Here is a 113321-nt window from a genome sequence, read left to right as displayed (position 1 = left end):
ACCATCGAGTCCGACACGAACAACGACGGCTGGATCGACCAGGTCACCACCGACGAGGACGGCGACGGGTACTCCGAGTCGATCCTGGTCGACACCGACGGCGACACCTACATGGACACGTACGGCACGGACACGGACGGCGACGGCTTCGTCAACACCGTCGAGTCCGACACCGACGGCGACGGCCTGCTGGACACCTACGCCGAGGACAACGACAGCGACGGCGTCTACGAGAACGTCCAGAACATCTAGTTCCGAATCTCGAACCGCCGACCGGCAAGCGCCGGTCGGCGGTTTTTTCACGCCTCAGTGAGGAAAGGCGGCCGCCGCTTACCGCGACGGCCGCCATCCGCGACTAATGGGCCGCGACGGTCTCCTTCGGCTCGACGTGCGGGTGGCGGCGCTCCAGGGCCGCGCCCTCCACGTCGACGTCCGGCAGCAGGCGGTCGAGCCACTTCGGCAGCCACCACACCTTCTCGCCGAACAGGTGCATCAGCGCCGGGATGATGAGCATCCGCACCAGGAACGCGTCCACGAGGACGCCGAACGCCAGCGCGAACCCGATCGGCCGGATCATCGCCGAGTGCGAGAAGACGAACCCGCCGAACACGGCGATCATGATGATCGCGGCGGCCGTCACGACCGAGCGCCCGGCGCGCAGGCCGTGCACGACGGCGAGGCGGGCGGAGGCGCCGTGCGCGTAGGCCTCGCGCATGCCCGAGCCGAGGAACAGCATGTAGTCCATGGCGAGTCCGAACAGGATGCCCACCAGGAGGGTCGGCAGAAAGTTCAGGATCGGGCCGGGGCTGTCGACGCCGAAGACGTCGGCGAGCCAGCCCCACTGGTAGATCGCGACGACACCGCCGAGCGCGGCGAAGTAGCTGAGGACGAAGCCGAGGGTGGCGACGACCGGCACGAAGATCGAGCGGAACACCAGGATGAGGATGAGCAGCGACAGGCCGACGACGACGCCGAGGTAGACCGGGAGGGCGTCGGCGAGCTTGTCGGAGATGTCGATGTTGCCGCTGGCGTTGCCCGCGACGCCGATGGATTCGACGCCTTGGATGTCGAGGCCGCGCAGGGTGTGCACGAGCGTCTCGGTCGCTTCGCTGGTCGGGCCGGATTCGGGCAGGACCTGGAAGGCGGCGACGGTTCGGTCGTCGGAGATACCGATGGGGGCGACGGCGACGACCCCTTGCTGGGTGCCGAGGGACAAGGCGATGCCGACCTGGGCGGCCTGGGCGGCGGCCTCGTCGGGGCTGCCGGGAAGGGTGGCGACGACCAGGAGCGGACCGTTCTGGCCTTCGCCGAAGCGTTCGGCGATGGTGGCGTACGCCTGGTACTGGGTGGTGTCGTGTGCTTCCGATGAGCCGTCGGGGAGGTTGAGGCGCAGGTCCATGGCGGGGATCGCGGCGAGCAGGAGTGCGCCGATGCCGACGAGGACGCGGACGAGCGCGCTCGGGGTGCGCATGGCCTTCACGGCGGGTTTGCCTTCGACGGCGGTCCCGGGCTCCGGGTGCTCTGCTTCGAGGGCGGCGCGTTCGGAGCGGCGGAGGATCTTCATGCCCGCCAAGGAGAGCAGGGCCGGGATGAAGGTGACGGCGACGAGGACGGCGACGGCGACGCACAGCGCCCCGGCCGTGCCCATGAGGCCGAGGAACGGGATGCCGGTGACATTGAGCGCCGCGAGGGCGATGAGGACGGTGGCCCCGGCGAAGACGACGGCGTTGCCCGAGGTCCCGGTGGCGAGGGCGATCGACTCGTCGAGGTCGTAGCCCTCCTTGAGCTGGCGGCGGTGGCGGTTGACGATGAACAGCGAGTAGTCGATGCCCACGGCGAGGCCGAGCATGAGGCCGAGGACCGGGGTCACCGAGGTCATGTCGATGACGCCGGAGAGGGACATGATGGTCATGGCGCCGACGCCCACGCCGACGAGCGCGGTGAGCAGCGGGAGGGCGGCGCCGATGAGGGTGCCGAGCATGACGATGAGGGCGACGGCGGCGACGACGAGGCCGACGACCTCGCCGATGCCGAAGACGCTGGGCACGGAGTCGAGCATGTCGGAGCCGTAGTCGACGTCGACCCCGTCGATCGGGTTGTCGTCGAAGAGGTCGGTGACGGCGGCCTTGGTCTCGGGGGCGACTTCCATCTGCGGCTCGGTGAACGCGATGGAGACGACGGCGGCGCTGCCGTCTTCGGCGACCATCGTGATGCCTTCGGCGAGCCCGAGCATGGCCTCGCCCCGCGAGAGAGCGTCGGCCTGGAGGTCGAGTTCGTCGCGTGCGGCGTCGAGCTGGGCCTGTTGGGCGGCGATCTCGGGGGTGTCGCCGGCCTGTTCGCGGGCGAGGTCGAGCTGGTCCTGGGCGGCGGCGAGTTCGGCGAGGCCCGTTTCGATCTGGATGCGGCCGTCGGCGATCGCCTGGGCCTGGGCGGCGCGTTCGGCTTCGGTGGCGAACGGGTCGATCGCGGTCTCGACATCGTCGACTTCGCTTGCGCGGGTGACGAGGTCGCTGATCCGCGCCTGCTGTTCCGGGGTGAATGCCTCGCCGTTTTCGGTGCTGAGGACGATGGTGCCGGAGCCGCCCGCGGCGGCGGGAATGGCGTCCTGGAGCCGTTCGGTGACGGCCTCGGTGGGGGTGTCCGGGATGGAGACCGTGGTGGTGAGGGTGCCTCCGAAGAGCACGAAGGCGCCCGCGGCGACCGCGAGGATCGCGACCCAGGCGGCGATGACGTTCTTGGCGCGGCGGGCGCACCAGCGGCCCATGCGGTACAGGAATTCAGCCATGACGGCCTTTCGGTTCGGAGGATCGGGGGGTCAGGCTTCGGGTTCGCGCAGTACGAGCACGAGCCGGGCGAGGAGGTCGTTCCAGGTGCGGCGGGAGGCGGCGGTGTCGGTGCCGCCGGTGGCGGTCGCCCAGTGTTCGACGAGGCCGAGGAGGCCGCCGCAGAACGCCGCGACGAGGAACCCGACTTGGAGTTCGTCCACGCGCGGGTGCCGCCGGGCGATCGAGGCCGACATCTGCTCGGTGAAGAGCGCGATGGCGCGCTGCATGAGCACGGCACCCCGTTCGGAGGGCTGCTTCGGGTCGCCGCCGAGGACTTCGATGAGGTAGGCGATCGTGGGCACGAGGTGGTCGGCCGAGCCCGCGGCGGTGAGGTCGCCCAGCACGTCGCCGGAGGCGTTGGCGGCCTCGGCTTCCATGGCGTCGACGATGTCCACGAGCATGTGCCCGGCGACGGCGATGACCACGTCTTCGAGGGAGTCGAAGTGGTTGAAGACGGTGCGGCGGGAGACGTCGGCGGCGGCGGCCAGTTCGTCCACGGAGAAGTTCGTGGAGCGGCGCTCGCGCATGAGGTCGGCGGCCGCGTCGAGGATCGCCTTGTGGCTCTTGGCTTTCAGCGCGGTGCGGCGGTCGACGGCCACTTCGGGATGCCCAGACATGTGATTACACTAAGTGCAACGACGCACTGAGTGCAAATTGCTGGCCGGTGGTTCCGGCCACACCGGGTTCGAACATGAGCGGCCCTTCCGGGACGGGTTTGCGTCGCTTCGGTGCGTTAATGTGGAGCGCGACACATGGGGGCGATTCGGCTTTTCAAGAGCAGGAGAGACGGTTGCGCGCTGGGCAGGTCGTGGGCGATCGGTACAGGCTGGAGGAGCGGCTCGGCTCGGGCAGCCAAGGGCAGGTGTGGCGTGCGGCCGACCTGCGGCTGCGTGAGCGGTCGGTGGCGCTGAAACGCGCCTTGAGCGGCGGCGACGCGGCCGCCGCGGCGAAGGTCCGGCGCGAGGCCGAGGTCCTCGCGAGCGTGAACCACCCCAACGTGGTCACGGTCTTCGACGCCGTCGAGGAGGACGGCGACTGGTGGATCGTCATGGAGTACGTCGACGGCCGCACCCTCGCGGACGCCGGGACCGTCCCCGCCGAGGAGGCCGCGCGGTACGGCGCGCAGCTCGCCGGGGGCCTGGAGGCCGTGCACGCCAAGGGCATCCTCCACCGCGACATCAAGCCCGCGAACGTCATGGTCACCGGGCAGGGCCACGCGAAACTCGCCGACTTCGGGATCGCCCGGCAGGTCCACGCCGAGCCGACCCTGACCGGGACGGGCGCGGTCACCGGCACCCCCGGGTACGTCGCCCCCGAGGTGGTGCGCGGCGGCAAGTTCACGCCCGCCGCCGACGTGTTCTCCTTGGGCGCCACCATCTTCCACCTCGTCGAGGGCACCACGCCGTTCGGCGAGGGCAACGCCCACTCGCTGCTGTGGCGGACCGCGCAGGGCGACCGGATCGAACCCAAGCGGGCCGGGGCGCTCGCGCCCCTGCTCGACCGGCTCCTCGCGACCGACCCGAAGCGGCGCGTCAAGATCGCCGAAGCCCGCGTCGAACTCGGCCGCATCGGCGGCGAGGCCGTCTCCGTGACCGCGCGCCGGGCGCGCCTGCGCCGGTCATGGATCTGGTCCGGGGTCGCAGCGGCAGCGCTCGTCCTGCTCGCCGCCGCGGTCTGGAACGTCCTGCCCGAGGGCGAGGACCAAGGGCCGCAAGGCGAAGCCGCCGAACTCGACCCGTGGGACTTCATCGGCGACCCGACCACCGCCGACCCGTGCGCACTCTTCGACGAGGAGGCGCTGAGCGTCTACGGCCCCACCGAAATCGACGCCGACAACGGCTCGTTCGAAAGCTGCGACCTGCGCATCGAGAACGACACCGGCGGCGTCGACCTCAACCTCTACCTCTACAAGACCAATGGCGACCCGCTTCAGGGCGGCGAGACCACGATGCACGGTGAGTTCGGCATCGTCAGCAGCGAGGGCATCCACACCGAGTGCAAGCGCACGCTCATCTTCCCCGACGGCGAGCACTTCGCCGAGATGATCGCCGAGCAGGACCCCGGCGAGGACACCGACATCTGCCCCATCATCGACACGGCCGTGAACGCGGCGGCCGACTCGCTCACCGAAGGCGGCCCGCTCGCGCGGCGCGAACATGAGGAGGAGCCGGAGTCCCTGTTCTACCTCGACGCCTGCGACCTCCTCGACGACGAAGCCCTCGAGCACTTCCCCGGCGTCGCCGCCGACGACCCCCTCGAAGGCTTCGGCGGCTGGACCTGCCAGTGGACCAGCACCACCAGCGCGATGCATGTGCGCGTGCTGTTCGACCGCGACGACCCGCCGGAGGCCGACGACGGCGAACGCCTCACCCTCGACGGCCGCGTCGCCTACAACGAAGGCGACCACTGGGGCGAGGACGAATCGTGTCTCGTCAGCGTCATCTACGGCCAGCACGCCAGCGCCGAGCAGGACGGCACCATCGTCGCCGAGTACGTCCGGATCTGGGTGCGCGGCACGGAGGACGACGACCCCGACCAGATGTGCGACATCGCCGTCGCCTTGGCGGGTCCCGCCGCCGAGGCCCTGCCGGACGAGTAAGGGCCGCTTCGGTTCCCGCGCCCTGTCCGTTGTAGCGAAGCGGCTCGGGACCCGTCCCGAGCGGACGTGCCAGGCTGGACCGAGAAAGGAGCCCGCCATGTCCGACATCCCCCAGGTCGAAGGGGTCGAACCGCTGCCGGCGAACCATGCCAGCCTCGCGTTCGGCGTGCCCGAGTCCGAACCGGGCACCATCTACGCGCTCTCCGTCTCCGGCGGGGTCCGGTTCCGCCCCAAGGAGGAGCGCGTCGTCCTGTTCGGACGCAACCGGCCCGACGTGCACGTGTGCGTGGGCGAGGACGACCGCCGCGTCAGCCGCAGCCACGGCCGCCTGGCCCGCCGCGGCGACCACTGGTGGCTCGCCAACACCGGCCACCTGCCGCTCCAGCTTCCCGGCGCGCGCATGCTCTTCCCCGAGGACGACTCCTACCCGCTCGAGACCGGGTACACGCCGGTGTTCATCAGCAGCACCGCGCGGCGGCGGCACCTCGTGGAGCTGTACGTGGCGGGCGTCGACGGGCGCCTGCCCACGCCCGCGCCCGAGGCGTCCACATTGAAGGACCGGCCCTGGAAGCTCGACGCAGACGAGCGGCTCGCGCTCGTGTGCCTCGCCCAGCGGTACCTCCTCCACGACGCCTACCCGCAGCCGGTGTCGTGGAAGCAGGTCGCCGCCGAACTCGCCGAGCTGCGGCCCGGCGGCGGCTGGCGGCCCAAGAAGGCCGAGCACCTCGTCGCCGGGGTCCGCAAGCGGCTCTCCGCCGCCGGGGTCCCCGGCCTCACCCGCGAAGAGGTCGGGGAGCCGGTGGGCAACATGCTCAACCACAACCTCGTCGGCGAACTCCTGCGCACGCGCACCCTCGTCCCGCCCGACCTGCTCGTCCTCGACGAGAACTGAACTCGGCGGCACGACCGGGCCGCGTCGGGGACAATCGGACCATGCTCATCGCCGTCCAGATCCTCGCCGCCCTCGCCGGGCTCGTGCACGTCTACATCTGGGTCATGGAGTCCCTGCGCTTCACCGACCCCACGGTGCACCGCGGCCTGTTCCGCACCCCCACCGAACACGTCGAGACCGTCCGCTCCTGGGCCTACAACCAGGGCTGGTACAACCTGTTCCTCGCCATCGGCGCCCTCCTCGGCGTCGCCGTCGTGCGCGCCGAGCACACGGTCGGCATGACCCTGATCTGGTTCGCGTGCGGCTCCATGCTCGGCGCAGCGCTCGTGCTCGTCCTCAAGGACCGGTCGATGGCCTCGGCCGCGCTCAAGCAGGGCCTGCTCCCAGCCCTGGCGCTCGTATTCGCGTTGGCCCAGTCCTAGGCCGGCGCGATAGTCTGACCTGCCCTCAGCGCGAACGGATACCGAAGTGGACGACAAACGGATGGTGAAGGTCTCGAAGTACCTCTCACGCCACCTGCGCCATGACCCCGGCCGGATCGGCATCGAACTCGACGAGCACGGCTGGGTCGACGTCGATGTGCTGCTCAAGGCCCTCGCCGACCGGAACTTCCAGGTCACGCGCGAGGAGCTCGAAGAGGTCGTGGCCCGCAACGACAAGCAGCGGTTCGCCTTGCGGGACGGGAGGATCCGCGCCAACCAGGGCCACACCGTGGACGTGGACCTCGACCTCAGCCCGGTCGCGCCCCCGCCCGTGCTCTACCACGGCACCGCGGGCGGCTTCGTCGCCACGATCCGCGACGAGGGCCTCAAGCCGATGGACCGGCACCATGTGCACCTCTCCCCCGACCGCGAGACGGCGATCAAGGTGGGCTCGCGCCGCGGCAAGCCCGTGGTCCTCGCGATCGACGCCCGCCGCATGGCCGGGGAGGGGTACACGTTCTACAAGTCCGAGAACGGCGTCTGGCTCACCGAGTACGTCCCGGCCTGGGCCATCATGTTCCCGGGATGACCGCGAACGCCCCGGGGCCGCCGTCCGCGATGGACGGCGGCCCCGGGCGTTCTCCGGACCTAGCCGACGGCGACCGGCATCTCGGCCGGGGCCTCGGCGCCCTTGCGGGCCTTGATGACCGTGACCGCGATGAGCAGGGCCGCCGCCGCGAGGCCCGCCGCGACCCAGTAGCCGAGGCGGAACCCGGCCGTCAGCGCCTCCGCCTGCGCCGTCCCGGATTCGAGGAGGTTCCCGGTGCGGGCCGAGACCGCGGTGCTGATCACCGCCAGGCCGACCGCGCCGCCGACCTGCTGCGCCGTGTTGAACAGGCCCGACGTGACACCGGCGTCCTCGGGCTTCGAGTCGGCCATGCCGAGCGTCATCAGGGCGGGCATCGCCAGGCCGAAGCCCAGCGGCGCGGTCACCATGCCCGGCAGCACGTCCGCCAGGTAGTTCCCGTCGGCCCGCATCTGGGCGAAGAGGACGAAGCCCGCGACCATGAGCGTCAGGCCGGTCAGCACCAGCGGACGGGCGCCGAAGCGGGTGAGCAGCCGCGGCGCCAGCGCCATCGAGACGACCGCGATCACGATCGGGGCGGGCAGGAACGCGAGGCCCGCGGCCAGCGGCGCGAACTCGAGGACCTGCTGCAGGTAGAGGACGGTGAAGAACATGAACCCGAAGGCCGAGCCGACCATGAGGGCCTGCGAGAGGTTCGCGCCGGCGACGTTGCGGGAGAACAGGATGCGCAGCGGGACCAGCGGGGCGGCGGCCTTCGCCTGGCGGACGAAGAAGCCGGCGAGGAGTGCGACCGCGAGGGCGCCGAGGCCGAGGGTGCGGGCCGAGGTGAGGCCGTAGCGCTCGGTCTCGATGAGGGTGTAGACGCCGAGCATGAGGCCGGCGGTGACGAGTGCCGCGCCGATGACGTCGGCTCCGGCCTTGATGCCGATGCCGCGGTCGGTGGGCAGGAGCTTCCAGGCCATGGCGGCGACGATGAGGCCGAAGGGCAGGTTCACGTAGAACACCGACTCCCAGCCGAGCGTCTCGGTGAGCACGCCGCCGATGACGCTGCCGGCGGCGCCGCCGCTGGCGGAGGCGAAACCGTAGACGCCGATGGCCTTCACCTGGTGCTGCGGTTCGCGGAAGATCGTGACGATCATGCCCAGCAGCCCGGCGGCGGTGATGGCGCCGCCGATGCCCTGCACGAAGCGGGCGCCGAGCAGGAAGCCCTGCGAGTCGGCCAGCGCCGCCGCGACGGAGGCGAGGGTGAACAGGGCCAGACCGGCGAGGAACACCTGCTTGCGGCTCACGAGGTCGCCGAGGCGGCCGGCGAGGAGGAGCAGGCCGCCGAAGGGGATCACGTAGGCGTTGACGGTCCACACGAGGTTCGCCTGGCTGAACGCGAGGTCGTCGCGGATGGCCGGCAAGGCGATGCTGACGATGTTCTGGTCGAGCACGATCATGAACTGGGCGGCCACGAGGGCGACCACGGCGAGCCAGCGGGTGCGGAGGCTCTGGGCTGCAATGGGTGACATCGGTAGCTCCTTTTGGGAAGGGCGGTTGCGGTAGCACATGGGGAACGTTTTGTTCCTGGGGTAATCATGTGTTCCAATGGAGCGATCCGTAAGAAGGCACTTTCATGTGCCAGGGGGTACAGGGATGTTCCTGTCCAGGTCGACCGGCCGTTTCCCTGGTTGTGATGTGCGACATAGGGGCCGTGGGTCGCGGCGCCGCAGAGGAGGACCGATGAGCGACGACTGCGTGCTGCCGAAGTCCGACGTGCAGGCCGAGGCCTGCCCGATCGTGCAGATCATCGACCGGGTCGCGGGCAAGTGGTCGGTGTCGATCCTGGTCGCGGCGATCCGCAACCCGGTTCGCTACACCGAGCTCGAGCGCTCGGTGCCCGGCATCTCCCGCCGGATGCTGACCTTGACGCTGCGGAACCTCGAGCGCGACGGGCTCCTCGAGCGCACGGTCTACCCGACCGTGCCGCCGAAGGTCGAGTACTCGGCGACGCCGAGCGCGCGGGAGCTGTACGGGCATTTGACGGGCCTGCTCGAATGGGCCGAGCGGCACCAGCCCGACATCATCGAGGCCCGGAAGGCGTACGACGAGCAGGCGCTGGCGGCATAAGGCGCAGACGGGCGGGTGCGGCCGGTGCCGCGGCACGCGGTGCCGCCGCGCGGCGGCCATAGGGCATGCCCCTTCCCACCCGCATCCGCCTCCGACCAGCCGAAGAAATGCGACGATGCTCCCACACGTGCCCGACATCGGACACGACGCGAGCATCACCCGCGTTCTGTTGCCGCCCTTGTCGTTCGCGGCTCAGGCCAGTTCGGCGAGCAGGGCCCGGTGGATCGGCGGGACGGCGGCGAGCACCGAGAGGGCGCCGTCGCCGTAGTCGACGCCGTCGAGGTCGGTGACGAGCACGCCGGCCTCGCGGCAGATCACGGTCCCGGCGGCCACGTCCCAGAGGTTCACGCGCTCATGGAAGACCGCGTCCACGCGGCCCGCCGCGAGCCAGCACATGTCGAGCGCGGCCGTGCCGAGCATCCGGATGCGCTGCACCTTCGGCACGAGCCGCTGCAGGGTGGCGAGGCGGCGGAGGTTGCGCTTGTCCGCGTCGGGACCGACCGAGAAGTCCCCCATGGCGACCACGGCCTCGGAGAGCCGGGACGGCCCGGCGGTGTGCAGGGCCTGCTTGTTCAGGGCCGCGCCGTGGCCGAGGGCGGCGCTGAACCGCTCTTCGGACATGGGGGCGTGGACGACGCCCACGACCGGCATGCCGTTGCGCACCAGTGCGAGCGATACGCCGAACATCGGCGAGCCGTGCGCGAAGTTGATGGTCCCGTCGATCGGGTCGAGCACCCACTCGTAATGCGATTCGGTGTCGCCCGTGCGGCCCCGCTCCTCCCCCAGCAGCGGGATCGCGGGGGTCTCGCGTTCGAGGAACGCGCGGACCGCGTCCTCCGCGGCGTAGTCGAGGTCCGTCGCGAAATCGCGGTCGCCCTTGCCGCTGATCGAGCGCTCGCGTCCGATCCCCGCCCGGATCACCGCCACCGCCGTCTCGGCCGCCTGCTCGGCCGTGCCCAGGAATTCCAGCAGCTCGCTCATTATTCGGTTCCTCGTCTCCGTCCGACCCACCCGACAGGACCTCATCCTAAAGGTGCAAGACCATGCGGCACTTGGACTCCCGGTGCGACGATCCGCCGGAAATTTCCGAAGCGCCGCACGAGACGGGCCGGTGCCCCGCATTCCGGGGTACACCGGCCCAATCCGGTCAGCCGGTCGGCAGCCACACCCGCATCGAGGCGGGGCCGCGAGTAGCCCTGCGGTGGAACGGAATGAGCGCGACTTCGGCGGACTTGCCCTCCTCCTGGGGCGCGGCGGGACCGTACGGCCAGGCCCCGTCGCGGTCGTGGACCTGCGCGGACACGAAGATCCGGCCGTCGCGCTCGACGGGTGCCACCGACGTGTCTACCGTGAGTTCCGCCACGTCCGCACCGCACGGGAGGTCGATCGACTCCGCGCACAGCACCACCGGCCCGCGTTCGACGGCCGCGCAGCCGCGCACCGCGTCGATGCGCGGGTCCGGCACGGTCCATCTCGGGGCCACGGGAAGATCCAACCGGATCTCGTCGCCGGGGACGAAAGCCGCGGTCACGGTCGCGGTGCTCCCGGCTTCGACCGCGCGGGCCGCACCGTCCGGGCCGGTCACCCGCGCGCCCTCGGCCCAGGCCGGGACGCGGAGCGAGACGGTGCGCTCACCGCCGCCGTTGGCCTCCACGCGGATGCGCACGGCGCCGTCGTCCGGGTAGGCGGTCGCCATCGTGAACGCGAACCGCGCGCCGCCCACGACCGTGTCGACCACGGCCGGCGCGTACTGGTGGACCTGCACCCCCGTCTCGTCGGCCGTCGCCAGGTAGACCGCGAACTGCGCGAAGGTGCGCGCCAGGTTCGTGGGGCAGCACGAGACGTCGTACCAGGGCGCGCGCTGGCCGCCCGCGGCCTGGTGCGAGAGCGCCGCGTCGGTGGGCGGCACCGCGTCGGCGGTGCGGACGTGGAGCGGATTGGCGTAGAAGAACGAGGTCCCGTCGGGGTGGACGGCGCCGGAGAGGACGTTCCAGGCGACCCGCTCGATGAGGTCGCCGTGGCGCATGTCGCCGGTGGCGAGCATGAGCCGCCACGCGGTCATCACGGCCGCGACGCCCGCGCACGACTCGGCGTAGGCCCGGTCCGGAGGCAGCGCGAAGTCCGGCCCGAACGCCTCGTCGATGTACCGCGAGCCCATGCCGCCGGTCAGATGGGTGCGGCGGGTCACGGTCCGGTCCCATTGGCGCCCAACGGCTTCCAGCAGCTCATCGTCGCCGGTCTCGACCGCGACGTCGACCGCGCCCGCCGCGAGGTAGAGCGCCCGCACGGCGTGGCCGCGCAGGACCTCGGCCTCGCGGACCGGCACGTCGTCCTGGTAGTAGGCGCGGCCGAAGCCGCCGTCCCCGAGCGTGTGCGTGCCGCGCCGCTCGACGAACAGCCGGGCCTGCTCGAGGTAGCGGGACTCGCCGGTGGCGCGGGCGAACTCGGCCAGGCCCAGCTCGATCTCGGCGTGCCCGCAGACCTTCTCGAGGCCGCCGGGACCGAACACGTCGCACACGTGGTCGGCGGCGCGGCGGCACAGCCGCGTGAAGTCGTCCTCGCCGTGGCACCGCAGCCGCGCCACCCCCGCCTGGAGGAGGTGCCCGTAGCAGTACAGCTCGTGGCCCCATTCCAGTTCGGAGTAGCGCGGCCGCTGGCCGGGGTGGCCGAACATGGTGTTGAGGTAGCCGTCCTCCTCTTGCGCGGCGGCGATGACCGCGGCGAGTTCGCGGAAGCGCGCCTCGAGCCCGGGGTCGCCGGTGCGGCCGATCTCCCAGGCCATGGCCTCGGCGAGCTTGTAGACCTCGGAGTCGGAGAACTCGCGGCCGGCCCGATCGAACGGCGCTCCCGTGGCGGCCCGGGTGAAGTTGTCGATCCAGCCGAGCTTCCCGAGCCAGTGCAGGCAGTGCCCGATCGAGGCGGCGGCGTTGACGGCTTGGCGTTCGGCCCAGTGGCCGCCGGTCACGCGCGCTTCGCCGAAGCCGAGCGGGCGCAGCGCCCCGCGACCGGGCAGCACGGGACTGCACTGCGCAGCAGCTCCGGTTCGGGGAGAGGCGGCGCCGGCGGCGCCGGCGGGCGGGGTGACGGGTGTGGACGTCGTCATCCTTTGATGGCTCCTGACATGAATCCGCGGACATAGTGGCGCTGGAGCAGTGCGAACAGCACCAGGCAGGGCAGCGCCATGACGACCACGCCCGCCTGCGTCGCCCCGAAGTCGATGGCGCCCATCGACTGCTGGCGCAGGTTGGCGATGGCCACCGGCAGCACGGCCTTGTCGGCCTCGCTGACGAGGACGAGCGGGGCGATGAAGTCGTTCCAGGCGGCCAGGAACGAGAACAGCCCGACCGTGATGAGTCCCGGCCACACCGCGAACAGCATGATCCGGGTGAGGACGCCGAAGGTCCCGGCGCCGTCGCACATCGCCGACTCCTCGATCTCCTTGGGCACCGCCTCGAACGAGATGCGCATCATGAACACCGCGAACGGCAGCTGGTAGAGGGTCAGGACCAGCGCGAGCCCGGTGAGGGTGTTGCGCAGGCCCAGGTCGCCCAGCATCGAGTAGAGCGGGATGAGCAGCGTCGAGTACGGGACCATGAGGATCGCGAGGGTCAGCAGGAACAGCGTGTCCCGGCCGCGGAACGTGAAGCGCGCGAACGCGTACCCGCCGGCGATCGAGAGCGCCAGCGTGAACGCCACGGTGAGGATCGAGACGTACGCGCTGTTCCACAGGTAGCGGCCGAGGCCGGCGTCGTACTCGAGGAGGCTGACGTAGTTCCCGAAGCCGAAGCCGTCCTGCTGGTTGGTGGCCCCGGCGGGGGCGACCGAGGCGTAGCCGGTCCAGATCAGCGGGAACAGGAACAGGACGGTCAGGCCTCCCGCGAGCGCGTAGTACGAGGTCGTCCAGAGCTTGGTGCTCACTGGTCATCCCTTCTGAGGGCCCGGAACTGGCCGATGTTGAGCACCAGGAGCGCGGCGAGCACGACCACGGAGATCGCGGCGGCGGCCCCGAGGTCGAAGCGCTGGAAGGCCTCCCGGTAGATGAGCTGCACGACGGTGACCGTGCTGTTGTCGGGCCCGCCCTTGGTGAGGATGAAGAACTGGTCGAACGCCAGGAGCGAGCCGGTGACGGACAGGATGAGGACGAGGCCGAGCGCGGGCCGCAGGAGCGGGACGGTGACGTGCCGGAACGACTGCCAGCGGTTCGCACCGTCGAGGCGGGCGGCCTCGTACACGTCGGGCGGGATCGACTGGAGGCCCACGAGCAGGATGATCATGAAGAACCCCGCGAACTTCCACACGATGAGAACCACTGTGGACCACAGGGCGGCGGTGGGGGTGCCGAGCCACGAGACCGGGCCGAGGCCGAACGACTCCAGGAGCGGGTCCAGCGGGCCGATCGCGGGGCTGTAGAACCCGAAGAACAGCAGGGACGCCGACGCGAGCCCGAGCGTGGTCGGCAGGAAGTACGCGGTGCGGAAGAACCCGGTGCCCTTGCGGCGGTCGGCGACGATGAGCGCCAGCAGCAGCGAGAGCCCGATGAGGATGACGACGACGATCCCGGTGTACTTGAGCGTGAAGCCCACCGCGGGCCAGAACAGCGGGTTGTCGGCGATCCCGGCGTAGTTGTCAGGCAGGTTGATGCCGAGGTCGCCGGCCAGCAGCGGCCAGTCGGACGCGGACATGCGCCCGACCAGCAGCAGCGGCGCGACGAAGAAGGCCAGCACGAAGGCCGCCACGGGGGCGGCGTAGAGGGCGCCGGCCAGCTTGCGCGAGTAACGCATATGGAGTTTTCCCGCCTAACTGGAGAGTGAAGCCGTGACGTCGTCGTTGAGCGGACCGAGGTCCGCGCCCGCCGGGCCGTAGACGGCCTCGCGGACCAGCGGCAGCCACGGGCCCTGCGGGTCGTTGAAGGTCTGGCCGAACTTGAGCGAGTAGGGGGTGCGGCCGACGGCGACGAGGTCGTTCATGACCACCGCGTTCGGGTTGTCGGCGTAGTACTCGTTGCCGACGAGGTCGGTGCGGGCCATGACGTCCCCGTGGGCGGCGAGGAGCTCGACCTGCTGCTCCTCCTCGAGGCTCCAGCGCAGGAAGTCCCACGCCTGGTTGGGGTGCTCGGAGTTGGCGCTGATGCCGATCGAGTCGCCGCCGACGAACGTGGACTGCCCGCCGGTGAGGCCGGGGATGGGCGCGACGCCGATGTTCATGTCCTCGGGCATGAGGCCGAGCATGGTCGAGGGCATCGGCATGACGCCGATGTTCCCTTCGGGGAAGAGGGACACCCAGGTCGCTCCGGTCTCCTCGGCGTGGCCGGGGGCGACGACGCCGTCCTCGACGAGACTCCGGTAGGTCGCGTACAGCTCCTGCGCCTCAGGGGAGTCGAGCAGCGATTCGGTGCCCTCCTCGTTCATGACCTCCACGCCTTCGGCCCACAGCGTGGGCCACCAGGTGAAGACGAAGCAGCCGCCGCAGTTGCCGCCGAAGAACGTGCCGCTCACGTCCCCGCCGAGGGCGTCCACGGCGCGGGCCTGCTCGGCGAACTCGGCGAGGGTCGTCGGCGGCCGCTCGGGGTCGAGCCCGGCCTGGGTGTAGAGGTCCTTGTTGTAGAACAGGACTGAGAGGTCGAGCGTGTGCGGCACCAGGTACTCGCGGTCGTCCACGGTGCCCGCGTCGAGGTGGGAGGGCGCGAGGGCGTCCTTGAACTCGAGCGAGTCGATCCGGTCGGTGATGTCGAGGAAGGCCCCGGCGGTGGTGAAGTTCGGGGCGAACACGACGTCGAGCGCGAACAGGTCGGGCAGCTCCCGGTTGCCCGCGGCGGTGCCGACGCGGGTCTGGTAGTCGTCGGTGGGGATGACGGTGAGCTCGATCTGGTTCTCATGGCTGGCGTTGTAGGCGTCCACGAGCCGCTGCGACTGGGCTTCGGTGGCGGCGCGCGTCCACATGGTGAGGGTGGTGCCGTCGTCGACGCCTTCGAGGACGACCTCGCCTCCGCCGCCGCCGCCGGGTCGGCCGTCGCCGCACCCGGCGGCCAGCAGGGCCGCCGCGGCGAGGACCGCCCCCGCGCGCGCGGCCCGGGAGGGGCGCTTGTTCCTGCTCATTTCCGGTCTCCTCTATGTAAGGGATCTAAGGGGTTTCGCGGCGGCTGGCGCCGCCGCCAGTAGCGGTGGTACGGGTCAAGCTCCCCTGGTCTGGACGACCTGCTGCATCGTCCCGTCGGCGTTGAAGTAGAGCGGGTCGATCGCGACCGACCGGCGGAAGTCGCCGCCCCCGGCGGCGTCGGCGGTGTGGTAGACCATCCACCACTGGCCGTTGAACTGCTCGATCGCCGGGTGGTTCGTGGTCGAGGTGACCTGGCCGAGGACCACGCCCCGGTGCGTCCACGGCCCGGCCGGGTCCGAGGCGGTCGCGTAGCGGATGCAGGCGTACGACGAGCTGGTCACGCAGCCCGAGCCGCCGTTGGAGGCGTAGGCCATGTAGTAGGTGCCGTTCCGCTTGAACATCCACGGCGCCTCCCAGAACTCGGTCAGGCCCGTCGGGGTCGTGACCGGCCCCGCGAGGGAGGTCATGTTCGGGTTCAGCTTGGCCATGCGCGGCTGCCAGTACGAGCCCCAGTAGAGGTAGATCTGGCCGTCGTCGTCGATGAACACGGTCGGGTCGATGTTGAGCGCCGAGGAGTTCGGGGTCGAGTCCGAGACCAGCGGGCCGCCGATGGCGTCGACGAACGGGCCGAGCGGGCTGTTGGAGACCGCGACGCCGATGTTCATCCAGCCGTTGTCGGTGCTGCCGTCCACGGAGACGAACCAGTAGTAGCGCCCGTCCGGGCCCTGGACCACTTCGGACGCCCACGCGTTCGCCCCGGCCCACGCGAACGTGGAGAGGGACAGCTTGACGCCGTGCGAGGTCCACGCGGCCGGGTCGTTGTCGGGGGCCTTGGAGGAGAACACGTGCCACTCGTCCATCACGAAGGCCTGCTGGTTCGCGGCGGCCTCGTCGCGGCCCGAGTAGAGGTACATGGTGTCGCCCACGACCAGGGTCGCCGGGTCGGCGGTATAGATATTGCGGACGATCGGGTTGCCGGTCTGGGAGGCCGAGCCCTTGCCCCAGACCTTCCATTCGAGGACGCCCACGGAGGCGGTCCCGCTCTGGAGGACGGCGCGGAGCGCGGTGGTGGTGACGGCGTTGAAGTCGGTGTGGTTGTAGGCGTTGGCGGCGACGCCGTAGGCGCTGGCGCCGCTCACGGGGGTCCAGGCGCCGTTGTCGAGGTACTCGATGCGCCAGCCGGCCGGGACGCGGACGCCACCGGGGCCGGAGTTGAACGAGTCGTCGAAGAAGTACAGGTCCGAGGCGTTCACGGTGACCGGGGCGGCCCAGGTCAGCTGCACCCATTGGGAACCGGTCTGGGGCCAGGTGCCCCAGCGCGGGTTCCGGGTGTCGTTGGAGCCGGGCGGCTCGATGCCGTCGTTGACCGCGGCCACGGTCTCCCACGAGGAGGTGTAGGAGGCCGAGGGGGTCGCCGAGCGGGCGACGTTGACCGCCTGCTGCGCTTGCGCGGGGGTCGCGATCTGGAAGAGGCTCCAGGCCAGGGCCGCGGCGAGCGCGGCGGCGAACATTCGTCTGAGTGCGTTGGGCTGCATGGGAAGTCTCCTAAATGCCGGTGGGAGATCAGCTGCTGACGGTGACGGTGGCTTCGGCGGCGAGGGAGGTGCCGGCGATGGTGCCTCGGACAGTGAAGGTGCCGGGCTGGGCGTAGTCGGCCGGGTCGACCGGTTCCCAGGTGACGGTGGTGCTGACGTTGTCCTTCGAGCCGTCGTTGTAGACGGCGGTGACGGTGGCGGGCAGTTGCGGCGCCGTCCCGGCGGTGGTGGTGACCGCTTCGGTCTCGAGCGCGGTGATCTCGACCAGGTCGTGGAGTCTGACGTGGACGGTTGCGGCGGCGGGGAGGGCGAGGCCGGTGACGAGGCCGCCGACGGGGACGTGGGTGGCGGGTTCGTCGAGGTCCTCGGGAGTGAGCTGCTGCCAGACGACGGGCTGCTCGAGGCGGGTGCCGTCGGCGTAGACGCAGGTGACGGTGGCGGGGAGGTCGGGGACGTGGCCGACGACGGTCGGCTGGTGGACGGCCCTGACCTGTTGCGGCGCTTCGGCGAAGGCCTTCCATTCGAGGATCCCGACGCTGGCGGCGCCGCTCTGGAGGACCGCGCGGAGCGCGGTGGTGGTGACGGGCTCGAACGTGACCTGGTTGTACTGGTCGGCGGCGGTGCCGTAGGGGCCGTCGGCGGCGACGTCCTTCCACTGGTCGCCGTCGCGGTACTGGAGTTTCCAGGACGCCGGGGTGCGGACACCGCCGCCGTCGTCGAGGAAGTACATGTCGCTGGCGTCGAGGCGGACCGGGGTCTCCCAGTCGAGCTGCACCCACTGCTCGCCCTCTTCGGGCCAGGTGCCCCAGCGGGGGTTGTTCCCGTCGTCGGAGCGGGGCGGGTCGATGCCGTCGTTGATCGCGGTGATGTTCTCCCAGGGCGAGGTGTAGGAGCCTGTGGGCGCGGCGAACAGGGCCGCGTTGGCGCGGTCGTCGGGTTCGGCGACCACTATCTCCACAGTGGAGTCCGCTTCGGCGGCGCCGTCCGAGGCGGCGAGCTGGAGCGTGTACGTGCCCGGTTCGGTGAAGGTGGCGACGGTGGCCGAGGCGGTGGCGTCGTCGAAGACGACCGCGCCGGGGCCGGCCGCTTTCGACCAGGCGACGGTGAGCGCGCCGTCGAGGGGCAGGCCGTCGTCCTTGACGGTGCCGGTGAGGCGGGCCTGCATCGGCGAACGGAAGCTCAGGTTCTGCCTGGCGAGGGCGTACGGCGCGGAGTTCTCCGGCGGGCTCACGTCATGGCCGCTGCGCAGAAGCCGGACTTCCTTGAGGCCCGTGGCGTGGCCGTCCTGGTGGTCCATGAGGATGCGGACGCGGTCGGTGGTGACCTCCGGGAACCGCACCTGGTTGAAGTTGGCCTGCGGGACGGCCGGTGCCTTGGCCTGGTCCCGGACGGTGACCCAGTCGGTGCCGTCGTGGTACTGGACCTGGTAGACGGCGGGTTCGGCGAGGCCGTCGACCGTGCGGTCGCGGTAGAAGTAGAGGCGGGCCTCGTCGATCGCGACGTTCCCTCCGAGGTCCACTTCGTACCAGTCGGTCTCGTTGCCGGAGCCGGCGCTGGACCAGTAGGGGGCGTTGATGGTCGTGCCGTCGACGGCCCCGGCGGTGCTGCCGCCGTTCGCGGTGTGCGAGGCGGTGGCGGTGCGGCCTTCGGCGAGGTTCTCGGCGTCGCCTTCGAGGTCGGCGCCGGCCTTGTTGAATACATCGACCACGCGGCCGTCGAGTTCGACCTCTTCGGGGGCCGAGAGGTCCTTCATCTTCTTGCTCTTGAGGACCTTGCCGCCCGCGGGCAGCTCGACCCTGCCGGTGTCCGGGTCCCACACGGCCGGGACGAGGCTGTCGAGGGTGAAGGCGCGCTTGCCGTCGATGTAGACGGAGTAGCCCTCGGGGATGCCCTGGTAGTGGACTTTGCCGTCCTTCGGCTTGTCCCAGACGATGGTGAGGTCGGCATCGCGGTAGCGGAGGTTGTCGACGGTGAAGTGGTCCCAGCCGATGTCGATCGGGGAGAGCTCGACCTTCTCGTCGGTGCGGGGGCGCAGGCCCGCCACGTCCTCCACATAGGTCCAGATGCTGGAGCCGAGGGTGGTGTGGTGGATCCAGGAGCGGTAGTCGATCGACTCGTCCCCGGCGTTCCAGTCGGCCCAGAACTCGTTGGAGTCGGGCCAGGCGGTGTCGCCGCCGATGTAGGTGGCCCAGGCGTTCCAGTACAGGAGCTGCTTGTAGTCCTCGGCGGTGATCGAGTCCTGGTCGTAGTCGCGGATCGCGGAGGAGAACAGCCGGAACTGGACGGTGGAGTTGATCTGCGAGAAGTTGTTCGAACCGGGATCGCCCTGCTCGGCGGCCTCGGCCTTGTCGGCCTGGTTGGCGGTGTAGAACGGGAAGACCGGGTACTCGGCGGGGTCCTCGAAGAGGCGCAGCGCGTCGGTGTACTGCGGCTCGTTCGGGACGGCACCCACCGAGAACGGGTAGTAGTTGTTGATCTCCTTCCACGGCACGTGCTCGCCGGACTCGACGTGGACGTGCTCGAAGAGCCGCGTGTCGGGGTTCCAGAGGACGTCGGTGATCGCGGCCTGGATGTCGGCGGCGAGGTCGCGCATCTCGGCCGCCTTCGCGGTGTCGCCGATGAGCTCGTACGCCTCTGCGGCGGCGATCGCGCCGGAGTACTGGTAGGCGGATTCGGCCCGGTCGAGGTCGCCGTCCCGCCAGTGGAAGGAGACGGCGTCGGCGTCGTTGCCGGTCATCGCGCCCCAGTCGTACTCGATGAGGTGGTTGCCGTTGGAGTCGAAGGTCTCGAGCTGGCCCTTGACGTCGCCTTCGGCGTAGCGGGCGAGGTTCTCGACGACGTCCTCGGGACCGCCGTGGACCTGGTAGGAGCGCCAGGCGGCCTCGGCGATGTACTGCGTGTAGGAGTTCGACCAGTTCTCGGGGTCCCCGGGGTTGTCCATGAAGCGCCCGCCGCGTGAGGACTCGCCGGTGGAGACCCAGGGGCCGTAGGAGTAGGCGGGGTCGCGCAGGTACTTCAGGTCGTCGATGAACATCGGGACGGTGAGGGCGATGGCGTTGTTGTAGCCCAGGACGCCCTCGATCGAGGTGGGGAACTGGAAGTCGTTGCCCGGGATGTCCGCGTCGAGGTAGTTGTAGCGCATCAGCCACCAGCGGTAGTAGATGAACTTCTTGTGGGCCTCGTCGGGGACGTCGAAGTAGGGGAGGTTGTCCGCCCACCACCGGTTGTACACCTGCACGTGGGCGGCGAAGGCGTCCTCGGGGCCGGCGGCCTTGAATGTCTCGTACTCGGTGGTCGAGGCGGGGATTTCGGTGGCGACCATGCCGAGCTGGACCTTGAACGTGGCCGATTCGCCTTGGGCGAGTTCGAGTTCACCGGCGAGGCCGCCGTCCGCGGGGGCGAGGCCGGTGCCCGAGAGGCGCGGGAAGACGGTGGTGAGTCGCTCGCCACGGGAGTTCTGGACGTCGAGGACGCCGGTGAGCTCGTCGCCGGAGGCCTGCCATGCGAAGTCGGAGTCGACGCGGACGGGGACCGTGGCCGCAGCGCCCTCGTTGGTGACCGTGACGTTCGCGACCGCCACGTTGTTGTCGGTGATGAACTTCTGGACCTCGGCGGTGAGGCCGCCGCCTTCGTGGACGCTGGTCCAGTGGCTGGGAGTCTGGCGGCGCCGGTCGACGACCTCGGTGAAGTCGGCGTCACCGATGTCGATCGTGAAGCCGTCGGTGTTGGCGGCACGGTCAAAGAACGGGTCGTAGTAGGCGAGCTGGCCGCCGAAGCCGATCACGTCGGGGTCGTGGACGCGCATGAGGAGCGCGCGGCCGCGGGTCATGAGCCACTGGTCGCCGGCGGGGTCGGCGCCTTTGCGGGCGAGGAGGCGGTCCATCCAGAAGTCGGTGCCGCCGGCCTCGGCCTCGTACATCGCCGGCATCATGCCGGTCACGTCGTACGGGACCGGCTCGGGCGGGACGGCGTCGCCGCCGGTGAACTCGGGGTAGCCGATGGTCTGCTGGGCCGCGGCGGGGCCCGCGGCGCCGACGACGAGGCCGGAGGCGAGGGCCAGGGATGCGGCGGTGGCGAGGAGTCGGGTGGACGTGGGGCGATGCGCCATTGCGTGCCTCCGGGAAGGATGCGGGGGTGTGCCGGGGCGCCGAAAGAGGCCGAAAACCTTTTCGGTATCCGCGTCGCCACCGATGCTATTGGCCGCGCCGCAGCGATGTCAATGCATTGATCGGCATGAATTCGAACTGGGCCGGTGCCCGAAAGCCGGTTCGGCAAAGTTTCGGCCGGTCGGCTACAGTCGGGGCAGCCCGCAGAAGCGCCGGCCGCCGCGGCGGCGGTCCCGGCCCGGGCTCCGGCAGAAGGAGGACGAGTGGCCCGAACCCCCGCGCCGCGCGGCACGCGCGCCGCCACACTGTCCGATGTGGCCCGTCTGGCGGGCGTCTCGGTGGCCACGGCCTCGAAGGCGCTCAACGGCCGCAACCACGTGCACGCCCAGACCCGCGAGCGGGTCCTCGAGGCGGCCGCGCAGCTCTCGTTCTCCCCCAACTCGCTCGCCCGCGGCCTCCTCGCCGGGCGCACCGGCACGGTCGGGCTCCTCACCTCGGACCTGGTGGGCCGCTTCAGCCTCCCGATCCTCATGGGCGCGGAGGACGCGTTCGGCGCGGGCCAGGTCTCGGTGTTCCTGTGCGACGCGCGCGGCGACGCCATCCGGGAGCGCCACCACGTGCAGGCCCTGTTGAGCCGCCGCGTGGACGGGCTCATCGTGGTGGGCTCGTCCACGAACCCGCGGCCGCCGCTGGCCGACGCGGTGGACGTGCCGGTCGTGTACGCCTACGCGCCTTCCGAAGCGCCCGAGGACCTCTCGATCGTGCCCGACAACGTGAACGCCGGCCGCATGGCCGTCGAGCACCTGATCGCCTGCGGGCGCACCAGGATCGCCCACATCAGCGGCGACCGGCACTACAGCGCCGCGCTCGACCGCGCGGCGGGCGCGCAGGCCGCGCTCGACGCGGCCGGGCTCGAACTCGTCGGTGAAGTCGCTTACGGCGCTTGGGAAGAGGGCTGGGGCCGCGCGGCGGCCGGGATGCTGCTCGACCGCGAGCCGGAGGTGGACGCGGTCCTGTGCGGCTCGGACCAGGTGGCCCGCGGCGTGCTGGACACGCTGCGCGAACGCGGCCGCCGCGTTCCTGAGGACGTGGCGGTGATGGGCTTCGACAACTGGGACGTGCTCGCCACGGGCGCGCGCCCGCAGCTGACCAGTGTGGACCAGAACCTCGAGGAGCTCGGCCGCGCGGCGGCCCGGGCCCTGTTCGAGGCGATCGACGCCGAGCACGGCCGCGGCGTCCACACCGTGCAGTGCCGGGTCGTCGTCAGGGGTTCCACCGCCTCGGCCGGCTAGGCCTCGGGCACGTGGCAGTCGGCGAGGTGGTCGTCGACCATGCCGACGGCCTGCATCATCGCGTACGCGGTGGTCGGCCCCACGAACTTGAAGCCGCGCTTCTTGAGCGCCTTGGAGAGCGCGGTCGACTCGGGCGTCACCGCGGGCACGTCCGCGATCCGCTTCGGCCGCGCGCGCCGCTCGGGCGCGAAGGACCACACGAGGTCGCTGAGCCCGCCGTCAAGGTCCGCGGCGGCCTTGGCGTTCGCGATGGTGGCGTCGATCTTGAGGCGGTTGCGCACGATGCCCTCGTCGGCGAGGAGCCGCTCCGAGTCAGCTTCGGTGAACGCGGCGACCTTCACGATCGCGAAGCCCTCGAACGCCTTGCGGAAGGCCTCGCGCTTGCGCAGGATCACCAGCCACGACAGCCCCGACTGGAAGGCCTCCAGGCTCACCCGCTCGAACAGGGCGTCGTCGCCCCGGACCGGGCGCCCCCACTCCTGGTCGTGGTACTCCCGGTAGATCTCCGGGGCCACGCCCCAGGGGCACCTCGCCAGCCCGTCGACCTCACCGGCAACCGCATCGCCCACCGCTCACTCCCGTCCCTCTGCCGACCGTCCCGAGCGTACGCACCGCCACCGACAGTCCCGTCCCGCCGACCCCGGCCCGCTTATTGCAAAATACTTGCAATAGAGTCGTGTGAGTCCCCGCTGCGAAGGAGCCCCCATGCCCGCCTCCCCCACCGGCCACGCCCTGCCCGACCTCGTCACGGCCTGGGGGCGCGGGCGCGCCCACTCGCGGGTGACCGCCCCGCCCGAGCCGGTCGAGGGCGGCTTCCGGGTCGCGGTCGGCCCGCCGAGCGCCGAGGTCCGCGAGGTCTTCCACACCTACACGCCCGAGTCCCTGGCCGCCGCCGCGGCGCGGCTCGACGAGCCTGGCCACCAGGTCATGATCGCCGGGCCCAGCGGACTCCTCGCTTCCGTCGTGCCTTCGACCTGGACGATGGACGAGGGCGGCCACCTCATGACCGTCGTGTTCGCACCGGACCCCTACGCGGTCGCCGAGGACTACCGCCTCGTGGTCGAGATCGACGGCCCGCTCACCGTCGCCCGCGTCTTCCACCGCAACGGCGACCTCGCCGGGTCGGCCCGCATGGGCCGCGACGGCGACTTCGGCGTCTTCGACAAGGTCGTCACCGCCCCCGCCCACCAGCGCCGCGGCATCGGCTCGCTCATGATGCGCGCGCTGACCGCGAGCGGGCACGCGCAGGGCATGCGGTTCGGGCTCCTCGTCGGCAGCGACGCGGGCCGGGCGCTCTATGGGCACCTGGGCTGGTCGTTCGTGTCCGACTTCCCCGGCGCGCGCAGCAAGGCCGCCTGAGCCAATTCGCTTGCGGGCGTCCGGTTCCGCTGCGAGAGTGTGGCCATGACGAGCGAATCGGCGGACCGGGAGCAGTGGATCGAGGCCAACCGGGCCATGTGGGACGAGCGCGTCCCGCTCCACGCGGCGAGCGCCCTCTACGACCAGGCGGGGTTCCGCGCCGGGCGCGACGAGATCCGGGGCTTCGAGGCCGCCGAGGTCGGCGACGTGACCGGGAAGCGGCTCGTGCACCTGCAGTGCCACATGGGGCAGGACACGCTCTCGTGGGCGCGGCGGGGCGCGGCGAAGGTGGTGGGGCTCGACTTCTCGAAGCCCGCGATCGACGTCGCCCGGGACCTGGCGGCCGACGTCGGGCTCGCCGACCGCGCCGAGTTCGTGGTCTCGGACGTGTACGAGGCCGCCGCCGCGCTGCCCGACGAGGACTACGACATCGTCTACACCGGGATCGGGGCGCTGTACTGGCTGCCCGACCTCTGGCGCTGGGCCGAGACGGCCGCGTCGCTGGTCGCACCCGGCGGGTTCCTGTATTTGGCGGAGTTCCACCCGTTCCTGCAGGTCTTCGGATGGCACAGCGCGCGGGAGGTCGTGGAGGACTACTTCCGGCCCGAGCCGCTGGTGACGGACGAGCCGGGCTCGTACGTCGAGATCGAGGCGGAGACGGTCGACAACCTGAGCTTCGCGAGGCTGCACACGATGGGCGACATCGTCTCGGCGATCTGCGCGACCGGGCTGCGGCTGGAGTTCCTGCATGAGCACGATGTGACGGTGTTCCAGCAGTTCCCCGAGCTCGTGCGGGGCGAGGACGGCATGTTCCGGCTGCCCGAGGGGCGGCCGCGGCTGCCGCTGATGTACTCGCTGAAGGCGTCCCGGCCCTAGGACTGTCGCGCTCCGGTTTCCGAGGTTTCTCTGATCCCGTTCCCAGCACCGAAGGGATGTCCCGCCTGAACAATGGCGGCACGACAAGGTGAGAGGAGCGGGTTGTGACCGCGAAGCACGAGGGAACGCTGACGTACGAGGGCCGCCCGCTGGCGAAGCCGGACGAGGAGCTGGTCGACCAGGGCCTGCAGTTCGACATCGGGACCCTGCTGAGCCGGCGCGGGGTGCTCTTCGCCGGGGCCGGCGCGGCGGCGCTCGGGCTGGCGGCGTGCACGACGTCGAACGGCGGGACCACGAGCGAGAGCACGACCAGCGCGGGCACGGATTCGGCCGGGGAGCTCACCGAGATACCCGAGGAGACCGCGGGCCCGTATCCGGGCGACGGTTCGAACGGTCCTGACGTGCTCGAGGAGAGCGGGATCGTGCGCAGCGACATCAGGTCGAGCTTCGGGACGGGCAGCGCAACGGCGGAGGGGGTGCCGCTGACGATGCGGTTCACGGTGTACGACATGGCGAACGGTAATACGCCGTTCGAGGGGGTGGCGGTCTACGCGTGGCATTGCACGCGCGACGGCGAGTACTCGATGTACGGCGAGGGCCTGGAGGGCGAGAACTTCCTGCGGGGTGTGCAAGTCGCGGACGCCGACGGGGTCGTGTCGTTCACGACGGTCTACCCGGGCTGCTACTCGGGCCGGTGGCCGCACGTCCACTTCGAGGTGTACCCGGACGAGGCGTCGATCACCGACAGCGCGAACGCGATCGCGACCTCGCAGCTGGCGTTCCCCGAGGACGTGTGCGACACGGTGTACCAGGAGGAGGGGTACGAGGCCTCGGTGGAGAACCTGGGGCAGATCTCCCTGGAGTCGGACAACATCTTCAGCGACGACGGCGGCGAGTCCCAGATGGGGACCGTGACCGGCGATGTGGCGAGCGGGTACACGATCACGCTCGCGGTCGGCGTCGACACGTCCACGGAGGCGGGCGGCGGCGGTGCCGCGCCCTCCGGCGGCGGGGGTGGCGGCGGCGAGGCCCCGGGCGGGGGGCCGCCGTCCGACAACTGAGCGAAAGGCCGCTCCCGTGACGGGGGCGGCCTTCGTCGTTGTTCGCGTCAGTGCAGGACGACGAGTCCGGTCTCGCCGAAGACGGTGGCCGCCAGGGAGGGCCGGTTGCCGGCTTTGACGGGGAGTTTCGCGCCGACGGCGGTGAGGTGCGGTTCGATGCGCTCGGGGTGCGGGTGGAGGGCTTCGAGGCCGACGAGCGGTACGACCGGCAGGTTCGCCGCGGGGTGGGCGGTACGGCCCCAGTCGATGAGGAAGGGGACGAGCCCGGTCTGGCCGCGTTCGGCGTCGAGGGTGAGGCGCCACGAGAGCTGCTCGCCGTCGGGGGTCCGGCGCGACATGTCGCGCGGCTCGCCCGGGTCGTACCCGGCCTGGCGGGAGGCGGCGATGGCGGCGTCGATGTCCTCGACGCGGATCGCCCAGGTCGCGAGGCGGGCCTCGCTGAGGCCGTCGATCCCGAAGGGGCGCGGCCCCTCGGGCGCGCCCTGCTCGGGGTCGGGGCCGATGATCTCGAGGTAGGCGCCCTCGCCGAGACCGAGCAGGAAGTTCCTGGTGCCCAGGCCCGGGTGCACGCCGCCGGGGACCGGTCGGGTCCCGGTCAGGCGAGTGACTTCGGCGACCGTGGCCGCGAGGTCGGGTGTGGCGAGGACGAGGTGGTCGAGTGAGGACATAGGCCGCAGTTTAGTCACCGTGCGCCACTGGCGTAACGGGTGCCGCGCGACCGGTCAGCGGCGCTGCGGATCGACGAGGGTCTGCAACATGTCGTTGGCAGGCTCGTTCATGACCCTTTCCACCGCTTCGCGCACCTCCGACTCGGCATGGTGCATGTGGTAGTCGAGGCGGCAGCCGTCGGGGCCGAACCCGGGGTCGGGCGCGGGCGGGTCGGTCTCGCGGCGCATGAGGTTGCCGATGCCGTGCTCGAGCAGCCCGAACGCGTGCTCGGCCGCGGTCACGGCCTCCTCGTGGATCGCCTCGACCGGGTCGCCGGCGAGCATCCGCCGGACGTTCCCCTCGACGAGGATGTGCTGGGTGTGCAGGAGCTGGGAGGCGACCAGGCGCGAGGTGAGCGGCGTGTGGCCCTCCTCCATCAGCGCCTCGGCGAGCAGGACCGCCGCCTGGCGGCGGTAGTCCATGGCCTTGATGAACAGGGACGGGGTGGCGGCCAGGAGGCGCTGGACGCGCAGGAACACCGGGTGGTCCGACAGCCCCACCTGGGGCGCGCGGCGCTCGAGCAGGCGGAGGTAGTGGCCGCAGAGGGCCTCGTGCGGGGTCTGGCCCTTGGGGCGCTCGCGCACGATCCGGGCGGCGTCGCCGGTGTGGTGCTTCATGCCGCCGATGACGAGGTCTTCCTTCGTGGGGAAGTAGTTGAAGACCGTGGCCTTGGAGACCTCGGCGGCGGCCGCGATCTCGGCGACGGACACGTCCTCGAAGCCGCTCGCCTCGAACAGATCGAGGGCGGTCTTCCGCAACAGCTCCCAGGTCGCGTTCTTCTTGCGCTCGCGCAGTCCGGCCTTGTGCTCCACTCCTTTACTGTACCAGATCAAAATGTGAACTCAGAAAAAAGTTGTACCCGGTCAAATTCTACTGCTATCCTCGACCACATGACAGGAAAACCACCCGCACCCCCAGCACCCGGTAAGCCGGACGACGAGGCCTCACCCGAGGGCTCGGTCGTCCGGCTCCTCGCCGAATACCTGCGCCCCCACCGCCGCACCCTCGCCCTCACCGTCGTCCTCCAGATCATCGGCACCGTCGCCTCCCTCTACGTGCCGACCCTCAACGCCGACCTGGTCAACCACGGCGTCGCCACCGGCGACACCGGCTACGTGCTGCGCCACGGCGCGTTCATGCTCGCCGTCACCCTCGTCCAGATCACCGCCTCCGGCTTCGCCGTCTACTACGGCGCCCGCACCGCCATGGGCCTCGGCCGCGACCTCCGCGCCGACCTCTTCGCCCAGGTGCAGCGGTTCTCCGCCGCCGAAATGGACCGCTTCGGCGCGCCCTCCCTCATCACCCGCGCCACCAACGACATCACCCAGGTCGTGACCATGCTCGTCATGGCCCTCACCCTGCTGCTCACCGCGCCCATCGCCGCCTTCGGCGGCCTCGCGCTCGCCCTCAGCCTCGACGTGCCCATGACCGGCGTGCTCCTCGCCGCCATCCCCGTCGTGGCCGTCGCCATCGCCTTCATCGTCGTCGCGATGGTCCCCGCCAGCCGCGTCATGCAGCGGTGCATCGACGGCATCAACCGCGTCATGCGCGAGCACATCACCGGCATCCGCGTCATCCGCGCCTTCGTCCGCGACGACCACGAGCAGCGCCGCTTCAACGAGGCCAACACCGAACTCACCGAAGCGTCCCTCAAGGTCGGGCGCGTCCAGGCCTTCTTCGGCGCCACCGCGATGATGGCCGGCAACCTCACCTCGATCGCCATCGTCTGGATCGGCGCCGGGCGCATCGCGAACGGCACCATGCAGATCGGCGACCTCATCGCCTTCCTCACCTACGCCGGCATGATCCTCGGCGCGGTCATGATGTCCATGGGCGTGTTCATGATGGCCCCGCGCGCCAAGGTCGCCGCCGGGCGCATCCGCGAAGTCCTCGACACCGTCCCGGGCATCGCGGACCCCGCCGCCCCCGTCACCGAACTCGCCGGCCTCGGCGAACTCGAAGTCAAAGGCGTCACCTTCCGGTACGCCGGCGCCGAAGAGGCCGTCCTCCGCGGCGTCGACCTCATCGCCCGGCCCGGCCAGACCACCGCCGTCATCGGCTCTACCGGCGCGGGCAAGACCACGCTCCTCCACCTCATCCCCCGCCTGTTCGACGTCGACGCCGGATCGGTGCGCGTCGACGGCGTCGACGTCCGCGAGATGGACCGCGCCCTCATCGCCCGCACCATCGGACTCGTCCCCCAGCGCGCCTACCTGTTTTCCGGCACCGTCGCCTCCAACCTCCGCTACGGCGACCCCGACGCGAGCGACGCCGACCTCTGGCGCGCCCTCGAGACCGCCCAGGCCGCCGAGTTCGTGCGCGCCATGCCCGACGGCCTCGAGACCGTCATCGGCCAAGGCGGCACCACCGTCTCCGGCGGCCAGCGCCAGCGCCTCGCCATCGCCCGCACGCTGGTGGCCCGCCCCAAGGTCTACCTCTTCGACGACTCCTTCTCCGCGCTCGACACCGCCACCGACTCCGCCCTGCGGGCCGCGCTCGCCCACGACATCGCCGACGCCGCGCAGGTGATCGTGGCCCAGCGGGTCTCGACCATCCGCGACGCCGACCGGATCGTCGTGCTCGACGCCGGGCGCGTCGCGGGCACCGGCACCCACGAAGAACTCCTGGCGACCAACGCCGTGTACGCCGAGATCGTCAACTCCCAACTCACCCTTCAGGAGGCGCTGTGACCATGATGGGCGGCATGAGGCCGGGCGGACCGGGCTCGACCAAGGCCGCGGACTTCCGCGGCACCGTCCGCCGCATCCTCGACCTGCTGCGGCGCAACCCCTTCCGCCTCGCCTCGGTGATCGGGTTCGGCGTGCTCATGGTCGCCGGGATGCTCTCGATCCCGACCGTGCTCGGGCGCGCCACTGACCTCGTGATCGACGGGGCCGCCTCCGGCGAGGGCCTCGACTTCCCGGCGCTGGCCCGGATGCTCGGTCTCGCGGTAGCGCTGGCGCTGGCGACGTTCGCCATCACCGTGGCCAACGGCCGCACGATCGCGAAGCTCGCGCAGGAGATGGCGTTCGAGCTGCGCGCGGAGGCCGACCGGAAGATCACGGCGCTCCCGCTGGGGTACTTCGACTCCCGTTCGCGCGGTGAGGTGCTCTCGCGGGTCACGAACGACATCGACAACCTGACGCAGACCGTGGGGCAGGTGACCCAGCGGATCGTGCAGGGCCTGCTGTTCCTCGTCGGCGTGCCGATCATGATGCTCACGATCTCCCCGCTGCTGACGGTGGTCGTGCTGCTGACGATGCCGCTCACGGTGCTGGCGGCGCGGGTGATCGGCAAGCGCAGCCAGCCGCGGTTCGCGAAGCAGTGGGCGACGACGGGGAAGCTCAACGGGCACGTGGAGGAGATGATCACCGGGCACCAGCTGGTGACGCTCTTCGGCCGCCAGGCCCAGGGCGCGGCGAAGTTCAAGGCGCACAACGAGGAGCTGTACGAGAACACGGTGCGCGCCCAGTGGGTGGCGGGCCTGCTCGGCCCGGCGATGGCGTTCCTCGGCTCGGTCACGTACGTGCTCGTGGCCGTGGTCGGCGGGCTGCAGGTCGCGGCGGCGGTGCTCACCTTCGGGCAGATCCAGGCGTTCATCCAGTACACCGGGCAGTTCTCGAACCCGCTCAACATGCTCGCGGGCATGTTCGGGCAGATCCAGTCCGCGGTCGCCTCGGGCGAGCGGGTGTTCGAGTTCCTCGACGCCGAGGAGCAGCGGCCGGACCCGGTCGGCCCGGGCGGCGCGCTGGAGTCGGTGCAGGGCAGGGTCGCGTTCGAGGACGTGTCGTTCCGGTACCTGGAGGACGAGCCGCTGATCGAGCACCTGTGGCTCTCGGCCGAGCCGGGCCAGACGGTGGCGATCGTGGGCCCCACGGGCGCGGGCAAGACCACGCTCGTCAACCTGCTCATGCGCTTCTACGACCTTGACGCGGGCCGGATCACGGTCGACGGGGTCGACGTCTCGACGGTCGAGCGCGAGCGGATGCGGCGGCGCATCGGCATGGTCCTGCAGGACACGTGGCTGTTCGACGGCACGATCGCCGAGAACATCGCCTACGGCCGGCCCGAGGCCACCCGCGAGGAGGTGGTGGCGGCCGCGTCGGCGGCGCACGCGGACCACTTCATCCGGACGCTCCCGGACGGCTACGACACGGTGGTCGGCGCGGAGGAGGGCAGCCTGAGCGCCGGTGAGCGGCAGCTGGTGACGATCGCGCGGGCGTTCCTGATCGACCCGTCGATCCTCATCCTCGACGAGGCCACGAGCTCGGTCGACACCCGCACCGAGATGCTGGTGCAGCAGGGCATGGTCGCGCTGCGGCAGGGGCGCACGAGTTTCGTTATCGCCCACCGGCTCTCGACGATCCGCGACGCCGACGTGATCGTGGTGATGGAGCACGGCCGGGTCGTGGAGCAGGGCGACCACGACGCGCTGCTCGCCTCGGGCGGGGCGTACGCGCGCCTCTACGAGGCCCAGTTCGCGCAGCCCGCGGTGGAGGCCGACGCCTGAGGGCAGGGGGGCGGCCGGGCCGGCCCGGCCGCCCCGCCTCGGCGGGGGTTTTTCGCGGAGCCCCCGACTCGGCCGCCGATGCGTCCTACGGTGAGGGCATGCGACTCACCAAGTTCGGCCATTCATGCGTCCGCTTCGACACCGACGACGGGGCCTTCGTGATCGACCCGGGCGTCTTCTCCGACCCCGCGGCCCTGGACAGCGTGGACGCCGTCTTCATCACGCACCAGCACCCCGACCACTGCAACGACCCGGAGCTGCGGCGAGTCTTGGAAGACCAGCCCGAGATGGCGGTCTACGGGCCCGAGTCGCTCGCGAAGGTCCTCGGCGGCGTGCCGTTCACCGTGGTGAGCGCGGGCGACGCGGTCCCCGTGGCGGGCACCGAGGTCAGGGTCGTCGGCAGGCACCACGCGGTCGTCCACCCCGACATTCCCGTCGTCCCGAACGTGGGCTACCTCGTGGACGGCATCTTCCATCCCGGCGACGCGTTCACCGTGCCCGATCTGCCGGTACGAGTCCTGCTGGCGCCGGTGTCGGCGCCGTGGATGAAGCTCGCCGAATGCGTCGACTTCATCCGCGCGGTGGACGCGCCCGTCGTCCACCCGATCCACGACGCGATCCTCAGCGACGAAGGCATCGCCATCGTCGACCGCAACCTCGTCAACCTCATCGGGGAACCGTTCCAGCGCATCGACGTCGGCGTCACGGTCACCCTCTGAGCGTCACACCTCGAAGACGCCGTACGCGACGCTGACGGCGACGACCGCCGCGCACACCAGCAGGGCGCCCGCGAGCACGACCCAGTCCCCCGGGCGCATCCGCTGCTCGCGCGCGTGGGTCCGCGGAATCCCGGAGTCGAATCCCCTCGCGTCCATCGCGGCCGCGAGCCGGCCCGCCCGGCGGATCGCACCGACGAGCAGGGCGAACATGGTCGAGGCGAACAGGCGCGCGCGCCGCACCGGGTTGCGGCCGCCTTCGAGGCCGCGGGCGCGGCGGGCGCTGGTGATCTGCCGCCATTCGGCGGCGAGGAGCGGCAGCAGGCGGAGGGCGGCCAGCGCGCCGATCGTGAACCGGGCGGGGGCGCGGAGCTGCTGGGTGAGGGCGTCGGCGAGGTCGGTGGGGTCGGTGGTGGCGAAGGCGAGGACGCCGGCGGTGGCGGCGACGCAGACGCGCAGGCCGATGGCGATGCCGCCGAGGAGTGCGCCGGTGCTGATCTCCAAGGGGCCGTAGTCGATGAGGATCCGGCCGGTCTGCTCGGCGGCGAAGACGGCGTTGACGAGGACGACCGCGGCGGCGGCGGACCAGAGCCAGCGCAGGCGGCGGGCGAGTTCGGCGGGGCGGATGCCGGTGAACGGGAGGACCGCGACGAGGGCGGCGAGTAGGAGCAGCGGGGTGAGCCAGTCGGCGGCGACGAGCGCGGTGACGGAGACGGCGAACGCGGCGGCGAGTTTCGCGACGGGGTTGACGCGGGCGATGGGCGCGCGGGCGTCGCAGACGGGTGCGAGGGTGAGGGTCATGGGCGGCGCTCCTCGGCGATGCGGCCGGCGGTGAGGACGAGTTCGCGTCCGGCGAGGGCGGCGGCGAAGTCGCGGTCGTGGGTGACGGCGAGGAGCGCGGTGCCTTCGTCGCGGATGTCGGCGGTGAGGTCGACGAGTTCGCCCCAGGTGCGGCGGTCCTGACCGAAGGTGGGTTCGTCGAGGAGGAGCACGCCGGGCGCGGCGGCGAGGGCCCCGGCGACGGAGAGGCGGCGGGCCTCGCCGCCGGAGAGGGTGTGGGGGTTGGCGTTCGCCAAGGGCGCCAGGCGGAGTCGTTCGAGGAGTTCGTCGACGCGGGCGTCGATCCGTTCGGTCGGCCAGCCCGCTTGACGGGGTCCGAAGGCGAGTTCGTCGCGGACCGTGGCGGTGACGAACTGGTGCTCGGGGTCCTGGAAGACGGAGCCGACGCGGGTGGCGAGGCGGCGGGCGGGGAGGCGGTGGAGGGGCCGGGTCTCGCCGGGGACGGTGGCGCGGCCGCTCGTGGGCTTGGCGAGGCCGCCGGCGAGGAGCGCGAGGGTGGACTTGCCGGAGCCGTTGGGTCCGGTGACGGCGAGCAGTTCGCCTTGGCGCAGTTCGAAGGAGACGTCGTCGAGGGCGGGCCGGTCGGCGCCGGGGTGGCGGAGCGCGAGCGATTGGCTGCGCAGCGCGGTGTCCCCCGCGGTCCGGGCGGGCCGGGTCGGGAGGGGCACGCCGGGGACCCAGACGCCTTGGGCGGCAAGGTGGTCGCCGTGCCGGGCCAGGACGGCCCCGGCGGGCCCGTCGGCGATGAGGACGCCGCCTGGTCCGAGGGCGATGACGCGGTCGACCAGGTCGAGGATGTCGGCGACGCGGTGCTCGACGACGAGGAGGGTGGCTTCGGTGGCGGCGAGGGCGGCCCGCAGGGCTTGGCGGACCTCTTGGGCGCCTTCGGGGTCGAGGTTCGCGGTGGGCTCGTCGAGGAGGATCAGCTCGGGCCTGCGGGCGAGGACGCCGGCGAGGGCGAGTCGCTGCTGCTCGCCGCCGGAGAGGGCGTGCGTGGGGCGTTCGGGGCCGTAGGGGAAGCCCACGGAGGCGAGCGCTTCGCGGACGCGGGGCCAGATCCGGTCGCGGGGCACGGCCTGGTTCTCGAGGCCGAAGGCGACGTCGTCGCCGCTGCGGGCCATGACGAGCTGCGTCTCGGGGTCTTGGAAGAGGATGCCGACGCGGCCCTGCTGCTCGGCGGCGGGCTTGCCGTCGATGAGGACGTGGCCGTCCTGCTCGCCGGAGTCCTCGGTGAGAAGTCCGGCGAGCGCGGCGAGCAGGGTGGACTTGCCCGACCCGGAGGGGCCGAGCAGGAGCACCCGCTCGCCGGCTTCGATGCGGAGGTCGACGTCCGCGACCGCCTGGGCGCGGCGTCCGGCGTGGCGCCAGGCGAAGCCGCGGAACTCGACCGGGACCATGGCGGCGTCAGACCCGCTGGCGTTCGCGTCCGGACGGGAAGCGGTCGAGGACGCCGGTGGGCAGCATGGCCTTGACGAGGGCCTGGGAGCCGAGCCCGGCGACGAGCGCGCCGGAGGCCATGGCGAGCGCGAAGTACGGGACCTTGAAGGCCCACAGGTCCGAGTCGGGGTAGTAGTTGCGCACGTCGAACCAGGCGAGGGCGACGGCCGCGAGGGCGCCGCCGGCGAGGGCGACGAGGGTGCCGAAGCGGCGGTAGCGGGTCGCGGCGAAGGCGAGCTCGCCGCCGAGGCCCTGCAGGAGGCCTTGGAGGATCACGGCGACGCCCCAGAAGGAGCCGAGGAACGCCGAGACGGTCGCGGCGAGCGCTTCGGTGAGGAGGCCCGCGCCGGCGCGGCGCACGATGAGCGGGGCGAGGACGGCGGGGATGAGCCAGACGCCGTTGAGGATCGATTTGAGCGGCGGGTAGAACGCGAGGACGGGGTCGAGGCCGTTCCAGACGAATCCCCACGCCCAGAAGACGACGCCGAAGGCGACGGCGAGGACGGCGCAGGTGAGGATGTCGACGGTGCGCCAGCGGCGCGGGTCGGCGAGGGCGGAGCTGTCGGGCATGGGCTTGCCTTTCGGGTGGTGCGGGCATTGCGCGACAGCGGCGGACGACTTCCTACGCCGGTATTACCCGGATCAGGTGTGAGGGTCTGCGGTCGGTTCCGCACTCTCAGCCCATCGGCTCCCCTGTCAGCTTCGACGTTAACACCAGGTGACGGATCGTCAGCCCTGGCGATCCCGCCTGGTGGCGCCGGACGCCTCCGGGCGCGCCGGTGCGGGGCTTGTAGATTGCCGTGGTGACGACTGAACGGGATTGGGAGCGGGTGCGGCGGGTCGTCGAGGCGCTGCCGGAGGGCACCTGGACCTCGTACGGCGACCTCGCGGAGCTGATCGGCACGGGCCCGAGACAGGTCGGGGCCTACATGCGGGACGGCAACGTGGCCCGGGCCTACCGGGTCCTCACGGCAGGCGGCACGGTCTCGGAGGGCTTTCGTTGGGCCGACGGCCGCACCGGCCGCGACGTGCCCGACCTCCTCCGCGCCGACGGCGTGACAGTGAGCACCAAGGGCCGCGCCGACCAGTCCCAGCGCATGTCGGTCTACGACCTCAAGCTCCTCGCCGCCGAACTGGACGAGGACGAACCGGCACTGGACGACGAAGAAGACTAGAAATAAGGCTGTAAATCACGATATTTCCGGCCTTAGGGACCCCTGGTGCAAAAGTACTCCTCGGGTGCGACATCGCTTTTCGAACAGGACGCGAACACGTTTCACCGAGCCCGAAGGCGGGAGCCGAGCCGGATGCGGTGAGGCGGTCGCCGCTCAGCGGGCGCCGGGGGATGCGGCACCGGGCCGAAGGCTCAGTGGAGCGACGCGTCAGGTTCGGTGAGCCGCCACGACGTGAACGCGACCGTCAGCCCGGCCCGGCTGGGCGCGCAGCAGTACGGCCCCGCCTGCACTTCGGCCTCGGGGTCGAGCGGGGCGAGGCGGACGAGCCGCCAGGGCTCGTCTTCGACACGGGCGCGGATGATGACCGCGTCCTCGAAGCGGCTGGCGCGGATGGTGACCTCGCGGCTCGCCCACTCGGGCACGGGCGCGACCGACCAGTCCGACTTGCCCGCCGTGACCACGGCCCCCACTTGCGGTGCGCCGTCGGCGAACTCGACCCCCGCCTTGATCCAGCGCTCGGCGTCGATGCGGACCATGAGCCCCGCCTGGTCGAACTGCGCCTCGAACGAGGCGATGAAGCTCACCTCGACCGCGCGGCCGCGGTCCCAGCCCTCCAGGAGCGCGTGCTCGTCCTCGTGGACGAAGCCGTAACCGGTGTGCCGCCACGCGTCGCTGCCCTCGGCGGCGGTGACGAGCAGCCTGCCGCCCGACTCCTCCGCCGCGACCGGCAGCGCCGTCCAGGCGCCGGACTTCCACATGATCTCGATTGGTGCCGCAATGTCCATCGCCCCGAGCCTACTGTCGCCGCGGGCCGTCACACCAGTGCGGTACAACGGTCCTTATGGCAGGAACAGCGACGCTCAGAGACGAAGCCGAGACACTGCTGCGCGCCCTCGCGGGCGAGCGCGCGCGGCTGCGCCCGGACCAGTGGCGGGCCATCGAAGCCCTCTGCGAGAAGCGGCCGGACGGCACCGGAAGCCGCGTGCTCCTCGTGCAGCGCACCGGGTTCGGCAAGTCCGCGGTGTACTTCACGGCCACCTCGCTCCTGCGCCGCCGCGGCGCCGGCCCCACCGTGATCGTCTCCCCGCTGCTCGCGCTCATGCGCAACCAGATCGAGGCCGCCGAGCGCGCCGGGGTGCGTGCCCGCACCATCAACTCGGCCAACCCCGAGGACTGGGACGCGATCGCCGAGGCCATCGCCGAGGACGCCGTCGACGTGCTCCTCATCAGCCCCGAACGCCTCAACAACCCCGCCTTCCGCGACTACCAGCTGCCGAAGCTCGCCGCCGGGTGCGGCCTGCTCGTCGTCGACGAGGCCCACTGCATCTCCGACTGGGGCCACGACTTCCGCCCCGACTACCGGCGCATCGCCACCTTCATCGACGACCTGCCCGGCAGCGTCCCGGTCCTCGCCACCACCGCCACCGCGAACGCCCGCGTCTCCGACGACATCGCCGAGCAGCTCGACAAGAAGGACGCCGCCACGCTCGTCCTACGCGGCAGCCTCGACCGCGAGTCCCTGCGCCTCTCGGTGGTGGACATGCCCGACAACGCCCACCGCCTCGCCTGGCTCGACGAGCAGCTGCCGCGCATGGACGGCTCGGGCATCGTCTACACGCTCACCGTGGCCGCCGCCGAGGAGGTCAGCGACTATCTCGCCTCGCGCGGCCACGCCGTCGCCTCCTACACCGGCCGCACCGAGAACGCCGAACGCCTTGAGCGCGAAGAGGAACTGCTCGGCAACCGCATCAAAGCGCTCGTGGCCACCAGCGCCCTCGGCATGGGCTTCGACAAGCCCGACCTCGGCTTCGTCGTCCACTTGGGAGCACCCTCCTCCCCCGTGGCGTACTACCAGCAGATCGGCCGCGCCGGCCGCGCCCGCGACCGCGCCGAGGTGGTGCTCCTGCCCGGCAGCGAGGACCGCGCGATCTGGGACTACTTCGGGTCGCTCTCCTTCCCGGCCGAGGAGGCGGTTCGCCGCACGCTCGACGTGCTCGCCGCCGAGGGCCGGGCGCTGTCGACCGCGGCGCTCGAGACGCGGGTCGACCTGCGCCGCACCAGGCTCGAGATGATGCTCAAAGTGCTCGATGTGGACGGCGCGGTGCGCCGCGTCAAGGGCGGCTGGGAGGCCACCGGGCAGCCGTGGGCCTACGACGCCGAGCGGTACGCGAAGGTCGAGGCGGCCCGCAGGCACGAGCAGCGGCGGATGCTCGCCTACGAGGCCACGGGCGAATGCCGGCTCGAGTTCCTGCGCCGGGAGCTCGACGACGCCGAGGCCGCGCCGTGCGGCCGCTGCGACAACTGCACCGGCACCCGCACCGAGGCGGGCGTCTCGGACGAGGCCGCCGCGGGGGCGGCGGCGGCGCTGTCGAAGCCGGGCGTGCCGTTCGAGGCGAAGCGCATGTGGCCCACCGGGTTGCAGGCCATCGGCATCGACCTGAAGGGGAAGATCCCGGTCGGGTCGGGCGCCGAGCCGGGCCGGGCGCTCGCGCGGCTCTCGGACATCGGCTGGGGTGGCCCGCTGCGCGAGCTCCTGGCCGACGGCGCGGACCGGGAGGTCCCCGAGGACGTTTTCAAAGCGGTGGTGCAGGTGCTGGCGTCCTGGGACTGGGCCGACCGGCCCACCGCGGTCGTCTCGATGGGCTCGCTCTCGCGCCCGCGACTGGTCGACGGGCTCGCCGAGCGCATCGCGCGCCTCGGCCGCATGGAGTTCCTGGGCGCGCTCGGCCGCGCCTCGGACACCGGCGCGGGCATGCACCGCGCCAACAGCGCCCAGCGGCTCCAGCAGGTGCTGCACGCGTTCACGGTGGACTTCCCCGTACCGGCCTCGAGCGTGCTCCTCGTCGACGACCTCCGCGACAGCGGCTGGTCGATGACCGTGGCGGCGATGCGGCTGCGCGAGGCCGGGGCGGCGGCGGTGTACCCGCTCGCGCTCGCACTGCAGGCCTGAGCTCCACTGGAGGACTCAGGGCCACAAGGGATCTGGACTTTCGGGCCGTGATGGTCGAACATCGGGTGCAGCACTGAAGAACTCCTATCAAGGAAGCAGGCGCACATGAAGATTCGCACCATCACGGCAGCCGCGTTCGCAGGCCTGGCGCTCGCCGCGGGCGCGGCGCCCGCCGCCGCCTCGGCCGCCGACGGCCACCCGGTCTACCACGACACCTACACGACGAAGGCCGAGTGCCACACGGTCGGCAAGGCGAAGGTCGGCAGCGGCAACGCCGACGGCTACTACTGCGAGCAGCAGGAAGCCGGCTGGGACCTCTATCTGACGTACTGGGTCTGACGGTCCGCTCCTGAACGCGCGCAACGGGTCCAGCGGCGACCGCCGGACCCGTGCTCAAGTGCCGCAACCGGTCGGCGGGACGGCGCGGCCGTCCCGCCGACCGGCCTCACTAGACGATCGCGCGGGCGATCGCCGGGTAGTAGCCGTTCTGGTGGCCCATCGCGTTCGGGTGGTACGACTCGGACGGCGGGTAGGCCAGGCCGTTCAGGTAGGCGACGTCGTCGCAGATCGCATGCCCTTCGAAGGCGCGGCGCACGTCCACATAGGTGAAGTCGTGCTCCTCGGCCTTGTTCCGGATTACTCCGGCGAGCCGGTCGGCGGCCTCGTTCATGAGCAGCTGTTCGGCGACGCTCGGCTGCCTGAGCGCGCCGCAGGTGCTCGCGCCGTTGAACAGGCGCGGGTAGCCGAGCACGTAGACGTCCGCGTTCGGGGCGCGGTTCGCGATCGCGCCGTACGCGCCGTCGAGGAGCCCGGGCAGCTGGAGCTGGACGAGCCGTTCGGAGTCCTCGATCTCGTCGGTGCAGTCCGCGAGCGGCGTGAGGCAGGCCTTGACGGCATCGGCCCAGCCGATGTCGTTGCCGCCGATGGTGACCGTGACGATGTCGGTCTCCGCGTCGAGCGCGCCGAGCTGCGTTGAAAGAAGGTCCGCGGTCCTCGCGCCCGAGCAGGCCTCGAACGTGAACTCGGCGTTGAGCCCGTCCGCGAGCAGCTGCGGGTAGGCCCTGGCCGAGCGGCGGCACGCCGGGTCGAAGTAGTCGCCCGTGCCGGTCCCCGAGGAGTACGAGTCCCCCAGTGCGACATAGCGGACGGGGTCGAACTCGGCGTGGGCCGCGGCGGCGGGCAGGAGGGCGAATGCGGCGGTAGCGGCGAGGGCCGCGGCCGCGAGGCGGGCAGGGATCATGCGGACTCCGTTCCGATCGGGATCGTGGAGGAACGGTAACGCCCGAACGATGCGAATCACGCCCTAAACCGCCAGAGATGGTGAAAAGTGACACGGCCCGGTTCGACGGCGGAAGCGGGACCCGGCGCCGGTCCGCGTTCTCTCGGGGATGCGGCGCCCGCACCGTACTCCTCCCCTACGCTGGAGCCATGGGTGCATCGACGTCGCCGCGCCGCCAGACCATGTCCGACCAGGCCCTCATCGAGGGGACCGGTGCGGACTGGCGAACCTGGCTGGCCCTCCTCGACGAGCGCGGCGCGGCCGAGCTCGACCACACCGCGATCGCGCGGATGCTGGTGAGCGAGTTCGAGGTCGACGGCTGGTGGGCGCAGTCCATCACGGTCGGCTACGAGCAGGAGCGCGGCCTGCGCGAGCCGGGGCAGCGCCCCGACGGCACGTTCAGCGCCAACGCCTCCAAGACCGTCTCCGCCTCGATCGCGGCCGTGTTCGAACAGCTGGCGGACCCGGACGCGCAGGCCGGCTGGCTCGACGACCTCACGCTGACCCAGCGCAGCGCGTCCCCGCCGAAGTCGGTGCGGTTCGACGCCTCGGACGGCACCCGCGTCCTGGCGAACCTCACCGCGAAGGGCGAGGCCAAGACCGCCGTGCAGGTCGAGATCGCCAAACTCGGCTCAGCCGAGGAGGTCGCGGCCGCCAAGGCCGACTGGAAGGCCCGCCTCGACCGCCTCGCGGAGCGCTTGGGGGCGTTAGGCCTTCGCCGCCGGGGCCGCGGTGTCGGTCGCCTCGACCGGCGGCTTCGGAGCCGTGTTCGACGCCTTGCCGCGCGAGCGGGAGATCGCCACGCCGACGAGCGCCAGCGCGCCGCCGCCGAGGGTCAGCCAGGTCGGGACCTCGGAGAGGAACAGCCAGGAGAGGCCGACCACGATCGCGGGGACGACGTAGGTCGTGGCGCCGAGCTTGCCCGCGGTGGTGAAGCGCAGGGCGTAGCCCCAGGTGAGGAAGGCCAGCGCGGTTGGGAACAGGCCGAGGTAGAGCACGTGGAGCGTGGCCGAGGTGGGGGCGGATCCCAACTGGGAGAACAGCAGCGGGGCGAAGGGCAGGCAGAGGACCGCGGCGATGGCGTTGCCGAAGGCGGTGAACTGGAGTGAGGTGCAGTGCTTCAGGGTGGGTTTCTGGACGACGACGCTGATGGCGTAGGTGATCGCGGAGACGAGGCAGAGGAGGACGCCCAGGACGGATGAGGCGCCGTCGCGTGACATGGAGAGGCTGACGACGGCGACGCCCGCGAAGGAGACGGCGATGCCGAGGAAGAGGCGGGGCGGGAAGCCTTCTTTGAGGAGCCAGCCGCCGAGGAGGGCGATGAGGATGGGTCCGATGTTGACGATGAGGGCGGCGGTGCCGGCGTCGACGAGCTGCTCGCCCCAGTTGAGGGCGACCATGTAGAGGCCGAACCAGAGGACGCCGGCGGTGAGGATGCCGGGCCAGGCGGCACGTTTGGGGAGGCCTTCGCGGCGGAGTGCCCAGACGGCGAGGAGGACGACGGCGGCGACGCCGGCGCGGCCGAGGGTCAGGGGGCCGGGGTCGAGGTGGCGGCCGGCGTCGCGGATGGAGACGAAGGCCGAGGCCCAGCACAGGACGGTGATGCCGATGGCGATGGCGGCGCGGGGGTTGAATTTGTCGCTCACGGGTGGCGGCTCCTCAAGGTGGGGCTGGCGGGCGCCTTTGGTGGGCGGGCGCTCCTGCCGGGGGCGCTGGTGGCGCCGCGCTCAACCTAGCATCGGTGCCGGGTTTCGGTTATCTGTTATTCGACTGTGTTTTACCGCCCGTGTTTTTCAGACCGTGTTGTCTCCTGGGGCGCTCAGGTTTCCGCTTCGGCCGGGGCTCGGCGGGAACCCGTCGGGGGTGGGCGGCGTCGAAGGAACATGATGGGACACAAGGTTTTGCAACGGTTCATTCCGCTCGCCGCGCTGCTGGTGCTGGCGGCGTGCGGTCAGGGCGAGGGCGACGCGGGCGCGGACGGGACCGGTTCGGACGTCGGCTCGCAGTCGGACCAGCAGTCGGGCGAGCCGACGCCGCCGGACGCGGTGGTCTACCGGGGGGCGCTGACGGTGCTCCAGGGGGTCGAGCGGGACGCGGCGGAGCTGTGCGGCGCGGTGGCGGAGTCGTATCCGCCGCAGTGCGGCGGGCTGCCGGTGACGGGCTGGGACTGGGACGCGGTCGAGCACGAGGAGGCCGAGGGCGTGCGGTGGGGTTCGTACCTGGTGACGGGGACGTTCGACGGGAAGTCGTTCGTGCTCACCGAGGACCCGGTCTCGACGGCGGACATCGACATGGCGGACTACCCGGAGCTGCAGTACCAGGAGCCGGAGATCGGCGACCCGGCCGAAGACTTGGGCACGGCCGAGCTGCAGGCGATCGCCGACGAGATCGTGGCGGCATTCCCGCGCTACGTCTACGGCGGCTGGGCCGACGACCAGAACGGCGTCGCTATCATCGATGCGCTCCTGGTCACACCGGAGCTGGAGGCGTACGCGAAAGAGCACTACCCGGCGGATACGGTGGTGTTCTCCTCGATGCTGAAGCCGGTCGAATAGCATCGAATCACGCTTTATCGCGATAAATCCCCCTTAAGGGACCCCTGGCGCAACCATAGCTCGGGGTCCCGACGTTTTTCCTTCGAACAAGCCATGACGCTTGTTCACTTCAGGAACATGAACGCCTCCCGGGTATTGACACCTCACCCGCCACCCTTAAGATAGAAAACGGTATCTACCCGGTCGGCCTGCTGTTTGGGACAGCGGACCCGGGCGGGGTAGACGCGTCCGCGCCATGGCGGACAATGAGCGGGCCCGCATCGCCGAACCGAGACGAGGCGGCCGCGCAGACGCGCGGCAGCTCGGCGGTCGGGCCGGAAGTCCGGTCGGCCCTGCGCCGACCGGGCCGATCGCATACTGGAAAGGGAACCCTGGCGATGAGCCGAACCGATTTCACCTACGTGGAAAGCGTTAGCCCTGGTAGCGGGCGGCGCGATCCGCGGGCGGCGCTGGCCTCCGACGCCGCCGCGCTCAGCCTCGACGGCGAGTGGCGCTTCAACCTGGCCGCGGGCCTCCACGACACCACCGAGGGCTTCGAGGCCCCCGCGTTCGACAGCAGCGGCTGGGCCACCCTCGCCGTCCCGTCGATGTGGCAGATGACCGACCTCGACGGCGACGCCCCCTACGGCAAGCCGCAGTACACCAACACGGTCTACCCCTTCCCGGTCGACCCGCCCCGCGTCCCCGACGCCAACCCCACCGGCGAATACCGCCGCACCTTCACCCTCCCCGCCGAGTGGCCCGCCACCGGCCGCACCGTCCTCCGCTTCGAAGGCGTGGACTCCGCGTTCGCCGTGTGGGTCAACGGGACCCTCCTCGGCGACGGCAAGGGCAGCCGCCTCCCCACCGAGTTCGACGCCACCGAACACCTCGTGGCCGGCGAGAACACCGTCGCCGTCCGGGTCCACCAGTGGTCCGCCGCGTCCTATCTGGAGGACCAGGACATGTGGTGGCTGTCGGGCATCTTCCGCCCCGTCGCCCTCGTCCACCGCCCCGAGCACGGCATCGAGGACGTCTTCGCGCACGCCGACTACGACCACGCCACCGGCCTGGGCACCCTCAGGGTCGAAGTATCGGCCGAGACCGCGGCCGACGCCCGCGTCACCGTGCCCGAGCTCGGCATCGACATCGCCGCCGGCGAGACCGCCAGCGTCGCGGTCGAACCGTGGACCGCCGAGACCCCGCGCCTGTACGACGCCGAGGTCGCCACCGCCACCGAGCGCGTCAGCCTGCGCATCGGCTTCCGAACCGTCGCGATCGAGGACGGCCTGCTCAAGGTCAACGGCAAGCGCATCCTCCTGCGCGGCGTCAACCGCCACGAGTGGGACCCCGACACCGGCCGCACCCTCGCCGTCGAGACCATGCGCCGCGACCTCGAGATCATGAAGCGGCACAATGTGAACGCCGTCCGCACCAGCCACTACCCGCCGGACCGCCGCTTCCTCGACCTGTGCGACGAGATCGGCGTCTGGGTCATCGACGAGTGCGACCTCGAGACCCACGGCTTCGTCCACCACGAGTGGCGGAACAACCCCAGCGACGAGCCCATGTGGAGGGACGCCTACCTCGACCGCATGGCCCGCATGGTCGAGCGCGACAAGAACCACGCCTCGGTCATCATCTGGTCCCTCGGCAACGAGTCCCACACCGGCGACAACCTCGCCGCCATGTCCCAGTGGGCCAAGCAGCGCGACCCCGGCCGCCCCATCCACTACGAAGGCGACTGGGACTCCGGCTACGTCGACATGTACAGCCGCATGTACGCCGACCACGCCGAGACCGACCGCATCGGGCACAAGACCGAGGACCGCACCAAAGACCCCGCGCTCGACGAGCACCGCCGCAACATCCCGTTCGTCCTGTGCGAGTACGCGCACGCCATGGGCAACGGCCCCGGCGGCATGAGCGAGTACCAGCGCCTGTTCGAGCAGCACGAGCGCTGCCAGGGCGGGTTCATCTGGGAGTGGATCGACCACGGCGTGCGCATGCACGACGCGGACGGCCGCGAGTGGTTCGCCTACGGCGGCGACTTCGACGAGCCCCTCCACGACGGCAACTTCGTCGTCGACGGGCTGATCTTCCCCAACCGCGAGCCCTCCCCCGGCCTCGTCGAGTTCAAGAAGGTGATCGAGCCCGTCCGCATCACCGTCCAGCCCGGCTCGCGCGCCGTCGCCGTCGAGAACCTCCGCGACTTCGCCGACACCGGCGACCTCGCGTTCACCTGGGCCGTCGAAGACGAAGGCGTCATCGTCGCCGAAGGCGAGCTCGAAGTGCGGAGCATCGCCGCCGGCGAATCCGCCGTCGTCGCCTTCCCCGCCGGCGTCGCCGCCCTCGGCCGGGCCGAAGGCGAACGCTGGCTCACCGTCCGCGCCGTCCTCGCCAAGGACGAGGCGTGGGCCGAAGCCGGCCACGAGATCGCCTGGGGCCAAGCGCAACTCGCGGCCGGAGCGCCCGGGTCCGCGAACGGCGGCACCGCCGCCGTCGCCGAAGACCGCGGCTACCGCCTCGGCGGCGCCGCGTTCGACGCGCTAGGGCGCCTCACCGCCATCGGCGGGCTCGAGATCGAAGGCCCCCGCCTCGACCTGTGGCGGGCCCCCACCGACAACGACCTGCTCGGCTGGCACGCCCCGCTCGTGCAGCAGTGGCGCGACCGCAACGTCGCCCTCTACCGGCTCGAGCACAAGGTCCTCGACATCGAGTCCACTGCGGACGGACTCACCGTGTCGACCCGCGTCGGCGCCGCCGGGGCCGAGATCGCCATGGGCACCGTCTACCGGTGGCGCCTCGACGGCGGCCGCCTCTGGCTCACCGTCGAGGTGAACCCGGAGGGCGAGTGGGACTTCCCGCTCCCCCGCCTGGGCGTGCGCGCCTCCCTGCCCCGGGGCTTCGACGAGGTCGAGTGGTTCGGCGGCGGGCCCGGCGAGGCCTACGCCGACACCCGCGCGGCCGCCCGCGTCGGCCGCTTCCGGTCGACCGTGGCCGGAATGCAGACCCCGTACGTGTTCCCGCAGGAGAACGGCTCCCGCATCGACGTGCGCTGGGCGTCCCTCACCGGCGAGGGCAAGACCCTCAAGGTGTTCGGCGCGCCCGAGTTCGCGTTCACGGTGCGCCCGTGGACCAGCGAGGACATCGAGGCCGCCAAGCACACGCACGAGCTCGTCGAGCGCGACCGGGTGTACGTCAACCTCGACGCCGGCCTGCACGGCATGGGCTCGGCCGCGTGCGGCCCCGGCGTCCTGCCCCAGCACCGGCTGCTCCCGCAGGCCGCGGCGTTCACGCTCGGCTTCGAAGCGACCGAGTAGGCGCATGCGACGGGTCCGCGCACAAAGGAATACGCGAGCGTGCAATACCCTGGGTGCGGACCCGTCGCATCCCCGAGAACGGTGAGAGAAGGCCCCCAGTGCCCAAGAAGTCGAATGCCGAGACCGGCAAGCGCCCCACGATCAGGGACGTGGCCGCCCGGGCCGGCGTGTCGGTGCCGACGGTCTCGCGGGTCCTCGCCGGGAACTACCCGGTGGCGCCCGCGACCCGCGCGAAGGTGCTGCGCGCCATGCGCGAACTCGACTACGTGGTCAACGCGCACGCCCGCGCGCTGGCCGGGGCGACGACGAAGACCGTAGCGTTCGTGGTCGACGACGTGACGGGGCCGTTCTACGCGTACATCGCACGCGGGGTCGAGCAGCAGGCCGCCTCCGAGGGGCGGCTGTGCCTGCTGTGCACGACGCACGGCGACCCGGAACGGGAGCTCGCGGTCGTGGAGCTCATGCGCGAGCAGCACGCCGAGGCCGTGATCGTCGTGGGCGGCGCGTGGGACGACGGGAAGTACAACGAGCGGATGCGCTACTTCGCCTCGGCGCTGGACCGCTCGGGGTCGCGGCTCGTGCTGTGCGGGCGGCCGTCGCTGGGCGAGGACGTCCCGGCGACGGTGGTGCACTACGACAACGAGGGCGGGTCGTACGCGATGACCTCGCACCTGCTGTCGGCCGGGCACAAGACGATCGCGTACATGGGCATGGGCGTCGGACTGTCCACTACGGACGAACGGGTGCGAGGGTTCCGGCGGGCGCACGCCGACTACGGCGTCGAGGTCGACGAGTCGCTGATCATCCCCGGCGAGTTCTCGAAGCAGAGCGGGTACGACCTGACCAGGGAGCTCGTGGGCAAGCGCGACGACGTGACCGCGGTCTTCGGGGCGACCGACATGGTCGCGGCAGGCGTGCTGAAAGCACTGCGGGAAGCCGGGATCGAAGTCCCCAAGGACATGTCGGTGGTCGGCTTCGACGACATCCCGCTGGCCTCGGACCTCACGCCCGCGCTGACCACGGTGCACGTGCCGCACGAAGAGCTGGGGCGCGAGGCGGTGCGGCTGGGGCTGCGCCGCGAGGCGACCGCATCCGACCAGGTCGTGCTCGGCACCCACATCGTGGTGCGCGAGACCGTGGCCCCGCCGCCGCGGCGGTGAAGGCAGACGTTTCGGGGCCGGGCCGCTGTGCAGCGGCCCGGCCCCGTTGGTTCGCAGTCCGTCTGGGCGTCCGGTCAGCGCCGGCCGTCGTCACCCATCGTCGCCGGTGAGTTTTTCCTTGGCGTCGTGGAGTTTGTCGTCGCCCTTCTCGCGAAGGTCGTCCCACTCCTCCTTCGCCTTGCCCTTCAGCTCCTGCGCGCGCCCCTCGTTAGCGAGGCTCTCGTTGTCGGTCGCGTCGCCGACCTTCTCCTTGGCCTTGCCGACGGCCTGGTCGGTCTTGTCCTTGGCCTTGTCGAATCCACCCATGGCGTTGCCGTCCTTTCTCGAACGGTGATTGAGGCGTGGGTACCCGTTCCGGGCCTGGTCACACCTCCGCTGGTCAGGGCCGGGACGCGGGCGCAGGGCGGTAGTCGGCGTAGTCAAAGTCCGCGAAGCCGCCTTCGGCGGCGAGGTCCTGGACCCAGAGGCCGACGAATGCGCCGGTGAAGCCGAAGGCGTGGACGAGCCCGGGTTCGATCCAGGTGGCGTGCTCGTCCGAGAGGATCGTGGTGTCGGCGGTGACCGCGAGGTCCTGCCAGGGGCCGTTCTCGCGGTACGCGAACCGCAAGGTCGGGCCGTCGAAGGCGATGCGCAGGTCGAGCCGGGTCCCGAGGGCGGCGACGGGCGTGGCGGTGCGGCGGCCGCGGTCGCAGGTGACGAGGCTGAGCATGCGGCGGCCCTGGTCGAGGCCGACCTGCAGGCAGTGCCAGTTGAAGCCGTTGTAGTACGCGGTGATCCCGGCGGTCTGGTCCGCGGTCCGCGGGTCGAATTCGAGACCGGCCTCGAAGACGCCGTGCTTGGCGGTCACGCGTTGGGCGACGAGGCTGGGCGTGCGCTTCCCGTGCGGGGACTGCCCGCCGGCCACGCGCAGATGCGAGGGCCGGGCGGCGAGGCTGAGCCAGGACGGGTCGGCGTGGCGGCGGAGGGTGTTCCAGCGCGGGTCGAGGGCCGGTTCGTCGAAGTCGTCGCGGGCGGGCGCCTCGGGCGCCGCGGATACGGGTCCGGACGGGGCCGGGACCTCCAGTGCCGGTGCGGCGCCCTCGATGCGGGGCCAGCCGTCGGTCCAGGAGACGGCCGCGATGGCGGTCTCGCGGCCGAGGACGCAGCGGCCGGTCGCGTCGCGCTCGCGCGCGTCCTGGGGCAGGCCGTCCTCGACCTCGGTGTAGGGCCGGGAGGTCAGATAGGTCATGTACCACTCCCCCGCCGGGGTCGTGGTGAAGCAGCCGTGGCCGGCCTTCTGGAGCGGCAGGTCGAGCTTGTCGCGGGTGGTGAGGAGCGGCCCGTTCGGGTCGATCTCGTAGGGTCCCAGGAGGTTCCGGGAGCGGGCCACGACCGCGCCGTGGTTGAAGCCGGTGCCGCCCTCGGCGCACAGCAGGTAGTACCAGCCGTCGTGCCGGTAGAGGTGCGGGCCCTCGGTGACGCCCGCGGGGCTCGAGTCGAGGAGCAGGACCGGCTCGCCGACCGCCTCGCCGTCCTCGAGGCGCTGGATCTCGACCCCCTTGAAGCCGGTGATCATGTTGAGGAGCCAGGTCGAGCCGTCGTCCTCGTGGAAGAGGGCGGCGTCGAAGCCCCGTCCCGGGAGCCGCACCGGGTCCGCCCAGGGACCGTCGACGGTCTCGGCGGTGGTCAGGTAGTTCGCGCAGTCCTTGTAGCCGTAGGCGTAGGTGTCGAGCACCGAGAAGACCAGGTGGAAGCGGCCGTTCGCGTAGGTGAGGTCGGGCGCCCACACGCCGCCGGAGTCGGGGACCCCGGTCAGGTCGAGCAGCTGCGGCGAATCGAGCACGCCGCCGAGCGGCCGCCAGTGCCGCAGGTCCCGCGAATGGTGGATGCGGACGCCGGGGCACCACTCGAAGGTCGAGGTCGCCAGGTAGTAGTCCTCGCCGACCCGGACGATCGAGGGGTCGGGGTGGAAGCCGGGCAGGATGGGATTGCGGATCACGTCGGTCACAAGGGTCGATTCAACCGGTCCCGCACCCGGTTTGCAAGCGCTATCCAATAACGATGTCGCCCCCGCGAGGCAGAATCTTGTCGTGACCAGCTTCCAGATCCGCCCCATCTCCCCCGCCGAACACGACGCGCTCGGCGAGGTCTCGATCCGCTCCTATCTCGAAGACGGGCTGCTCCTCGGCGGCCTCGACGACCCGTACGCGCCGAACCTGCGCGACGTCGCGCTCCGGGCCGCCTCCGCGACCGTTCTCGTCGCCGTGGACGGCGACACGGGCGCGATCCTGGGCGGAGTGACCCTCGCGTTCCACGGGAGCACCATGGCGCAGCTGGCGGGCCCGGGCGAGGCCGAGATCCGGATGCTCGCCGTCGACCCCGGCGCGCAGGGACGCGGCGTCGGCTCGGCCCTCGCCGTCGCGTGCGTCGAGCGCGCCCGCACCGAGGAGGGCACGAAGCGGGTCGTGCTGTGCTCGCAGCAGGCCATGACGACCGCGCACCGCCTCTACGCCCGCCTCGGTTTCGAGCGCGCGCCGGAGCTCGACTGGTACCCGCTGCCCGAGGTGCTGCTGTGGGGCTTCCGGCTCGACCTTTAGAGGAGCTCGCCGAACGCCCGCCTGTAGTCGGCCAGCGCCCGGTCGACCTCGCTCTCGGTGAGGCCGTACCGGGCCAGGTCGTACTTGTGGTCGGTGGGGCGGTTGGCGAGCGCCGTTTCGAGCGCGTCCGCTTCGGTTCGGCCCCAAGGGGCCCCGAGGTGTTCGAAGAGCTGCGGGAGGCGTTCGCGGGCGTGGTCGGTGAGGTCGCGGTAGGGGACGTCGACGACGGCGTAGGCGGGCATGCGGGCGCGGGCGGCGCGGGCGCGGTCGAGGCCGGTCGCGAAGAGCCCCAGCCAGGTGCGCCCGATCTCGCGGGGGTCGAGTTCGCTGGTGTTCATGCCGGAGGCGGTCTCGGTCATGGAGCAGAGCGAGGCGAGGGCTTCGGCGGGTTCGCGGTGGGTCCAGAGGATCTGGGCGTCGGGGAAGGTTTTGACGAGGGCGCCGAGGTTCCACAGGTGGGCGGCGGCGCGGATGACCCAGCGGCGGCGGGGGCGGCCGTGCTGGAGGACTTGGAGGGTCTGCTTGAGGTAGCGGTAGTCGGCGGTGTAGTCGCGTTCGAGCATCCACTGGACGTAGCCGGGGGGCTGGGCGCGCACGAGGTGGCCGACGCCGTGCGGGAGGACCCAGACGTCGGCGTCGGGCTGCTGCGGGTGCATGTCGTAGACGGCGCCGAAGGCGGGGAGGGCTTTGGCGAGGAAGTCGGTGGCGCGTTCGGCGCGGCGGAGGTGGTCGCCGCCTTCGAGGTCGGCGTGCATGAGTTCGTGCATGAGCGGGGAGCGGTGGGTCGCGGGGACGGCGAGGAGGCGCTGGAGCATGGTGGTGCCGGTGCGGGGGGCGCCGGTGATGACGATGGGGCGGCTGATGGGCTCGTCGGCGATCTCGGGGTTGAGGGCGTGGAGTTTGCGGATGCGGAGGCGGTTCTCGAGGCGGTCGGCGATCTCGTGCTGGACGGCGACCCAGCCGGTGAGGGTGAGGCCGTGGATGTCGGCGTAGCCGGCGAGGAGGACGCGCATGTCCTCGATGAAGGCCTCTTCGCCGTGGGCGGTGGAGCCGGTGCGGTCCTCGGCTTCGCGGACGGCGCGGTCGAGGAGCCGGTCGACCTTCTTGCGGCGTCCCGCGATGGCGGGGGTGAGGACCGTGTTGACGGCTTTCAGCCAGGGCGAGACGGGTTTCATCGTGTGCCACTCCTCGTATGCCGGTTACGATGCGCCGCTTGGGGATCGGGCCCGGCGGAGCTGAGGTGAGCCTACCGTCGGGTAGGACGGCGGGCCCACCTCAGGGCGCGGAGTGTGTCCGGGCTATCGGGCGTCGGCGTGCTGGGCCTCGAGCGGGATCGCCGCGGCCACTTGGGGGGTGAGTTCGGCGACGAAGCGCGGCGACAGGTGGTTGGCGTCCCGGTAGACGAGGAGGTTGCCGACGACGACGGGGCAGGTGTCGTTCTCCATGTCGCACATCCACGGGATGGGGTCGACGACGGTGGCGTCGGTCTCGGCTTCGATGGTCTCGATGGCGAGGGCGCGGCGTTCGGGCCGGGTGGTGGCCTGTTCGACGTCGACGACGCAGGCGGTGACGTTGTCGGTGTGCTCGGCGAGGCACGCGGGGGTGTCGCCGGGCGGGTTGGCGGAGTCGGCGAGGTAGTAGACCTCGTCCGCGGCGTCGTCGAGGCGGTCGAGGCTCTCGGCCCAGCCGTCGGCCCAGGCGGCGTCGGGGTCGTCGGCGAGGATCTCCTTGTTGTCGTAGGCGGAGGTGACGACGACGTCGGGTTCGATCCGCTCGATCTCGGCGAAGGCCTTCTCCTTCCACTCTTCGCATTCGGTGTAGCGGCGGCCGAGCTGGTTGTCGTGCTCGATGGCGACGGAGACGCTGCAGTTGGCCTTGGCGAAGGGCAGGAGCTGCCAGCCGGAGGCCTCGGCGAGCTGGTTGAAGGCGGGGAACCACTGGGCGGCGTGGGAGTCGCCGAACAGGACGATGGTCTTGGAGCCTTCGGGGTCGCCGAACACGCAGTTCTCGGCGAGGTCGGTGCCTTCGCGGCCGGAGACGCAGCCGTCGGCGTAGAGCGCGGGCTCGTCGGTGCCGGCGTCGTCGAGCGACGGGGTGATGTTGGCGGGCACCGATTCCACATCGGAGGATTCGCCGATCATCTCCCAGACGGTGGAGTCGTCGCCGGTGATCTCGGCGGCTTCGCCGTTCTCCTCGGCGGGCATGGGCTGCTGCACCATCAGGAGCGAGACCGCGAGCATGGCGGTGATGAGCCCGCCGCCCATGGCGAGGGCCCGGGAGGGCACCTGCACGAGCGGCCGCTTGGTGCGGATCGGGTTCTCGACGAGGTAGAACGTGGCGATCGTGAGCAGGAACGCCACGGCCATGAGCAGCAGGTAGTGGCGCAGGCGCACCTCTTCGAGGCCCATGACGGCGGGGCCGATCATGATGAGCGGCCAGTGCCAGAGGTAGAGGCCGTAGGAGATCTTGCCGACGAACTGGGCCGGGCGGATCCCGAGGAGGCTCTGGGCGCCGAAGCGGTGCGGGGCGCAGCCGGCGGCGATGACGAGCGCGCAGCCGGCGACGGGCAGCAGGGCCGCGGTGCCGGGGAAGACGGTGTGCTCGTCGAGGATGAACACGGAGGCGGTGATGAGCGCGAGTCCGGCCCAGGAGGCGAGCGCGGCGGCCCATTTCGGGGCGTGGGCGCGGATGCCGCCGGCGGCGACGGCGATGAGTGCGCCGACGGCGAGTTCCCATGCGCGCGTGTGGATGCCGAAGTAGGACCAGACGGGGTCGCCGGCGGTCCAGGCGGCGCTCATCCAGAACGAGACGCCTCCTGCGATCACGAGGAACGCGGTGATGGCGAGGGTGCGTCCCGGTCCTCGGTTGCGGTGGCGTGCCGCGGTGAATTTTCCGGGGCGGCCGAATTTGGTCCCCAGGAACGCGATCGCGAGGAGGACGAGCGGCCAGACGATGTAGAACTGCTCTTCGACCGCGAGGGACCAGAAGTGCTGCAACGGGGACGGCGGGACCTCGGCGTTGAGGTAGTCCGTGCCTTCTTGCGCCAGGCGGAGGTTGATGATGTTGAGCGCGGCGGCGGCCGCGTCGGCGGCGATCTCGCCGAGCCTGGTGCGCGGCAGCCAGAGCCAGGCCGCCCAGAGCGTTGCGAGCAGGACCGTGGCGGCGGCGGGGAGGAGCCGCACGGCGCGGCGGGCGTAGAAGCCCGCGATCGAGACGGTGCCGGTCTTGTCGATCTCGCGCAGGAGCAGCGAGGTGATGAGGAAGCCGGAGATGACGAAGAAGACGTCGACGCCGACGAATCCCCCTGCCATGTAAGGGAAGCCGATGTGGGCGGCGATGACGGCGCCCACGGCGAGGGCCCGGAGGCCTTCGATGTCGGGCCGCCAGTGGCTGGGGCGCGCACTGGCCGGCGATTCGGTCTGCTGGTCGACCCGAGCTCTCCGCTTGATCGCGAGGGTCTCGGGGTCCCGCTTCGGTGCTATGCGGGCGGCGGCGTCAATGGACGTCTTCGCCGGTTCTGGTGCGTTGGTCAGACGCATGGATCTCGGTCTCCGAACGGTTCACCGGGCATCGGACTCCCAGCCGGGCAAGGCTGGGCGGACTGGGGGTCGGGGGTCTTACCGGGGACGAGTGCAGACCATAACATTGCCCGGTGAATGGGATCTACCCCCTCTAATGCGGTGATATATCACTCAATCACCACGTAACAGAGCGTGCTCGCCGCCCGGGACGCGGCGAGGGCGCACCCGTGGGACCGGATGCGCCCTCGGCGTCACTCGTTCAGAGCCCTTACGGGACGCCCGGCGGTTCGGGGGTCCGGCGCAGCAGGCCCTCCTGCGTGGCCGAGGCCAGGTGCACGCCGCGCTCGTCGAAGAACCGGCCCTGGGCCAGGCCGCGGCCGTCGGCGGCGGTCGGCGACATCGAGTCGTAGAGGATCCAGTCGTCGAAGCGGAACGGCCGGTGGAACCACAGCGCGTGGTCGAGGCTCGTCCCGAGGTAGCCGCCGGGGCCCCACACCTCGCCGTGGCGGGACAGGACCGAGTCCAGCAGCGTCAGGTCCGAGGCGTACGTGAGCACGCACACGTGGATGAGCGGGTCGTCCGGGAGCCGCCCGTCGGCCTTCATCCACACCCGCTGGTGCTCCTGCGCCGGCCGCTCGCCCGAGGCCGAGAAGCCCGAGCCGCCGCCCGCGTAGCGCACGTCGATCGGGCGCGGCACGCGCGCCCAGATCCCGAGCCGGTCCGGGTGCGCCTTCAGCTGCTCGCCGAGCGGCGCGATGTCCTCGGGCCGGGCCAGGCCCTCAGGGGCCGGGTCGGAGTGCTCCAGGCCGCGCTCGCCGGTGTGGAACGAGGCGGACATGAAGAAGATCGTCTGCCCACCCTGCAGGGCCACCGTGCGGCGCACGGAGAACGAGCGGCCGTCGCGGATGTCCTCGACCTGGTAGACGATCGGCTTCGTCGAGTCGCCGGGGCGCACGAAGTAGCCGTGCAGCGAGTGGACCCGGCGGTCGGCCGGAACGGTCCGCCCGGCGGCGACGAGCGCCTGCCCGGCCACCTGGCCGCCGAAGACGCGCTGGTGGGCGCCTTCGGCACGCGGGCCCCGGTAGAGGCCCTTGTCGATCTCCTCGAGGTCGAGGACGCCGAGGAGCGAGTCCACGGCGTCCTGCCCTACGAGGACTTCACGCCCGTTGGTGTTCAAGGAATCAGGAACCGATCTGGTGGACCCGGACGGTGTTCGTCGAGCCCGGGGTCCCCGCGGGGGTGCCGGCCACGATGACCACGAGGTCGCCCGGCTGCGCGAGGTGGTGCTCCTGCAGGGTCTGGTCGACCAGCTTGAACATCGCGTCGGTGTGGTCCACGTGCTCGACCAGGTAGGAGTCGGTGCCCCAGGAGAGCGCCATCTGGTTGCGGACGCTCTCGATCGGGGTCAGGCCGTAGATCGGGCGGTTCGGCTTCAGGCGGGCGAGGCGCTTGACGGTGTCGCCGGTCTGGGTGAACGCCACGAGGGCCTTCGCGCCGATCGCGTCGGCGATCTCGGCGGCCGCGTGGGTCACCGCGCCGGACTTGGTGCGCGGGTCGTGCAGCAGCTCGCGCAGGGCGATCGGGCCGGTCTCGGTGGTCTCCACGATCTTGGCCATGGTGCGCACGGTCCCGATCGGGTACTTGCCGACCGAGGTCTCGCCGGAGAGCATCACGGCGTCGGTGCCGTCGAGGACGGCGTTGGCGACGTCGGAGACCTCGGCGCGGGTGGGCCGGGCGTTCTCGATCATCGAGTCGAGCATCTGGGTGGCCACGATGACGGGCTTGGCGTTCTCGCGGCAGAGGCGCACGATCTCCTTCTGGACGATCGGGACCTCGTCGAGCGGCATCTCGACGCCCAGGTCGCCGCGGGCGACCATGACGCCGTCGAAGGCACGCACGACCTCTTCGAGGCGCGCGACGGCCTCGGGCTTCTCGACCTTGGCGATGATCGGGCGGCGCACGCCGACCTCGTCCATCACCTTGTGGCCCAAGCGGACGTCGTCGGGGCTGCGCACGAACGACATCGCGATGAGGTCCACGCCGAGGTTCAGCGCGAACTTCATGTCGGAGATGTCCTTCTCGGACAGCGCCGGCACGGAGATGTTCACGTTCGGCAGCGACAGGCCCTTGTTGTTCGAGACCGGGCCGCCCTCGACGACCAGGCACTCGACGTCGGTGTCGTCGGCGCTGAGGACCTCGAGCGCCAGCTTGCCGTCGTCCACCAGGAGGCGGTCGCCCTTGGAGACCTCGGCCGGCAGCTTCTTGTAGGTGCACGAGACGCGGTCGTGGGTGCCCTCGACGTCGTCGGAGGTGATCTTGATGCGGTCGCCGGCGTCCCACTGCTCGACGCCGTTGGCGAAGGTGCCCAGGCGGATCTTGGGGCCCTGCATGTCGGCCAGGATGGCGACGGGCTTCCCGGCGGCCTCGGCGGCCTCGCGGACCATCTGGTAGACGGCCTCGTGGTCGGACTGGGCGCCGTGGGAGAAGTTCATGCGGGCGACGTTCATGCCGGCGTCGATCAGGCCGGCCATGCGCTCGGGCGTGGCGGTGGCAGGCCCGATGGTGCAGACGATTTTTGCTCTACGAGTCACCCTGCGAGCTTATATCGGACGCCTACTCGCACTCGCAGGGTCTCCGCAGTTGAGAGGTGGAATTCACCGGTGCCGGAATGCAAAAGAGCGATAGGCGGAATTGAGCGCAGAGAAGTATTCACTGCGCTCGATTCCGCCTATCGCACTTATGCGATGAGCGCCTGTGCGTTCGATTCGACCGGCGCCGGGAGCGCCGTCTGGCCGCCGAGGAACTTGTGCGCGGCCGCCGCGGCGGCGCGCCCTTCGGCGATCGCCCACACGATGAGCGACGCTCCACGGTGGGCGTCGCCCGCGACGAACACGCCGGGCGCGTCCGTCTGCCAGTCCTCGCCGCAGTCGATCACGTTGCGGCGGTTGCGCTCGATGCCGAACTGGCGCAGCAGCGGCTGGTCCTCGGTGCCCGCGAAGCCGATCGCGAGCAGGACGAGGTCGGCCGGCACGATCTGCTCCGTGCCCTCGACGGGGAGGATGTCGCGGCGGCCCTGGGACTTGTCGACCCGGACCTCGCTGAAGCGCATCTGGCGCACGTGCCCGTGCTCGTCGCCGATGAACTCGGCGGCCGCGGACGCGTAGTTGCGCTCACCGCCCTCCTCGTGCGCCGGGTAGTTGCGCACGATGACCGGCCAGGTCGGCCACGGGTCCTTGCCCGCGTCCCGCAGCTCCGGCGGCGTCGGGTACAGGTCGAGCTGGCGCACCGAGGCCGCGCCCTGCCGGTGGGCCACGCCCAGGCAGTCCGCGCCGGTGTCGCCGCCGCCGATGATGACGACGTGCTTGCCCTTGGCGTCGATCGGCGCGAACGGGGCCTTGCCCGCCACGACCTGGTTGGCGCCCACCAGATGCTCCATCGCCTGGTGGATGCCGGCGAGCTCGCGGCCCGGCTGCTCCGTCTCGCGGCCCTCGAGGGCGCCGACGGCCAGGATGACCGCGTCGTGGCGCTCGCGCAGGTCCTCGGCGGTGATGTCGACGCCGACGTTCACATTGCACGCGAACTCGACGCCCTCGGCGCGCATCTGCTCGACGCGGCGGTCGATCTGGTGCTTCTCCAGCTTGAAGTCGGGGATGCCGTAGCGCAGCAGGCCGCCGGGGGCGTCGTCGCGCTCGTACACCGTCACCGCGTGGCCCGCGCGGGCCAGCTGCTGGGCGGCGGCCAGGCCGGCCGGGCCGGAGCCGACCACCGCGACGGACTTGCCGCTGGAGGACGCGGCCGGCTGCGGCCGCACGTTCGCGTCGTCGAACGCGCGGTCGATGATCTCGACCTCGATGTTCTTGATGGTCACCGGGTCGTCCCCGATGCCCAGCACGCAGGCCGCCTCGCACGGCGCCGGGCACAGCCGCCCGGTGAACTCCGGGAAGTTGTTCGTCGCGTGCAGCTGCTCGATCGCTGCGCCCCAGCGGCCCGTGCGGGCCAGGTCGTTCCACTCGGGGATCCGGTTGCCCAGCGGGCAGCCGTTGTGGCAGAACGGGATGCCGCAGTCCATGCAACGCGAGGCCTGCGCCGTCACCAGTTCCTTGGTGGTGCGGGTGTACACCTCGCGGTTGTCGAGGATGCGCACCGGCACGGGGCGCTTCTTCGGCACCGCGCGGCCGTGCTCGAGGAATCCGCTCGGGTCAGGCATTGGCGGCCTCCTTCTCGGTCAGGACGAGCGTGCGGGTCGTGATCGTGTCAATGGCTTGACGGGCGAGGACGGCCTTGTACTCGCGGGGGATGACCTTCGTGAAGCCGCTCGCGGCCCGCGGCCACTCGGCCAGCAGGTCCGCCGCGACCGTCGAACCGGTGGCCCGGCCGTGGCGCAGCAGCAGCGAGTGGACCAGGTCGATGTCGGAGGCCGACAGCGGGTCGAGGTCCGACATCGCGGTGTTGGTGCGGGACTCGTCCAGGCGCCACACGTAGGCGACGCCGCCGGACATGCCGGCCGCGAAGTTGCGGCCGGTCGGGCCGAGGACGAGGACGGTGCCGCCGGTCATGTACTCGCAGCCGTGGTCGCCCACGCCTTCGACGACGGCGACCGCACCGGAGTTGCGGACCGCGAAGCGCTCGCCGACCTTGCCGCGGATGAACACCTCGCCGGAGGTCGCCCCGTACAGGAGCGTGTTGCCGGCGATGACGTTCTCCTCGGCCTTGAACGGCGCCCCCGCGTCGGGGGTGAGCACGAGGCGGCCGCCCGAGAGGCCCTTGCCGACGTAGTCGTTGGCGTCGCCCACGAGCTTGAAGCTCGCGCCCCGGGTGAGGAACGCGCCGAACGACTGCCCGGCGGTGCCGCGGAACGTGAGGTTCACGGTGTCCTCGGTCAGGCCCTCGCGGCGAGCGCGGGAGACCGCGGCGCCCAGGAGCGCGCCGACCGAGCGGTCGGTGTTGCGGATCTCCAGCTCGGCGGTGACCCGCTCGCCCTGCTCGATGGCGGGGCGGGCGATCTCGACGATGCGGGCGCCGAGGGTCGACTCCACGCCGTGGTCCTGGACGGTGGCCTGCGTGCGCGGGCCCTCGACCGGGGCGGCGATGACCTTCGACAGGTCCACGCGGGCGGCCTTGCGGCCGGGGCCGGGGATCTGCTGCAGGCGCTCGACCTCGCCGATCGCCTCTTCGAGGGACCGGTAGCCGAGCTCGGCGAGGAGCTCGCGGACCTCTTCGGCGATGTAGCGGAAGAAGTTCTCCACGAACTCCGGCTCGCCCGTGTAGCGCTCGCGCAGGCGCGGGTCCTGCGTGGCGACGCCGACCGGGCAGGTGTCGAGGTGGCAGACGCGCATCATGACGCAGCCGGTCACGACGAGCGGGGCCGTCGCGAACCCGAAGCCCTCGGCGCCGAGCAGCGCGGCGACGATCACGTCGCGGCCGGTCTTCATGGCGCCGTCCACTTCGAGCTTCACGCGGTCGCGCAGGCCGTTGCGGATCAGGGTCTGCTGGGCCTCGGCGAGGCCGATCTCCCACGGGGTGCCCGCGTGCTTGATCGAGTTCGCCGGGGAGGCGCCGGTGCCGCCGTCGTAGCCGGAGATGAGGATCGTGTCGGCCTTGGCCTTGGAGACGCCCGCGGCGACGGTGCCGACGCCGGTCTCCGAGACGAGCTTCACGTGGACCTCGGCGTCGCCGCCGCCGGCGTGCTTGAGGTCGTGGATGAGCTGCGCCAGGTCCTCGATCGAGTAGATGTCGTGGTGCGGGGGCGGGCTGATGAGGCCCACGCCGGGCGTGGCGTTCCGGGTGTCGGCGATCCACGGGTACACCTTGTAACCGGGCAGCTGGCCGCCCTCGCCGGGCTTCGCGCCCTGCGCCATCTTGATCTGGATGGCGTCGGCGGTGGCCAGGTACTCGGAGGTCACGCCGAAGCGGCCCGAGGCGACCTGCTTGATCGCGCTGCGTCGCAGCGGGTCGTACAGCCGGTCGACGGCTTCGCCGCCTTCACCGGAGTTCGAGCGGCCGCCGAGGCGGTTCATGGCGATCGCCAGCGTCTCGTGCGACTCCGCCGAGAGCGCGCCGTACGACATCGCGCCGGTGTGGAAACGCTTGACGATCGACTCGACGGACTCGACCTCGTCGAGCGGCACCGCCTCGCGGCTGTCGTCGAAGCCGAGCATGCCGCGCAGGAGTCCCGAGTCGGCCGCGATCGAGTTGACCTTCTCGGTGTAGCGCTTGAACACCTCGTACTGGCCCGAGCGGGTGGCGTGCTGCAGCAGGAACACCGTCTCGGGGTTGAACAGGTGCACTTCGCCTTCGCGGCGCCACTGGAAGTCGCCGCCCGGGGGCAGCGGCTCCGAGGTCTCGATCTTGCGCTCGTAGGCGGCGCGGTGGCGTTCGGCGACCTCCTTGGCGAGGGTCTGCAGGCCGATGCCGCCGATCGAGGAGTCCGTGCCGGTGAAGTACCGGTCGACGAAGTCCGCGTCGAGGCCCACGGCCTCGAAGATCTGCGCGCCCGTGTACGAGGCGACCGTGGAGATGCCGATCTTCGACATCACCTTGAGCACGCCGTTGCACAGGCCCTTGATGTAGTTCTCGACCGCCTGGGCGGGCTCGGCGTCGACGACGCCCTGCCCGCACAGCTCCTCGATCGAGTCGAACGCCAGGTACGGGTTGATCGCGGCCGCGCCGTAGCCGAGCAGGACCGCGGCGTGGTGCACGGTCCGGCAGTCGCCGGTCTCGACCAGGAGCGCGACCTTCGTGCGGGTCTGCTCGCGCACGAGGTGCTGGTGCACCGCGGCGGTGAGCAGGAGCGACGGGATCGGCGCGAGGTCCGCGGTCGAGTCGCGGTCGGAGAGCACGAGGATGCGCACCCCGTCCTCGATCGCCTCGGAGACGTGGCGGCAGATCTCGACCAGGCGGTCCTTGAGGCCGCGCGAGCCGTGGCGGGCCTTGTAGACGCCGGAGACGCGCACGGCCTTGAAGCCCGGCATGTCGCCGTCGTCGTCGATGTGGAGGATCTTCGCGAGCTCCTCGTCCGACAGGATCGGGCGCGCGAGCTCGATCTGGCGGCACGAGTGCGGGCCGGGCTCGAGCAGGTTGCCCTCGGGGCCGACCGTGGTGCCGAGCGCGGTGACGAGCTTCTCGCGGATCGCGTCCAGCGGCGGGTTCGTGACCTGCGCGAACAGCTGCGTGAAGTAGTCGAACAGGAGCTTCGGGCGCTTCGAGAGGCCCGCGATGGGCGTGTCCGAGCCCATCGAGACCAGCGGCTCCTCGCCCTTGGCGGCCATGGGCGCCAGGATGAGCCGCAGCTCCTCGTCGGTGTAGCCGAAGGTGAGCTGGCGGCGGCGCAGGGACTCGGCGTCCCAGCCGACCGGCTCGCGGTCGGGCAGCTCCTCGAGGCGGATGAGCCCGGCGTGGAGCCAGTCCCCGTACGGGTGCTCCTTCGCGAGCGCGTCCTTCACCTCCTCGTCGTCGAGGATGCGGCCGGCCCCGGTGTCCACGAGGAACATGCGGCCCGGCTCCAGGCGGCCCTTCTGGGCGACCTTCGAGGGCTCGATGTCGACCACGCCGGACTCGGAGGCGAGCACGACCAGGTCGTCGGTGGTCCGCCACCAGCGCGCCGGACGCAGGCCGTTGCGGTCGAGGACCGCGCCGATCTGCACGCCGTCGGTGAAGCACACCGCGGCGGGGCCGTCCCAAGGTTCCATGATGGACGCGTGGTAGCGGTAGAAGTCGCGGCGCTTGGGGTCCATGGTCGCGTTGTGCTCCCAGGCCTCCGGCATCATCATGAGCATCGCGTGGGGCAGGCTGCGCCCGCCCAGGTGCAGCAGCTCGACGACCTCGTCGAAGTTCAGCGAGTCCGAGCCGCCCGGGGTATTGATCGGGAAGAGGCGGCGCAGGCGGCCGGGCAGGTGCTCGGTGGCGAGCTCGGCCTGGCGGGCGGTCATCCAGTTGCGGTTGCCGCGGATGGTGTTGATCTCGCCGTTGTGCGCGACCATCCGGAACGGGTGGGCGAGCGGCCACGACGGGAACGTGTTCGTGGAGAACCGGGAGTGGACGAGGGCGATGGCGCTCTTGAGGCGCTCGTCGGCCAGCTCGGGGTAGAACTGCGGGACCTGCGCGGGGGTGAGCATGCCCTTGTACACGATGGTGCGCGAGGACAGGCCCACGATCGCGGCGCCGTCGAGGTGGCGCTCGCGCATCTCGCGCTCGGCCTGCTTGCGCACGGCGTAGGCGAGACGGTCGAGTTCGAGGCCGGCCGCGGTGGCGCCTTCGGCGGCGAGGAAGACCTGGGAGACCCGGGGCTTGGAGGCCAGGGCGGCGGCGCCGAGGCCGGACGGGTCGGTGGGCACGTCGCGCCAGCCGAGGACGGTACAGCCTTCGACGAGGGCGTACTTCTCGACGATCGCGCGGGCGCGCGCGGTCGCGTCGTCGTCTTCGGGGGTGAAGACCAGGCCGGCGGCGTAGTGCCCGGCCTCAGGGAGGCTGAATTCGACCGTGTCGCGGTAGTAGGCGTCGGGGATCTGCAGCATGATGCCCGCGCCGTCGCCCGAATCGGGGTCGGGGGCGGTGGCGCCGCGGTGCTCCATGCGCACGAGCGCGGAGAGTCCGTGCTCGATGACATCATGTGCCGCCCGGCCTTGCATGTCCGCAACGAAGGCGACGCCGCAGGCGTCGTGTTCCCAAGCGGGGCGGTAAAGACCGGGCTCTGAGTTCAGGGCAGAACGCAACCGTGGCCTCCTTCGTCGTCGAGGGCTCCAGCAGCAGGTGGGGGCGCGGAGCACTACGGTGTTTCATACGGGACGACGTCGGCCCGAGAGAATGCAAAGTGTCAGACGAGTGTAATGCATCGCTCATCTGATGGACACCATCGTCCTACGATCCGAGCAGGTGGAGCGGTTTTTCTCACGCGTGCGACGACCGCGGCGCAACTGCCTCGTAATGGCCGTGTAACGCGTTCGCACGGATGGGGCGGGCGGCGTTGAGCGGTGGCGGCCGCTGGTTAGAGTGAACCCACGTTTCTCGCGCGGTGCCCATCCCCCGTGCCGGTACACCCCCAACCACAGTACGTTCGCAAGGAGCAATGCACCAATGACCTATCCCCCGCCCCCTGGCTACGGACAGCAGCCGCAGCAGCCGGGCTACCCGCCGCAGCAGCCGGGCGGGTTCGCCCCCCAGCCGCCGCCGCAGCAGCAGCCCTACGGCCAGCCGTCCCAGCCCGGTTACGGCGCACCGCAGCAGCCCGGCTACGGAGCCCCCCAGCAGCCCGGCTATCCGCCCCAGCCCGGCGGGAGCCCCTACGGCGCCCCGCCGCCCATGCCCCCGACCTCCGGCGGTGGCGGCGGCGGCCTGGTCGCCAAGATCCTCGGCGGCGTCGGCGTGCTGGTCATCGGCGTCATCATCGTCATCGTCCGGGCCTTCGCCAACGACTCCGGGAACGACTCGGACAGCACCGGCACCGACACCACCCTCTCCGACGAGGAGATGGACGCCGCCGAGGCGGCCGCGGTCGGCGACTGCATGTCCGACGCCGCCGCCAGCGCCGACGCCGAGCTGGTCGTGCCCTGCGAAGACCCGACCGCGTACTGGACGATCACCCAGGTCTCCGACGACTCGGGCGCCGAGGTCGACTACTCGGGCCAGTTGACCGACCCGTCGATCGCGGCCTCGGTCTGCGGCCAGGAGTACATGGGCTGGACCCCGGGCGAGCTGTGGAAGTCGTTCCAGTACGTCTACACCGAGGAGATCTCGGGGACGGGCGGCCCGGTGGACTACCTCTACTGCGTCGAGGCCATCGACAAGGAGGACGCCGACGGCGGCCGCCCGGTCACGCCCGACACCGGTTCCTGCACCGACGACAGCCTGCGGACCTTCGACTGCACGAACCCGCTGGCCCTCTACGTCGTCGATGATGTCGAGACCTACGACCCGCCGGTCGACGAGCTCTCGTTCGACTCGATGACCGCGGTGGGCGGCTGCCCGAACTCGGAGTACTACGCGTCTCCGGTCACCGGCGGCGACGGGCTCGTCTACCTCGCTTACTGCAGGAGCGACAACGCTTGATCTGAACGCGGTGGAAGGGCCGTCCCGTTGCCGGGGCGGCCCTTTCGCGTGGGGCGGCAGCGGCGGCCGAGGTTCGTGAGAAGCGCCCGTCGCCCGCGCGCAATATGATGGAACCCAAGCGCATCCCAACGCCCCTTGAGCCCGGCCACGCGACGGAGAACCCCATGACCTATCCCCCGCCGAACCCGTACGACCCCAACCAGGGATACGGCCAGCCCTCGCCCGCCCCGCAGCACTACACCACCGACGCGGACCCGTACTCCCGCCCGGACCCGTACGGCCCCGGCATGTACCCGGCCGCCCCGAGCCACCCCGGCAGCGCCCCGCCCGGCCAGCCCTACTCGCCCGGCCCGGCGTACGCGCAGACCGGCGGGTACACGCAGCCGCCGGTCGGTCCGCCCGGCGGGGCCTTCCAGCCCGGCCAGGCCGCGCCCCCGCCGCCGCGCGGGAACTCGAACACCCCGCTCATCATCACCCTCGTCGCGGTCGTCATCGCCGTCATCGGCGGCGGGATCGTCCTGGCCCTCAACATGGGCGGGGACGACGACCCGGACCCGGAGACCACCAGCGCCGCCGCCGAGGAGACCAGCGAGGCGGCCGAGGAGACGACCGAGGCCGAGCCGAGCGACGAGGCGACCAGCGAGGCCGAATCGGTGTACCGCGTCCCGGCCGAAGGCGAGTGCATCGAGAACAACCCGGAGGGATTTTACGTGGTCGACTGCGAGTCGGACCTCGCCTACTGGGAGGTGCTCAAGGTCGTGCAGTCCCCTGAGGACCCCGAGCCCGCGGACGCGGCGCACTCGGTGGCGGCCGCCAATGCCTGCGAGGGCACCGACAACACGAACTACTACTACACGGACACGGCGATCGCGGCGGGCCGCGACTGGGACCCCGAGCTCGATTCGATCACCGCGATCTACTGCGTGAGGGAAGTGTAGGAAGCCCAGGGCCGCATCGGGACCCGGGACGGCGGTCCGTTCGCGGGCTACCATCGGGTCCATGCCCGTCACCCTCACCGAGCTCGACCGCTTCGAGGCCTCCAGGCCCCGCCTGGAGGCCATCGCCTACCGCATGCTCGGTTCGGCGAGCGAGGCCGAGGACGCCGTCCAGGAGGTCTTCCTGCGCTGGCAGGCGGCCGACCGGGAGCGCATCGAGGTGCCGGAGGCGTGGCTGACGAAGGTGCTCACGAACCTGTGCCTCAACCAGCTCACGTCGGCGCGCGCCCGGCGCGAGACCTATGTGGGCGAATGGCTGCCGGAGCCGGTGTTCGGAGGCGACCCGATGCTCGGGCCGGCCGACACGGCCGAGCAGCGCGAGTCGGTGTCCTTCGCGATGCTCACGCTCATGGAGCGGCTGACGCCGGTCGAGCGCGGCGTGTACGTGCTGCGCGAGGCCTTCGACTATCCGCACCGCCAGATCGCGGAGTTCCTCGACATCTCGGAGGCGTCGAGCCAGCAGATCCTGCACCGCGCCAAGAAGCACCTCGCGGACGGCAAGCCGCGCAAGGAGATCGACGAGGCGGACGCGCGCCGCATCGTCGAGGAGTTCCTGGCCGCGGCCACCGGCGGTTCGGTCGCGCCGCTGGTGCAGCTGCTAACCGAGGACGCGAGGGCCTTCGGCGACGGCGGCGGGAACGTCCCGGCCCGCGCCAAGCCGTACCAGGGCGCGGCGGCGGTCGCGAAGTTCCTGTGGGGCCTGTTCCGGCCCGCCCAGGCCAAGCGCAACATCGTGGGCGGTTCGCCGGAGGTCTACGCGTGGACCGCCAACGGCGAGCCGGCGGCGGTCGCGGTCCTCGACGGCCGCGTCATCGGCGTCATGTGCCTGGAGGTGGGCGAGGACGGCATCGTCGCGTTCCGCAGCCAGGTCAACCCGGACAAGCTCGAACGCGCGAACGCGCAGTGGGCGGCGATCGACCACGGCGAACCGCTCGTGGTCACCGCCTTCTAACGTGATGTGACCCGCTTCATACTCAAGACCTGTCAGGGATCGCGGGGCCGCCCGGTTCAAGTGGCGAACCCGAACCAGACAGGAGCACGACCATGAAGCACCGCATCGTTGTCCTCGGCGCCGGCTACACCGGTGCGTTCGCCGCGGGCCGCCTCGCCCGCCGGCTCAGTCCCGAGGACGTCGCGATCACGCTCGTCAACGCCGAGCCCGACTTCGTCGAGCGCGTCCGGATGCACCAGCTCGCGGCCGGGCAGGACCTCACGCCGCGGCCCTTCTCGGAGATGTTCGCCGGCACCGGCGTGGGGTTCCGCCTCGCTCAGGTCACCGCCGTGGACGCCGACCGGAAGACGGTGGCCGCCCTCGACGCCGACGGGGCCGGCGAACTCGAGTACGACACGCTCGTCTACGCGCTCGGCAGCGGCTGGAACGCCCAGGGCGTCGCCGGGACTGCCGAGCACGCCTACGAGATCGCCAGCCGCCCGGGCGCACTGCGCCTGCGCGACCGCCTCGCACGGCTCGACGCCGGGCGGGCCGTCACGGTCGTCGGCGGCGGCCTGACCGGCGTCGAGGCCGTGACCGAGCTGGCAGAGACCCGCCCCGACCTCGACGTCCACTTCGCGGTCCGCGGCGGCCTCGGCGACTGGCTCTCGCCCAAGGGCCGCGAGCACCTGCGGAAGGTCGCCGACCGGCTCGGCATCACCGTCCACGAGCACGCCGCCGTCGAACGCGTCGAAGCCGACCGCATCATCACCGCGACCGGCGACATCCCTGCGGCCGTGACGATCTGGACCGCCGGCTTCGCCGTCCACCCCCTCGCCGCCGCCACGACCCTCGAGGTCACCGGCACCGGCCAGATCGTCCTCGACCGGACCATGCGCTCGGTCTCGCACCCCGACGTCTACGCCGTCGGCGACGCCGGCTTCGCCATGGGCAAGAACGGCAAGCCCCTGCGCATGTCGTGCGCCTCGGGCATTCCCATGGCCCAGGCCGCCGCCGACGCCATCGTCGCCCGTCTCACCGGCGGCACGGTCCCCGAAGCGAGCATCGGCTACTTCAACCAGTGCATCTCGCTCGGCCGTACCGACGGCCTCATCCAGTACGTCACCGAAGACGACCAGGCCCGCAACGCCACCCTCCGCGGCCGCTTCGCCGCCCGCTACAAGGAGTTCATCTGCAAAGGCGCCGCCTGGGGCGTAGCCAACCCCACCTTCGGCCTCCCCACCCGCCGCAAGCACGTCACCAAGACCGCCACCACCGACGGAGACGCAATGAAGGCCCTTGCCTAGTGGCGCAACGGACTTCACCTCCGCCGCGCATGCTCCGCGGCGGAGGTGAACCCTGTCTCTAACGAGAAAATGACAAAGGTTACGCGTTTGGCCCCCGTCTGGGCGATTCGTAGCCTCGATCGTGTGACCACGAACGTCCACGACACTCCATTGAAGCTCTGTCGAACGAAACCCGGGTTCGCCGTCGAACTCGCAGGCGAGATCCTCGGCCTCCCCATTCCCGAATACGGCGAAGTCGTGCCCTACTCCGAGTCGTTGACCGATGTCGAGGTACGCGACCTGAACGCCGACAACGTGGTGCTCTGCCGTGCAGGCAAGCGCCACCAGCTCGGAATCATCATCGAAGTCCAGCGCGAGAAGGACAAGCGCAAGCTGTTCTCCTGGCCCGCATACCAAGTGAACCTCCGCCACCGGATCAACGCACCGGTGGTGCTGATCGTGGTCTGCCGAGCCCTGCGGTGGCGGCCTGGGCGGCCGAACCGATCGAGACCGGTCAACCCGGGAGCGACTTCCGGATGCAGGTGCTCAGCCCGCCTGGAGGCCTTGATGCAGCAAGAGACCTACCCGTACCAGAGCAAGCTCTTGGCCGACCGCGAAGCCCGAGGTGAGGCCCGGGGCAAGATCGAAGGCAAGGCCGAAGCGCTGCTCGGATTCATCGAGGCGCGCGGGCTCACGATCACCGAGAATCAACGCCGGAAGATCGAGTCGTGCCAGGATCCCGCGAAGATGCAGCTCTGGGTGAAGCGCTCCCCGAGCGCGCCGACGGTCGCGGACATCATTGACTGACGAGGTTTTGCGAGGCGGGCGCCCATCGGGCGCCCGCTCCTCTGCTATTCGGCGATGATGCGGGGGTTGAGGTCTTCGGCCGGGGGGTTCCAGATGTCGAGGTCGACGGTTTCCTGGTCGCCGGAGCGGATGTCCTTGATCTGGGTGCCCTCGTCGTTGGTGAAGAGGACGAAGGGGATGCCGCGCTTGTCGGCGAACTTGATCTGCTTGCCGAACTTCGCGGCCGAGGGCGAGACCTGGACCGGGATGCCGCGCTTGCGCAGGCGCTGGGCGAGGGCGTTGGCGGCGGGGCGCTCATCCTCGTTGGCGAGGGCGACGAGGACGCAGGTCGGGACCTCGCGGGTGGCGTCCAGGGCGCCAGACTGGAGGAGCGGAACGAGGAGTCGCGAGACGCCGATCGAGAGGCCGACACCCGGGTAGGTGTTCTTGCCGTCGGAGGCGAGCTTGTCGTAGCGGCCGCCCGAGCAGACCGAGCCCAGGTGCTCCTGGCCTTCGATGAAGACCTCGTAGACCGTGCCGGTGTAGTAGTCGAGCCCGCGGGCGATCTTCATGTCCGCCACGACGAAACCGGGGGCCTCCTCGGCCACGGCGGCGACCACGGCGGACAGTTCGCTCAGGCCCTCTTCGAGGAGCGGGTCGCTGACGCCGAGCGCGCGGATCTCCTCCACGAACGAGGCGTCCTCGGCGCTGATCGAGGCGAGCTTGAGGCAGGCCTCGGCCTGCTCAGGGGTCGCGTCGACCGTGTCGATGAGGAGCTTCGCGACGGCGTCGTGCCCGATCTTGTCGAGCTTGTCGATGATGCGCAGCGCCTCTTCGTTGTCACCGATGCCGATGCCCTGGTAGAAGCCCTGGGAGAGCTTGCGGTTGTTGACGTGCATACGCAGCTTCGGGATCGGCAGGCCGCGCAGGGCGTCCGCCACGACCAGCGCGACCTCGACCTCGTAGTGCGCGGGCAGTTCACCGGCGTCCACGATGTCGATGTCGGCCTGCCAGAACTCGCGGTAGCGGCCGCTCTGCGGGCGCTCGCCGCGCCAGACCGGCTGGATCTGGTAGCGGCGGAACGGGAAGTTGAGCTTCCCGGCGTTCTCGAGCACGTAGCGCGCGAAGGGGACGGTCAGGTCGAAGTGAAGGCCGAGCGCGTCGTCGCCGGCGGCCTCGGCCGGGTCGGCCTGGAGGCGGCGCAGCACGTAGACCTCTTTGGACGTCTCGCCCTTGCGCAGGAGCTGGTCCATGGGCTCGACGGCGCGGGTCTGGAGGTTCGCGAAGCCGTGGAGCTCGAAGGCGCGGCGGAGGTGGTCGACGACCTGCTGCTCGACGATCCGCTGCCGGGGCAGCAGTTCGGGGAACCCCGAGAGCGGCTGGGGTCGTGACATGGCGGTCTCCTAGCGTTGTTCGATGAGAAAAGGGCGGCGCGGCGGGCGCGGCTAATGGGCGCGCTGCGCCGCGCGCTTGAGGTACGGGTTGCGGGCGCGCTCGGCCGCGATGGTGGTGCTGGGGCCGTGCCCGGGCAGGACGATGGTGGCGTCGTCGAGCGGGAGGACCTTGTCGCGCAAGGTGTCCTGCATGGCCGCGTCGCTGCCGCCGGGCAGGTCGGTGCGGCCGATCGCGCCGCGGAAGAGCACGTCGCCGGTGATCGTGTAGAGGCCTTCGGCGTCGGCGGTGTGGAACATGGCCGAGCCGGCGGTGTGCCCGGGGGCGTGGTCGACGGTGAAGCGCATCCCGGCGAGCTCGAAGACGCCGCCGTCGGCGAGCGCCTGCACGTCGTCCGGTTCGGTCCACTCGAGGCCGGTGCCCACGAGCGACATCATGTTCGCGCTGAAGCCCAGGGCCGGGTCGGCGAGGAGGTGCCGGTCGTCGGTGTGGATGTACGCGGGGATGTCGCTCGCGCCGCACACCGGGGTGACGGAGAAGGTGTGGTCGAGGTGCCCGTGGGTGAGGACCACGGCGACGGGTTTGAGGCCGCGCTCGGCGAGGACGTCCTCCAGGCGGGGCGCGATGCCGATGCCGGGGTCCACGACCACGCACTCGGATCCGGGACCGGCCGACAGCACGTAGCAGTTCGTGCCGAACGCATCCGCCACCAGCGTCTCGATGAGCAACCGCTCCCCCTCCCTTCGCCGGGTCAGGATACACCGGGCATCCTGCGGTGACGCGTCTGACTTGTCCCGGCTAAACTGCGGAACTCGTAACCCCTGAAACGGGCGGTGTGCGTACGTAACGGTTCGCAGGCACCGCCGAGACCGGTCATACGTAGGAGGCCAGGTGCCCGCCAAGTCCAAGCACATGGAGCAGCGCAAGCAGCGCATCGCGAACGCGAAGAAGAACGCGCGCCTCGCGGGCAAGCTGCGCCGCCGCCGGCAGCTTCAGGCGCTCGGCGGACTCCTCGCGATCGCCGCGGTGCTGACCCTCGCCTACCTGTGGCAGTCGGGGTTCTTCGAGGACGAGGAGCCCGCGGCCGAGGAGACCCCCACCGCGGAGGTCACCGAGACCGCCCCGCTCGACCCCAGCGCCTCGGTGGACCCGAACGCGACGGCCGACCCGACCGCCGAGACCTCTGAAGCCCCTTCCGAGTCCCCCTCCGAAACGACCGAGTAAGTACCCCAACGCGCGACGAAGGAGATCGACGGTGGCGTCGAAACAAGCCCAGCGCCTGGCCGCCCGGCAGCAGCTGCAGGAGCGGATGGCCGCCAAGGCCGAACGTGAGCAGCACCGGCGCAAGAACGGCTGGATCGTCGGCGCCGTGGGCGGCGCCCTCGTCCTGGTCGCCGCCGCGATCGTGATCGGCGTGAACGTCGGCAAGGACGGCGGCGACAAGGGCGGCAGCGGCGTCAGCGGCGACCTCGCCGCGCTCGTGGAGGAGGCCAAGGCCGCCTCGACCCGCTGCGACGGCGTCGAGCCGAGCGGCGAGGGCGCCGTGGGCACCGCCACCGAGGGCGTCACGGACGGCCAGCCCGCCCAGGACGTGTACCTCGAGTGCGTCCAGATGAGCACTCCGGACGCCTCGGCGTCGGAGGACTGCATGTACACCTCCGCGGACGGCACGAGCCCGACCCCGGCGGCCACCGAGCCCGCCGCGGGCAAGCAGGAGATGACGATCGTGACCAACCTGGGCACGATCACCGCGACGATCGACACCGCGGGCGCCCCGTGCACCGCCGGCTCGTTCACGCACCTCGCCAAGGACGGCTACTTCGACGGCCAGCAGTGCCACCGCCTGGTCATCGACGGCATCTGGGTCCTCCAGTGCGGCGACCCGGACGCGCGCGCCGCGATCGAGGCCGGCACCCCCGAGATGGCGGGGGCGGGCTCCCCGGGCTACTCGTACGGCGAGGAGAACCTGCCGGTCGAGGCCGCGGGCAACTACCCGGCCGGGACCATCGCGATGGCGAACGCCGGCCCGGGCACCACGGGCAGCCAGTTCTTCATCGTGTACAAGGACACGCAGCTGCCGGCCGACTACACGATCCTGGGCCAGGTGACCGCCGGCCTCGACATCGTCGAGCAGGTGGCCGCGGCCGGGGCCATGCAGGTGGCCCCCGCGGGCATGTAGCACGTGAGGCCGCCCCTCCTCCGGGCATCGGTGGGGGATCACACGACCCCTCGCGGTTAGGATGGATGTCGAGGCTTCGTCGACCATTTGCGAAGCCGTCCCGTGCCGACACCGAGGAGGCGTGCGTGGTGACCGAGCGAGCCGCGTCCGGCAAGTCCGCAGACGCCGCGCCCACCTCGGGAGGCCCCATCGGGCCCCCCACCGGTAGGCGCATGCGGGCCCGCCTGGCGCGCTTCAACGCGCCCTGGCAGTCCTCGCAGCTCCCGGAGGTCCTGGAGCCGCTGGTGGCCGCCCACCGGGCCGCGCACCCGCGCGTCGACGTGCGGCTGCTCCAGCAGGCGTACACGCGGGCCGAGGAACTGCACAACGGGCAGTTCCGCAAGTCCGGCGACCCGTACATCACGCACCCGCTCGCGGTCGCCTCGATCCTGGCCGAGCTGGGCATGGACACGAACACGCTCGTGGCCGCGCTGCTGCACGACACGGTCGAGGACACCGACTACACGCTCGAGGAGCTCTCGGGCGAGTTCGGCGGCGAGGTCGCGCTGCTCGTCGACGGCGTCACCAAGCTCGACAAGGTGAAGCTCGGCGACGCGGCGAAGGCCGAGACGATCCGCAAGATGGTCGTGGCGATGGCCAAGGACCCTCGGGTGCTCGTCATCAAGCTCGCCGACCGCCTCCACAACATGCGGACACTGACGTTCCTGCCGCCCGAGAAGCAGGAGCAGAAGGCCCGCGAGACGCTGGAGATCCTGGCCCCGCTCGCCCACCGCCTGGGCATGAACACCATCAAGTGGGAGCTCGAGGACCTCTCGTTCGCGACGCTCTACAAGAAGCGCTACTCGGAGATCGCGCGCCTGGTCTCGGAGCACTCGCCGCAGCGGGAGATGCTGCTGCAGCAGGTCATCGCGCAGGTCAAGGACCACTTGAAGAACTCGCGCATCAAGGCCGAGGTGTCGGGCCGCCCGAAGCACCTGTACTCGATCTACCAGAAGATGATCGTGCGCGGCCGCGACTTCAACGACATCTACGACCTGGTGGGCCTGCGCATCCTGGTCGAGAGCGAGCGGGACTGCTACGCGGCCCTCGGTGTGATCCACGCGAACTGGCAGCCGGTGCCGGGGCGCTTCAAGGACTACATCGCGATGCCGAAGTTCAACATGTACCAGTCGCTGCACACCACGGTGATCGGACCGAACGGCAAGCCCGTCGAGATCCAGATCCGCACGTGGGCGATGCACCGCACCGCCGAGTACGGCATCGCCGCGCACTGGAAGTACAAGGAGACCAAGAACTCCACTGTGGCCGGTCCCCCGGCGCACATCGACGACATGGCGTGGCTGCGCCAGCTGCTCGACTGGCAGCGCGAGGCCGCCGACCCGTCGGAGTTCCTGGACGCGCTGCGGTTCGACCTGGCCTCCTCCGAGGCGTACGTGTTCACGCCGAAGGGCGACGTGGTCGCCCTCCCGGCGGGCTCGACCCCGGTCGACTTCGCGTACGCCGTGCACACCGAGGTCGGCAACCGCTGCATCGGCGCGCAGGTCAACGGCAAGATCGTGCCGCTGGAGTCGACGCTGTCGAACGGCGACGTGGTCGAGGTGTTCACCTCGAACTCGGAGAACGCCTCCCCCAGCGAGGACTGGCTGGGCTTCGTCAAGAGCCCGCGCGCGCGCACCAAGATCAAGCAGCACTTCAAGCGCGAGCGCCGCGAAGAGGCGATCGAGCTGGGCAAGGACGAACTGACGCGGGCCATGCGCAAGCGCCGGCTCCCGCTGCAGCGCATGCTCACCCACGACAACCTGACGTCGCTCGCGAAGGACCTCAACCTCAAGGACGTCGAGGCGCTGTACGCGGCCCTGGGCGAGCACCACGTCTCGCCCACGCAGGTCGTGCAGCGGCTCCTGGACGTCCAGGGCGGGGCCGAGGGCGCCGCCGAGGACATGGCCGAGGCCACCGCGCCGACCCAGCCGGCCCGGATCGTGCCGGAGGCGCACGGCGACATCCACGCCGCCGTCACCGTGGCGGGCATGGAGGAGGGCGAGATGCCGGTGCGCCTCGCCCACTGCTGCAACCCGATCCCGGGCGACGCGATCATCGGTTTCGCCACCCGCTACCACGTGATCTCGGTGCACCGCAGGGACTGCGAGAACGCCGAGGAGCGCATCGAGCTGCAGCCCGACCGGGTGCTCGAGGTGCACTGGTCCCATGAGGACGACCAGGCGACGTTCGTCGCGACCGTGCAGGTCGAAGCTCTGGACCGCCACCGGCTGCTCGCCGACGTGACGCAGGTGCTCTCGGGCGAGCGGGTGTCGATCCTCTCGGCCACGGTGACCACCACCCGGGACCGGGTCGCGTTGTCGCGCTTCACGTTCGAAATGGCGAACCCGGAGCACCTGGATCACATCATCAAGGTGATCCGCAAGGTCGACGGCGTGTACGACGCGTACCGGCTCACCGGCGCCGAGCGCTCCTGAAAGGGGCTCGACGGCGGCCGGTAGGTTGGGCGCATCCCACGTACCGATCGGACGGAAAGCGTTGACATGACGGAGCTCTCGGCCTTCACGGGCGACGACCTGGACCTCATCCTCGACACCCCCGGTGTGGTCATGAAGGGCGCGATCGTCGCCGACGGCCACAAGAACGCCCTGGCGTTCCTCAAAGAGGTGACCGCCGGGGCGAAGGAGTTCCGGGCCGCCCAGAAGCACGAGAACGCGTTCGTCAAGGCCGTCGCGACCGCGCTGCGCGAGCGCGGCACCGACGCCGAGACCGACGACCGCGAGCTCCCCTTCGACGACCAGGCGATGACCCAGGCCCTCAAGCAGGCTCAAGCCGCGACCGCCCTGCTGCGCGAGCGCGCCGAGGCGCCGGACGCGGAAGCGTACGGCGCGTGGCTCCTCCAGATCGCCACGGTCATCTCCGAGTCCGTGAAGACCAAGGAGGGCGGCTTCTTCAGCAAGAAGGTCGCCGTCTCCGAAGGCGAGCGCGTCTTCCTCGAGCACCTCGCCCAGGCGATCGGCCGCTAGGTCGCAGGCGCCTCCCAGTCGATGGTGTGGCCGTACTGCCACGCCATCTTCTCCGGGGTCGTGAAGCGGGCCATGAAGAACGGCATCAGGGCGTCCCTGAACCGCGCCGCGACGGGCCCGGCGGCCTTGGACTGGTTGGTGCGGGCGGCGGTCGTGATGACGCGTTCGACGCGATCACGGCGGCCCTGCTCGTAGGCCGCGAACGCCTGCGGGACGGGCAGGTCGCGCAAGCAGCGGGCGAGTTCGACCGCGGATTCGGCGGCGAGGCTCGCGCCCTGGCCCGAAGAGGGCGAGGTGGCGTGTGCGGCGTCGCCGATGAGGGCGATGCGGCCCTTGGACCAGATCGGGACGTGCGGCAGGTCCTCGAGCGGCGAGGCGGGGATGAACGACTCGGGCGTCACATGGTCGAGGACGGTGAGCGCGGCGCTGTCGTCGTCTGCGAACAGGTCGCGCATCAAAGCGATCCACTGCTCGAACGCGGTATCGCGCAAGGTCTCCCGGGTGAAGGTCTTGAACGGGAGGTTCGCGAACCACCCGGTGCGCTCGCCGTCCGAGATGTGGCCGAAGAAGGCCTTGCGGCCGAACACCATGTGGAACGACCCGGCTGTGTCGCCGACGCCGAGCGGCCCGTCGCTCCACCCGCCGAGGCCGATGAGGCCCGTGTAGCGCGGCTGCGGCGCGGCGGGGTCGATGACGCCGCGCACCGTCGAGCGGATGCCGTCGCAGCCGATGAGCAGGTCCGCCTCGGCGGTGGTGTGGTCGTCGAACTGGGCGATGACGCTGCGCCCGGTGTCCACGGCGTCGACGAACCGCTTGCCGTACACGATGGGGACGCCCGCGGCGGCCGCGTGCTCCTGGAGCAGCTCGGCCAGGCGCCCGCGCGGCAGCGTCGTGGTCGTCGGCAGGCCGGGGTCGGTCTCCACCGTGCCGAGGACCTTGCCCGTGCCGGAGTGGATGACCATGCGCGGCGTCGGGATGCCCACGCCGGCCAGGACGCCGTCCGCGCCGACCACGCGCAGGGCGTTCAGGCCGTTCGAGGCGAGCCCGAGCGGCCCGCCGCGGGAGCCGGTGCCGGGATGGTAGGCCTCGAACACGGTCGCCTCGATGCCGGCCTTCCGCAGGGCCAGGGCGGCCACGGGGCCGGCCACGCCGCCGCCGATGACGATGGCGGTCCGGGCCCGGTCAGGGCGTCGCAAGTCGTTCATGGAGCGACCGTAGGCGGCGATCGGCCCGCCGCGCGTCATCCTCCGGTAGCGTTCGGGATTCGACCCCGGTTGTACGGGAAACCTCCGCGGAACCGCCCCAAGCGCCCATATAGTGAACGCGACTCACGTAGGGAGGGGTTCATCGTGGGGATGCAGGACAAGTTCAACGAGGCCAAGGACAAGTTCTCTGAGAACAGCGACGACATCAGGGACAGGGCCGAAGAACTGTACAACAAGGCCAAGGAATCGCCGATGGGCGATAAGATAGACGAATACGCCGACAAGGCGAAGGAGATGGCGCAGGACGCCGTCGGCATGTTCCTGGGAGACAAGCGCTCCTAGCAGTTCGCGGTCTCGGCCGCAGGTTCACGACGAGCCAGCCAGCACGAAGCGGCGGGCGGACCGACCGGTCCGCCCGCCGCTTCATGTCCACGCCTTAGCGGCGCTTGCGCTTCTTCGCGGAACCGCCCGAACGCGGACCCGAGCCGCTGGCGGCCTTCTCAGGCTCCTCCAGCAGCTCCACCGGGAGGTCGTCGCTCTTGGCGAGCACGAGACGGTCGTCGTCCTCGTCGGACTCGGCGGCCTTCGCGGGCTTGCGGGCGGGCTCGTCCTCCAGGCCGGCGCGCTTGTTCGCCACCTTCTGATTGTGGCGCTTGTAGACCGCGCCGCGCTCGGCCATGTCGACCACCCACGGGGCGGCCAGGAAGATCGAGGAGTACGCGCCCACGATCATGCCCACGAACAGCACCAGCGCGAGGTCCTTCAACGTGCCGACGCCCAGCAGGCCCACACCGACGAACAGCAGCGCGGCCACCGGCAGCACGCCGATGAGCGAGGTGTTGATCGAGCGCATGAGGGTCTGGTTGATCGCGTCGTTGACGCCCTCGGCGAAGGTCTTGGAGCGCGTCTGCAGCAGCTGCGCCGTGTTCTCCTGGACCTTGTCGAAGACCACCACCGTGTCGTACAGCGAGTAGCCGAGGATCGTCAGCATGCCGACGATCGTGGACGGCGTGATCTCGAAGCCGACCAGGGCGTAGATGCCCGCCGTCAGCACGAGGTCGTGGATGAGCGCGGCGATCGCGGCGATCGCCATGCGCCGCTCGAACCGCACCCAGATGAACACGGCCACCAGGACCAGGAAGACCGCGAGCGCGATCAGGGCCTGGCGGGAGACCGACTCGCCCCACGTGGCGGAGACCTCGGAGACCGAGATCGAGTCGCTGCCCACGCCCGCTTCGGCGGCGATGGCCTCGCGGATCGAGGCGGCCTCGTCGGTGCTGAGCTCGCCGATGCGGACGATGTAGGAGCGGTCCTCGCCCGAGCCGATGACCTGGCCGCTGGCCACGTCGGCGCCGGCGTCGGCCGCCGCGCCCTCGACCTGCTCGAGCGTCGCCTCGGTCTGCCCTGCGGGCACGTTGTACTGGACGCCGCCCGCGAAGTCGATGCCGAGGACGAAGCCCTTGACGAGCATGACGACCGCGAGGGCCGCGATGATCACGCCGGAGGCGATGTAGAACTTCTTGCGGTGCGCGACGAACTGGAAGTCCGTCTCGCCGCGGTACAGCTGGCTGAAGACGTTGAGGCGCTTCTCGTTGGTGCTCATCGGTTCTCCTTAGGCCTTCGCGGCCGCATCGCCGGTGGCGGGGGTCGCCTTGGAGTGGAGCCCCGAGAGGTGGACGTTGGTCAGGACGCGGCCCCTCGACAGCCATTCCGCCATCGGGTGGGTGAACACGAACACGACGAGGAGGTCGACGAGGGTCGACAGGCCGAGCGTGAACGCGAAGCCCCGGACCGGTCCGATGGCCAGGATGTACAGGACCACGGCGGAGATCATCGAGACGGCGCTGGCGGAGAGGATGGTGCGGCGGGCGCGGACCCACGCGCGCGGGACGGCCGAGCGCACGGACCGGCCCCCGGCCATCTCCTCCTTTATCCGTTCGAAGTAGACGACGAACGAGTCCGCGGTGATGCCGACCGCGACCACGAAGCCCGCGATGCCCGCGAGGGTCATGGTGAACCCGATCTGGGAGCCCAGGAGCGACACGGTCGGGTAGAGGATCGCGGCGGCCACGACGAGGCTGCCGAGGACCACGAAGCCGATCACGCGGTAGTAGACGAAGCAGTAGATGATGACCAGGAGCAGGCCGAGGGCCATGGCGAACACGCCGGCCTCGAGCTGGTCCACGCCGAGGGTCGCGGTGACCTCGTTGACGGTCTGGACCACGAAGTTCGTGGGCAGCGAGCCGAAGTTGAGCTGGTCGGCCAGCTGGTTGGCCTCGGCCGCGGTGAACTCGCCGGAGATCTGGGTGGAGTTCGAGGAGACCTCTTGGATCGTCGGGGCGCTGACGACCTCGTTGTCGAGGACGATCGCGACCTGCGACTGCAGGTTCTGGGTGGTGAGGGCGCTCCACTTGTCGGCGCCTTCAGCGGAGAACTGCACGTTGACGACGAACTGGTTGAGGTTCGCCTGGTCGGTGCCGACGTCGGCGGAGGTGACGTCCGAGCCGAGCACGGTGGCCGGCTGCAGCAGGTACTTGTACTGGAACGTCAGGTCCGGCTGGTCGGCCGAGGCGGCCTCGGGGGCCGAGCACGCGGTGACCTCGATGTCGGCCTGCTGCACGGCGCCCGGCGGGCGCGCGTCGAGGGTCTCGCAGGTGACCTGCGGGAGGTAGAACTGGACGGTCGCGGGCAGGAGCGCGACCTCTTCGGGCTTGAGGGTGCCGAAGGGCTCCAGGATGAGGCTGGTGGCCTCGTCGGGGGCGGCGGTGAGCGCCTGGGCGGCGGCCGCGGCGTCGGGGCCGACCTTGGCCCACACGTCGTCGAGGGTCTCGGCGACCTCGTCGGTGGTGGCCGCCTGGCCGTTGCCGGTGCCTTCCTCGCTCGCGTCCTCGGACGGCGTCTCGGTGGCGGCGTCGTCGGCGGGGGCCTCGGAGGACTCGGCGGTGGGCGTCTCGGACGCGCCGTCGGTGGGCTCCTCGGTCGGCGTCTCCTCGGCGAGGGCGTCCTCGAGCTTCGAGGTGTCGGCGACGGAGTTGGTGACGATGCGGAACCGCAGCTCCGCGGGGGCGCCCACGTCGCGCAGGGCCTGCTCGTCGATGTCGTCGCCCGCGACGTTCACGACGATGTTCTCGGTGCCCTCGACGTACACCTCGGGCTCGGAGACGCCCGTGGAGTTGACGCGGCCCTCGATGATCTGGCGGGCCTGCTCCATGGTCTCGGCCGAGGGGGGCTCTTCGCTCCCCTGCTGGTAGGCGGTGAGCGTCATCGACAGGCCGCCTTGCAGGTCGAGACCGAGCTTCGGCGTGGGGAACTTCCATCCGGAGCCCGCCAGCGCGGCGACCCACAGGATCGCGAGCACCAGGAGCAGCGCCACGAAGTAGGGGGCGACTGGCAGGCGCTTGCGCTGGATCTTCTTCCGTGGGCGGTCAGCGCCCGTTACTGAAGCCAATGGTCGGTCTCTTCCTCAGAACTCGAATAGGGGCGGGCGCGAGGACGCGCCGCCGGCGCGCGGGGTGCGCGCCGCGGCTGTGCTCTCGCACACGTACCCTCGGCGGGGCTCATTCTAGGACGGGTGCCGCAAACGCGGTGCAGGGCCTAGGGGGTGAAGTCCCTAGTACTCCTTGCGGTCGGGGTTGCCCGCGTGCTTGCCCTTGTCGTCCTCGCCCTTGTCGTCGTCGCTGGCGCGGAGCTTGTCGAGGTCTTCGTCGGAGAGGGTGGCGTCGGCGTCGCTGATCTCCTCGGCGGCGGGCACTTCCTCGGTCTCGTCGGACTCGGGGGTCTCGGCGGGGGTGACGACCTTGGCGATGGCCTGGCGGGCGAAGACCAGGAAGGTCTCGTCGCTGGCCTCGAGGGTGACGGTCTCGTCGTCGGAGTCGACGACGGTGCCGTAGAGGCCGCCGATGGTCATGACGCGGGCACCGGGGGCGACGTTGTTCTGCATGTCCTGCTGCTCGCGCTGGCGCTTGCGCTGGGGGCGGATCATCACGAAGTACATGAGGGCGATGAAGCCCACGATCATGATGAGGAACGTGATGTTCGAGCCGCCGGCGCTTTGCGCGAGGACGTCTGCGGATGCGAGCACGATGGTGCCTTTCGTAGATGCCGTTTTCGTCGTCGGTGGGTGACGTGGGCGGAGTCTATCCCGACGGGCGTGACGCTCCGTCCCCCCTATGGCCCACCCTACGCGTCGCCGCTGCCGAAGAGCCCTTCGGCGCTCGGGGGGTTGAGTCCCAGGTGGTGCCAGGCGGCGGCGGTGGCGACGCGGCCTCGGGGGGTGCGGGCGAGGAGGCCGGCGCGGACGAGGAAGGGTTCGCACACCTCTTCGACGGTGTCGGGCTGCTCGCCGACGGCGACGGCGAGGGTGGTGAGGCCGACGGGTCCGCCGTTGAAGGTGCCGGTGAGGGCGCGGAGCACGGCGCGGTCGAGGCGGTCGAGGCCGAGTTCGTCGACGTCGTAGAGGGCGAGGGCGTCGGCGGCGACGGTCTTGGTGATGACGCCGTCGGCGCGGACCTGGGCGAAGTCGCGGACGCGGCGCAGGAGGCGGTTGGCGATGCGGGGGGTGCCGCGGGAGCGTCCGGCGATCTCGGCGGCGCCGGCGGGGGCGATGGCGACGTCGAGGATGCCGGCGGAGCGGGTGACGATGGCTTCGAGTTCGGCGTCGTTGTAGAACTCGAGCTGGCCGAGGAAGCCGAAGCGGTCGCGCAGGGGCCCGGTGAGGAGCCCGGCGCGGGTGGTGGCGCCGACGAGGGTGAAGGGTTCGAGTTCGAGGGGGATGGCGGTGGCGCCGGGGCCTTTGCCGACGATGACGTCGACGCGGAAGTCCTCCATGGCGGTGTAGAGGAGTTCTTCGGCGGGGCGGGCGATGCGGTGGATCTCGTCGATGAATAGGACTTCGTTCGGGCCGAGGCTGGTGAGGATGGCGGCGAGGTCGCCGGATCGCTCGATGGCGGGGCCGGAGGTCTGGCGGAGGCCGACGCCGAGTTCGGCGGCGACGATCATGGCGAGGGTGGTCTTGCCGAGGCCGGGCGGGCCGGAGAGCAGGAGGTGGTCGGGTGAGGATCCGCGGCGCCGGGCGCCTTCGAGGAGCAGGCTGATCTGCTCGCGGACGCGGGTCTGGCCGATGACGTCGTCGAGCTTGCCGGGGCGGATGCCCTCTTCGGCGAGGCGGTCGAGTTCGGTGGCCTCGGCGGCGGTGAGGGCGGCGTCCCACTCGGCGGCGGTGTAGTCGTCGGGTCGTTCCATGCCCTATCGCTTTCCGAGGAGTCGGATGGCCTGCTTGAGGAGGGAGGGCACGTCGGTGCCGTCGGCGCCTTCGGCGTCGAGCTTCTCGATGGCGGTCTCGGCTTCCTTCGCGGACCAGCCGAGGGCTTGGAGGCCTTGGCTGACCTGGGTTCGCCAGCCGCCGGGGCGGCCGCCGGCCTGTTTGGGGACGGCGCCGAGGTCGACGGGGCCGATCTTGTCGGCGAGGTCGAGGACGATGCGCTCGGCGCTCTTCTGGCCGACGCCGGGGATGCGGGTGAGGGTGGCGGTGTCGCCGGTGGCGATGGCGCGGCGGATCGCGTCGGGACGGAGCACTTCGACGGCGTCGCGGGCGATGCGCGGGCCGATCTTCTGGGCGTTCTGGAGCAGTTCGAACAGGTCGCGTTCGTCGGCGGTGTTGAAGCCGTGCAGGGTGATCGAGTCTTCGCGCACGATGGTGGAGATGGCGAGGACGGCCTGCGAGCCGACCTTGAGGTTGGCGAGGGTGTGCGCGCCGGCGTGCACGGCGTAGCCGACGCCTTGGACGTCGACGACGGCGTAGGACTCGCCGACGGCGGCGACGGTGCCGGTGAGCTGGGCGATCATCGGGCGCTCTCCTTGCTGACGGCCGCACTGTCCTTGAGAGCAGCACTGATCCGGGCTTTGACGCCGCCTCGCCACAGGTGGCAGATGGCGATGGCGAGGGCGTCGGCCGCATCGGCGGGCTTCGGCGCCTCCTTGAGGCGGAGGATGCGGGTGACCATGGAGGTGACCTGGCGCTTGTCGGCGGTGCCGTTGCCGCACACGGCGGACTTCACTTCGGACGGTGTGTAGGTGGCGGTGGGCAGGCCGAGGCGGGCGCCGGCGAGGAGCGCGATGCCGGAGGCCTGGGCGGTGCCGATGACACTGGCCACATTGTGCTGGCTGAAGACGCGTTCGACGGCGACGGCCTCAGGCTGGTGCTCCTCGAGGTAGGCGCGCAGCCCGTCGTCGAGGGCGAGGAGCCGGTCCGCAAGGGGCGCTTCGGGATCGGTGCGCACGACGCCGACGGCGACCATGGTGCCCGGTGCGCCGGGGCGGCCGTCGACGATCCCGACGCCGCACCGGGTCAGGCCCGGGTCGATCCCCATGACGCGCACGCGTTCCTCCTCCAGCTGGATTCGCGTCAGCTTATCCGGCCGGACTGACGTTCCGCCCGAAGCACGTCGGCGGGGCCGGTGCGGGCTGACTGTCATCGGTCGGAAATCGGACCGGTGGCCTAGCCCATAAACCACTTGCCGCTCGGCTAGTAACGTGCTTGGCTTGTAGACGGCCGGACCGGTCGCGCCCGCCTCCCATCGGCGAGAAGCGCGGGCTGCGGGTCCGGCGCCCCGCTGTCCTTCTCCGCTCCGCGAAACCTGTTGGGACCAACTGTGTCTGCTGCTGCCTTCATACCGCCGGTCGCCGCGCCCGGACACTCGCGACGCTTCATCGCCACGATGGTGTTCGTGCTCGGCGCGCTGTCGGCGACCGCGCCGATCGCGATCGACCTCTACCTCCCGGCCTTCCCCGCGATGGCCGACGCCCTCGGCACCCCCGAAAGCCGCATCCAGCTCACGCTGACGTCGATGATGGTCGGCATGGGCCTCGGGCAGGCCTTCATCGGCCCGCTCTCGGACCGCATCGGTCGGCGCAAGCCCCTGCTCATCGGCATGATGGTCTTCACCGTCACCTCGCTGGTGTGCACCGTGGCCCAGAGCGCCGACCTGCTCATCGCCATGCGCTTCATCCAGGGTCTCAGCGGCGCGGCCGGGGTCGTGGTCGCCCGCGCGGTCATCCGCGACCACTTCGCGGGCGACGACATGACCCGTTTCACCGCGAAGATGATGTTCGTCACGATGCTCGCGCCGATGCTCGGACCGGTCGTCGGCGCGCAGCTCATCCGCTTCGGCCCCTGGCAGACCGTGTTCGTGTTCATGGCCGCCCTGTCGGTTCTGACCACGTTCCTGGTGTGGAAGTTCCTGCCCGAGAGCCTCCCGGCGCAGGAGCGCCGCGCGATGGGCGGGCGCGAGTTCGCCGCGTCCCTCGGCACCCTCGTGCGCGATGCCCGCTTCATCGCGCCCACGCTCGTGGTCATCATGAACTTCTCGATGCTGTTCACGTACGTCTCGACGTTCAGCTTCATCTCGCAGCAGGAGCTCGGCGCCTCGGCGGGCTTCTTCTCGCTGCTGTTCGCGGTCGGCACGCTCGCGCTGCTCGCCGGGAACCAGGCCAACATGTTCATGATCGACCGCAGCGCCTCGCACCAGCGCATGGTCGCCGGCATGGCGATCTCCCTCGCGGGCGTCGCGTGGATGGCCGGCGTCCAGTTCGCCGACGCCGCGAACCTGTGGACCGTCCCGGCCGGGATCGTGCTCATGATGTTCGGCTGCGGCGTGGTCTTCCCCAACGCCGGCGCGGCCGCGATGTCCTCTCAGCCGCCGCAGATCGCCGGCACCGCCTCGGCGTTCATGGGCGCGACCCAGATGGGCGCGGGCGGCGCGATGCCGGCGCTGGCCACGATCGGCGGCGTGACCCTCGCGAACATGACGATCGGCATCGCCGTGTACGCGGTCGCCACGGCGGCCGCGGTGGTGTGGACGATCGCGGTGTACCGCAAGGAACCCGCCCTCGCATAGCGGCGCAGGCGCGAGGGGCCCGGAGCGTTCGCTCCGGGCCTTTCGCGCGCGTTTCCCCGCGGCGGCGCGGGTACCCCGGGCGCATGACGAGCATCCCGCTCGGCCCGGTCAGGCTCACCGCCGACCTGGACGTGCCCGCGGACGCCACCGGCGTGGTGGTGTTCGCGCACGGCTCGGGGTCGAGCCGCCTGAGCCCGCGCAACCGGTTCGTAGCCGGACGGCTGCGGGGATCAGGCCTGGGCACGCTGCTGTTCGACCTGCTCACCGATGCCGAAGCAGCCGACCGCGCGAACGTCTTCGACATTCCGCTGCTCGCCGGGCGATTGGCGGGGGCGATCGGCTGGCTGCGTGAGCGGGACGAGGCCGCGGGCCTGCCGATCGGCTGCTTCGGCGCCAGCACCGGGGCCGGGGCGGCACTGTGGGCCGCGGCCGAACCGGATTCGGGGATCGCGGCCGTGGTCTCGCGCGGTGGCAGGCCGGACCTGGCCCGCGAGCGGCTGCCGGAGGTGACCGCGCCGACCCTGTTCGTCGTGGGCGGCGCGGACATGGTCGTGCTCGACCTGAACCGGGAGGCGCAGGCGCTGCTCGGCGGTCCGAACCGCCTGGCGGTGGTCCCGGGCGCGAGCCACCTGTTCGAGGAGCCCGGCACGCTGGAGGCCGCCGCCGACCTCGCGGCCGACTGGTTCAGCGAGCACCTGCGCTAGGGGCGGTCCGCGGCCGCCGCCAGGAGCTCGCCCACCTCTTCGTCGCTGGTCTGGTCGAACCGCTGGTAGCACTGCCCCACCGCCTGGAACCAGGCCGGGCTCGACACGCACACCAGGTCGTCGACCATCGCAGCCAGCTCCCGGCAGGCCGAGCTCGGCGCGCACGGCACCGCGACGACCACGCGTTCGGGGCCCAGCTCCGAGACGGCCCGCACGGCCGCGCGCATCGTGGACCCGGTGGCCAAGCCGTCGTCGACCAGCATCACCGTCTTGCCTTCGGGCCGCAGCGGCGGACGGCCCTTCGTGTAGACCTCCTCGCGGCGCGCGAGCTCGGCGAGCGCGCGCTCGGCGGCCTCGTCGAAGTCCCGCGGCGCGATGTCGATCATGTCCGCGACCTCGTAGTTCATCACCACCGCACCGCCGGAGGCGACCGCGCCCATCGCCAGCTCCTCGCGGCCGGGCACGCCGATCTTGCGGACCGTGAACACGTCCAGGGGCGCTTCGAGGGCCGCCGCGACCTCGTAGGCCACGGGCACCCCGCCGCGCGGAAGCCCGAGCACCAGCAGGTCGTCGCGGCCGTAGTAGTCGTCGACGAGCCGGAGCGCCAGCGCCCTGCCGGCGTCCCGCCTGTCGGCGAACCTCACGTCTCCCACGGTCCGGAGGTGCCCGCCCGGACGTGGCCTAAACCCCATTGATCAGGCGAAAGGCCCGGAACGCGCGGCGTTCCGGGCCTTTCGTGCGGTGATGTCTATTCGGCGTCGAGCTGCGCCAGCACCTCGTCTGAGATGTCGGCGTTGGTCCACACGTTCTGGACCTCGTCCGAGTCCTCCAGGGCGTCGACCACGCGGATCACCTTGCGGGCGCCCTCTGCGTCGACCTCGATGTTCGTGGAGGCCACGAAGCCCGCCTCGGCGGAGTCGTAGTCGATCCCCGCGTCCTGCAGGGCGGTGCGGACCGCGACGAGGTCGGTCGGCTCGCACAGCACCTCGAAGCCGCCCTCGCCGAGGTCGTTGACCTCTTCGGCTCCGGCGTCGAGGACCGCCATGAGAATGTCGTCCTCGGTCAGCTTCTCGTTGGGGGACACGATGACCGTGCCCTTGCGGGAGAACATGTACCCGACCGAGCCGGCCTCGCCGAGCGAGCCGCCGTTGCGCGTCAGCGCCACGCGGACCTCGGCCGCGGCGCGGTTGCGGTTGTCGGTCAGGCACTCGATGAGCACCGCCACGCCGCCCGGCGCGTAGCCTTCGTACATCAGGGTCTCGTAGTCGACGCCGCCGCCGTCGAGGCCGCCGCCGCGCTTGACCGCGCGGTCGATGTTGTCATTGGGGACCGAGCTCTTCTTGGCCTTCTGGATCGCGTCGAAGAGCGTCGGGTTGCCCGTCGGGTCGGGACCGCCGGTGCGCGCCGCGACCTCGATGTTCTTGATGAGCTTCGCGAAGATCTTGCCCCGCTTGGCGTCGATCGCGGCCTTCTTGTGCTTGGTCGTCGCCCACTTGGAGTGGCCACTCATACCGGCGTTCCTCGTTCCTCTTACTCGACCGGTCCGGCGTCTGCGCCTCGGACCATTCCCACGAAGTACTCGTGCACCCGCGCGTCAGGGGTCACCTCCGGGTGGAAGGAGGTGGCCAGGCAAGCGCCCGCACGTACGGCGACGATCCTACCGCCCTGCTCCTCCCCCGCCCCTGCGCCGCTGTCGGCGGCCCCTGCCGGAACCCTCGCCAGGACCTGGACGCCCGCGCCGACCCGCTCCACCCAAGGGGCGCGGATGAACACCGCGCGGAACGGCTCGCCCTCAATGCCGTCGATGCCGATCTCGGTCTCGAACGAGTCCACTTGGCGGCCGAAGGCGTTGCGGCGCACCGTCATCGGGATGGCGCCGAACGAGCGCTGGTCGGCGCGGCCGTCGAGCACCTCGTCGGCGAGCATGATCATGCCCGCGCACGACCCGAACACCGGCAGCCCGGCGTCGAGCCGCTTCCGCACCGGCTCGAACAGGTCGAAGATCTGCAGCAGCTTGCTCATCGTGGTCGATTCCCCGCCGGGGATCACCAGGCCCTCGACGGCGTCGAGCTCCGACTCGCGGCGCACCGGCACGGCCCGGGCGCCCGCGGCCTCGAGCGCGCGCATGTGGTCGACCACGTCGCCTTGCAGGGCGAGCACGCCGATCGTGGGCACAACGGTCATCAAAGAACTCCAAAAGTCGCGGATCATCGGGCGCGACAAGCGTAATTCGGGTTCGCCCCCGTGCCTACCTGCCCGATCGGGGCTGTGACCGAATCCGGGCTGAACTCGGCCGAGAGGCGACGATCCGTTAAAGTCTGCGATCGAACGTGACGCACCCCTTCATGCCCGGGAGTAAGAACAAGATGGCCAAGACCTCGAAGCGCAACCCGATGCCCCGCGCCGTCCGGGCCGGACGCAACACCATGTGGATTGAAGCGGCGATCGCCCTGGTCGCGGGCGGCCTCATCGTGCTCCTGCACCACCAGGCCAAGGACTTCGTGCCCCCGGCCGCCGTGCACGACGTCTACCGCGCCGCCGTCGGCCTCGGCGGGCTCGCGCTGTTCCTGGTGCTCGCCATCGCCCTCCTGCGCTTCCAGTGGCGGGTCCTGTGGGTGCTCATCCTGCTCGTCCAGGCCGCCGCGCTCGTCGGCCTCGGCTGGCTGCTGTTCACCGGCGGCCTCTACTGGGCGCTCTGCATCGGCCTCGCCATCGTGCCGATTACGATCTTGGGAACGCTTACCGAGCGCTTCGCCCGCCGCTGGTTCAACCACTAGCGGGCGGCGCCCGACGGGCGCCCCAGCCAGCCACCGCTGAAAGGCCACATAATGCTTCCGCAACCGAACTTCGGCCGCGACAAGGGCCCCGTCCCGCCCGACAAGGACGCCGACGGCGAGGACGAGATGCCCCGCAAGAAGCTCCTGCGGCTGCAGATCGCGATGTGGGTGCAGGTGGTCTCCGGTGTGCTCGCGGGCAACCTGGTGGCCGTGACCACCCTCAGCGCCCGCTCCGTGAGCCTCGCGGACATCGAGGAGAACTACCGGGACCCCGACTTCCTCGGGCCCACCGGCACCGCCCAGGGCGACTTCGACTACTACCAGAGCAGCAGCTTCCTGGCCGTCTACCTGACGATCGCCGGCGTCACGATCATCGCCTCGATCGTGGCCGCCCTGTGCGCGATCCGGTTCAAGTCCCGCCTCAAGGCGGTCCGCTGGTCGGCCGTGGCCGCCACCGCGATCCTGTTCGTCATCGGCATGCTCATGTCGATCGGGGTCGGACTCGTCGTCGCGCCGTGGGTGTTCGCCTCCGTGCTGTCCCTGTGGTGGCTCTTCGCCAGCGACATCAGGTACTGGCTCAGCAAGTCCGCCAAGCGCGCCGAAGACTAGGACGCCGGCGCGCCGCCGTGCCGCTGGATGTAGTCGATGAAGGCCGCCCGCGCGAGCGGTTCGGCCGAGCCCCAGTCCCCCTGGGTGGCCTCGCGCCACATGCCGAGCAGGTCGTCGATCGCCACCCCGATCTCGGCCACGTCGGGGTCGAGGTCCTCGGAGTCGAGCGCGGTCGGGGTGTGCCGGAACAGGTCGATGAAGAACCGCCAGTCACGGCGCTCGCGCGCCAGCGCGAACGCGCGGTGCTGGAGGTCGGCGGTGGGGAGCTGATCGAGGTCGCTTTCGTTCATGGCCCCAGCCTAAAGCGTGTCAAAGCGGGATCGGACGCCTTCGGGTCCTTAGGATCGGCGCATGAAGCAGCTCGTCGTCGGCGCCCTCGCGGCCGCCGCCATCGTCGCCGCGAGTGCCGCTCCGGCCCAGGCGACCTCGTTCCCGCAGGACCAGCCCGTCCCGGTCGATCCTGGCATCGGCGGCAGCGCCTCGGGGCTCCTGTTCCTTGAGGTCGAACGCCGGGGTCTCACCAACGGCGCGCTGCTGGCGTGCCCCAGCGGGGCCGGGCACAGCAAGGGCGTCGACGCCTGCGCGCAGCTGACGATGGCCGAGGGCGACTTCGATGCGCTCGAGCCTGCCGCGGACGCGTTGTGCACCAAGGAGCACGACCCGGTGGTGCTCCGGGCGGTCGGGGTCTGGGACGGCGACTTCGTGGTGTTCGAGCGGGAGTACTCGAACTACTGCGTCGGCGTGAACGCCACGGGCGGGTCGGTCTTCGAGCTCGGAAAGCCTTAGGACGCAATGGAAAGGGCCGGGGCGTCGCCGCCCCGGCCCTTTCCATTGCAGTGCTACCAGCCGCGCTTGGCGAGCTTCTGCTCCTCGGGGAGGGTGTCGACGTTGATGCCGACCATGGCCTCGCCCAGGCCGCGGGAGACCTCGGCGATGACCTTCGGGTCGTCGTAGAAGGCGGTGGCCTTGACGATGGCGGCGGCGCGCTTGGCCGGGTCGCCGGACTTGAAGATGCCGGAGCCGACGAAGACGCCTTCGGCGCCGAGCTGCATCATCATGGCCGCGTCGGCGGGAGTGGCGATGCCGCCGGCGGTGAAGAGCACGACGGGGAGTTTGCCGAGCTGGGCGACCTCGGCGACGAGCTCGTAGGGGGCGCGGAGTTCCTTGGCGGCGGCGTAGAGCTCGGTGGAGTCGAGGGTGGTGAGCTTGCCGATGTCCTGGCGGATCTGGCGCATGTGGCGGGTGGCCTCGACGACGTTGCCGGTGCCGGCCTCGCCCTTGGAGCGGATCATGGCCGCGCCTTCGGCGATGCGGCGCAGGGCCTCGCCGAGGTTGGTCGCGCCGCAGACGAACGGCACGTTGTACTGCCACTTGTCGATGTGGTTGGCCTCGTCGGCGGGGGTGAGGACCTCGGACTCGTCCACGTAGTCGACGCCGAGGGACTCGAGGACGGCGGCTTCGGTGAAGTGGCCGATGCGGGCCTTGGCCATGACGGGGATCGAGACGGCCTCGATGATGCCGTCGATCATGTCGGGGTCGGACATGCGCGAGACGCCGCCTTCGCGGCGGATGTCGGCGGGGACGCGCTCGAGCGCCATGACCGCGACGGCGCCGGCGTCTTCGGCGATCTTGGCCTGATCGGGCGTGACGACGTCCATGATGACGCCGCCTTTCAGCATGTCGGCCATGCCGCGCTTGACGCGGGCGGTCCCGATCTGGGCCTCGGTCTTCTGGGTCTCTGACACGGTTCCCGGCTCCATCTGAGGTAGTCGTCAACTGCAGGGCATGTCGTTGGCTGGCGCCAAGAGGGGTCTGACCTGGCCGATTCTACGCCGCGACCCGCCTCACAAGCCCCTTGATACAAACGGGGCGATCGGGGCCGATCAGTGCACGGGGTCCTCGATGTCCCAGTACGCGGGACGGGGCAGGCGGTGGTGGAGGCGGAGGACGACGGACATGGGGAGGGAGCGGGAGGCGACGGCGTCGCGCACGAAGTCGGTGTGGATCTGGCGGGCGAGGGCGACGCGGCGGTTGGCGGCGTCGAGGTCGTCGGACCAGAGGGGGTCGTCGGCGAGTTCGCGGAGGGCGCGGGTGAGGTCGTTCTCGGCGTACTCTCGCAGTTCGCGCTGGCGCTGGGTGTCGGCGGGGACGGCGACGACGGAGAGGGCGAGGGCGACGACCTCTTCGAAGCCGGGGTTGCCGACGAATTTGAGGACGGTCTCGGCGCGGTCGTCGAGTTTGGCGAGGAGGGCGCCTTCGGCGGCGCGGGCGCGGCGGTGCAGGCGTTCGACGCGGGTGACCGTCCACGTCGCGTACGCGCCGACGACGGCCACGATCGTCACGAGCACAGCCAACCACCACATCGGGCTGATCTTACGTACAGACGCCCACCATCGGAAGTCCGGTGGCGGGCGGCTGTATGCGGGTGCTCCTAGATCGGCTCCGCTCCCGGAGGCGGTGTCGTGTCGCGGGTGCCGCGGACCTGCCAGGCGGCCATGAGGCCGAGCAGGAAGGTCAGGGCGCCGACGATGACGTTGTTCCAGATGAGGCTCGTCTCAGGGTTGGTGATGAGCACCCATGGCGAGACGGCCAGCCAGATGCCGACGGCGCACAGTGCCCAGCTCATGCCGTACATGCGCTCGGGTGCCACCGTGAATCCGAGCGCCAGCAGGCCGACTGCGATGCCGACGATCAGGTTGTGCGTGGCGAAGTCCGCCTGTGAGGCCGAGAATCCGACCACCCAGGGCGAGATGATGCAGTACAGCCCGACGAGGAAGACCGGGGCGTCGATGAACGCCACGTCCCTCCGGCCGAGCATCTTGTCGTAACGGGCTCGCATCTCGTGGACGTCCGGGTGCGTGGTCATCGCTTCGCCCCGGTGAGAGATATCGGCCATCGAACTGCCCTCCGTGGGGTCCGCGCGCGTGCGGCTCCGGCACGGGACTACGCGGCCCCTCTGCCTCATTATGGACCCGTTGTGCACACTGAGTAAAGAGGCGACTACACGTTTTGCGGGTCAGCGGCGTTCGGTGCCCGCTTCGATAGCGGCGCGGTAGACCTCGAGCAGGCGCGCGGCGACCTCGGGCCAGTCGTAGCGCTTGACCCACTCGTTGGCCCGTTCGACGTACGCCGTGCGGAGTTCCTTGTCGTCGAGGAGTCGCGCGGCCTTCGCGGCGAGGTCGTCGGCGTCGCCGACGGCGAACAGGGCCCCCGCGTTCCCGTCGTCGAGGACCGAGCTGAACGCCTCGATGTCCGAGGCGAGCACGCAGGTCCCGGCGGCCATGGCCTCGGTGAGGATCATGCCGAAGGACTCGCCGCCGGTGTTGGGGGCGACGTAGAGGTCGACGCCGGCGAGCATCGAGGCCTTCTCCTCGTCCGGGACGGCGCCGAGGAAGCGGATGCGGCGGGCGATGTCGGGGTCGAGCCCGGCGACGGCCGCCTCGGGGTCGCCGCGGCCGACGACGAGCAGGTGCAGGTCGGGCCGGTCCGCCGCGAGCCGGGCGAACGCGTCGCGCAGGATCGGGAAGCCCTTGCGCGGCTCGGTGTAGCGGCCCATGAACCCGATGGTCGGCCCCTCGGGCCGGTCGCGCAGGGGTGCGGCCTTGCGGTAGAACGCGACCGAGACGCCGTTGGGGATCTCGACCGCGCCGCCGCCCAGGTGCTCGACCTGGACCTTGCGGGCGTACGGGCTCACCGCGATCCGCGCCGAGAGGCTTTCGAGCACCAGCTGCGCCATGTGCTTCCCGGCCGCGAGGATGCGCGAGCGGGTCATCGCGGTGTGGAACGTGGCCACGACCGGGCAGCGGGCGTTGAGGACCGCCAGGCACGAGAGGCTCGGCGTGAGCGGCTCGTGCACGTGGACGACGTCGAAGTCCCCTTCCGCGCACCATTTGCGCACGCGCGCGGCCGAGCGCGGCCCGAACGCGAGCCGCGCGATCGACCCGTTGTAGGGCACGGCGACGGCCTTGCCGCCGGATACCACGAAGTCGGGCAGGCCTTCGGTCTCGGTGGCCGGGGCGAGGACCGACACGTCGTGCCCGGCGGCGATCAGGGTCTCGGCGAGGTCGCGGATGTGGAACTGGACGCCGCCGGGGACGTCGAAGGAGTACGGGCTGACGATCCCGATCCGCAGGTCCCCCATGTCAGCCCGCGCCTTCCCGCGGCGCGTCGAAGTCGGCCGACCAGAAGCGCTGCAGCATGTGCCAGTCGGCCGGATGGGCGCGGATGCCGGCCTCGAAGGCCTCGGCCATGCGCTGCGTCGTGCCCGCGACCCGCTCGCGGAACGAGCCGGTGCCGAGGTCCACCGGGCCGGTGATGTGGCAGACGGCGCGGTCCTCCTCGTAGTGGATCGCGGCAGTGAACAGCTCGACCTTGTTGCGGATCGCCAGCAGCGCGGGCCCTGTGGGGAAGGTCGTGGCCTCGCCGAAGAACTTCACCTCGGTGCCCCCGCGCCCCAGGTCGCGGTCGGCGACGAGCGCCACCACGTGCCCGTCGTCGAGCGCCTCCCCAAGGGCCGATTGCGGATTGCGGTCGCCTCCGGAAGTCGGGATGATCGTCATGCCCAGCGACTCGCGGTACTCCAGGAACCGCAGGTACACGCCTTCGGGTTTCAGCCGCTCGGCCACCGTCGTCAGACGGTCCTTCGCGACCGCGCCGACCCAGGCCCCCGCGAAGTCCCAGTTCCCGCTGTGCGGCAGCGCCACGATCGAACCGAGGCCCCGCTGCGCGCGCTCGTGGACCGGCTCGTACCCGTTCATCTCGAACTTGCGCTCGAGCTGCGCGGTGCTCATCGACGGCAGCCGGAACGCCTCGAGCCAGTACCGGGCGTACGAGCGCATCGCCTGGCGCATCAGCGCCTCGTCCGGCTCCCCCTCGACGACCCGGGCGAGATTCTTGCGCAGCTGGCGCACGCCCCTCCCGTTCTTCTTCAAGGCGCGGTCCGCGAAGCGGTTCCCCAGCGCGCCCGCCGCGCCCTCGGGCAGCAGCCGCACGCCGCGCCACGCGGCCAGGTAGGCCAGCTCCGTCAGCCGCTCAGACATCGACGTGCTCCTCGCCCGCGGCCAGCACCGCCCGCGCGAACACGAGCCGCTGCACCACCGTGATCGAGGCGAGCACCGCCAGCAGGCCTATCCCGGCCTCCAGCGCGAACGGCACGCTCAGCACCTCCAGGAGCACCGCGACGGCGGCGATGATGAGCCGCTCGGGCCGCTCGGCGATGCCCACATTGCACTCGGCGCCGAGCGATTCGGCGCGGGCCTTCACGTACGAGACCATCTGCGAGGCGATCAGCGCCCACAGCGCCAGCGCCCCGCCCAGGGCCCGGTCCTCCGCGAGCAGGAAGAAGGCCAGGCCGGCCATGATCGCGCCGTCGGCGAGGCGGTCGCAAGTGGAGTCGAGGAGGGCGCCGAAGCGGCTCGTGGTGCCCTTGACGCGGGCGATCGCGCCGTCGAGCATGTCGGTGAGGACCGAGGCTGCGACCACGATGAGGCCCGCCAGCAGGTGTCCGGGGGCGAGCAGCAGCACGGAGGCGCCGACGACCACGGCGGTGCCGGCGACGGTGACGGCGTTGGCGGAAACGCCCACGCGGATGAGGAGCTTCGCGGCGGCGTCGACGTAGCGGCGTACGCCCGCTCGGCCGGAGGTCCGAAGGAACTTCGCCATGGTCTCCTGTTTTTCTGGGCTGGCCCAAGTGGGTGTTCGGGCAAGTGGGTGCGGCGCGCCCGCCCCCGGACCGGGCCGGCGGGGGGCGCTGCCTTGACTCTAACGGGGTCCGGCCGGTCACACCCGCTCCCATGCGGCCGCGAGGTCCGCGCGGGTGTCCTTCAGCAGCTGCGGGAGGGTCTTGGTGCGGCCGATGATCGGCATGAAGTTCGCGTCCCCGCCCCAGCGCGGGACGATGTGCTGGTGCAGGTGCCCGGCGATCCCCGCGCCCGCGACCTGGCCCTGGTTCATGCCGATGTTGAACCCGTGGGCTCCCATGACGGCGCGCAGGACGGTCATGGCGCGCTGGGTGAGGGCGCCCATCTCGGCGATCTCGTCGGCGTCGAGGTCGGTGTAGTCGGGGACGTGCCGGAAGGGCACGACCATGAGGTGGCCGTTGTTGTACGGGTACTTGTTCATGACCACGTACATGGTCTGGGCGCGGAAGACGATGTTGCCGTCCGCGTCCTCGAGCTTGGGGATCTCGCAGAACGGGCAGCCCTCGACGTCCGCGTCGTCGCCGGTCGGCTTGCCCTCGCCTTGGATGTAGGACATGCGGTGCGGGGTCCACAGCCGCTCGTACCCGTCGGGGACGCCGACGCCTTCGCGCTCTTCCACGGGACGATCCTAGGGCACGCGGGACCCGTGCTGGAAACCCGACGAAAACACCGTGACACGCGGTGTCGGTTAAGCTCCGGACGTGACGTTGCCCCAGCTGTACCTCGTAGTGCTCATCGGCTGCGTCACCGTGCTCCTCTCCGTCGCCGCCCTGCGGGCCACGCAGCGGCTCGGACTCCCCGCGCTCCTGGTGTTCCTCGGCGCGGGCCTCGTGCTCGGCGAAGGCGGCGTGGGCATCCCCTTCGAGGACTACGAGCTCGCCCAAGCGCTCGGCACGTTCGCGCTCGCGCTCATCCTCATCGAGGGCGGCCTCTCGACCCGGTGGCAGGCGATCCGCAGGCAGATCGCCCCGGCCGCCATGCTCGCGACCGTCGGCCTCGGTGTCTCGGTCGTGGTGACCGCGCTCGGCGCGCACCTCCTGCTCGGCTTCGACTGGCAGCTCTCGCTCGCGCTCGGCGCGGTCGTGGCCTCCACTGACGCGGCGGCGGTGTTCTCGGTGCTGCGCGGCATCGGCCTGCCGAAGCGGCTCAGCGGCACCCTGGAGGCCGAGTCGGGGTTCAACGACGCCCCCGCGGTGATCCTGGTGCTCGCGTTCTCCGCGGCCGCGGGCATCCCGGACCCGCTGGAGCTCTTCGGGGTCCTGGTGTGGGAGCTCGCGGCCGGCTCGGCGATCGGCGTCGCGGTCGGCTTCGGCGGGGCCTGGCTCCTGCGGCGGCTCGCACTGCCCGCCTCGGGCCTCTACCCCCTCTCGGTCTTCAGCCTCGGCCTCGCCGCGTTCGCGGCCGCGGGCGCGGTGCACGCGTCGGGGTTCATCGCGGCGTACCTGGCGGCGCTCGTCCTCGGCAACTCGCGCCTGCCCCACCGGGCCGCGACGCAGTCGTTCGCGACCGGCCTGGGCTGGATGGCGCAGCTGGGGATGTTCGTCATGCTCGGCCTGCTCGCCTCGCCCTCGACCTTGCTCGACGCCATCGTCCCGGGCCTCGTCCTCGGCGTCGTGCTCACCCTCCTCGCGCGGCCGGTCTCGGTGTGGATCTCCCTGCTGCCCTTCAAGTTCACGGCGAAAGAGCAGGTGCTCCTGTCGTGGGCGGGCCTGCGCGGCGCGATCCCCATCGTCCTGGCCACGATCCCGCGCGCATTGGAACTGCCCGGCGCGCAGCAGCTGTGGGACATCGTGTTCGTCCTCGTCGTCGTCTTCACCCTCCTGCAGGGCCCGACCCTGCCGTGGGTGGCGAAACGGCTCGGCCTCGCGCTCGAATCGGTCGTCCAGGAGGTCGAGATCGAGACCGCGCCGCTCGACGCGGTCGACGGCGAAGTCCTCACCATCACCGTCCAGAAGGGCTCGGGCCTGGCGGGCATCCGCATCTTCGAGCTCCGCCTCCCCGAAGGCAGCGCCATCGCCGGGATCGTGCGCGGCGACAAGCTCTTCGTCCCCGCCAAAGCCGACCGGCTCCGCTCGAACGACCAGCTCATCGTCGTCACCACCCCGGCGCTGCGCGAAGCCACCGAGCAGCGCCTCACCGCCCTCGCCCGAGCCGGCCGCCTCGCCCGCTGGCTCGGCGAGACCGGCAAAGACTGACGGCCCGCACCGGTTCGGTGCGGGCCGCCTCTCGTCGTTCGCTTACGCCGCTTCGGCCGCGGCCGAAGGGCCTTCGTTCACCCGGGACTTCACGATCTCCTCGACGTGCGCGATGGCCTCATCGGCCGGGACGCCGTTGCGCTGCGACCCGTCGCGGTAGCGGAAGGACACGGTGCCCGCGTTCTGGTCGTCGTCGCCCGCGATGATCATGAACGGGATCTTCTGCAGCTGCGCGTTGCGGACCTTCTTCTGCATGCGGTCGTCCGAGTGGTCGACCTCGCCGCGGATGCCCGCCGCGCGGAGCCGCCCGAAGAACGCCTCCAGGTAGTCCGCGTTCTCGTCCCGCACCGGGATGCCCACGGCCTGCACCGGGGCCAGCCACGCCGGGAACGCGCCCGCGTAGTGCTCGGTCAGCACGCCGAAGAACCGCTCGATCGAGCCGAACAGCGCCCGGTGGATCATGACCGGCTGCTTGCGGGTCCCGTCCGCCGCCGAGTACTCCAGGTTGAACCGGCCCGGCTGGTTGAAGTCGAGCTGGATGGTCGACATCTGCCAGGTGCGCCCGATCGCGTCCCGCGCCTGCACCGAGATCTTCGGGCCGTAGAACGCCGCCCCGCCCGGGTCCGGCACCAGGTCGAGCCCCGACTCCTCGGCCACCTGGCGCAGGGTCGCGGTCGCGGTCTCCCACAGCTCGTCGTCGCCGATGAACTTCTCGGAATCGCCCTTGGTCGAGAGCTCCAGGTAGAAGTCGTTGAGCCCGTAGTCGCGCAGCAGCTGCAGCACGAACTCCAGGAGGCTCTTGATCTCGCCCGGGGCCTGCTCCTGGGTGCAGTAGATGTGCGCGTCGTCCTGGGTCAGGCCGCGCACGCGGGTCAGGCCGTGCACCACGCCGGACTTCTCGTACCGGTACACGGTCCCGAACTCCGACAGGCGCAGCGGCAGCTCGCGGTACGAGCGCCCGCGCGAGCGGAACACCAGGTTGTGCATCGGGCAGTTCATGGCCTTGAGGTAGTAGTTCGCGCCCTCGAGCTCCATCGGCGGGAACATGGTGTCCGCGTAGTACGGCAGGTGCCCCGAGGTGTGGAACAGGTGCTCCTTGGTGATGTGCGGGGTGTTCACCACCTGGTATCCGGCCTCGCGCTGGCGTTCGCGCAGGTAGGACTCCATCTCGTGGCGGATGATGCCGCCCTTGGGGTGGAACACCGGCAGCCCCGAGCCGAGCTCGTCGGGGAACGAGAAGAGGTCGAGCTGCTGCCCGAGCTTGCGGTGGTCGCGTTTCTCTGCCTCGGCGAGGCGCGCGAGGTAGTCCTTCTGGTCCTGCACGGTCGGCCACGCGGTGCCGTAGATGCGCTGCAGCTGCGGGTTCTTCTCTGAGCCCATCCAGTACGCGGCGGCCGAGCGCATGATCTTGACGGCGCCGATGAGCTTGGTCGAGGGCAAGTGCGGGCCGCGGCACAGGTCGCCCCAGACGCGCTCGCCGTTGCGGTCGTGGTTGTCGTACGCGGTGAGCTCGCCGCCGCCGACCTCCATGACCTCGTCGGCGTCGGTGCCCTCACCCTTGGTCTCGATGAGCTCGAGCTTGTACGGCTCGTGCGCGAGCTCGGCGCGGGCCTCGTCGAGGGAGGCGTACTTGCGGCGGTGGAAGGTCTGCCCCTGCTTGATGATCTGGAGCATGCGCTTCTCGACGGCCTTGAGGTCGTCCGGGTTGAACGGCTCGGCCACGTCGAAGTCGTAGTAGAAGCCGTCGGTGATCGGCGGGCCGATGCCGAGCTTGGCCTCATGCAGCTCCTGCACCGCCTGCGCCATCACGTGCGCGGCGGAGTGGCGCATCACGTTGAGCCCGTCCGGGCTGTTCAGCGCCACGGGCTCGACCTTGGTGTCCGCCTCGGGCGCCCACGACAGGTCGCGCAGCTGGCCCTCGGCGTCGCGGACGACGACGATTGCGTTCGGCCCGTTCACGGGGAGACCGGCCTCGGCCACCGCTGCAGCGCACGTGGTGCCGGCAGTCACCCACAGCGGTTCGCCTGAGCTCTTCTCAGGACCGGCTGGGCTGCTGTGGTTCGGCGCTGCGGATGCCACGGTTCTCCTCGTTCGGTGCTCGGCGGCGAGTGCCGCCAGTGGATATTCAGGTCAATCGTAGTAGCCGCGGGTCGGTGGGCTCCATCGCATTAGTCGCGACGTGAGCGCGTTGGAAATAACTTCGCGCTCGGGCTTGACCTTGGTCCCGGCACCAAGGTTTACCGTCGAGGCATGACTGCGGCAACCATGACTCTGACCGTCGGGAAGCTCGCCGAGGAGGTGGGCGTCTCGTCCGACGCCATCCGCCACTGGGAGCGCGAGGGCCTGTTCCCCGCGCCCGAGCGCAGCGCGGCCGGGTACCGCCGATACGGGGCCGACGCGCTCGACCGGGCCCGGTTCATCCGGGCCTGCCAGCGCGCCGGGCTGCGCCTGGCCGACATCGCGGACCTGCTGGCGGTGCGCGACACGGGCTCGTGCCCGTGCGAGCCGGCCGGGCAGCACCTGGAGCGGCGCATCGGCGAGATCACGGCCGAGATCGTGCGGCTCGAGGGGTTGCGGAGCCAGCTGACGGACATGCTGCGCGCGGTCGACGCGGGCACCTGCGACCCGCCGCTGCCCGAGAACTGGTGTCCCCCGAACAGTGCCGTGGGAGGTGAGTGCAAGTGATGATGGCCGACGAGTGCTGCAACTGCTGCAATGACGACGCGTGCCAGTGCGCCGGCGAGGCCTGCTGCCACGGCTGCTGCGAGAAGTAGCGAACGAGAAGCGCCCGCCGCCGTCCTCTCAGGACGGCGGCGGGCGCTTTTCGGCGTGTCACGGAGGGTCTCCGTAAATCGGGCATCGCGAAGCGCCCCCGACATCAAGGGTCGCCGACTCGCCTACTTGACGGTGAGGACGATCTTGCCGAAGTGGCCGCCCGCGCCCATGAGGCGGTGGGCTTCGGCGGCTTCGCCGAGCGGGAGGCGGGTGGTGACGACCGGTTCGATCTCGCCGGTGTCGAGGGCGGGCCAGACGCGCTCGAAGGTCTCGGCGATGATCTGGCGGCGCTGGTCGAGGGGGCGGGCGCGGAGGGTCGTGCCGGTGATGGTGGCGCGCTTGGCGAGCAGTCCCCCGAGGTGGATCTGGGCGGCGTTGCCCTGCTGCAGGCCGATGATCGCGAGCCGCCCGTCCTGGGCGAGGGCCTTGAGGTTCGGCTCGAAGTAGGCCGCGCCGATGACGTCGAGGATGGCGTCCGCGCCGCCCGCTTCCATGCACAGCGCCGCGAAGTCCTCGCTGCGGTAGTCGATGACCCGGTCGGCGCCGAGCTCCTGCAGCTTCTGGGTCCACTCGGTGCGCGCGGTCGTCCAGGTCTCGGCCGCGGCGAGCTTCTTGGCGAACTGGACCGCGAAGGTGCCGATGCCGCCCGCGCCGCCGTGGACGAGCACACGCCGTTTGCGGTCGGGGTCGCCGTCGAGGAGGTATCCCAGGTTGGAGTAGACGGTGGCGGCGACCTCGGGCAGGCCGGCCGCGTCGACGAGGCTCACGTTCTCGGGCTTGGGGAGCACGAGTCCGGCGTCGACAGTGACGTACTGGGCGTAGCCGCCGCCGGGGAGCAGGGCGCACACTTCGGCGCCGAGGAAGGAGGCGTTGTCGTCGCTGCCGACGTTGACGATCGTGCCGGAGACCTCGAGGCCGGGCCAGGCGGGCGCACCTGGCGGCGGCGGGTAGTGGCCGGCGGTCTGGAGGAGGTCGGCGCGGTTGACGCCGGCGGCGGCGACCTCGATGAGGACTTCATCGGGGCCGGGCGCGGGTTCGGGCACCTGGGCGGCGGTGAGGCGGCCGTCGGCGACGGTCATGGCAAGCATCTCCGCATAGTATGACTCGGTTCGGAGCCCTCGGCGCGATACCCGTCAGTACATCACGTTAGTCCCGTGTGGAATGCTCAGATCGGTTGTGCCACAAGGGATCACGGTTGCTCGCTCGAGTGTCCAGGGAAGAGGTGGGCTTCGGGGTCGATCGCGACGGCGGCGTTGTTCACCGCGGTCGCGGCCTCGCCGAAGCCCGTCGCGATGAGCTTGACCTTGCCGGGGTAGGCGGCGATGTCGCCCGCGGCGTAGACGCGCGGCAGGTTGGTGGCCATCGTGGAGTCGACGGCGATACAGCGGCGGTCGAGGTCGAGTCCCCACTCCCCCAGCGGGCCGAGGTCGGCGGTGAAGCCGAGGGCCGCCACGATCGCGTCGGCCGGGAACTCTTGCGGCCCTTGGTCTTTCACGTCGACGGTGACGCCGTCGACCTGCTCGGTGCCGTGGACCGCGGTGACCTGGGCGTTGACGATGACGGGCACGCCGAGGTCCCGCACCCGGTCCACGGTGGCCTGGTGGGCGCGGAACTTCTCGCGGCGGTGCACGATCGTGGTGCTGCGGGCGATGCCGTGGAGGGCCAGCGCCCAGTCGAACGCGGAGTCGCCGCCGCCGACGATGACCACGTCCTGCCCGGCGTGGGCGGCGAGTTCGGGGACGAAGTAGACGAGCCCCGCGCCGTGGAAGTCCTCGGCGGCGGGCAGCGGCCGGGGCGAGAAGCTGCCGAGGCCGCCGGTGATGAGCACCGCTCCGGCCTCGATCCGCTCCCCGTCGGCAAGCTCCAGGACGGGGGCGCCGTCGCGGTGCTCGAGCTTGCAGGCCTGGCGTCCGAGCAGGTACGCCGGTTCGAACGGCGCCGCTTGGCGCAGCAGGTTGTCGACCAGGTCGCGGCCCTTGATCGAGGGGAATCCGGCGACGTCGAGGATCTGCTTCTCGGGATACATGGCGGTGATCTGGCCGCCCGCTTCAGGGAGCGCGTCGATGACGGCGGTCCGCAGGCCGCGGAAGCCCGCGTAGTAGGCGGCGTAGATGCCGGTGGGGCCGGCGCCGACGATCGCGAGGTCGACGGTGAGGACGGACATGGGCGATCACCGACTCCGTTGTAGGGACACGTTCCGACATCGTAGCGACGCGGCGGCCCCCGTGGGGCTTCACGGAACCCGAGATCCGTGAAGCCCCTTCGGTTCAGGCCGTGCGGAACGGGCCGGTCACCTCGAAGGTGACGCCCGCGGAGCTGGAGCCGGAGGTGCCGCGCTGGGACGAGAAGTAGAGGCGGTCCCCGGGCGGGTTGAACGCCGGGCCGGTGATCTCGGAGGAGCCGTGGCCGGAGAGGCGCAGGAACGGCGCCACGATGTCGTCGGGGGTGATGATGCAGATCTCCATGTTGCCCCCGTCCTCGGCGACGAACAGGTCGCCGCTGGCGGCGGCGCCGGTGATGTTGTCGACGCCGGTGAGGGGCGCGCTGGAGGTGAGGTTGTCGTCGTAGGCGATGACGAGGGTGTTGTTGACCGCGTCGTAGGCCCAGACGCGGTTGTCGCCCTTGGTGGTGAAGAAGCAGACGCCGTCGGCGTAGTAGCAGCCCTCGCCGCCGTTGAAGCGCTTGGTGTTCGCGACCTGGTTGCGGGTGGCGGTCGGGGAGCCGTCCGGGTCGGGCACGTTCTTCCACGCGAGGGTGCCGCTGGTCTCGGTGAGGACCTGGAGCTGCCCGGAGGCGAGGTTCCCCCAGGTGGTGGGCTTGAAGCGGTAGAACGCGCCGTCGGAGACGTCCTCGGTGAGGTAGATGACCCCGCGGTCGGGGTCGCATGCGGCGGCCTCGTGCTTGAAGCGGCCCATCGCGGCCCGCTGGGAGGCGGCGTTCACGCCGAACGGGTCGGTCTCGTACACGTAGCCGCGGTCGACCTCCTCGCAGGAGAGCCAGGTGTTCCAGGGGGTCGCGCCGCCCGCGCAGTTGCTGCGGGTGTTGTTGAGGATGCGGTAGGCGTCGACCACGTTCCCGGCGGCGTCGAAGCGCAGCGCGCTCGCGCCGCCGCCGGTGGAGAGCTCGGCGTTGGAGGTGTAGATCCAGCCGTTCCCGTCCGCGAAGCACGCGCCGCCGTCGGGGGCGCCGTGCCAGGTGTAGGAGGTGCCGGGCACGGTCTGGGAGGAGCGGGCGACGATGCGGGAGGTGAAGCCCTGCGGGAGCATGACGCCGTTGGCGTCGGCGGGCTGGAGGGGCCCGTACGGGCTCGGGCCGTTCTGGACGGGGTAGGCGGCGAACGAGGGGCGGGTCATGGTGAACCCGAAGGCGACGGAGCCGGTGCCGACCACGGCGGCTCGCAGTACGTTGCGTCGGTGCATGAGCGGTTCCTTTGCGGGCGAAAAAGACGGGGATCGCTTGGCACACACACCGTAGGGAATGCCGGAAGCTCGGCGAGGCAACTCGGCGGGTCGGGTCGGTGATGTCTCGATGACCGGGACGTGAACGATTCTCAGCGCGGTCCGGGGCCGCGTCCTTGACTAGACTCGAGGGAGCACCTTGACAGGAAGGCGGACGATGACCGCAGCGACGCCCGGCAAGACCGCCCTGATCACCGGTATCACCGGGCAGGACGGGTCGTACCTGACCGAGCTGCTGCTCGCGAAGGGATACACGGTCCACGGGATCGTCCGGCACGCGTCCTCGCTCATCGCCAACACCTCCCGCCTCGACGCGGTCTACCAGGACCCGCACGAGAGCGAGCGGCGGCTCTTCCTCCACAAAGGCGACGTGACCGACGCGGGCATGCTGGTGAACCTCATCCGCGACGTGCGCCCCGACGAGATCTACAACCTGGCCGCGCAGAGCCACGTGCGCGTCAGCTTCGACCTGCCCGAGTACACCGCGAACGTGACCGCGCTCGGCGCGATCCGGCTCCTGGAGGCCGTGCGCGCCAGCGGCATCGACACCCGTATCTACCAGGCGTCCACTTCGGAGATGTTCGGCACGGCCCCGCCGCCGCAGGACGAGACGACGCCGTTCCACCCGCGCAGCCCCTACGGGGTCGCGAAGGTCTACGCGCACTGGGCCACCGTGAACTACCGCGAGTCCTACGGCATGTTCGCCGTCTCCGGGATCTCCTTCAACCACGAGAGCCCCCGGCGCGGCGAGACGTTCGTCACCCGCAAGATCACCCGGGCCGTGGCCCGGATCGAGGCGGGCCTCGAGAAGAAGGTCTTCCTCGGCAACATGGACGCCGTGCGCGACTGGGGCTACGCGCCCGAGTACGTCGAGGCCATGTGGCTCATGCTCCAGCACGACGAACCGGTCGACTACGTCATCGCCACCGGGCGGCCCGCCACCGTGCGCGACTTCGCCGAGGCCGCGTTCGGCCACGCCGGGCTCGACTGGCGCGACCACATCGAGCACGACGAGCGCTACGAGCGGCCCGCCGAGGTCCCCGAGCTCATCGGCAACCCGGCCAAGATCGCGCGCGAGATCGGCTGGCGGGCGCGGGTCCACTGGGACGAGCTGGCCCGGATCATGGTCGACGCGGACCGGAAGGCCCTGTGAAGTGGTTACCCTCGGGGCATGACTGATCTCAGCGCACCGATCGAGCTCAACGACGGCATCGCGATGCCCCGCATCGGCTACGGCACCTACAAGGTGGGCGACGACGAGGCCCAGCAGGCCGTCGAGGCCGCGCTCGCCACGGGCTACCGGCTGATCGACACCGCCGAGATGTACGGCAACGAGGTCGGCGTCGGCCGCGCGGTCGCCGCCTCCGGCGTCCCCCGCGAGGAGGTGTTCCTCACGACGAAGGTCTGGAACGACCACCACGGCGCCGGGCCCGCCCGCGCCGCGCTCGAGGCCTCGCTTGAGCGCCTGGGGACCGACTACCTCGACCTGTACCTGATCCACTGGCCCTCCCCCAAGCAGGGCCTGTACGCCGAGACCTTCCAGGCCCTGCTCAAGGCCAGGGACGAGGGGCTGATCCGCTCGGCGGGCGTCTCGAACTTCCTGCCCGAGCACCTCGAGACCGTCCGCGAGGCCACCGGCGTGTACCCGTCGGTGAACCAGGTCGAGCTGCACCCGTACTTCAACCAGCCCGAGCTGCGCGCCTGGCAGGCCGAGCGCGGCATCGCCACCGAGTCGTGGGGGCCGCTCGGCCAGCGCACCGGCTCGGTCCTGGCCGAACCGGCCGTCACGGCCGCCGCCGGGGCGCACGGGAAGACCCCGGGGCAGGTCGTGATCCGCTGGCACCTCCAGAACGGCTGCGTCGTGATCCCCAAGTCCTCCAAGGCGAGCCGCATCGCCGAGAACTTCGACGTGTTCGACTTCGCGCTCTCCGACGACGAGATGGCCGCGATCGACGCGCTCGAGACCGGCGAACGCCAGGGCATCGACCCGGGCTCGAACGAGCGCTGAGCACGGGAAAGGGGCGGGTGGACCGGCCACCCGCCCCTTTCGCTTGCCCGCTAGTCGATCGCGATGCCGGCGGCGAGCCGCCGCAGTTCGGCCACGTGCCCGTCGAAGGCGATCCTGCCCGCGGGGGTGAGGGCGGCCCAGGTGCGGGTGCGGCCGTCCAGAGGGGACTTCTTGACGGAGATGTAGCCGACGTCCTCCAACGCTTTGAGCTGCTTGCTGAGGACCGAGTCGCTGACGCCGAGGGACTCGCGCAGGGCGGCGAACTCGACCTCGTCCGTGGCCGAGAGCATCGAGCAGATGCGCAACCGGTTGGGCGCGTGGACGATCTCGTCGAACCGGGGGTCGGTCATGCGGTCTCGCGAAGCTCGGCGCGGAGGAGGTCGTCGTAGTGACGGCCCCAGATCGTCATGGTCACGGCGACGGCGAGGCCGGTGAGGAGCGCGGTCCAGCGGATCTCCAGGCCGATGCTGAACACCGAGCCCGCGATCGTGATCACGAGTGTGGTGGCGAGCAGGAGGAAGGCGCTGCGGCGGGCACTGGGGCCGCCGCTGAACCCGTTCATCCAGACGCCGGTCTTGCGGCGGTAGGCGCTCATCAGGAGGTAGATGCCCACGGCGTAGACGGCGAGGACGCCGATCAGGGTCGGGAAGTCGACGCCGATCGTGGCGATGGTGATGAGTCCGCCGACGAGGACGCCGAGCACGGGGTGGTACCACCAGGGGGTGATGAGGCGGTCGGCGATGTCGGAGCGGGACTGGTCCACGGCGGCGAGGGCGGCTTGGGCTTCTTCGGGGGTCAGTCGACTTTCCATGTCGGAAAGTCTAGTGCGTGACTTTCCATCACGTCAAGTCGAGACTTTCCATGACGGCAAGTTTCTCACTGGACGCGTTTGCAATCGCCTGCCAAATGGGTAGGCTCGCGCGCATGAGCGAACTGAGCACAGCAGTCCCCTTGTCCGGCGGTGCGTCGATCCCCCGCTACGGCTACGGCACCTTCAGGATCGAGGAGGGCGCCGACGTGCGCGCCGCCGTCGCGACCGCGCTCGAGACCGGCTACCGCCTCGTCGACACCGCGGTGGGCTACAAGAACGAGACCGGGGTCGGCCAGGCCGTCAAGGAGTCCGGCGTCGCCCGCGGCGACATCTTCCTCACCAGCAAGACCTGGGACCACGGCTACGACGAGGTCCGCCGCAACCTGAACGAGTCCCTCGAACGACTCGGCACCGACTACCTCGACCTCTACCTGCTCCACTGGCCGCGGCCGCAGGTCGACAAGTACGTCGAGTCCTGGCAGGCGCTCCTCGACGCCCGCTCCGAGGGCCTCCTCCGCTCGGCCGGCGTCTCGAACTTCACCATCGAGCACCTGTCCCGCTGCGAGACCGAGACCGGCTCGGCCCCCGAGATCAACCAGGTCGAGCTCCACCCGTACTTCAGCCAGCCCGAACTCCGCGCCTGGCACGACGACCACGGCGTCATCACCGAATCCTGGGGACCCCTCGGCCTCCGCGCCGGCGACCTCTTCGACGAGCCCGCAGTGAAGGCCGTCGCCGAAGCCCACGGCCGCACCCCCGCCCAGGTCGTCCTCCGCTGGAACCTCCAGCGCGGCAACGTCGTCATCCCCAAGTCCGAGACCCCCGCCCGCATCCGCGAGAACTGGGAAGTCCTCGACTTCGCCCTCACCGACCAGGACCTCGCCGCGATCGACGCCCTCGACACCGGCAAACGCCAAGGCGGCGACCCCCTCGAAGTCAACTAGCCCGAGCGAACCGAAGGCGGCCCCGGCGCGATGCGCCGGGCCGCTCCTGTCGTCAGAACTCGGCGCGCATCTCGGTGGTTTCGAGCTCGTCGAGGATCTCGACCGGATCGCCATGCTCATCGGTGAGCTCACCGTGGGGAGTGATGCCGATGTCGGCCCCCGAGGCGTCCTCCGGAATCGCGTACACCGCGACGACGTCGACGCCGTCCCACGTGTTCTCGGTGGCCTCCCAACTGACGGGCTTCTCAGCGCCCTCGACCTCGACGGCCCGGTCCGGGTCGAGCTCCCATGTCAGTCCGGCGTCCTCCCACCGCTTGCACCAGCCGAAGGTCACCCTCAGGAACACCGAACCCTCGGGAGCCCAACCGAGCCCGTCAATCCAAGGGTCGCGGAACACGCGGACGGGCCCGGATTCACAGGAGATCCACCAGCCGTAAGGGCCGTAATCGATGTCGACCTCGTATTCGAGCGGGGCGAGCTGCTGCCCCGTCCAGCGCGGGATCCCTTCGTAATAGGCGGCCGCGTCGTCGATGCGATCGCCCGTGCGGAGATCGAGGCCCTGCGCGCGGCCGTCCTCCTCGATCCAGAGGGCCGCCTGCTCGTCGAGCGGGGCCACGACCGCGATCCAGTCGCCCTCGCCGGGGACCTCGTCGAGCGGGAACTCGCGCTCTCCGACGCGCACCAGCACATCGATCGGCTCCGCGGCGTCATCCGGCGGTTCGAACGTCGCCACCGCGAACTGGGTCAGCACGAACTCGTTCCCCATCGCGGCGGGCGGCTCGTCTTCGAGCGCGAGCGCCTGCCCGGAGACCACCGCCGGAACGCTTTCGCCCACGAACCGGCACTTGACCGAGGCAGCGAAATGGGGTCCGACCAGGAAGGCCTCGGTGCCGCGCATCCAAGCGCTGTCACCCGCATCGCACCATCGGCCCGAGGTTCCGGAGGCGAACTCGTAAGCCGGAGTCGGCAGCTTCGGGTACGGGTCACGCTCCTGGTCCAGCTCTGTCGAGACCGCGAACAGCAGCAGAGCGACCATCAACGCGATTCGAGCCTTACTCATGTCAACACCAGGCCATCGGGTCGGCTGCGCTCAGGACGAGCGCCGACGGCAGTGCGGCGAGGGGCGGGATGCGGTTGTGGCCGGGCATGAAAGTCCTTTGGGGATGGCATGTCCCGGCGGCGCGTCTGGCTGGCGCCGCCGGGTTGTGGTGGTCGGGGCTAGATGAGGGTGAGGCCGCGTTCGCTGGCGGCGGGGGTGTCGAGGAAGGGGATCGAGGAGCGTCCGGCGGCGGCAAGTGCCCGGGCCGTCGCGGCAATGAGGGGGTTTCAATGTGGCGTTGTGCGATGGGGGCACACGGGGACCCTAATTGATCACGGTTCGTGATGACTTACTAGACGGTCACGTTCTGCGATTCAGCCGATACCGTGGCGAACCGCCCACAGGGCCGCCTGGGTGCGGTCGGCGGCGCCGATGCGGCGGAGCAGGTTCGTGACATGGGTTTTCACGGTCTTCTCCGAGACGCCGAGGGCGCGCGCGATCTGGCGGTTGGTCTGGCCTTTGGCGATGAGGCCGAGCACCTGGCTCTCGCGCGGGGTCAGCGACGGGGCCGAGGTGGTGCCGCCGTTGCCGTTCATCAAGCCGTGCATGGCGACCGGCGAGAGCAGAAGTTGTCCAGAGTGGACGGTGCGGATGGCGCTCGCCAGCGCGTCCGGGTCGATGTCCTTGTACACGAACCCGGCCGCCCCGGCGGTGATGGCGTTCGGGACCCGTTCGGCGTCGGTGGCGGAGGTGAGGACGAGGACGCGGGGTCCCTCGCCGGGCTCGAGGCGTTCGAGGACGCCCTGGCCGTCGAGGCCGGGCATCTTGAGGTCGAGGAGGACGACGTCGGGGCGGGTCTCGGCGATGGCGCGCAGGGCCTCCTCGCCGTCCCCGGCCTCGCCGACGACGGTGAAGTCGGGTTCGAGTTCGAGGTAGCCGCGGAGGCCGCGGCGGACCACGGGGTGGTCGTCGACGAGGAGGAGGCGGATCTCAGTCACGTTCGGCCTCTGCGGGTTCGGCGGTGTCGAGGATGAGGGTCACGGTGGTGCCCGCGCCGGGGGCGGTCCGGAGGTCGAGGTCGCCGCCGAGGGCTTTGGCGCGTTCGCGCATCGAGAGGAGGCCGAGCCCGCGGGTGGCGGCCTCGTCGGCGTCGAAGCCGTCGCCGTCGTCGCTGATGGTGATGCGCTCGGATTGGACGGTGACGGCGACGTGGCGGGCGCGGGCGTGCCGGAAGGCGTTGCTGAGGGCCTCCTGGACGAGCCGGAGCACTTCGACCTCGCCGTCGCGCGAGAGGTCGACCGGGGAGCGGACCTCGAAGGCGACCTCGGTGTCGTGCAGGCGGTCCAGGAGGGTGACGTGGCGGCGGAGGGTCTCGACGAGGCCGTGCGCGTCGAGGTCGGCGGGGCGGAGTTCGACGATGACGGCGCGCAGTTCGGCGATGGCCTCGGCGGCGAGGTCCTCGACCTCGCCGAGGCGGCACGCGGCGGCCTCGGGGTCGGTGGGGGCGAGCTTGCGGGCGGCGCGGGCGGAGAGGCGCAGGGAGAACAGGCGCTGCATGACCGCGTCGTGGAGTTCGCGGGCGAGCCGGTTGCGCTCCTCGACGACGGTGAGCTCGCGGCTGCGCTCGTACAGGCGGGCGTTGGTGATCGCGATGGCCGCGTGCGAGGCGAGCAGTTCGATGAGTTCGGTGTCGGACTCGCTGAATCCGGGCCTGCCGAGGTCGTTGGTGAGGACGACGATACCGAGGGTGCGCCCGCACTCCTGGATCGGGACGCCGAGCAGCGCGGCCATGCTCGGGTGGGCCTTGGGCCACCACTGGAAGCGGGGGTCGCGGCGGAGGTCGTCGAGGCGGATCGGCTCGCTCTCGGCGAGGATCGCGGCGAGCATACCGTGCTGGCGCGGCAGCGGGCCGATCTTGAGGCGCTGCTCCTCGCCGATGCCGTCTGTGATGAACTCGGCGAAGCCGCCTTCGTCGTCGGGGATGCCGATGGCGGCGTAGTCGGCGCCGACGAGGCGGCGGGCCGAGGAGACGATCACCTCGAGCACCTGGTGCACGGAGAGGTGCCTGGTGATGGCCCCGACGGCCGCCGACACCTCGTGCAGCAGTCGCGTCGGGTCGGAATCGGAGGCGGTCACGCTGCCAATCTAGTCGACGCGGGGCCGTCCGGGCCTCGGTCGCTGGTCCTAGGACCTGCGCCGCAGTCCCGACCGCGACCTCGGCCCGATGCGCCCGGCCGGGGCCGGAAATAGCGTGGGTCCATGAGTGAAGCACTGCTGCCGCAAGTGGACGACCGCACCGCCGTCGTCACCGGGGCCTCCGCGGGGCTCGGCGAGGCGCTGGCCGAGCGCCTGGCCGCCGCCGGCTGGGACCTGATACTGACCGCGCGCGGCGAGGAGCGCCTGGCGCGCGTCGCCGCCCGGCTCGGCGCCCGCTACCTGGCCGGGGACGTGACCGACGCGGCGCACCGGCAGGAGCTGGTCGCCATGGCCGGGGGCCGGCTCGACCTGCTCGTGAACAACGCCTCGACCCTCGGCGAGGTGCCGCTGCCGCGCCTCTCCGAGGCGGACCTGACCTACTGGCCGCGCCTGTTCGAGATGAACGTGTGGGCGCCGATGGCGCTGGCGCAGTTGGCGCTGCCGGTCCTGCGGGAGCGGGGCGGCGCGATCGTCAACATCTCCTCGGACGCCGCGACGGGGCCGTACGCGACCTGGGGACCGTACGGGGCGACGAAGGCCGCGCTCGACCAGCTGTCGAACGTGCTCGCCGCCGAGGAGCCGGCCGTCGCGGTCTGGGCGCTCGACCCGGGCGAGATGTCGACGGCGATGCTCGCCGACGCGGTGGGCGCGGCCGACGCCGCCGAGGCGGACCCGCCCGCGCTGGCCGCGGCGGCGATCCATTCGATCGTAGGGGCGCGCTGGTGCACCTGCGAGTGGCCGGCGCCCGAGAGCGGCCGGTACGCGGCCCGCGATTTCGACAAGCTGCACAACCACACCCATGAGGAGGCGAGCGCGTGAGCTCGACGTTGACGTCCCCCTTCGATTTCGCGCTGGACTCGGCTCTCGAGGCGGTCCAGCCCGCCGAAGTGCGGGGCACAGCCCGCTCGGACGTGCGGCTCCTGGTGTCGGACAAGGCGACCGGCGAGATCCGGCACCACCACTTCGACGACCTCCCGGCGCTCGTGCGCCCCGGCGACCTGCTCGTGGTCAACAATTCCGCGACGCTCCCGGCGGCCGTGCCGACGCGGCAGGGCCTGCGGGTGCACTTCTCGTCCACGCGGCCTGACGGCTCGTGGCTGGTGGAGCTGCGGGACCGCGACAAGCCGCACGCCGGCGACGTGCCGGGCGGGGTCGTGGACCTGCCCGGCAAGGTCGAGCTGCGCCTGGAGCGGCGCTTCGGCAAGCGGCTGTGGGTGGTCCGGCCCGCGATCGACTCGGTCCCCGACTACCTGGCCCGCCACGGCAGGCCGATCCGGTACTCCTACATCGACCGGGACTGGCCCCTCGCCGCGTACCAGACCGCGTTCGCGACCGTCCCGGGATCGGCCGAGATGCCCAGCGCCGCAAGGCCGTTCACTCCGGAGATGGTGACCCGGCTGGTCTCCGCGGGAGTCGGCATCGCCCCCGTCACCCTCCACACGGGAGTCGCGTCGCTGGAGAGCGGCGAGGACCCGTACCCGGAGTGGATGGAGGTCGGCGAGTACACGGCGCGGACGGTCAACGCCGCCAAGGACGCCGGCGGGCGCGTGATCGCGGTCGGCACCACGGTGGTGCGCGCGTTGGAGAGCACGGTCGTGGGCGGCAAGGTCACCGCCGCGTCGGGCCACACCGAGCGGATCGTCTCCCGCGAGCACCCGGTCCAGGTCGTCGACGGCCTCCTCACCGGCTTCCATGAGCCCCGCTCGACCCACCTCGCGATGCTCGAGGCCTTCGGCGACACCGACCTCCTGCGCGACTCCTACGCCGCCGCCATCGACGCCCGCTACCTCTGGCACGAGTTCGGCGACGTCCACCTGATCGCATGAGCCGCGGCCTCCTCGGCGACCGCGACGTGCGGCCGTTGTGGGCGGCCGCGGCCTGCCTCTCGGCGGCGTTCTGGATGCTCCAGATCAGCGTCGCACTGCATGTCCTCGCCGTCGCCGGGACGGCCGCGCTCGCCGCGGTCCAGCTGGCCGGCGTGCTCCCGGCGCTGCTGCTCACCCCGGTGGCGGGCCTGGCCGCCGACCGGATGCGCCTGCGCCCGTTGCTGCTGTGGACTGTCACCGCCCAAGCGGCGGCGGTCGCGGGCATGGCGGCCGCCGCATCGACGGGCGACCTCGTCCCGCTCGCTGCCTGCTATGCGGCGCAGAGCTTCGCGATGGCGTTCTGGCCCGCCGCCCGCCAGCAGTGGCTGTACGGGCTCATCGCACCCGAGCAGCGGCAGCGGGCGAACGCGGCCTTCGGATCGCTCGGCGGCATCATGACGATCGTCGGCGCGATCGTCGCCGGACTCGTCTCGGCCCGGTCCCCCGTCGCCGCGATCGGCGGCGCGGCAGCGCTCCTCGCCTGCGGCGCGATCCTGCTTGCCCGGATCCGCGAGACCGCCCCGGTCAAAGCGGCGGCGGCGAAGGAGCGCATCGCCTCCCGACTGCGGTCCTTCGGTCTCGGGCTCCGCGAAGGCTTCGACGCGGCCCGCCGTTACCCCCTCGCCCGCTCCGTGATCTGGATCGGGATCGCCTGGGGCTTCATCGGCGGCGGCTACACCGTGATGCTCAGCGGCCACGTGGTCGACGGCCTCGGCGGCGACGCCGCCACCGTCGCGGCAGTGTTCGTCTGCGACGGCCTCGCGGTCCTGGCGGGCACCTTCCTCGCGGCTCGCCTGCGCCGCCCGGCGCACCTCCCGATCTGGGCAGTGTCCTATATGGCGCAAGGACTCGCGTGGGCGGGCTTCTTCGCCGCCCCCGGCCTCGCAGGCGCCCTCGCCTGCCTCGTGGTGATGCGACTCGCGAGCGGCCTCATCATCGCCCTGGACACGACGATCCTCCTGGAGACCGTCCCGGCCGAGTACCGCGGACGAGTCACCTCCATTCACGTGACCACCTACAACGCCACCGCCCGCCTCTCCCTGGCGGCACTCGGCGCGGCCCTCGGCTGGTTCACCCTCACCTCACTGGGCATCACCGCCGGACTCCTGGCAACCGCGACCGGCGCAACCTGGTGGCTCCTCGCAGGCAGACACTCCCAAACGGCCTATAGAACGGCCACTTCAGGACTGATTGCGAAGAGCGCCTGATCAGCCATCGGCAGCAGGTGGACAGCCGCAATCGCGGTGTGTCCACCAAGTGGTCTCGCCAGGGCCGTAGCCGAGAGCGAAGGTCTTCATCTCCAACGCAACACGACGTCCATGCAATGCAGGCAGATAGCCAGAGGCTCATGTCTTAGTCTGCTTACCACTATCTCGTTCACCTGCATGGATTCCGTATCCCTGTACGTACCTTCAATTATCCAGGTGCTTCCGCGCGACCGCATCACCCACAAGACGAGAAAGCATTCATGTGTCCCGGTGCGGCTGCGCCCCAACCGGAACCGGGCCGGGCCGCCCGCCGCCAGCCGCACCACCCCGGCCTCCGACCCGAACGGGTCCGCGCCGCCAGCCACACGACCCCCGCCTCCCATCCACCTCTCCGTCGCTGCCGGGTTTGACCGCAGGCAACGCGCGACCGGCAAGAGGCAGGACCCCAGCAGTACGATCAAGGCGTGAGCAATCCGTTCGAGCAGCGCAGGAGGCCCTTCGGGGACGGGTCGCGGCGGAGGAACCGGTTCGCGATTCCGGATTCGCCGGGGGTGGCCGTGGTGACGGCGGTGCTGACGCTCGCGTTGGCGGTGATCGTCTTCCTCACGGCGCTGCCGGGCGAGGAGCAGGTGCTCTTCTACGAAGGCCAACAGGTCCGACCGTCGGCGATCTGCGAGACCACCGGGCCGGACGGCGAGGTCGTCATGACCGCGTGCGTCGAGGTCGCCGAGGCCGAGACCAGGTCGACGGGGTGGAGCCTCGTCCGGGTCCTGATCGCCGCACTGCTCGCGGCGGGAGCGATCGTGGTCCTCGCCGGTGTGCCGAAGCAGTTGCGGGAGCGCCGCCGAGAGGAGACCGCCCGCATGGAACGCCTCACCGACGAGGACTTCAAGGGCTAGTCCACGTAGATGTCGGGCTGGAAGTCCTCCTGGCCCGGCACGACCGAGTACCTCGACAGGTCCGTGACGCCCTCCGCGGCGAGCACGTCCTCGACCATCACCGCGTTGCCGCTGTAGGCCTTCGGGTCCTTCGACAGGATCGCCAGCGCCGCGTCCGAGACGATCTCGGGCGTGCGGCTGCGGGCGATCATCGGCTGCCCGCCGAGGGCGAACTCGACGGCGGCGGTGGCGATGGTCGTCTTGGGCCACAGGCAGTTCGCGGCCACGCCCGGCTCGGTCTCGGCGGTGCCGAGGGTCATGATCGTCATGCCGTACTTGGTGGCCGTGTAGGGGCCGCCGGCGAACCACTTGGGGTCGGTGTTGAGCGGCGGGCTGAGTGTGAGGACGTGGGCGTGGTCGGACCCGCGCAGGTACGGGAGGGCGGCGCTGATGGCCGCGAAGGTGCCGCGGAGGTTGACGCCCGTGATGAGGTCGAACTTCTTGAGGCTGAGCTCGCCGATGCCGGTGAGGTCGAGCGCGGAGGCGTTGTTGACGCAGATGTCGAGTCCGCCGAACGCGGCGGCGGCGGTGTCGACGGCCTCGCCGACGGCTTCGGCGTCGCGCAGGTCGCCCACGATCGGGAGGGCCTGGCCGCCCGCTTCCTCGATGCGCTTCGCGGTCTCGTAGAGGGTCCCGGGGAGCTTCGGGTGGGGCTCGCCGGTCTTGGCGAACAGCGCCACTTTGGCCCCGGCAGCGCCGAGGGCGACCGCGATGGCCGCGCCGATGCCGCGGCTGGCGCCGGTGACGAACGCGACCCTGCCGTTCAGGATCGACATGGTCTCAGTTGGCGCTGTGATGGCTGGCTCCATTGCTCTGCCTCCAAGTGTTCGGTGTCACCCGAATACTACTAGTCAGTAACTTCCGGGGGAAGCCCGCTCGCCGCGACACTCCGATCCGTTGCTGAACGCCAGCTGAGAGCGCGTCCAGAACTCGCCTGGAAACGCTTCCGAACCCTTTCCGTTGCCAAAACGGTGCAATAAGCTGGCCGAACGAGACGCCGGACGGGCAACCGACCAGGGCCCGGCACGAGTACTGAGGAGCGGTGGATGACTTCGACCAGCGGGCCAGCCGGGGCAACACCGCCAGCGGTGCCGCTCCGGGGCGACGGGTCCCCGGCACGGCTTCTCGTAGTGGATGACGAGGAGAGCCTGGCCGACCTGCTGGTCGAAGCACTGTCCTTCCAGGGCTACGAGGTCACTGCCGCCCGCTCGGGCACCGAGGCGCTGGCCTCGCTCGAGAAGGTGCGGCCCGACCTCGTGATCCTGGACGTGAACATGCCGGGCCTCGACGGCTTCGGCGTCGCCGACCGCATGCGCGCCTCCGGCGACGAGACCCCGATCATCTTCCTCACCGCCCGCACCGCCCCCGACGACCTGCGCGACGGCTTCGGCTCCGGCGGCGACGACTACCTGATGAAGCCGTTCCGGCTCGAAGAGCTGAGCCTGCGCGTCTCGGCCGTCCTGCGCCGCACCCTCGGCAAGGAGTCGGCCTCGAACCGCGGCGGCGAGACCGTCACCGTCGCCGACCTCATCCTCGACCTCGCGGCGCACCAGGTGACCCGCGACGGCAAGACGATCGACCTGTCCCCCACCGAGTTCCGGCTGCTGCGATACCTCGCCGCGAACACCGGCCGGGTGGTGTCCAAATCGGAGCTACTGCGGCAGGTGTGGGGGTACGACTTCGAGACCGAGTCGAGCCTCGCCGAGACGTACGTGTTCTACCTGCGCCGCAAGCTCGACAAGCTCGGCCCCCGGCTCATCCACACCGTCCGCGGCGTCGGCTACATGCTGCGCCCGCCGCAGGCCTAAGCGACCATGGCCATCAGGACGAAGATCGCCGCGGCCATGGCGGTCCTGCTCATCGTCGCGG

General features: G+C 70.9%; 103 protein-coding genes and 1 riboswitch (2 of these 104 only partly in view). Of the genes, 46 read left to right on the top strand and 57 right to left on the bottom strand.

Translation table 11 applies throughout. The features are described 5' to 3' along the window. Positions 1–252, top strand: the 3' portion of a protein-coding gene (locus J5V16_RS02430; protein WP_208494349.1) for a hypothetical protein. It extends 216 nt beyond the left edge of the window; 252 of the gene's 468 nt are visible here — the last part of the coding sequence; the start codon falls outside the window, past its left edge; its stop codon occupies positions 250–252. A 103-nt stretch (positions 253–355) separates the two neighbouring features. On the opposite strand, the gene J5V16_RS02425 is transcribed toward J5V16_RS02430, so the two are convergent. Beyond that, complete coding sequence (locus J5V16_RS02425; protein WP_208494348.1) at positions 356–2785, bottom strand: MMPL family transporter; 2430 nt, start codon at positions 2783–2785, stop codon at positions 356–358. 30 nt (positions 2786–2815) lie between these two features. Next, positions 2816–3442, bottom strand: a complete 627-nt coding sequence (locus J5V16_RS02420; protein WP_208494347.1) for a TetR/AcrR family transcriptional regulator — start codon at positions 3440–3442, stop codon at positions 2816–2818. 173 nt (positions 3443–3615) lie between these two features. Between J5V16_RS02420 and J5V16_RS02415 the strand changes: the two genes are divergently transcribed. From J5V16_RS02415 to J5V16_RS02400, 4 genes are all read left to right on the top strand, one after another. Beyond that, positions 3616–5424, top strand: a complete 1809-nt coding sequence (locus J5V16_RS02415) for a serine/threonine-protein kinase (protein WP_208494346.1) — start codon at positions 3616–3618, stop codon at positions 5422–5424. A gap of 97 nt (positions 5425–5521) precedes the next feature. Further along, complete coding sequence (locus tag J5V16_RS02410; RefSeq protein WP_208494345.1) at positions 5522–6316, top strand: FHA domain-containing protein; 795 nt, start codon at positions 5522–5524, stop codon at positions 6314–6316. Positions 6317–6357: 41 nt separating this feature from the next. After that, positions 6358–6738, top strand: coding sequence for a DUF1304 domain-containing protein (locus J5V16_RS02405; RefSeq protein WP_208494344.1), 381 nt, complete (start codon positions 6358–6360; stop codon positions 6736–6738). 46 nt (positions 6739–6784) lie between these two features. Then, complete coding sequence (locus J5V16_RS02400) at positions 6785–7327, top strand: RNA 2'-phosphotransferase (protein ID WP_208494343.1); 543 nt, start codon at positions 6785–6787, stop codon at positions 7325–7327. 59 nt (positions 7328–7386) lie between these two features. Here the strand turns inward: J5V16_RS02400 and J5V16_RS02395 are convergent, their stop codons facing one another. Next, positions 7387–8838: an MFS transporter gene (locus J5V16_RS02395; protein ID WP_208494342.1), complete on the bottom strand. Its 1452-nt coding sequence runs from the start codon at positions 8836–8838 to the stop codon at positions 7387–7389. Positions 8839–9049: 211 nt separating this feature from the next. Here J5V16_RS02395 and J5V16_RS02390 point away from each other — a divergent pair, with 211 nt between their 5' ends. Beyond that, positions 9050–9436 (top strand): winged helix-turn-helix transcriptional regulator, encoded by a 387-nt coding sequence (locus J5V16_RS02390; RefSeq protein ID WP_208494340.1) that lies wholly within the window; start codon positions 9050–9052, stop codon positions 9434–9436. Positions 9437–9628: 192 nt separating this feature from the next. Here the strand turns inward: J5V16_RS02390 and J5V16_RS02385 are convergent, their stop codons facing one another. The 7 genes from J5V16_RS02385 to J5V16_RS02355 form a co-directional block, all read right to left on the bottom strand. After that, positions 9629–10417 (bottom strand): inositol monophosphatase family protein, encoded by a 789-nt coding sequence (locus J5V16_RS02385; protein ID WP_208494338.1) that lies wholly within the window; start codon positions 10415–10417, stop codon positions 9629–9631. A 166-nt stretch (positions 10418–10583) separates the two neighbouring features. Then, positions 10584–12539, bottom strand: coding sequence for a glycoside hydrolase family 127 protein (locus J5V16_RS02380; protein ID WP_208494337.1), 1956 nt, complete (start codon positions 12537–12539; stop codon positions 10584–10586). After that, entirely contained in the window at positions 12536–13354 is an 819-nt protein-coding gene (locus J5V16_RS24105) for a carbohydrate ABC transporter permease (RefSeq protein ID WP_208494336.1), read from the bottom strand. Before J5V16_RS24105 ends, J5V16_RS02380 begins: the two co-directional genes overlap by 4 nt. Then, positions 13351–14217 (bottom strand): carbohydrate ABC transporter permease, encoded by an 867-nt coding sequence (locus J5V16_RS02370; RefSeq protein ID WP_208494335.1) that lies wholly within the window; start codon positions 14215–14217, stop codon positions 13351–13353. The genes J5V16_RS24105 and J5V16_RS02370 overlap by 4 nt, the downstream gene beginning before the upstream one ends. 15 nt (positions 14218–14232) lie before the next feature. Further along, on the bottom strand, positions 14233–15531 hold the full coding sequence (locus J5V16_RS02365; RefSeq protein ID WP_208494334.1) for an ABC transporter substrate-binding protein: 1299 nt from the start codon (positions 15529–15531) through the stop codon (positions 14233–14235). A 75-nt stretch (positions 15532–15606) separates the two neighbouring features. After that, the gene (locus J5V16_RS02360) at positions 15607–17067 is read right to left on the bottom strand and encodes a family 43 glycosylhydrolase (protein ID WP_208494333.1); all 1461 of its coding nucleotides are present in this window, start codon (positions 17065–17067) and stop codon (positions 15607–15609) included. A 28-nt stretch (positions 17068–17095) separates the two neighbouring features. Further along, a complete protein-coding gene (locus J5V16_RS02355) occupies positions 17096–21175 on the bottom strand; it encodes a discoidin domain-containing protein (RefSeq protein ID WP_208494332.1) in 4080 nt (1359 codons plus the stop codon). Positions 21176–21436: 261 nt separating this feature from the next. Here J5V16_RS02355 and J5V16_RS02350 point away from each other — a divergent pair, with 261 nt between their 5' ends. Beyond that, positions 21437–22465 carry a LacI family DNA-binding transcriptional regulator gene (locus tag J5V16_RS02350; RefSeq protein WP_208494331.1) on the top strand — a complete coding sequence of 343 codons (1029 nt, stop codon included), beginning with the start codon at positions 21437–21439 and terminating at the stop codon, positions 22463–22465. On the opposite strand, the gene J5V16_RS02345 is transcribed toward J5V16_RS02350, so the two are convergent. Continuing rightward, positions 22462–23034, bottom strand: a complete 573-nt coding sequence (locus J5V16_RS02345; RefSeq protein ID WP_208494330.1) for a DNA-3-methyladenine glycosylase I — start codon at positions 23032–23034, stop codon at positions 22462–22464. The genes J5V16_RS02350 and J5V16_RS02345 overlap by 4 nt on opposite strands. A 136-nt stretch (positions 23035–23170) precedes the next feature. On the opposite strand from J5V16_RS02345, the gene J5V16_RS02340 reads away from it, so the two are divergent. The 3 genes from J5V16_RS02340 (at position 23171) to J5V16_RS24100 (ending at position 25761) form a co-directional block, all read left to right on the top strand. Beyond that, entirely contained in the window at positions 23171–23824 is a 654-nt protein-coding gene (locus J5V16_RS02340) for a GNAT family N-acetyltransferase (protein ID WP_208494329.1), read from the top strand. Positions 23825–23869: 45 nt separating this feature from the next. Further along, a complete protein-coding gene (locus tag J5V16_RS02335; protein WP_208494328.1) occupies positions 23870–24700 on the top strand; it encodes a class I SAM-dependent methyltransferase in 831 nt (276 codons plus the stop codon). A gap of 104 nt (positions 24701–24804) precedes the next feature. After that, positions 24805–25761, top strand: coding sequence for an intradiol ring-cleavage dioxygenase (locus J5V16_RS24100; RefSeq protein WP_208494327.1), 957 nt, complete (start codon positions 24805–24807; stop codon positions 25759–25761). Between the two features lie 47 nt (positions 25762–25808). Here the strand turns inward: J5V16_RS24100 and J5V16_RS02325 are convergent, their stop codons facing one another. Together J5V16_RS02325 and J5V16_RS02320 are read right to left on the bottom strand one after the other, a co-directional pair. Beyond that, a complete protein-coding gene (locus J5V16_RS02325; RefSeq protein WP_208494326.1) occupies positions 25809–26429 on the bottom strand; it encodes a VOC family protein in 621 nt (206 codons plus the stop codon). Between the two features lie 54 nt (positions 26430–26483). Beyond that, positions 26484–27281: a TetR/AcrR family transcriptional regulator gene (locus J5V16_RS02320; RefSeq protein WP_208494325.1), complete on the bottom strand. Its 798-nt coding sequence runs from the start codon at positions 27279–27281 to the stop codon at positions 26484–26486. A gap of 78 nt (positions 27282–27359) precedes the next feature. Here J5V16_RS02320 and J5V16_RS02315 point away from each other — a divergent pair, with 78 nt between their 5' ends. From J5V16_RS02315 to J5V16_RS02305, 3 genes are all read left to right on the top strand, one after another. Further along, on the top strand, positions 27360–29159 hold the full coding sequence (locus tag J5V16_RS02315; protein WP_208494324.1) for an ABC transporter ATP-binding protein: 1800 nt from the start codon (positions 27360–27362) through the stop codon (positions 29157–29159). A 2-nt stretch (positions 29160–29161) separates the two neighbouring features. Then, positions 29162–30979 carry an ABC transporter ATP-binding protein gene (locus J5V16_RS02310; RefSeq protein ID WP_243900688.1) on the top strand — a complete coding sequence of 606 codons (1818 nt, stop codon included), beginning with the start codon at positions 29162–29164 and terminating at the stop codon, positions 30977–30979. 98 nt (positions 30980–31077) lie between these two features. After that, positions 31078–31698, top strand: coding sequence for an MBL fold metallo-hydrolase (locus tag J5V16_RS02305; RefSeq protein ID WP_208494323.1), 621 nt, complete (start codon positions 31078–31080; stop codon positions 31696–31698). 3 nt (positions 31699–31701) lie between these two features. On the opposite strand, the gene J5V16_RS02300 is transcribed toward J5V16_RS02305, so the two are convergent. Genes J5V16_RS02300 through J5V16_RS02290 form a run of 3 tightly spaced genes read right to left on the bottom strand, consistent with a single transcriptional unit; the run spans position 31702 to position 34542 of the window. Further along, positions 31702–32496 carry an energy-coupling factor transporter transmembrane component T family protein gene (locus J5V16_RS02300; RefSeq protein ID WP_208494322.1) on the bottom strand — a complete coding sequence of 265 codons (795 nt, stop codon included), beginning with the start codon at positions 32494–32496 and terminating at the stop codon, positions 31702–31704. Then, on the bottom strand, positions 32493–33932 hold the full coding sequence (locus J5V16_RS02295) for an ABC transporter ATP-binding protein (protein ID WP_208494321.1): 1440 nt from the start codon (positions 33930–33932) through the stop codon (positions 32493–32495). Before J5V16_RS02295 ends, J5V16_RS02300 begins: the two co-directional genes overlap by 4 nt. Positions 33933–33939: 7 nt before the next feature. Then, the gene (locus J5V16_RS02290; RefSeq protein WP_208494320.1) at positions 33940–34542 is read right to left on the bottom strand and encodes an ECF transporter S component; all 603 of its coding nucleotides are present in this window, start codon (positions 34540–34542) and stop codon (positions 33940–33942) included. A gap of 32 nt (positions 34543–34574) precedes the next feature. Then, positions 34575–34677, bottom strand: a riboswitch (TPP riboswitch). Between the two features lie 98 nt (positions 34678–34775). Here J5V16_RS02290 and J5V16_RS02285 point away from each other — a divergent pair. Continuing rightward, positions 34776–35147, top strand: a complete 372-nt coding sequence (locus J5V16_RS02285; RefSeq protein WP_208494319.1) for an MGMT family protein — start codon at positions 34776–34778, stop codon at positions 35145–35147. A gap of 191 nt (positions 35148–35338) precedes the next feature. Here the strand turns inward: J5V16_RS02285 and J5V16_RS02280 are convergent, their stop codons facing one another. Next, positions 35339–35932, bottom strand: coding sequence for a DUF1349 domain-containing protein (locus J5V16_RS02280; protein ID WP_208494318.1), 594 nt, complete (start codon positions 35930–35932; stop codon positions 35339–35341). A 56-nt stretch (positions 35933–35988) separates the two neighbouring features. Here J5V16_RS02280 and J5V16_RS02275 point away from each other — a divergent pair, with 56 nt between their 5' ends. Together J5V16_RS02275 and J5V16_RS02270 are read left to right on the top strand one after the other, a co-directional pair. Next, the gene (locus J5V16_RS02275) at positions 35989–38097 is read left to right on the top strand and encodes a RecQ family ATP-dependent DNA helicase (protein WP_208494317.1); all 2109 of its coding nucleotides are present in this window, start codon (positions 35989–35991) and stop codon (positions 38095–38097) included. 105 nt (positions 38098–38202) lie between these two features. After that, positions 38203–38436: a hypothetical protein gene (locus tag J5V16_RS02270; protein ID WP_208494316.1), complete on the top strand. Its 234-nt coding sequence runs from the start codon at positions 38203–38205 to the stop codon at positions 38434–38436. Positions 38437–38545: 109 nt separating this feature from the next. On the opposite strand, the gene J5V16_RS02265 is transcribed toward J5V16_RS02270, so the two are convergent. Both J5V16_RS02265 and J5V16_RS25325 read right to left on the bottom strand, forming a co-directional pair. Further along, on the bottom strand, positions 38546–39337 hold the full coding sequence (locus J5V16_RS02265; RefSeq protein WP_208494315.1) for an SGNH/GDSL hydrolase family protein: 792 nt from the start codon (positions 39335–39337) through the stop codon (positions 38546–38548). A gap of 746 nt (positions 39338–40083) precedes the next feature. Continuing rightward, positions 40084–41022, bottom strand: coding sequence for a DMT family transporter (locus J5V16_RS25325; protein ID WP_208494314.1), 939 nt, complete (start codon positions 41020–41022; stop codon positions 40084–40086). A gap of 240 nt (positions 41023–41262) precedes the next feature. On the opposite strand from J5V16_RS25325, the gene J5V16_RS02255 reads away from it, so the two are divergent. The 3 genes from J5V16_RS02255 to J5V16_RS02245 all read left to right on the top strand — a co-directional run bounded on the left by J5V16_RS02255 (position 41263) and on the right by J5V16_RS02245 (position 46393). After that, positions 41263–41931, top strand: a complete 669-nt coding sequence (locus J5V16_RS02255; protein WP_208494313.1) for a hypothetical protein — start codon at positions 41263–41265, stop codon at positions 41929–41931. Positions 41932–42308: 377 nt separating this feature from the next. Next, complete coding sequence (locus J5V16_RS02250) at positions 42309–45233, top strand: glycoside hydrolase family 2 TIM barrel-domain containing protein (RefSeq protein WP_208494312.1); 2925 nt, start codon at positions 42309–42311, stop codon at positions 45231–45233. A gap of 98 nt (positions 45234–45331) precedes the next feature. Beyond that, positions 45332–46393: a LacI family DNA-binding transcriptional regulator gene (locus J5V16_RS02245; protein WP_208494311.1), complete on the top strand. Its 1062-nt coding sequence runs from the start codon at positions 45332–45334 to the stop codon at positions 46391–46393. Positions 46394–46483: 90 nt separating this feature from the next. Here the strand turns inward: J5V16_RS02245 and J5V16_RS02240 are convergent, their stop codons facing one another. Both J5V16_RS02240 and J5V16_RS02235 read right to left on the bottom strand, forming a co-directional pair. Beyond that, a complete protein-coding gene (locus J5V16_RS02240) occupies positions 46484–46699 on the bottom strand; it encodes a CsbD family protein (RefSeq protein ID WP_208494310.1) in 216 nt (71 codons plus the stop codon). Between the two features lie 73 nt (positions 46700–46772). Further along, positions 46773–48371 carry a glycoside hydrolase family 43 protein gene (locus J5V16_RS02235; protein WP_208494309.1) on the bottom strand — a complete coding sequence of 533 codons (1599 nt, stop codon included), beginning with the start codon at positions 48369–48371 and terminating at the stop codon, positions 46773–46775. A gap of 91 nt (positions 48372–48462) precedes the next feature. On the opposite strand from J5V16_RS02235, the gene J5V16_RS02230 reads away from it, so the two are divergent. Then, positions 48463–48969: a GNAT family N-acetyltransferase gene (locus J5V16_RS02230; RefSeq protein ID WP_208494308.1), complete on the top strand. Its 507-nt coding sequence runs from the start codon at positions 48463–48465 to the stop codon at positions 48967–48969. Here J5V16_RS02230 and J5V16_RS02225 read toward each other — a convergent pair. From J5V16_RS02225 to gltB, 6 genes are all read right to left on the bottom strand, one after another. Then, positions 48966–50144, bottom strand: coding sequence for a sulfotransferase family protein (locus J5V16_RS02225; RefSeq protein ID WP_208494307.1), 1179 nt, complete (start codon positions 50142–50144; stop codon positions 48966–48968). The genes J5V16_RS02230 and J5V16_RS02225 overlap by 4 nt on opposite strands. Positions 50145–50267: 123 nt before the next feature. Then, positions 50268–52508, bottom strand: a complete 2241-nt coding sequence (locus tag J5V16_RS02220) for an acyltransferase family protein (RefSeq protein ID WP_208494306.1) — start codon at positions 52506–52508, stop codon at positions 50268–50270. 250 nt (positions 52509–52758) lie between these two features. Further along, complete coding sequence (locus tag J5V16_RS02215) at positions 52759–53667, bottom strand: acyl-CoA thioesterase (protein WP_208494305.1); 909 nt, start codon at positions 53665–53667, stop codon at positions 52759–52761. A gap of 4 nt (positions 53668–53671) precedes the next feature. Further along, positions 53672–55081 carry a pyruvate kinase gene (gene pyk, locus J5V16_RS02210; protein WP_208494304.1) on the bottom strand — a complete coding sequence of 470 codons (1410 nt, stop codon included), beginning with the start codon at positions 55079–55081 and terminating at the stop codon, positions 53672–53674. 146 nt (positions 55082–55227) lie between these two features. Continuing rightward, entirely contained in the window at positions 55228–56697 is a 1470-nt protein-coding gene (locus tag J5V16_RS02205) for a glutamate synthase subunit beta (RefSeq protein ID WP_208494303.1), read from the bottom strand. After that, on the bottom strand, positions 56690–61201 hold the full coding sequence (gene gltB / locus J5V16_RS02200; protein WP_208494302.1) for a glutamate synthase large subunit: 4512 nt from the start codon (positions 61199–61201) through the stop codon (positions 56690–56692). Before gltB ends, J5V16_RS02205 begins: the two co-directional genes overlap by 8 nt. A 361-nt stretch (positions 61202–61562) precedes the next feature. On the opposite strand from gltB, the gene J5V16_RS02195 reads away from it, so the two are divergent. From J5V16_RS02195 to J5V16_RS02175, 5 genes are all read left to right on the top strand, one after another. Beyond that, positions 61563–62534, top strand: coding sequence for a hypothetical protein (locus tag J5V16_RS02195; RefSeq protein WP_208494301.1), 972 nt, complete (start codon positions 61563–61565; stop codon positions 62532–62534). Positions 62535–62698: 164 nt separating this feature from the next. After that, positions 62699–63472 carry a hypothetical protein gene (locus J5V16_RS02190; protein WP_208494300.1) on the top strand — a complete coding sequence of 258 codons (774 nt, stop codon included), beginning with the start codon at positions 62699–62701 and terminating at the stop codon, positions 63470–63472. Between the two features lie 61 nt (positions 63473–63533). Beyond that, a complete protein-coding gene (locus J5V16_RS02185) occupies positions 63534–64481 on the top strand; it encodes an RNA polymerase sigma-70 factor (RefSeq protein WP_208494299.1) in 948 nt (315 codons plus the stop codon). A 92-nt stretch (positions 64482–64573) separates the two neighbouring features. Continuing rightward, positions 64574–65767, top strand: coding sequence for an NAD(P)/FAD-dependent oxidoreductase (locus tag J5V16_RS02180; RefSeq protein ID WP_208494298.1), 1194 nt, complete (start codon positions 64574–64576; stop codon positions 65765–65767). 123 nt (positions 65768–65890) lie between these two features. Further along, positions 65891–66553: a hypothetical protein gene (locus tag J5V16_RS02175; RefSeq protein ID WP_208494297.1), complete on the top strand. Its 663-nt coding sequence runs from the start codon at positions 65891–65893 to the stop codon at positions 66551–66553. A 44-nt stretch (positions 66554–66597) separates the two neighbouring features. On the opposite strand, the gene hisS is transcribed toward J5V16_RS02175, so the two are convergent. Continuing rightward, entirely contained in the window at positions 66598–67926 is a 1329-nt protein-coding gene (hisS, locus tag J5V16_RS02170) for a histidine--tRNA ligase (protein ID WP_208494296.1), read from the bottom strand. Positions 67927–67977: 51 nt separating this feature from the next. After that, the gene (locus J5V16_RS02165) at positions 67978–68652 is read right to left on the bottom strand and encodes an MBL fold metallo-hydrolase (protein WP_243900577.1); all 675 of its coding nucleotides are present in this window, start codon (positions 68650–68652) and stop codon (positions 67978–67980) included. Positions 68653–68815: 163 nt separating this feature from the next. On the opposite strand from J5V16_RS02165, the gene J5V16_RS02160 reads away from it, so the two are divergent. The 4 genes from J5V16_RS02160 to J5V16_RS02145 all read left to right on the top strand — a co-directional run bounded on the left by J5V16_RS02160 (position 68816) and on the right by J5V16_RS02145 (position 73126). Beyond that, complete coding sequence (locus J5V16_RS02160; protein WP_208494294.1) at positions 68816–69148, top strand: hypothetical protein; 333 nt, start codon at positions 68816–68818, stop codon at positions 69146–69148. Between the two features lie 31 nt (positions 69149–69179). Continuing rightward, on the top strand, positions 69180–70103 hold the full coding sequence (locus J5V16_RS25320; RefSeq protein ID WP_307792847.1) for a peptidylprolyl isomerase: 924 nt from the start codon (positions 69180–69182) through the stop codon (positions 70101–70103). Positions 70104–70168: 65 nt separating this feature from the next. Then, positions 70169–72577, top strand: a complete 2409-nt coding sequence (locus J5V16_RS02150; RefSeq protein WP_208494293.1) for a RelA/SpoT family protein — start codon at positions 70169–70171, stop codon at positions 72575–72577. A 66-nt stretch (positions 72578–72643) separates the two neighbouring features. Then, positions 72644–73126: a hypothetical protein gene (locus J5V16_RS02145; RefSeq protein WP_208494292.1), complete on the top strand. Its 483-nt coding sequence runs from the start codon at positions 72644–72646 to the stop codon at positions 73124–73126. Here J5V16_RS02145 and J5V16_RS02140 read toward each other — a convergent pair. Further along, complete coding sequence (locus J5V16_RS02140) at positions 73123–74331, bottom strand: FAD-dependent oxidoreductase (RefSeq protein ID WP_208494291.1); 1209 nt, start codon at positions 74329–74331, stop codon at positions 73123–73125. The two genes, J5V16_RS02145 and J5V16_RS02140, sit on opposite strands and share 4 nt — an antisense overlap. Before the next feature lie 144 nt (positions 74332–74475). Here J5V16_RS02140 and J5V16_RS02135 point away from each other — a divergent pair, with 144 nt between their 5' ends. Continuing rightward, the gene (locus tag J5V16_RS02135) at positions 74476–74673 is read left to right on the top strand and encodes a hypothetical protein (RefSeq protein ID WP_208494290.1); all 198 of its coding nucleotides are present in this window, start codon (positions 74476–74478) and stop codon (positions 74671–74673) included. 94 nt (positions 74674–74767) lie between these two features. On the opposite strand, the gene secF is transcribed toward J5V16_RS02135, so the two are convergent. The 6 genes from secF to ruvC form a co-directional block, all read right to left on the bottom strand. Next, positions 74768–75934 (bottom strand): protein translocase subunit SecF, encoded by a 1167-nt coding sequence (secF, locus tag J5V16_RS02130; RefSeq protein WP_208494289.1) that lies wholly within the window; start codon positions 75932–75934, stop codon positions 74768–74770. A gap of 9 nt (positions 75935–75943) precedes the next feature. Then, the gene (secD, locus tag J5V16_RS02125) at positions 75944–77779 is read right to left on the bottom strand and encodes a protein translocase subunit SecD (protein ID WP_208494288.1); all 1836 of its coding nucleotides are present in this window, start codon (positions 77777–77779) and stop codon (positions 75944–75946) included. A 162-nt stretch (positions 77780–77941) separates the two neighbouring features. Next, complete coding sequence (yajC, locus tag J5V16_RS24840; RefSeq protein ID WP_208494287.1) at positions 77942–78412, bottom strand: preprotein translocase subunit YajC; 471 nt, start codon at positions 78410–78412, stop codon at positions 77942–77944. A gap of 98 nt (positions 78413–78510) precedes the next feature. Then, positions 78511–79572 carry a Holliday junction branch migration DNA helicase RuvB gene (gene ruvB, locus J5V16_RS02115; RefSeq protein ID WP_208494286.1) on the bottom strand — a complete coding sequence of 354 codons (1062 nt, stop codon included), beginning with the start codon at positions 79570–79572 and terminating at the stop codon, positions 78511–78513. Between the two features lie 3 nt (positions 79573–79575). After that, positions 79576–80175 carry a Holliday junction branch migration protein RuvA gene (gene ruvA, locus J5V16_RS02110; protein WP_208494285.1) on the bottom strand — a complete coding sequence of 200 codons (600 nt, stop codon included), beginning with the start codon at positions 80173–80175 and terminating at the stop codon, positions 79576–79578. Then, positions 80172–80708, bottom strand: a complete 537-nt coding sequence (gene ruvC, locus J5V16_RS02105; RefSeq protein WP_208494284.1) for a crossover junction endodeoxyribonuclease RuvC — start codon at positions 80706–80708, stop codon at positions 80172–80174. Before ruvC ends, ruvA begins: the two co-directional genes overlap by 4 nt. 273 nt (positions 80709–80981) lie before the next feature. Here ruvC and J5V16_RS02100 point away from each other — a divergent pair, with 273 nt between their 5' ends. Both J5V16_RS02100 and J5V16_RS02095 read left to right on the top strand, forming a co-directional pair. Beyond that, on the top strand, positions 80982–82226 hold the full coding sequence (locus J5V16_RS02100) for a multidrug effflux MFS transporter (protein ID WP_208494283.1): 1245 nt from the start codon (positions 80982–80984) through the stop codon (positions 82224–82226). 83 nt (positions 82227–82309) lie between these two features. Next, on the top strand, positions 82310–82930 hold the full coding sequence (locus tag J5V16_RS02095) for a dienelactone hydrolase family protein (RefSeq protein WP_208494282.1): 621 nt from the start codon (positions 82310–82312) through the stop codon (positions 82928–82930). Here the strand turns inward: J5V16_RS02095 and J5V16_RS02090 are convergent. The 3 genes from J5V16_RS02090 to pdxT form a co-directional block, all read right to left on the bottom strand. Beyond that, the gene (locus J5V16_RS02090; RefSeq protein WP_208494281.1) at positions 82927–83574 is read right to left on the bottom strand and encodes a phosphoribosyltransferase; all 648 of its coding nucleotides are present in this window, start codon (positions 83572–83574) and stop codon (positions 82927–82929) included. The genes J5V16_RS02095 and J5V16_RS02090 overlap by 4 nt on opposite strands. Before the next feature lie 104 nt (positions 83575–83678). Continuing rightward, a complete protein-coding gene (locus tag J5V16_RS02085) occupies positions 83679–84440 on the bottom strand; it encodes a YebC/PmpR family DNA-binding transcriptional regulator (RefSeq protein ID WP_208494280.1) in 762 nt (253 codons plus the stop codon). A 20-nt stretch (positions 84441–84460) separates the two neighbouring features. After that, positions 84461–85114, bottom strand: a complete 654-nt coding sequence (gene pdxT / locus J5V16_RS02080; RefSeq protein ID WP_243900575.1) for a pyridoxal 5'-phosphate synthase glutaminase subunit PdxT — start codon at positions 85112–85114, stop codon at positions 84461–84463. Positions 85115–85260: 146 nt separating this feature from the next. Between pdxT and J5V16_RS02075 the strand changes: the two genes are divergently transcribed. Then, complete coding sequence (locus J5V16_RS02075) at positions 85261–85707, top strand: hypothetical protein (protein WP_208494279.1); 447 nt, start codon at positions 85261–85263, stop codon at positions 85705–85707. 51 nt (positions 85708–85758) lie between these two features. Next, positions 85759–86316 carry a hypothetical protein gene (locus tag J5V16_RS02070; RefSeq protein WP_208494278.1) on the top strand — a complete coding sequence of 186 codons (558 nt, stop codon included), beginning with the start codon at positions 85759–85761 and terminating at the stop codon, positions 86314–86316. On the opposite strand, the gene J5V16_RS02065 is transcribed toward J5V16_RS02070, so the two are convergent. Beyond that, positions 86313–86606 (bottom strand): hypothetical protein, encoded by a 294-nt coding sequence (locus J5V16_RS02065; RefSeq protein ID WP_208494277.1) that lies wholly within the window; start codon positions 86604–86606, stop codon positions 86313–86315. The two genes, J5V16_RS02070 and J5V16_RS02065, sit on opposite strands and share 4 nt — an antisense overlap. Before the next feature lie 61 nt (positions 86607–86667). On the opposite strand from J5V16_RS02065, the gene J5V16_RS02060 reads away from it, so the two are divergent. Continuing rightward, positions 86668–87102, top strand: coding sequence for an SSI family serine proteinase inhibitor (locus J5V16_RS02060; RefSeq protein ID WP_208494276.1), 435 nt, complete (start codon positions 86668–86670; stop codon positions 87100–87102). Between the two features lie 53 nt (positions 87103–87155). Here J5V16_RS02060 and pdxS read toward each other — a convergent pair whose 3' ends face one another. From pdxS to J5V16_RS02025, 7 genes are all read right to left on the bottom strand, one after another. Beyond that, positions 87156–88076: a pyridoxal 5'-phosphate synthase lyase subunit PdxS gene (gene pdxS, locus J5V16_RS02055; protein WP_208494275.1), complete on the bottom strand. Its 921-nt coding sequence runs from the start codon at positions 88074–88076 to the stop codon at positions 87156–87158. A 123-nt stretch (positions 88077–88199) separates the two neighbouring features. Then, complete coding sequence (locus tag J5V16_RS02050) at positions 88200–88679, bottom strand: hypothetical protein (RefSeq protein ID WP_208494274.1); 480 nt, start codon at positions 88677–88679, stop codon at positions 88200–88202. A gap of 68 nt (positions 88680–88747) precedes the next feature. Continuing rightward, positions 88748–89212 carry an SPW repeat protein gene (locus J5V16_RS02045; RefSeq protein ID WP_208494273.1) on the bottom strand — a complete coding sequence of 155 codons (465 nt, stop codon included), beginning with the start codon at positions 89210–89212 and terminating at the stop codon, positions 88748–88750. A 120-nt stretch (positions 89213–89332) separates the two neighbouring features. Further along, positions 89333–90448 (bottom strand): glycosyltransferase family 4 protein, encoded by a 1116-nt coding sequence (locus J5V16_RS02040; RefSeq protein WP_208494503.1) that lies wholly within the window; start codon positions 90446–90448, stop codon positions 89333–89335. Between the two features lie 10 nt (positions 90449–90458). Beyond that, the gene (locus tag J5V16_RS02035; protein ID WP_208494272.1) at positions 90459–91355 is read right to left on the bottom strand and encodes a phosphatidylinositol mannoside acyltransferase; all 897 of its coding nucleotides are present in this window, start codon (positions 91353–91355) and stop codon (positions 90459–90461) included. Beyond that, the gene (gene pgsA, locus J5V16_RS02030; RefSeq protein WP_208494271.1) at positions 91348–91977 is read right to left on the bottom strand and encodes a phosphatidylinositol phosphate synthase; all 630 of its coding nucleotides are present in this window, start codon (positions 91975–91977) and stop codon (positions 91348–91350) included. Before pgsA ends, J5V16_RS02035 begins: the two co-directional genes overlap by 8 nt. A 117-nt stretch (positions 91978–92094) precedes the next feature. After that, positions 92095–92634: an HIT family protein gene (locus tag J5V16_RS02025; protein WP_307792845.1), complete on the bottom strand. Its 540-nt coding sequence runs from the start codon at positions 92632–92634 to the stop codon at positions 92095–92097. 82 nt (positions 92635–92716) lie between these two features. Here J5V16_RS02025 and J5V16_RS02020 point away from each other — a divergent pair, with 82 nt between their 5' ends. Further along, positions 92717–94210 carry a potassium/proton antiporter gene (locus J5V16_RS02020; RefSeq protein WP_208494270.1) on the top strand — a complete coding sequence of 498 codons (1494 nt, stop codon included), beginning with the start codon at positions 92717–92719 and terminating at the stop codon, positions 94208–94210. A 42-nt stretch (positions 94211–94252) separates the two neighbouring features. On the opposite strand, the gene thrS is transcribed toward J5V16_RS02020, so the two are convergent. After that, positions 94253–96289 carry a threonine--tRNA ligase gene (gene thrS / locus J5V16_RS02015; RefSeq protein WP_307792844.1) on the bottom strand — a complete coding sequence of 679 codons (2037 nt, stop codon included), beginning with the start codon at positions 96287–96289 and terminating at the stop codon, positions 94253–94255. A gap of 171 nt (positions 96290–96460) precedes the next feature. Between thrS and J5V16_RS02010 the strand changes: the two genes are divergently transcribed. Beyond that, a complete protein-coding gene (locus J5V16_RS02010; protein WP_208494269.1) occupies positions 96461–96895 on the top strand; it encodes a MerR family transcriptional regulator in 435 nt (144 codons plus the stop codon). A gap of 212 nt (positions 96896–97107) precedes the next feature. Here J5V16_RS02010 and J5V16_RS02005 read toward each other — a convergent pair whose 3' ends face one another. The 3 genes from J5V16_RS02005 to J5V16_RS01995 form a co-directional block, all read right to left on the bottom strand. Next, entirely contained in the window at positions 97108–98073 is a 966-nt protein-coding gene (locus J5V16_RS02005; RefSeq protein WP_208494268.1) for an NAD(P)H-quinone oxidoreductase, read from the bottom strand. A gap of 101 nt (positions 98074–98174) precedes the next feature. Next, a complete protein-coding gene (locus J5V16_RS02000; protein ID WP_208494267.1) occupies positions 98175–99149 on the bottom strand; it encodes an NAD(P)/FAD-dependent oxidoreductase in 975 nt (324 codons plus the stop codon). A gap of 103 nt (positions 99150–99252) precedes the next feature. Next, positions 99253–100404, bottom strand: coding sequence for an alkaline phosphatase PhoX (locus tag J5V16_RS01995; protein ID WP_208494266.1), 1152 nt, complete (start codon positions 100402–100404; stop codon positions 99253–99255). A 196-nt stretch (positions 100405–100600) separates the two neighbouring features. On the opposite strand from J5V16_RS01995, the gene gmd reads away from it, so the two are divergent. Continuing rightward, positions 100601–101596, top strand: coding sequence for a GDP-mannose 4,6-dehydratase (gene gmd / locus J5V16_RS01990; RefSeq protein WP_208494265.1), 996 nt, complete (start codon positions 100601–100603; stop codon positions 101594–101596). A gap of 18 nt (positions 101597–101614) precedes the next feature. Further along, the gene (locus J5V16_RS01985; RefSeq protein ID WP_208494264.1) at positions 101615–102451 is read left to right on the top strand and encodes an aldo/keto reductase; all 837 of its coding nucleotides are present in this window, start codon (positions 101615–101617) and stop codon (positions 102449–102451) included. A 50-nt stretch (positions 102452–102501) separates the two neighbouring features. Here the strand turns inward: J5V16_RS01985 and J5V16_RS01980 are convergent, their stop codons facing one another. Together J5V16_RS01980 and J5V16_RS01975 are read right to left on the bottom strand one after the other, a co-directional pair. Next, on the bottom strand, positions 102502–102801 hold the full coding sequence (locus J5V16_RS01980; RefSeq protein WP_208494263.1) for a winged helix-turn-helix domain-containing protein: 300 nt from the start codon (positions 102799–102801) through the stop codon (positions 102502–102504). Next, entirely contained in the window at positions 102798–103262 is a 465-nt protein-coding gene (locus tag J5V16_RS01975; protein WP_208494262.1) for a hypothetical protein, read from the bottom strand. The genes J5V16_RS01980 and J5V16_RS01975 overlap by 4 nt, the downstream gene beginning before the upstream one ends. A gap of 113 nt (positions 103263–103375) precedes the next feature. On the opposite strand from J5V16_RS01975, the gene J5V16_RS01970 reads away from it, so the two are divergent. Beyond that, on the top strand, positions 103376–104206 hold the full coding sequence (locus tag J5V16_RS01970) for an aldo/keto reductase (protein ID WP_208494261.1): 831 nt from the start codon (positions 103376–103378) through the stop codon (positions 104204–104206). Positions 104207–104258: 52 nt separating this feature from the next. On the opposite strand, the gene J5V16_RS01965 is transcribed toward J5V16_RS01970, so the two are convergent. From J5V16_RS01965 to J5V16_RS01955, 3 genes are all read right to left on the bottom strand, one after another. Next, positions 104259–105266 carry a hypothetical protein gene (locus tag J5V16_RS01965; protein ID WP_208494260.1) on the bottom strand — a complete coding sequence of 336 codons (1008 nt, stop codon included), beginning with the start codon at positions 105264–105266 and terminating at the stop codon, positions 104259–104261. A 353-nt stretch (positions 105267–105619) separates the two neighbouring features. Then, a complete protein-coding gene (locus J5V16_RS25315) occupies positions 105620–106243 on the bottom strand; it encodes a response regulator (RefSeq protein WP_208494259.1) in 624 nt (207 codons plus the stop codon). Further along, positions 106236–107381: a GAF domain-containing sensor histidine kinase gene (locus J5V16_RS01955; protein WP_307792843.1), complete on the bottom strand. Its 1146-nt coding sequence runs from the start codon at positions 107379–107381 to the stop codon at positions 106236–106238. The genes J5V16_RS25315 and J5V16_RS01955 overlap by 8 nt, the downstream gene beginning before the upstream one ends. A 123-nt stretch (positions 107382–107504) precedes the next feature. Here J5V16_RS01955 and J5V16_RS01950 point away from each other — a divergent pair, with 123 nt between their 5' ends. The 4 genes from J5V16_RS01950 (at position 107505) to J5V16_RS01935 (ending at position 111413) form a co-directional block, all read left to right on the top strand. Next, positions 107505–108260 carry an SDR family oxidoreductase gene (locus J5V16_RS01950; protein ID WP_208494258.1) on the top strand — a complete coding sequence of 252 codons (756 nt, stop codon included), beginning with the start codon at positions 107505–107507 and terminating at the stop codon, positions 108258–108260. After that, entirely contained in the window at positions 108257–109267 is a 1011-nt protein-coding gene (locus J5V16_RS01945; protein WP_307792842.1) for an S-adenosylmethionine:tRNA ribosyltransferase-isomerase, read from the top strand. The genes J5V16_RS01950 and J5V16_RS01945 overlap by 4 nt, the downstream gene beginning before the upstream one ends. Beyond that, positions 109264–110514 (top strand): MFS transporter, encoded by a 1251-nt coding sequence (locus tag J5V16_RS01940; RefSeq protein ID WP_208494257.1) that lies wholly within the window; start codon positions 109264–109266, stop codon positions 110512–110514. The genes J5V16_RS01945 and J5V16_RS01940 overlap by 4 nt, the downstream gene beginning before the upstream one ends. A 464-nt stretch (positions 110515–110978) precedes the next feature. Further along, positions 110979–111413, top strand: a complete 435-nt coding sequence (locus J5V16_RS01935) for a hypothetical protein (RefSeq protein WP_208494256.1) — start codon at positions 110979–110981, stop codon at positions 111411–111413. Here J5V16_RS01935 and J5V16_RS01930 read toward each other — a convergent pair. Beyond that, entirely contained in the window at positions 111410–112228 is an 819-nt protein-coding gene (locus J5V16_RS01930) for an SDR family oxidoreductase (RefSeq protein ID WP_208494255.1), read from the bottom strand. The genes J5V16_RS01935 and J5V16_RS01930 overlap by 4 nt on opposite strands. A 354-nt stretch (positions 112229–112582) precedes the next feature. On the opposite strand from J5V16_RS01930, the gene J5V16_RS01925 reads away from it, so the two are divergent. Both J5V16_RS01925 and J5V16_RS01920 read left to right on the top strand, forming a co-directional pair. Further along, a complete protein-coding gene (locus tag J5V16_RS01925) occupies positions 112583–113260 on the top strand; it encodes a response regulator transcription factor (protein ID WP_307792841.1) in 678 nt (225 codons plus the stop codon). A gap of 6 nt (positions 113261–113266) precedes the next feature. Further along, on the top strand, positions 113267–113321 hold the 5' portion of the coding sequence (locus J5V16_RS01920; RefSeq protein ID WP_208494253.1) for a sensor histidine kinase. It continues 1328 nt past the right edge of the window; 55 of the gene's 1383 nt are visible here — the first part of the coding sequence; its start codon is at positions 113267–113269; the stop codon falls past the right edge of the window.

Origin of the sequence: Glycomyces niveus (assembly GCF_017592475.1) — a bacterium.
Lineage (GTDB): Bacteria > Actinomycetota > Actinomycetes > Mycobacteriales > Micromonosporaceae > Glycomyces > Glycomyces niveus.
This window is presented reverse-complemented; position numbering and strand designations above follow the sequence as displayed.

What these genes read in the sequence shown, in the direction of transcription:
- J5V16_RS02070 (WP_208494278.1), top strand. Translation starts at nt 85,759, where the DNA reads ATGCTTCCGCAACCGAACTTCGGCCGCGACAAGGGCCCCGTCCCGCCC.
- J5V16_RS02380 (WP_208494337.1), bottom strand. Translation starts at nt 12,539, where the DNA reads ATGACGACGTCCACACCCGTCACCCCGCCCGCCGGCGCCGCCGGCGCC.
- J5V16_RS02195 (WP_208494301.1), top strand. Translation starts at nt 61,563, where the DNA reads ATGACCTATCCCCCGCCCCCTGGCTACGGACAGCAGCCGCAGCAGCCG.
- ruvB (WP_208494286.1), bottom strand. Translation starts at nt 79,572, where the DNA reads ATGGAACGACCCGACGACTACACCGCCGCCGAGTGGGACGCCGCCCTC.
- J5V16_RS01930 (WP_208494255.1), bottom strand. Translation starts at nt 112,228, where the DNA reads ATGTCGATCCTGAACGGCAGGGTCGCGTTCGTCACCGGCGCCAGCCGC.
- J5V16_RS02410 (WP_208494345.1), top strand. Translation starts at nt 5,522, where the DNA reads ATGTCCGACATCCCCCAGGTCGAAGGGGTCGAACCGCTGCCGGCGAAC.
- J5V16_RS01965 (WP_208494260.1), bottom strand. Translation starts at nt 105,266, where the DNA reads ATGAGTAAGGCTCGAATCGCGTTGATGGTCGCTCTGCTGCTGTTCGCG.
- J5V16_RS02370 (WP_208494335.1), bottom strand. Translation starts at nt 14,217, where the DNA reads ATGCGTTACTCGCGCAAGCTGGCCGGCGCCCTCTACGCCGCCCCCGTG.
- J5V16_RS02385 (WP_208494338.1), bottom strand. Translation starts at nt 10,417, where the DNA reads ATGAGCGAGCTGCTGGAATTCCTGGGCACGGCCGAGCAGGCGGCCGAG.
- J5V16_RS02255 (WP_208494313.1), top strand. Translation starts at nt 41,263, where the DNA reads ATGGGACACAAGGTTTTGCAACGGTTCATTCCGCTCGCCGCGCTGCTG.
- J5V16_RS02250 (WP_208494312.1), top strand. Translation starts at nt 42,309, where the DNA reads ATGAGCCGAACCGATTTCACCTACGTGGAAAGCGTTAGCCCTGGTAGC.
- J5V16_RS02390 (WP_208494340.1), top strand. Translation starts at nt 9,050, where the DNA reads ATGAGCGACGACTGCGTGCTGCCGAAGTCCGACGTGCAGGCCGAGGCC.
- J5V16_RS02095 (WP_208494282.1), top strand. Translation starts at nt 82,310, where the DNA reads ATGACGAGCATCCCGCTCGGCCCGGTCAGGCTCACCGCCGACCTGGAC.
- J5V16_RS02405 (WP_208494344.1), top strand. Translation starts at nt 6,358, where the DNA reads ATGCTCATCGCCGTCCAGATCCTCGCCGCCCTCGCCGGGCTCGTGCAC.
- J5V16_RS01985 (WP_208494264.1), top strand. Translation starts at nt 101,615, where the DNA reads ATGACTGATCTCAGCGCACCGATCGAGCTCAACGACGGCATCGCGATG.
- secF (WP_208494289.1), bottom strand. Translation starts at nt 75,934, where the DNA reads ATGAGCACCAACGAGAAGCGCCTCAACGTCTTCAGCCAGCTGTACCGC.
- J5V16_RS02065 (WP_208494277.1), bottom strand. Translation starts at nt 86,606, where the DNA reads ATGAACGAAAGCGACCTCGATCAGCTCCCCACCGCCGACCTCCAGCAC.
- gmd (WP_208494265.1), top strand. Translation starts at nt 100,601, where the DNA reads ATGACCGCAGCGACGCCCGGCAAGACCGCCCTGATCACCGGTATCACC.
- J5V16_RS02005 (WP_208494268.1), bottom strand. Translation starts at nt 98,073, where the DNA reads ATGCTTGCCATGACCGTCGCCGACGGCCGCCTCACCGCCGCCCAGGTG.
- hisS (WP_208494296.1), bottom strand. Translation starts at nt 67,926, where the DNA reads ATGTCACGACCCCAGCCGCTCTCGGGGTTCCCCGAACTGCTGCCCCGG.
- pgsA (WP_208494271.1), bottom strand. Translation starts at nt 91,977, where the DNA reads ATGGCGAAGTTCCTTCGGACCTCCGGCCGAGCGGGCGTACGCCGCTAC.
- J5V16_RS02060 (WP_208494276.1), top strand. Translation starts at nt 86,668, where the DNA reads ATGAAGCAGCTCGTCGTCGGCGCCCTCGCGGCCGCCGCCATCGTCGCC.
- J5V16_RS02035 (WP_208494272.1), bottom strand. Translation starts at nt 91,355, where the DNA reads ATGTCTGAGCGGCTGACGGAGCTGGCCTACCTGGCCGCGTGGCGCGGC.
- J5V16_RS02425 (WP_208494348.1), bottom strand. Translation starts at nt 2,785, where the DNA reads ATGGCTGAATTCCTGTACCGCATGGGCCGCTGGTGCGCCCGCCGCGCC.
- J5V16_RS01950 (WP_208494258.1), top strand. Translation starts at nt 107,505, where the DNA reads ATGAGTGAAGCACTGCTGCCGCAAGTGGACGACCGCACCGCCGTCGTC.
- J5V16_RS02270 (WP_208494316.1), top strand. Translation starts at nt 38,203, where the DNA reads ATGAAGATTCGCACCATCACGGCAGCCGCGTTCGCAGGCCTGGCGCTC.
- J5V16_RS01995 (WP_208494266.1), bottom strand. Translation starts at nt 100,404, where the DNA reads ATGCACCGACGCAACGTACTGCGAGCCGCCGTGGTCGGCACCGGCTCC.
- J5V16_RS02010 (WP_208494269.1), top strand. Translation starts at nt 96,461, where the DNA reads ATGACTGCGGCAACCATGACTCTGACCGTCGGGAAGCTCGCCGAGGAG.
- J5V16_RS02085 (WP_208494280.1), bottom strand. Translation starts at nt 84,440, where the DNA reads ATGAGTGGCCACTCCAAGTGGGCGACGACCAAGCACAAGAAGGCCGCG.
- J5V16_RS02420 (WP_208494347.1), bottom strand. Translation starts at nt 3,442, where the DNA reads ATGTCTGGGCATCCCGAAGTGGCCGTCGACCGCCGCACCGCGCTGAAA.
- J5V16_RS02145 (WP_208494292.1), top strand. Translation starts at nt 72,644, where the DNA reads ATGACGGAGCTCTCGGCCTTCACGGGCGACGACCTGGACCTCATCCTC.
- J5V16_RS02045 (WP_208494273.1), bottom strand. Translation starts at nt 89,212, where the DNA reads ATGGCCGATATCTCTCACCGGGGCGAAGCGATGACCACGCACCCGGAC.
- J5V16_RS02185 (WP_208494299.1), top strand. Translation starts at nt 63,534, where the DNA reads ATGCCCGTCACCCTCACCGAGCTCGACCGCTTCGAGGCCTCCAGGCCC.
- J5V16_RS01975 (WP_208494262.1), bottom strand. Translation starts at nt 103,262, where the DNA reads ATGGAAAGTCGACTGACCCCCGAAGAAGCCCAAGCCGCCCTCGCCGCC.
- J5V16_RS02140 (WP_208494291.1), bottom strand. Translation starts at nt 74,331, where the DNA reads ATGAACGACTTGCGACGCCCTGACCGGGCCCGGACCGCCATCGTCATC.
- J5V16_RS02290 (WP_208494320.1), bottom strand. Translation starts at nt 34,542, where the DNA reads ATGCCCGACAGCTCCGCCCTCGCCGACCCGCGCCGCTGGCGCACCGTC.
- J5V16_RS01940 (WP_208494257.1), top strand. Translation starts at nt 109,264, where the DNA reads ATGAGCCGCGGCCTCCTCGGCGACCGCGACGTGCGGCCGTTGTGGGCG.
- J5V16_RS02050 (WP_208494274.1), bottom strand. Translation starts at nt 88,679, where the DNA reads ATGTGGTGGTTGGCTGTGCTCGTGACGATCGTGGCCGTCGTCGGCGCG.
- J5V16_RS02300 (WP_208494322.1), bottom strand. Translation starts at nt 32,496, where the DNA reads ATGACCCTCACCCTCGCACCCGTCTGCGACGCCCGCGCGCCCATCGCC.
- J5V16_RS02295 (WP_208494321.1), bottom strand. Translation starts at nt 33,932, where the DNA reads ATGGTCCCGGTCGAGTTCCGCGGCTTCGCCTGGCGCCACGCCGGACGC.
- J5V16_RS02240 (WP_208494310.1), bottom strand. Translation starts at nt 46,699, where the DNA reads ATGGGTGGATTCGACAAGGCCAAGGACAAGACCGACCAGGCCGTCGGC.
- pdxS (WP_208494275.1), bottom strand. Translation starts at nt 88,076, where the DNA reads ATGGAGCCGGGAACCGTGTCAGAGACCCAGAAGACCGAGGCCCAGATC.
- J5V16_RS02275 (WP_208494317.1), top strand. Translation starts at nt 35,989, where the DNA reads ATGGCAGGAACAGCGACGCTCAGAGACGAAGCCGAGACACTGCTGCGC.
- J5V16_RS02150 (WP_208494293.1), top strand. Translation starts at nt 70,169, where the DNA reads ATGTCGAGGCTTCGTCGACCATTTGCGAAGCCGTCCCGTGCCGACACC.
- J5V16_RS02395 (WP_208494342.1), bottom strand. Translation starts at nt 8,838, where the DNA reads ATGTCACCCATTGCAGCCCAGAGCCTCCGCACCCGCTGGCTCGCCGTG.
- J5V16_RS02315 (WP_208494324.1), top strand. Translation starts at nt 27,360, where the DNA reads ATGACAGGAAAACCACCCGCACCCCCAGCACCCGGTAAGCCGGACGAC.
- J5V16_RS02190 (WP_208494300.1), top strand. Translation starts at nt 62,699, where the DNA reads ATGACCTATCCCCCGCCGAACCCGTACGACCCCAACCAGGGATACGGC.
- J5V16_RS02325 (WP_208494326.1), bottom strand. Translation starts at nt 26,429, where the DNA reads ATGTCCTCACTCGACCACCTCGTCCTCGCCACACCCGACCTCGCGGCC.
- J5V16_RS02265 (WP_208494315.1), bottom strand. Translation starts at nt 39,337, where the DNA reads ATGATCCCTGCCCGCCTCGCGGCCGCGGCCCTCGCCGCTACCGCCGCA.
- J5V16_RS01980 (WP_208494263.1), bottom strand. Translation starts at nt 102,801, where the DNA reads ATGACCGACCCCCGGTTCGACGAGATCGTCCACGCGCCCAACCGGTTG.
- ruvA (WP_208494285.1), bottom strand. Translation starts at nt 80,175, where the DNA reads ATGATCGCCCAGCTCACCGGCACCGTCGCCGCCGTCGGCGAGTCCTAC.
- J5V16_RS02225 (WP_208494307.1), bottom strand. Translation starts at nt 50,144, where the DNA reads ATGAAACCCGTCTCGCCCTGGCTGAAAGCCGTCAACACGGTCCTCACC.
- pdxT (WP_243900575.1), bottom strand. Translation starts at nt 85,114, where the DNA reads ATGACCGTTGTGCCCACGATCGGCGTGCTCGCCCTGCAAGGCGACGTG.
- J5V16_RS02365 (WP_208494334.1), bottom strand. Translation starts at nt 15,531, where the DNA reads ATGAGCAGGAACAAGCGCCCCTCCCGGGCCGCGCGCGCGGGGGCGGTC.
- J5V16_RS02355 (WP_208494332.1), bottom strand. Translation starts at nt 21,175, where the DNA reads ATGGCGCATCGCCCCACGTCCACCCGACTCCTCGCCACCGCCGCATCC.
- J5V16_RS02335 (WP_208494328.1), top strand. Translation starts at nt 23,870, where the DNA reads ATGACGAGCGAATCGGCGGACCGGGAGCAGTGGATCGAGGCCAACCGG.
- J5V16_RS02180 (WP_208494298.1), top strand. Translation starts at nt 64,574, where the DNA reads ATGAAGCACCGCATCGTTGTCCTCGGCGCCGGCTACACCGGTGCGTTC.
- J5V16_RS02280 (WP_208494318.1), bottom strand. Translation starts at nt 35,932, where the DNA reads ATGGACATTGCGGCACCAATCGAGATCATGTGGAAGTCCGGCGCCTGG.
- J5V16_RS02340 (WP_208494329.1), top strand. Translation starts at nt 23,171, where the DNA reads ATGCCCGCCTCCCCCACCGGCCACGCCCTGCCCGACCTCGTCACGGCC.
- J5V16_RS02310 (WP_243900688.1), top strand. Translation starts at nt 29,162, where the DNA reads ATGATGGGCGGCATGAGGCCGGGCGGACCGGGCTCGACCAAGGCCGCG.
- J5V16_RS02305 (WP_208494323.1), top strand. Translation starts at nt 31,078, where the DNA reads ATGCGACTCACCAAGTTCGGCCATTCATGCGTCCGCTTCGACACCGAC.
- J5V16_RS02220 (WP_208494306.1), bottom strand. Translation starts at nt 52,508, where the DNA reads ATGCGTCTGACCAACGCACCAGAACCGGCGAAGACGTCCATTGACGCC.
- J5V16_RS02360 (WP_208494333.1), bottom strand. Translation starts at nt 17,067, where the DNA reads ATGCAGCCCAACGCACTCAGACGAATGTTCGCCGCCGCGCTCGCCGCG.
- J5V16_RS02000 (WP_208494267.1), bottom strand. Translation starts at nt 99,149, where the DNA reads ATGTCCGTCCTCACCGTCGACCTCGCGATCGTCGGCGCCGGCCCCACC.
- J5V16_RS02205 (WP_208494303.1), bottom strand. Translation starts at nt 56,697, where the DNA reads ATGCCTGACCCGAGCGGATTCCTCGAGCACGGCCGCGCGGTGCCGAAG.
- J5V16_RS01970 (WP_208494261.1), top strand. Translation starts at nt 103,376, where the DNA reads ATGAGCGAACTGAGCACAGCAGTCCCCTTGTCCGGCGGTGCGTCGATC.